98 protein-coding genes, 3 tRNA genes, 1 pseudogene, 1 riboswitch and 1 other annotated feature (2 of these 104 running past the window's edge) are annotated in these 115,343 nt (G+C 57.9%); of the genes and pseudogenes, 55 read left to right on the top strand and 47 right to left on the bottom strand.

The annotated features are described in order from the left end of the window. The 3 genes in view from leuB to leuD are tightly spaced (at most 4 nt apart) and all read left to right on the top strand, a layout consistent with a single transcriptional unit that may run on beyond the window. Positions 1 to 210: the 3' portion of a 3-isopropylmalate dehydrogenase gene (gene leuB / locus AC6I7A_RS03080; RefSeq protein WP_009092158.1), read on the top strand. It extends 882 nt beyond the left edge of the window; 210 of the gene's 1,092 nt are visible here — the last part of the coding sequence; the start codon falls outside the window, past its left edge; it ends in the stop codon at positions 208 to 210. A gap of 4 nt (positions 211 to 214) precedes the next feature. Beyond that, the gene (leuC, locus tag AC6I7A_RS03075; RefSeq protein ID WP_009092161.1) at positions 215 to 1,621 is read left to right on the top strand and encodes a 3-isopropylmalate dehydratase large subunit; all 1,407 of its coding nucleotides are present in this window, start codon (positions 215 to 217) and stop codon (positions 1,619 to 1,621) included. A gap of 3 nt (positions 1,622 to 1,624) precedes the next feature. After that, a complete protein-coding gene (gene leuD, locus AC6I7A_RS03070) occupies positions 1,625 to 2,230 on the top strand; it encodes a 3-isopropylmalate dehydratase small subunit (RefSeq protein WP_009092163.1) in 606 nt (201 codons plus the stop codon). A 308-nt stretch (positions 2,231 to 2,538) separates the two neighbouring features. Here leuD and AC6I7A_RS03065 read toward each other — a convergent pair whose 3' ends face one another. Then, positions 2,539 to 3,717 carry an MFS transporter gene (locus tag AC6I7A_RS03065; protein ID WP_058958457.1) on the bottom strand — a complete coding sequence of 393 codons (1,179 nt, stop codon included), beginning with the start codon at positions 3,715 to 3,717 and terminating at the stop codon, positions 2,539 to 2,541. 254 nt (positions 3,718 to 3,971) lie between these two features. Between AC6I7A_RS03065 and sgrR the strand changes: the two genes are divergently transcribed. From sgrR to thiQ, 4 genes are all read left to right on the top strand, one after another. Beyond that, positions 3,972 to 5,633, top strand: a complete 1,662-nt coding sequence (sgrR, locus tag AC6I7A_RS03060; RefSeq protein ID WP_498004374.1) for an HTH-type transcriptional regulator SgrR — start codon at positions 3,972 to 3,974, stop codon at positions 5,631 to 5,633. Between the two features lie 35 nt (positions 5,634 to 5,668). Further along, positions 5,669 to 5,771, top strand: a riboswitch (TPP riboswitch). A 46-nt stretch (positions 5,772 to 5,817) separates the two neighbouring features. Further along, positions 5,818 to 6,804, top strand: coding sequence for a thiamine ABC transporter substrate binding subunit (gene thiB / locus AC6I7A_RS03055; RefSeq protein ID WP_058957740.1), 987 nt, complete (start codon positions 5,818 to 5,820; stop codon positions 6,802 to 6,804). After that, positions 6,780 to 8,387, top strand: coding sequence for a thiamine/thiamine pyrophosphate ABC transporter permease ThiP (thiP, locus tag AC6I7A_RS03050; protein WP_072215506.1), 1,608 nt, complete (start codon positions 6,780 to 6,782; stop codon positions 8,385 to 8,387). The genes thiB and thiP overlap by 25 nt, the downstream gene beginning before the upstream one ends. Further along, positions 8,374 to 9,075 carry a thiamine ABC transporter ATP-binding protein ThiQ gene (thiQ, locus tag AC6I7A_RS03045; protein WP_009092175.1) on the top strand — a complete coding sequence of 234 codons (702 nt, stop codon included), beginning with the start codon at positions 8,374 to 8,376 and terminating at the stop codon, positions 9,073 to 9,075. Before thiP ends, thiQ begins: the two co-directional genes overlap by 14 nt. A gap of 5 nt (positions 9,076 to 9,080) precedes the next feature. Here the strand turns inward: thiQ and AC6I7A_RS03040 are convergent, their stop codons facing one another. Next, positions 9,081 to 9,845 (bottom strand): DedA family protein, encoded by a 765-nt coding sequence (locus AC6I7A_RS03040; protein WP_058957741.1) that lies wholly within the window; start codon positions 9,843 to 9,845, stop codon positions 9,081 to 9,083. 169 nt (positions 9,846 to 10,014) lie between these two features. Here AC6I7A_RS03040 and polB point away from each other — a divergent pair, with 169 nt between their 5' ends. The 3 genes from polB to rluA all read left to right on the top strand — a co-directional run bounded on the left by polB (position 10,015) and on the right by rluA (position 16,127). After that, on the top strand, positions 10,015 to 12,375 hold the full coding sequence (polB, locus tag AC6I7A_RS03035; RefSeq protein ID WP_153009212.1) for a DNA polymerase II: 2,361 nt from the start codon (positions 10,015 to 10,017) through the stop codon (positions 12,373 to 12,375). Between the two features lie 152 nt (positions 12,376 to 12,527). Continuing rightward, positions 12,528 to 15,434 carry an RNA polymerase-associated protein RapA gene (gene rapA, locus AC6I7A_RS03030; RefSeq protein ID WP_009092181.1) on the top strand — a complete coding sequence of 969 codons (2,907 nt, stop codon included), beginning with the start codon at positions 12,528 to 12,530 and terminating at the stop codon, positions 15,432 to 15,434. A gap of 39 nt (positions 15,435 to 15,473) precedes the next feature. Beyond that, positions 15,474 to 16,127, top strand: a complete 654-nt coding sequence (rluA, locus tag AC6I7A_RS03025) for a bifunctional tRNA pseudouridine(32) synthase/23S rRNA pseudouridine(746) synthase RluA (RefSeq protein ID WP_009092184.1) — start codon at positions 15,474 to 15,476, stop codon at positions 16,125 to 16,127. 51 nt (positions 16,128 to 16,178) lie between these two features. On the opposite strand, the gene djlA is transcribed toward rluA, so the two are convergent. Next, positions 16,179 to 16,991: a co-chaperone DjlA gene (djlA, locus tag AC6I7A_RS03020; protein ID WP_009092186.1), complete on the bottom strand. Its 813-nt coding sequence runs from the start codon at positions 16,989 to 16,991 to the stop codon at positions 16,179 to 16,181. Positions 16,992 to 17,173: 182 nt separating this feature from the next. Between djlA and lptD the strand changes: the two genes are divergently transcribed. From lptD to apaH, 6 genes are read left to right on the top strand one after another with little or no spacing between them, the layout of a single operon-like run. Next, the gene (gene lptD, locus AC6I7A_RS03015; RefSeq protein WP_058957743.1) at positions 17,174 to 19,546 is read left to right on the top strand and encodes an LPS assembly protein LptD; all 2,373 of its coding nucleotides are present in this window, start codon (positions 17,174 to 17,176) and stop codon (positions 19,544 to 19,546) included. Between the two features lie 54 nt (positions 19,547 to 19,600). Continuing rightward, on the top strand, positions 19,601 to 20,896 hold the full coding sequence (gene surA / locus AC6I7A_RS03010; RefSeq protein WP_058957744.1) for a peptidylprolyl isomerase SurA: 1,296 nt from the start codon (positions 19,601 to 19,603) through the stop codon (positions 20,894 to 20,896). Further along, entirely contained in the window at positions 20,886 to 21,878 is a 993-nt protein-coding gene (gene pdxA, locus AC6I7A_RS03005) for a 4-hydroxythreonine-4-phosphate dehydrogenase PdxA (RefSeq protein ID WP_009092191.1), read from the top strand. Before surA ends, pdxA begins: the two co-directional genes overlap by 11 nt. Next, complete coding sequence (gene rsmA, locus AC6I7A_RS03000) at positions 21,871 to 22,692, top strand: 16S rRNA (adenine(1518)-N(6)/adenine(1519)-N(6))-dimethyltransferase RsmA (RefSeq protein WP_009092193.1); 822 nt, start codon at positions 21,871 to 21,873, stop codon at positions 22,690 to 22,692. The genes pdxA and rsmA overlap by 8 nt, the downstream gene beginning before the upstream one ends. A 3-nt stretch (positions 22,693 to 22,695) precedes the next feature. Next, on the top strand, positions 22,696 to 23,073 hold the full coding sequence (gene apaG, locus AC6I7A_RS02995; RefSeq protein WP_009092195.1) for a Co2+/Mg2+ efflux facilitator ApaG/CorD: 378 nt from the start codon (positions 22,696 to 22,698) through the stop codon (positions 23,071 to 23,073). Between the two features lie 53 nt (positions 23,074 to 23,126). Then, entirely contained in the window at positions 23,127 to 23,984 is an 858-nt protein-coding gene (apaH, locus tag AC6I7A_RS02990; RefSeq protein WP_009092197.1) for a bis(5'-nucleosyl)-tetraphosphatase (symmetrical) ApaH, read from the top strand. A 33-nt stretch (positions 23,985 to 24,017) separates the two neighbouring features. On the opposite strand, the gene AC6I7A_RS02985 is transcribed toward apaH, so the two are convergent. The 11 genes from AC6I7A_RS02985 to ribF form a co-directional block, all read right to left on the bottom strand. Beyond that, positions 24,018 to 25,901: a PhoX family protein gene (locus tag AC6I7A_RS02985; protein WP_058957745.1), complete on the bottom strand. Its 1,884-nt coding sequence runs from the start codon at positions 25,899 to 25,901 to the stop codon at positions 24,018 to 24,020. Positions 25,902 to 25,991: 90 nt separating this feature from the next. Next, positions 25,992 to 26,474, bottom strand: a complete 483-nt coding sequence (gene folA, locus AC6I7A_RS02980) for a type 3 dihydrofolate reductase (RefSeq protein WP_046101196.1) — start codon at positions 26,472 to 26,474, stop codon at positions 25,992 to 25,994. A gap of 234 nt (positions 26,475 to 26,708) precedes the next feature. Beyond that, positions 26,709 to 27,842, bottom strand: a complete 1,134-nt coding sequence (locus AC6I7A_RS02975) for a porin (protein WP_370528422.1) — start codon at positions 27,840 to 27,842, stop codon at positions 26,709 to 26,711. A 485-nt stretch (positions 27,843 to 28,327) separates the two neighbouring features. After that, positions 28,328 to 31,555, bottom strand: a complete 3,228-nt coding sequence (gene carB / locus AC6I7A_RS02970) for a carbamoyl-phosphate synthase large subunit (RefSeq protein ID WP_058957747.1) — start codon at positions 31,553 to 31,555, stop codon at positions 28,328 to 28,330. 14 nt (positions 31,556 to 31,569) lie between these two features. Then, positions 31,570 to 32,718 (bottom strand): glutamine-hydrolyzing carbamoyl-phosphate synthase small subunit, encoded by a 1,149-nt coding sequence (carA, locus tag AC6I7A_RS02965; protein WP_058957748.1) that lies wholly within the window; start codon positions 32,716 to 32,718, stop codon positions 31,570 to 31,572. Between the two features lie 476 nt (positions 32,719 to 33,194). Further along, on the bottom strand, positions 33,195 to 34,001 hold the full coding sequence (gene dapB, locus AC6I7A_RS02960) for a 4-hydroxy-tetrahydrodipicolinate reductase (protein WP_058957749.1): 807 nt from the start codon (positions 33,999 to 34,001) through the stop codon (positions 33,195 to 33,197). 222 nt (positions 34,002 to 34,223) lie between these two features. Beyond that, positions 34,224 to 35,177 carry a 4-hydroxy-3-methylbut-2-enyl diphosphate reductase gene (ispH, locus tag AC6I7A_RS02955; protein WP_046101193.1) on the bottom strand — a complete coding sequence of 318 codons (954 nt, stop codon included), beginning with the start codon at positions 35,175 to 35,177 and terminating at the stop codon, positions 34,224 to 34,226. After that, positions 35,158 to 35,628 carry an FKBP-type peptidyl-prolyl cis-trans isomerase gene (fkpB, locus tag AC6I7A_RS02950; RefSeq protein ID WP_058957765.1) on the bottom strand — a complete coding sequence of 157 codons (471 nt, stop codon included), beginning with the start codon at positions 35,626 to 35,628 and terminating at the stop codon, positions 35,158 to 35,160. Before fkpB ends, ispH begins: the two co-directional genes overlap by 20 nt. A gap of 3 nt (positions 35,629 to 35,631) precedes the next feature. After that, positions 35,632 to 36,138 carry a signal peptidase II gene (gene lspA, locus AC6I7A_RS02945; RefSeq protein WP_009092212.1) on the bottom strand — a complete coding sequence of 169 codons (507 nt, stop codon included), beginning with the start codon at positions 36,136 to 36,138 and terminating at the stop codon, positions 35,632 to 35,634. After that, complete coding sequence (ileS, locus tag AC6I7A_RS02940) at positions 36,138 to 38,957, bottom strand: isoleucine--tRNA ligase (protein WP_498004365.1); 2,820 nt, start codon at positions 38,955 to 38,957, stop codon at positions 36,138 to 36,140. Before ileS ends, lspA begins: the two co-directional genes overlap by 1 nt. Before the next feature lie 29 nt (positions 38,958 to 38,986). Continuing rightward, positions 38,987 to 39,916 (bottom strand): bifunctional riboflavin kinase/FAD synthetase, encoded by a 930-nt coding sequence (gene ribF / locus AC6I7A_RS02935; protein ID WP_009092217.1) that lies wholly within the window; start codon positions 39,914 to 39,916, stop codon positions 38,987 to 38,989. A gap of 306 nt (positions 39,917 to 40,222) precedes the next feature. Between ribF and rpsT the strand changes: the two genes are divergently transcribed. Beyond that, the gene (gene rpsT / locus AC6I7A_RS02930) at positions 40,223 to 40,486 is read left to right on the top strand and encodes a 30S ribosomal protein S20 (protein WP_006117633.1); all 264 of its coding nucleotides are present in this window, start codon (positions 40,223 to 40,225) and stop codon (positions 40,484 to 40,486) included. Positions 40,487 to 40,618: 132 nt separating this feature from the next. On the opposite strand, the gene nhaA is transcribed toward rpsT, so the two are convergent. The 3 genes from nhaA to dnaK form a co-directional block, all read right to left on the bottom strand. Continuing rightward, positions 40,619 to 41,797 (bottom strand): Na+/H+ antiporter NhaA, encoded by a 1,179-nt coding sequence (gene nhaA, locus AC6I7A_RS02925; protein ID WP_033736405.1) that lies wholly within the window; start codon positions 41,795 to 41,797, stop codon positions 40,619 to 40,621. A 204-nt stretch (positions 41,798 to 42,001) separates the two neighbouring features. Continuing rightward, positions 42,002 to 43,147, bottom strand: coding sequence for a molecular chaperone DnaJ (gene dnaJ, locus AC6I7A_RS02920; protein ID WP_009092225.1), 1,146 nt, complete (start codon positions 43,145 to 43,147; stop codon positions 42,002 to 42,004). Between the two features lie 104 nt (positions 43,148 to 43,251). Beyond that, entirely contained in the window at positions 43,252 to 45,162 is a 1,911-nt protein-coding gene (dnaK, locus tag AC6I7A_RS02915) for a molecular chaperone DnaK (protein ID WP_009092227.1), read from the bottom strand. A 296-nt stretch (positions 45,163 to 45,458) separates the two neighbouring features. Here dnaK and satP point away from each other — a divergent pair, with 296 nt between their 5' ends. Beyond that, the gene (gene satP / locus AC6I7A_RS02910) at positions 45,459 to 46,034 is read left to right on the top strand and encodes an acetate uptake transporter (protein ID WP_009092229.1); all 576 of its coding nucleotides are present in this window, start codon (positions 45,459 to 45,461) and stop codon (positions 46,032 to 46,034) included. A 32-nt stretch (positions 46,035 to 46,066) separates the two neighbouring features. On the opposite strand, the gene AC6I7A_RS02905 is transcribed toward satP, so the two are convergent. The 3 genes from AC6I7A_RS02905 to tal all read right to left on the bottom strand — a co-directional run bounded on the left by AC6I7A_RS02905 (position 46,067) and on the right by tal (position 49,145). Continuing rightward, positions 46,067 to 47,374 (bottom strand): MFS transporter, encoded by a 1,308-nt coding sequence (locus AC6I7A_RS02905; protein WP_058957751.1) that lies wholly within the window; start codon positions 47,372 to 47,374, stop codon positions 46,067 to 46,069. Between the two features lie 104 nt (positions 47,375 to 47,478). Continuing rightward, positions 47,479 to 48,066 carry a molybdopterin adenylyltransferase gene (gene mog, locus AC6I7A_RS02900; protein WP_009092232.1) on the bottom strand — a complete coding sequence of 196 codons (588 nt, stop codon included), beginning with the start codon at positions 48,064 to 48,066 and terminating at the stop codon, positions 47,479 to 47,481. A gap of 125 nt (positions 48,067 to 48,191) precedes the next feature. Then, the gene (tal, locus tag AC6I7A_RS02895; protein ID WP_009092233.1) at positions 48,192 to 49,145 is read right to left on the bottom strand and encodes a transaldolase; all 954 of its coding nucleotides are present in this window, start codon (positions 49,143 to 49,145) and stop codon (positions 48,192 to 48,194) included. A gap of 209 nt (positions 49,146 to 49,354) precedes the next feature. On the opposite strand from tal, the gene yaaA reads away from it, so the two are divergent. Continuing rightward, the gene (gene yaaA / locus AC6I7A_RS02890) at positions 49,355 to 50,128 is read left to right on the top strand and encodes a peroxide stress protein YaaA (protein WP_046101187.1); all 774 of its coding nucleotides are present in this window, start codon (positions 49,355 to 49,357) and stop codon (positions 50,126 to 50,128) included. A gap of 36 nt (positions 50,129 to 50,164) precedes the next feature. Here yaaA and thrC read toward each other — a convergent pair whose 3' ends face one another. The 5 genes from thrC to AC6I7A_RS02865 form a co-directional block, all read right to left on the bottom strand. Then, a complete protein-coding gene (thrC, locus tag AC6I7A_RS02885) occupies positions 50,165 to 51,448 on the bottom strand; it encodes a threonine synthase (protein ID WP_009092235.1) in 1,284 nt (427 codons plus the stop codon). A 3-nt stretch (positions 51,449 to 51,451) separates the two neighbouring features. Continuing rightward, on the bottom strand, positions 51,452 to 52,381 hold the full coding sequence (gene thrB, locus AC6I7A_RS02880; RefSeq protein WP_058957752.1) for a homoserine kinase: 930 nt from the start codon (positions 52,379 to 52,381) through the stop codon (positions 51,452 to 51,454). A gap of 2 nt (positions 52,382 to 52,383) precedes the next feature. Continuing rightward, on the bottom strand, positions 52,384 to 54,846 hold the full coding sequence (gene thrA / locus AC6I7A_RS02875) for a bifunctional aspartate kinase/homoserine dehydrogenase I (RefSeq protein ID WP_009092237.1): 2,463 nt from the start codon (positions 54,844 to 54,846) through the stop codon (positions 52,384 to 52,386). 26 nt (positions 54,847 to 54,872) lie between these two features. Continuing rightward, positions 54,873 to 54,991: a sequence feature (Thr leader region), on the bottom strand. Next, complete coding sequence (gene thrL / locus AC6I7A_RS02870) at positions 54,930 to 54,998, bottom strand: thr operon leader peptide (protein ID WP_111209051.1); 69 nt, start codon at positions 54,996 to 54,998, stop codon at positions 54,930 to 54,932. (Overlaps the previous feature by 62 nt.) A 205-nt stretch (positions 54,999 to 55,203) precedes the next feature. After that, positions 55,204 to 55,890 (bottom strand): tRNA/rRNA methyltransferase, encoded by a 687-nt coding sequence (locus AC6I7A_RS02865; protein ID WP_009092238.1) that lies wholly within the window; start codon positions 55,888 to 55,890, stop codon positions 55,204 to 55,206. A 609-nt stretch (positions 55,891 to 56,499) separates the two neighbouring features. Here AC6I7A_RS02865 and arcA point away from each other — a divergent pair. Beyond that, entirely contained in the window at positions 56,500 to 57,216 is a 717-nt protein-coding gene (arcA, locus tag AC6I7A_RS02860; RefSeq protein ID WP_009092239.1) for a two-component system response regulator ArcA, read from the top strand. 48 nt (positions 57,217 to 57,264) lie between these two features. Here the strand turns inward: arcA and creA are convergent, their stop codons facing one another. Next, complete coding sequence (gene creA, locus AC6I7A_RS02855) at positions 57,265 to 57,738, bottom strand: protein CreA (RefSeq protein WP_009092240.1); 474 nt, start codon at positions 57,736 to 57,738, stop codon at positions 57,265 to 57,267. A gap of 192 nt (positions 57,739 to 57,930) precedes the next feature. On the opposite strand from creA, the gene robA reads away from it, so the two are divergent. After that, positions 57,931 to 58,812, top strand: coding sequence for an MDR efflux pump AcrAB transcriptional activator RobA (gene robA / locus AC6I7A_RS02850; RefSeq protein ID WP_009092241.1), 882 nt, complete (start codon positions 57,931 to 57,933; stop codon positions 58,810 to 58,812). Positions 58,813 to 58,852: 40 nt separating this feature from the next. On the opposite strand, the gene gpmB is transcribed toward robA, so the two are convergent. Continuing rightward, positions 58,853 to 59,500, bottom strand: coding sequence for a 2,3-diphosphoglycerate-dependent phosphoglycerate mutase GpmB (gene gpmB / locus AC6I7A_RS02845; RefSeq protein WP_046101183.1), 648 nt, complete (start codon positions 59,498 to 59,500; stop codon positions 58,853 to 58,855). A gap of 93 nt (positions 59,501 to 59,593) precedes the next feature. Between gpmB and yjjX the strand changes: the two genes are divergently transcribed. Beyond that, positions 59,594 to 60,112, top strand: coding sequence for an inosine/xanthosine triphosphatase (yjjX, locus tag AC6I7A_RS02840; RefSeq protein WP_009092243.1), 519 nt, complete (start codon positions 59,594 to 59,596; stop codon positions 60,110 to 60,112). Here yjjX and trpR read toward each other — a convergent pair whose 3' ends face one another. Together trpR and sltY are read right to left on the bottom strand one after the other, a co-directional pair. Next, on the bottom strand, positions 60,113 to 60,433 hold the full coding sequence (gene trpR, locus AC6I7A_RS02835) for a trp operon repressor (RefSeq protein ID WP_058957753.1): 321 nt from the start codon (positions 60,431 to 60,433) through the stop codon (positions 60,113 to 60,115). It abuts the gene before it with no gap. A 45-nt stretch (positions 60,434 to 60,478) separates the two neighbouring features. Continuing rightward, entirely contained in the window at positions 60,479 to 62,398 is a 1,920-nt protein-coding gene (gene sltY / locus AC6I7A_RS02830) for a murein transglycosylase (RefSeq protein WP_058957754.1), read from the bottom strand. Positions 62,399 to 62,668: 270 nt separating this feature from the next. Between sltY and atzF the strand changes: the two genes are divergently transcribed. From atzF to ettA, 10 genes are all read left to right on the top strand, one after another. Beyond that, positions 62,669 to 64,462 carry an allophanate hydrolase gene (gene atzF, locus AC6I7A_RS02825; protein ID WP_046101181.1) on the top strand — a complete coding sequence of 598 codons (1,794 nt, stop codon included), beginning with the start codon at positions 62,669 to 62,671 and terminating at the stop codon, positions 64,460 to 64,462. 2 nt (positions 64,463 to 64,464) lie between these two features. Continuing rightward, positions 64,465 to 68,082, top strand: coding sequence for an urea carboxylase (gene uca / locus AC6I7A_RS02820; RefSeq protein ID WP_058957755.1), 3,618 nt, complete (start codon positions 64,465 to 64,467; stop codon positions 68,080 to 68,082). A 9-nt stretch (positions 68,083 to 68,091) separates the two neighbouring features. Then, positions 68,092 to 68,793 (top strand): GntR family transcriptional regulator, encoded by a 702-nt coding sequence (locus AC6I7A_RS02815; protein WP_046101179.1) that lies wholly within the window; start codon positions 68,092 to 68,094, stop codon positions 68,791 to 68,793. Positions 68,794 to 68,820: 27 nt separating this feature from the next. After that, on the top strand, positions 68,821 to 70,089 hold the full coding sequence (urtA, locus tag AC6I7A_RS02810; protein ID WP_058957766.1) for an urea ABC transporter substrate-binding protein: 1,269 nt from the start codon (positions 68,821 to 68,823) through the stop codon (positions 70,087 to 70,089). A 91-nt stretch (positions 70,090 to 70,180) separates the two neighbouring features. Beyond that, positions 70,181 to 71,746, top strand: a complete 1,566-nt coding sequence (gene urtB / locus AC6I7A_RS02805) for an urea ABC transporter permease subunit UrtB (protein WP_058957756.1) — start codon at positions 70,181 to 70,183, stop codon at positions 71,744 to 71,746. Then, positions 71,746 to 72,819: an urea ABC transporter permease subunit UrtC gene (gene urtC / locus AC6I7A_RS02800; protein WP_058957757.1), complete on the top strand. Its 1,074-nt coding sequence runs from the start codon at positions 71,746 to 71,748 to the stop codon at positions 72,817 to 72,819. Before urtB ends, urtC begins: the two co-directional genes overlap by 1 nt. Continuing rightward, complete coding sequence (gene urtD, locus AC6I7A_RS02795) at positions 72,816 to 73,607, top strand: urea ABC transporter ATP-binding protein UrtD (RefSeq protein ID WP_009092253.1); 792 nt, start codon at positions 72,816 to 72,818, stop codon at positions 73,605 to 73,607. The genes urtC and urtD overlap by 4 nt, the downstream gene beginning before the upstream one ends. A 1-nt stretch (position 73,608) precedes the next feature. Next, positions 73,609 to 74,307, top strand: a complete 699-nt coding sequence (urtE, locus tag AC6I7A_RS02790; protein WP_009092254.1) for an urea ABC transporter ATP-binding subunit UrtE — start codon at positions 73,609 to 73,611, stop codon at positions 74,305 to 74,307. A 211-nt stretch (positions 74,308 to 74,518) separates the two neighbouring features. Then, positions 74,519 to 75,283, top strand: coding sequence for a DNA-binding transcriptional repressor DeoR (gene deoR / locus AC6I7A_RS02785; protein WP_009092255.1), 765 nt, complete (start codon positions 74,519 to 74,521; stop codon positions 75,281 to 75,283). A 189-nt stretch (positions 75,284 to 75,472) separates the two neighbouring features. Beyond that, a complete protein-coding gene (ettA, locus tag AC6I7A_RS02780) occupies positions 75,473 to 77,140 on the top strand; it encodes an energy-dependent translational throttle protein EttA (protein ID WP_072215507.1) in 1,668 nt (555 codons plus the stop codon). Positions 77,141 to 77,184: 44 nt separating this feature from the next. Here ettA and AC6I7A_RS02775 read toward each other — a convergent pair whose 3' ends face one another. Next, a complete protein-coding gene (locus tag AC6I7A_RS02775; protein WP_058957759.1) occupies positions 77,185 to 78,081 on the bottom strand; it encodes a LysR family transcriptional regulator in 897 nt (298 codons plus the stop codon). A 218-nt stretch (positions 78,082 to 78,299) separates the two neighbouring features. Here AC6I7A_RS02775 and AC6I7A_RS02770 point away from each other — a divergent pair, with 218 nt between their 5' ends. Then, entirely contained in the window at positions 78,300 to 79,301 is a 1,002-nt protein-coding gene (locus AC6I7A_RS02770) for a zinc-binding alcohol dehydrogenase family protein (RefSeq protein ID WP_009092259.1), read from the top strand. A gap of 94 nt (positions 79,302 to 79,395) precedes the next feature. Here the strand turns inward: AC6I7A_RS02770 and nadR are convergent, their stop codons facing one another. The 3 genes from nadR to serB form a co-directional block, all read right to left on the bottom strand. Then, positions 79,396 to 80,637: a multifunctional transcriptional regulator/nicotinamide-nucleotide adenylyltransferase/ribosylnicotinamide kinase NadR gene (gene nadR, locus AC6I7A_RS02765; RefSeq protein ID WP_009092260.1), complete on the bottom strand. Its 1,242-nt coding sequence runs from the start codon at positions 80,635 to 80,637 to the stop codon at positions 79,396 to 79,398. Between the two features lie 75 nt (positions 80,638 to 80,712). Continuing rightward, positions 80,713 to 82,095 carry a DNA repair protein RadA gene (gene radA, locus AC6I7A_RS02760; RefSeq protein ID WP_009092261.1) on the bottom strand — a complete coding sequence of 461 codons (1,383 nt, stop codon included), beginning with the start codon at positions 82,093 to 82,095 and terminating at the stop codon, positions 80,713 to 80,715. Between the two features lie 13 nt (positions 82,096 to 82,108). Continuing rightward, positions 82,109 to 83,086: a phosphoserine phosphatase gene (gene serB / locus AC6I7A_RS02755; RefSeq protein WP_058957760.1), complete on the bottom strand. Its 978-nt coding sequence runs from the start codon at positions 83,084 to 83,086 to the stop codon at positions 82,109 to 82,111. 107 nt (positions 83,087 to 83,193) lie between these two features. On the opposite strand from serB, the gene AC6I7A_RS02750 reads away from it, so the two are divergent. After that, a complete protein-coding gene (locus AC6I7A_RS02750) occupies positions 83,194 to 83,844 on the top strand; it encodes a YtjB family periplasmic protein (protein ID WP_009092263.1) in 651 nt (216 codons plus the stop codon). Positions 83,845 to 83,934: 90 nt separating this feature from the next. Here AC6I7A_RS02750 and yjjG read toward each other — a convergent pair whose 3' ends face one another. From yjjG to AC6I7A_RS02735, 3 genes are read right to left on the bottom strand one after another with little or no spacing between them, the layout of a single operon-like run. Next, positions 83,935 to 84,615 carry a pyrimidine 5'-nucleotidase gene (gene yjjG, locus AC6I7A_RS02745; protein ID WP_058957761.1) on the bottom strand — a complete coding sequence of 227 codons (681 nt, stop codon included), beginning with the start codon at positions 84,613 to 84,615 and terminating at the stop codon, positions 83,935 to 83,937. Positions 84,616 to 84,633: 18 nt separating this feature from the next. After that, on the bottom strand, positions 84,634 to 85,074 hold the full coding sequence (rimI, locus tag AC6I7A_RS02740) for a ribosomal protein S18-alanine N-acetyltransferase (RefSeq protein WP_009092266.1): 441 nt from the start codon (positions 85,072 to 85,074) through the stop codon (positions 84,634 to 84,636). After that, positions 85,046 to 85,456, bottom strand: a complete 411-nt coding sequence (locus AC6I7A_RS02735) for a DNA polymerase III subunit psi (protein WP_058957762.1) — start codon at positions 85,454 to 85,456, stop codon at positions 85,046 to 85,048. Before AC6I7A_RS02735 ends, rimI begins: the two co-directional genes overlap by 29 nt. A gap of 105 nt (positions 85,457 to 85,561) precedes the next feature. Here AC6I7A_RS02735 and rsmC point away from each other — a divergent pair, with 105 nt between their 5' ends. The 4 genes from rsmC to AC6I7A_RS02715 all read left to right on the top strand — a co-directional run bounded on the left by rsmC (position 85,562) and on the right by AC6I7A_RS02715 (position 87,062). Continuing rightward, complete coding sequence (gene rsmC / locus AC6I7A_RS02730) at positions 85,562 to 86,593, top strand: 16S rRNA (guanine(1207)-N(2))-methyltransferase RsmC (protein WP_058957763.1); 1,032 nt, start codon at positions 85,562 to 85,564, stop codon at positions 86,591 to 86,593. Positions 86,594 to 86,743: 150 nt separating this feature from the next. After that, positions 86,744 to 86,830: transfer RNA gene (locus AC6I7A_RS02725), tRNA-Leu, on the top strand. Between the two features lie 30 nt (positions 86,831 to 86,860). Then, positions 86,861 to 86,947 (top strand) — tRNA-Leu (locus AC6I7A_RS02720). A 28-nt stretch (positions 86,948 to 86,975) separates the two neighbouring features. Continuing rightward, positions 86,976 to 87,062: transfer RNA gene (locus AC6I7A_RS02715), tRNA-Leu, on the top strand. Between the two features lie 125 nt (positions 87,063 to 87,187). On the opposite strand, the gene AC6I7A_RS02710 is transcribed toward AC6I7A_RS02715, so the two are convergent. Next, positions 87,188 to 87,472 carry a DUF1435 domain-containing protein gene (locus tag AC6I7A_RS02710; protein ID WP_046101168.1) on the bottom strand — a complete coding sequence of 95 codons (285 nt, stop codon included), beginning with the start codon at positions 87,470 to 87,472 and terminating at the stop codon, positions 87,188 to 87,190. 232 nt (positions 87,473 to 87,704) lie between these two features. Here AC6I7A_RS02710 and AC6I7A_RS02705 point away from each other — a divergent pair, with 232 nt between their 5' ends. From AC6I7A_RS02705 to AC6I7A_RS02695, 3 genes are all read left to right on the top strand, one after another. Next, a complete protein-coding gene (locus tag AC6I7A_RS02705) occupies positions 87,705 to 88,802 on the top strand; it encodes a GGDEF domain-containing protein (protein WP_046101167.1) in 1,098 nt (365 codons plus the stop codon). 184 nt (positions 88,803 to 88,986) lie between these two features. After that, complete coding sequence (gene fhuF, locus AC6I7A_RS02700; protein WP_498004348.1) at positions 88,987 to 89,781, top strand: siderophore-iron reductase FhuF; 795 nt, start codon at positions 88,987 to 88,989, stop codon at positions 89,779 to 89,781. 94 nt (positions 89,782 to 89,875) lie between these two features. Then, entirely contained in the window at positions 89,876 to 90,340 is a 465-nt protein-coding gene (locus AC6I7A_RS02695; RefSeq protein ID WP_046101165.1) for a YbaK/EbsC family protein, read from the top strand. Positions 90,341 to 90,354: 14 nt separating this feature from the next. Here AC6I7A_RS02695 and AC6I7A_RS02690 read toward each other — a convergent pair whose 3' ends face one another. From AC6I7A_RS02690 to AC6I7A_RS02680, 3 genes are all read right to left on the bottom strand, one after another. Beyond that, positions 90,355 to 91,341: a nucleoside hydrolase gene (locus AC6I7A_RS02690; RefSeq protein WP_058958269.1), complete on the bottom strand. Its 987-nt coding sequence runs from the start codon at positions 91,339 to 91,341 to the stop codon at positions 90,355 to 90,357. An 11-nt stretch (positions 91,342 to 91,352) separates the two neighbouring features. Beyond that, positions 91,353 to 92,375 (bottom strand): LacI family DNA-binding transcriptional regulator, encoded by a 1,023-nt coding sequence (locus AC6I7A_RS02685; RefSeq protein WP_058958268.1) that lies wholly within the window; start codon positions 92,373 to 92,375, stop codon positions 91,353 to 91,355. 65 nt (positions 92,376 to 92,440) lie between these two features. Then, positions 92,441 to 93,832, bottom strand: coding sequence for an MFS transporter (locus AC6I7A_RS02680; RefSeq protein ID WP_058958267.1), 1,392 nt, complete (start codon positions 93,830 to 93,832; stop codon positions 92,441 to 92,443). 581 nt (positions 93,833 to 94,413) lie between these two features. Between AC6I7A_RS02680 and AC6I7A_RS02675 the strand changes: the two genes are divergently transcribed. Next, positions 94,414 to 94,968, top strand: coding sequence for a histidine phosphatase family protein (locus AC6I7A_RS02675; protein WP_046101162.1), 555 nt, complete (start codon positions 94,414 to 94,416; stop codon positions 94,966 to 94,968). Here AC6I7A_RS02675 and AC6I7A_RS02670 read toward each other — a convergent pair. Beyond that, positions 94,950 to 95,915: a beta-propeller fold lactonase family protein gene (locus tag AC6I7A_RS02670; RefSeq protein WP_058958266.1), complete on the bottom strand. Its 966-nt coding sequence runs from the start codon at positions 95,913 to 95,915 to the stop codon at positions 94,950 to 94,952. The two genes, AC6I7A_RS02675 and AC6I7A_RS02670, sit on opposite strands and share 19 nt — an antisense overlap. A gap of 493 nt (positions 95,916 to 96,408) precedes the next feature. Here AC6I7A_RS02670 and AC6I7A_RS02665 point away from each other — a divergent pair, with 493 nt between their 5' ends. After that, the gene (locus AC6I7A_RS02665; RefSeq protein ID WP_058958265.1) at positions 96,409 to 97,422 is read left to right on the top strand and encodes a capsular polysaccharide synthesis protein; all 1,014 of its coding nucleotides are present in this window, start codon (positions 96,409 to 96,411) and stop codon (positions 97,420 to 97,422) included. Here the strand turns inward: AC6I7A_RS02665 and AC6I7A_RS02660 are convergent. After that, positions 97,399 to 98,316 carry a LysR family transcriptional regulator gene (locus tag AC6I7A_RS02660; RefSeq protein ID WP_058958272.1) on the bottom strand — a complete coding sequence of 306 codons (918 nt, stop codon included), beginning with the start codon at positions 98,314 to 98,316 and terminating at the stop codon, positions 97,399 to 97,401. The genes AC6I7A_RS02665 and AC6I7A_RS02660 overlap by 24 nt on opposite strands. A 101-nt stretch (positions 98,317 to 98,417) precedes the next feature. On the opposite strand from AC6I7A_RS02660, the gene AC6I7A_RS02655 reads away from it, so the two are divergent. Together AC6I7A_RS02655 and opgB are read left to right on the top strand one after the other, a co-directional pair. Continuing rightward, a complete protein-coding gene (locus AC6I7A_RS02655; RefSeq protein WP_009092284.1) occupies positions 98,418 to 98,807 on the top strand; it encodes a tautomerase family protein in 390 nt (129 codons plus the stop codon). Between the two features lie 224 nt (positions 98,808 to 99,031). After that, complete coding sequence (gene opgB, locus AC6I7A_RS02650) at positions 99,032 to 101,323, top strand: phosphatidylglycerol--membrane-oligosaccharide glycerophosphotransferase (protein ID WP_058958264.1); 2,292 nt, start codon at positions 99,032 to 99,034, stop codon at positions 101,321 to 101,323. Between the two features lie 62 nt (positions 101,324 to 101,385). On the opposite strand, the gene AC6I7A_RS02645 is transcribed toward opgB, so the two are convergent. Then, positions 101,386 to 102,099, bottom strand: coding sequence for a GNAT family N-acetyltransferase (locus AC6I7A_RS02645; RefSeq protein WP_058958263.1), 714 nt, complete (start codon positions 102,097 to 102,099; stop codon positions 101,386 to 101,388). A 123-nt stretch (positions 102,100 to 102,222) separates the two neighbouring features. Then, positions 102,223 to 103,293, bottom strand: a complete 1,071-nt coding sequence (locus tag AC6I7A_RS02640; protein ID WP_058958262.1) for a LacI family DNA-binding transcriptional regulator — start codon at positions 103,291 to 103,293, stop codon at positions 102,223 to 102,225. Positions 103,294 to 103,486: 193 nt separating this feature from the next. Here AC6I7A_RS02640 and AC6I7A_RS02635 point away from each other — a divergent pair, with 193 nt between their 5' ends. From AC6I7A_RS02635 to AC6I7A_RS02620, 4 genes are all read left to right on the top strand, one after another. After that, positions 103,487 to 104,299: an ABC transporter substrate-binding protein gene (locus AC6I7A_RS02635; protein ID WP_058958261.1), complete on the top strand. Its 813-nt coding sequence runs from the start codon at positions 103,487 to 103,489 to the stop codon at positions 104,297 to 104,299. 61 nt (positions 104,300 to 104,360) lie between these two features. Next, the gene (locus AC6I7A_RS02630) at positions 104,361 to 105,170 is read left to right on the top strand and encodes an amino acid ABC transporter permease (RefSeq protein ID WP_058958260.1); all 810 of its coding nucleotides are present in this window, start codon (positions 104,361 to 104,363) and stop codon (positions 105,168 to 105,170) included. Beyond that, positions 105,163 to 105,915 carry an amino acid ABC transporter ATP-binding protein gene (locus AC6I7A_RS02625; RefSeq protein ID WP_009092290.1) on the top strand — a complete coding sequence of 251 codons (753 nt, stop codon included), beginning with the start codon at positions 105,163 to 105,165 and terminating at the stop codon, positions 105,913 to 105,915. The genes AC6I7A_RS02630 and AC6I7A_RS02625 overlap by 8 nt, the downstream gene beginning before the upstream one ends. 19 nt (positions 105,916 to 105,934) lie before the next feature. Beyond that, a complete protein-coding gene (locus AC6I7A_RS02620; RefSeq protein WP_058958259.1) occupies positions 105,935 to 107,047 on the top strand; it encodes an NAD(P)/FAD-dependent oxidoreductase in 1,113 nt (370 codons plus the stop codon). Positions 107,048 to 107,080: 33 nt separating this feature from the next. Here AC6I7A_RS02620 and AC6I7A_RS02615 read toward each other — a convergent pair whose 3' ends face one another. Both AC6I7A_RS02615 and AC6I7A_RS02610 read right to left on the bottom strand, forming a co-directional pair. Continuing rightward, entirely contained in the window at positions 107,081 to 107,593 is a 513-nt protein-coding gene (locus AC6I7A_RS02615) for an RcnB family protein (protein WP_033736413.1), read from the bottom strand. A 94-nt stretch (positions 107,594 to 107,687) separates the two neighbouring features. Beyond that, positions 107,688 to 108,968 carry a serine hydrolase domain-containing protein gene (locus AC6I7A_RS02610; RefSeq protein WP_058958258.1) on the bottom strand — a complete coding sequence of 427 codons (1,281 nt, stop codon included), beginning with the start codon at positions 108,966 to 108,968 and terminating at the stop codon, positions 107,688 to 107,690. Between the two features lie 238 nt (positions 108,969 to 109,206). Here AC6I7A_RS02610 and AC6I7A_RS02605 point away from each other — a divergent pair, with 238 nt between their 5' ends. The 3 genes and pseudogenes from AC6I7A_RS02605 to uhpT form a co-directional block, all read left to right on the top strand. After that, positions 109,207 to 109,875, top strand: a complete 669-nt coding sequence (locus AC6I7A_RS02605) for a YecA/YgfB family protein (RefSeq protein ID WP_058958257.1) — start codon at positions 109,207 to 109,209, stop codon at positions 109,873 to 109,875. A 205-nt stretch (positions 109,876 to 110,080) separates the two neighbouring features. Further along, complete coding sequence (locus AC6I7A_RS02600) at positions 110,081 to 111,040, top strand: hypothetical protein (RefSeq protein ID WP_153009230.1); 960 nt, start codon at positions 110,081 to 110,083, stop codon at positions 111,038 to 111,040. A gap of 103 nt (positions 111,041 to 111,143) precedes the next feature. Beyond that, positions 111,144 to 111,578: pseudogene (uhpT, locus tag AC6I7A_RS02595) on the top strand (hexose-6-phosphate:phosphate antiporter); the annotation flags it as partial. 127 nt (positions 111,579 to 111,705) lie between these two features. On the opposite strand, the gene AC6I7A_RS02590 reads toward uhpT, so the two are convergent. Next, entirely contained in the window at positions 111,706 to 112,227 is a 522-nt protein-coding gene (locus AC6I7A_RS02590) for a hypothetical protein (RefSeq protein ID WP_058958271.1), read from the bottom strand. Positions 112,228 to 112,782: 555 nt separating this feature from the next. Between AC6I7A_RS02590 and AC6I7A_RS02585 the strand changes: the two genes are divergently transcribed. The 3 genes from AC6I7A_RS02585 to AC6I7A_RS02575 all read left to right on the top strand — a co-directional run. Next, entirely contained in the window at positions 112,783 to 114,297 is a 1,515-nt protein-coding gene (locus tag AC6I7A_RS02585) for a PRD domain-containing protein (RefSeq protein WP_058958255.1), read from the top strand. Between the two features lie 15 nt (positions 114,298 to 114,312). After that, complete coding sequence (locus AC6I7A_RS02580; RefSeq protein WP_058958254.1) at positions 114,313 to 114,786, top strand: PTS sugar transporter subunit IIA; 474 nt, start codon at positions 114,313 to 114,315, stop codon at positions 114,784 to 114,786. Positions 114,787 to 114,899: 113 nt separating this feature from the next. Then, positions 114,900 to 115,343, top strand: partial view of a fructose-specific PTS transporter subunit EIIC gene (locus AC6I7A_RS02575; protein ID WP_058958253.1) — the start only. 981 nt of this gene lie beyond the right edge of the window; 444 of the gene's 1,425 nt are visible here — the first part of the coding sequence; the start codon lies at positions 114,900 to 114,902; its stop codon lies off the right edge, out of view.

Here is a 115,343-nt window from a genome sequence, read left to right as displayed (position 1 = left end):
ATTGCTAACCCGGTCGCGCAGATCCTGTCGCTGTCCCTGCTGTTACGCTACAGCCTGAATGCCGATGAGGCTGCCGACAGTATCGAACGCGCCATCAGTCGTGCGCTGGAACAGGGCTACCGCACTAAAGATTTAGCCGGTGATGGCCCAGCGGTCAGCACAGATGAGATGGGCAGCATCATTGCCCGCTTTATCGCCGAGGAAAAATAAAAAAATGAAAACCTTATACCAGAAGTTATTTGATGCACATGTCGTCCACGAAGCGCCGAACGAAACGCCATTACTCTATATCGATCGCCACCTGATCCATGAAGTCACCTCGCCACAGGCTTTTGATGGTCTGCGCGCGCATGGACGCAAGGTGCGTCAGCCGGGCAAAACCTTTGCCACCATGGATCACAACGTCTCTACTCAGACCAAAGACATCAATGCGTCGGGCGAGATGGCGCGGATTCAGATGCAGGAGCTGATGAAGAACTGTGCTGAATTTGGCGTACAGCTCTATGACCTGAACCACCCATATCAGGGAATTGTCCACGTTATCGGCCCTGAGCAGGGCATGACGCTGCCAGGCATGACCATCGTGTGCGGTGACTCACACACGGCGACGCACGGAGCCTTCGGCTCACTGGCCTTTGGTATCGGCACCTCCGAAGTAGAGCATGTGTTTGCCACCCAGACCCTGAAGCAGGGCCGGGCGAAAACCATGAAAATTGAGGTGCTGGGCCAGGCTTCAACCGGCATTACGGCAAAAGATATTGTCCTGGCGATCATCGGCAAAACCGGCAGCGCAGGCGGAACCGGCTATGTGGTTGAGTTCTGCGGTCCGGCCATTCAGGCGCTGAGCATGGAAGGTCGTATGACGCTGTGCAACATGGCAATTGAAATGGGCGCGAAAGCGGGCCTGGTGGCACCGGACGAGACCACCTTCAGCTACCTGAAAGGCCGCCAGTTCTCCCCACAGGGTGAGAAGTGGGAGCAGGCTGTAGAGTACTGGCGCACACTGAAGTCAGATGAAGGCGCGACCTATGATGCGGTGGTCACGCTGCATGCAGAAGAGATTGCGCCACAGGTCACCTGGGGCACCAACCCGGGTCAGGTGATCGCCGTTGATCAGGTGATCCCGAACCCGGCCTCATTCGCCGATCCGGTAGAGCGCGCCTCAGCGGAAAAAGCGCTGGCGTATATGAATCTGCAGCCGGGCATCCGACTGACCGATGTCGCGATTGATAAAGTCTTTATCGGCTCCTGTACCAACTCACGCATTGAGGATCTGCGTGCCGCTGCCGCTATCGCCAAAGGCCGCAAAGTTGCGCCGGGTGTGGTTGCGATGGTAGTGCCCGGTTCCGGTCCGGTAAAAGCACAGGCGGAAGCGGAAGGTCTGGATAAAATCTTCCTGGAAGCGGGCTTTGAGTGGCGTCTGCCAGGCTGCTCCATGTGTCTGGCGATGAACAATGACCGCCTCAACCCCGGCGAGCGTTGCGCGTCAACCAGCAACCGTAACTTTGAAGGTCGTCAGGGCCGCGGTGGACGAACCCATCTGGTCAGCCCGGCAATGGCCGCAGCGGCAGCCGTCACCGGCCACTTTGCCGACATCCGTGAACTGACGACAGGAGCATAAGTCATGGCGAATAAATTTACTCAGCACACCGGCATCGTCGCGCCGCTGGACGCCGCAAACGTCGATACCGACGCGATCATCCCTAAGCAGTTTTTGCAGAAAGTGACCCGCACCGGTTTTGGTCAGCACCTGTTCCATGACTGGCGCTTTGAAGATGACGCTGGCACGGTCCCTACCCCCAGCTTTGTGCTGAACAAGCCAGAGTTTAAAGGCACCAGCATTCTGCTGGCGCGCGAGAACTTTGGCTGTGGCTCCTCTCGTGAACATGCGCCCTGGGCGCTGACCGATTTCGGTTTTCACGTGGTGATTGCGCCAAGCTTCGCCGATATCTTCTACGGCAACAGCTTCAACAATCAGCTGCTGCCGGTGAAGTTAAGCGAAGAGGAAGTGGATGAGCTGTTCCGGCTGGTTGCGGCTCAGCCAGGCATCAGCTTTACGGTCGATCTGGAAGCGCAGACGGTGACCGCAGGCGATAAAGTCTACCCGTTTGAACTCGACAGCTTCCGTCGCCACTGCATGATCAACGGCCTCGACAGCATCGGTCTGACCCTGCAGCATGAAGCGTCAATTTCGCAGTATGAGCAGAATCAGCCGGCCTTCCTGCGCTGATTGCGTTAAGACAGGGCTAATCTGACAGCAACAATTAAGCTTAACGCGCAGGGAACACGGTCAGAGGAGGAAAGCGTCCCGCGCCAGGGACAAAAACGTCGGGAGCGTTTTTGAACAACGCAATGCGTTGGCCCGTTTACGGGCGCACCTCATGGATGAGGTGCGTAATCGCGCGGGCCGAGCGGCCAGGGATTGGCTTAAGCGCCTTTCCGATCTGACCGTGTTCCCTGAGCAGGCTCGCTATCACAGCGACCGGTCCAGATTCCTCAATCGTTAAAAAAAGGGCGACATCCTGTCGCCCTTCTTCTTTATACGTCGCGCACCCGCGCCGACATCACCAGCGCCACAATCGCCAGCCCGAATGCCAGCCAGTAGACCGCCTCATGTCCCAGCCGCTCACTCAGCGTACCCTGAATCACCCCGGCCAGAATCATGCCGGTTGAGATGGAGTTGGTGAACAGGGTGGTTGCGGCGCCAGGCCGTCCCGGCATCAGATCCTGGAACCACAACATCCCAATCCCGGCAATAATCCCGACAAACACCGCATTAAACAGCTGCAATACCATCAGTGACGTGCGGGAGTTAAACAGCACCAGCCCCAGATAAAACAGGACTCCGGCGGCCACCGCCACCAGCATTAACCGGCGCTTGCCCATGCGGCGGGCGTAATGCCCGGCCAGCAGCATCACCGGGATCTCCAGCCCGGCGGCCGTGCCCATCAGCAGACCCGCCAGCTTTTCCGGCAGGCCAAGCGTCGTACTGATATAGAGCGGCATATCAATGATATACATGGTATTGCAGGTCCACATCACCACCGAGGCGATAAACAGCAGGCGCACATCCCGATCGCGCCAGCCGCTTAACGGCAGACCGCCGCTTTGCAGCAGCGGCTGCGCACGGGGCACTGACGGCAGGGTAAACCAGACCAGCAGGATACAGATCAGAAACAGCGCGGCGGCCACCATAAACAGCGTGACAAAACCATAGTTCAGCGCCAGCGCAAATGAGAGCGGTGGCCCGATGACCCACGCCAGCGACAGCTGCGCGCGCATCACCGAACTGAACATGACCGCTTCACGCGCCGACTGATCGGCATATTCCCGTGCCAGCGCAAAGAGCTGAGGCATCGAGACGCTGGCGAGCGCCGACAGTAGCACACCCAGCGTAATCAGCGTCAGGTAGTGGCGACTGAAGGCAAACAGCAGCGCATTGACCAGCGCCATCAGGCAACAGAACAGAATGATATTACGGCGGTCCCCCACGCTGTCCGAACGCTTCGCCACCAGCATGCTCACCAGGATACCGGCCACCGCATTGATGGTAAAAAACAGTCCGACCCAGAAAGGGCGGGCCTGCACTTCGCGCGTCAGAAACAGGCTCAGCGTCGGTGCCTGCAATGCGCCCGCCACGCCCAGCATGAACGAGGCGACCATAAAGGCGAGGTAAACCGGATTGATGCGGCGCTGCCGCGTTAACAGCGATTTCATAGCGAAATCCCTTAGAGGCTAAACAGAGAGGAAAAAAGAAGGGTAGACCATACCGCGCACGATGAAAAAAGCCAGCAGAGATCCTCTGCTGGCGGTGTAAATGCACCCTACTCAGAAAAGCACTCCGCTGAACAGCGAAGTCAGGGTTGAACGCCATTCCAGACTGAATGCCTCCCGCTCTTCCCATAGCGCAAAGTTTGCTCTTAAAATGAGGCAGAAAAAACAGAGCGCTTTTCAGCAGGAGTTCCTCTTTTATGTCCTCGTCACGTCTGAAGCAGCAATTCATTCGCCTGTGGCAGAGCTGCCAGGGCCAGTCGCAGGCCATTACGCTCAGCGAACTGGCTGACCTGCTGCACTGCTCGCGCCGCCACATGCGCAATCTGCTCAACCGGATGCAGGCGGCAGGCTGGCTGGTCTGGCAGGCTGAAGCGGGACGCGGCAGGCGGTCACATCTGACGTTCTGCTATACCGGGCTGGCTTTACAGCAGCAGCGTGCCGAAGATCTGCTGGAGCAGGATCGCATCGATCAGTTGGTCCAGCTGGTGGGCGATAAGGATCAGGTGCGGCAGATGATCAGTGCGCATCTCGGCCGCAGTTTCCGGCAGGGCAAGCATATCCTGCGGGTGCTCTACTATCGTCCCCTGCTCAATCTGCTGCCTGGCTCGCCGCTGCGGCGCTCTGAAACGCACATCGCCCGGCAGATTTTTAATGGCCTGACGCGGATAAATGAGGAAAACGGGGAAATCGAGCCCGATATTGCGCATCACTGGCAGCAGACCTCCCCGCTTCACTGGCGCTTCTTTCTGCGTCCGGCTATTCGTTTTCATCACGGTCGGGAGCTGGAGATGGCGGATGTCATCGCCACCCTGGAGCGTCAGCGCCCTCATCCGCTCTTTTCCCACATTGCGGAGATCTCCTCACCCGCCCCCTGGACGCTGGATGTGCATCTGAGCCAGCCCGACGACGGCCTGCCCTGGCTGCTGGGCAGCGTCAGCGCGATGATCCTGCCGCGCGAGTGGCCGACGATTCAGGATTTTGCCCGCCAGCCAGTCGGCACCGGCCCCTACCGGGTGATCCGCAATCATGAGAGCCAGCTGAAGATTGAAGCCTTTGATGATTACTTCGGTTTTCGCGCCCTGATCGACGATGTCTCTATCTGGGTGCTGCCCGACATCAGCGATGAGCTGGTCTATGCCGGTGTGCGCCTGCAGGGGGACGCTGCGGATGAAATTCAGGAGGAGAGCCGCCTTGAGGAGGGCTGCTACTATCTGCTGTTTGACCAGCGTTCAGAGCAGGGCCGCAATGAGGCAGTCAGGCGCTGGGTCAGTTATCTCTTTAACCCTATCGCCCTGCTCAACCACGCGGGCGTCGGCTATCAGCGATACTGGTTTCCGGCTTATGGCCTGCTGCCGCGCTGGCACCACCGCCGGGACCTGACCCCGGTCGAAAAGCCGCCCGGCCTGACCCATCTGACGCTGACCTGGTACAGTCAGCACGTGGAGCATGAGGGCATCGCCAATGCGCTGCGTCCCCTGCTGGCCCAACAGGGCGTCACGCTGGAAACCCGTGAGATCAGTTATGAAAGCTGGTATCAGGGCGACGCGGAGAGTGATATCTGGCTCGGCAGCGTCAACTTTACCCTGCCGCTGAACTGGTCGCTGTTCGCCCAGCTGTATGAGATCCCGCTGCTGCATCACTGCCTGCCGATTGACTGGCACAGTGACGCGGCCCGCTGGCGCGAGAAAACGCTGCCGCTGGCCGAGTGGAGCAAACAGCTGGTTGAAGACGCGGGCCTGCATCCGCTGTTTCATCACTGGCTATTGCTGGAGGGCCAGCGCAGCATGCGTGGCGTGCGGATGAATACCCTGGGCTGGTTTGATTTTAAATCGGCCTGGTTTGCGCCGCCGGCACTGTGACGCTTTCGCCACGGCGCTGAAATGACTAGAATGTGACGTTCTCAACGGGGTGCCGCCTGCCACCAGCAAGCAGCTGAGAGAGACCCGTCGAACCTGATTCGGTTAATACCGACGTAGGGATTTGAGAGGCCGCTGTGCTCAGATCCTTTGCGACTCATCCCCTATTCTCCTGAAGGAGCGCAAAGTGTTAAACAAAGTTCTGCCGGTATTGCTGTTACTCTCCGCCCCCGTTCTGGCGGCTAAGCCGGTCCTCACGGTCTACACCTACGACTCCTTCTCTGCCGACTGGGGCCCTGGCCCGGCGGTAAAAAAAGCCTTTGAGGCGCAGTGCAACTGTGAGCTGAAATTCGTCACGCTGGAAGATGGCGTCTCGCTGCTGAACCGCGTGCGGATGGAAGGCAAAAACAGCAAAGCGGATCTGGTGCTGGGACTGGATAACAATCTGGTGCAGGCGGCGCAGAAAACCGGTCTGTTTGCTGAAAGTCAGGTCGACACCGCAAAACTTACCCTGCCTGGCGGCTGGCACGACACCACCTTTGTGCCGTTTGACTATGGCTACTTCGCCTTTGTCTATGACAAAACCCGGCTGAAAAACCCGCCCAGGAGCCTGAAAGAGCTGGTCGACAGCCCGGAAAAGTGGCGGGTAATCTACGAAGATCCCCGCACCAGTACCCCCGGCTTAGGCCTGCTGCTGTGGATGCAGAAGGTCTACGGCGACCAGGCTCCGCAGGCGTGGCAGAAGCTGGCGCAGAAAACCGTAACGGTGACCAAAGGCTGGAGTGAAGCCTATGGCCTGTTCCTGAAGGGCGAAGGCGATCTGGTGCTGAGTTACACCACCTCTCCGGCTTATCACATCATCGAAGAGAAAAAAGAGAACTACGCCGCCGCCCCGTTTGCCGAAGGACACTATCTGCAGGTGGAAGTGGCCGCACAGTTAGCCAGCAGCAAACAGCCTGCGCTGGCACAGCAGTTCATGCAGTTTATGGTCTCGCCTGCGTTCCAGCGCACCATTCCCACCGGCAACTGGATGTACCCGGTGATCGATACGCCGCTGCCTGCCGGTTTTGCCAGCCTGACGGTGCCGTCCACCGCCCTGCAGTTCTCGCCTGAAGAGGTGGCCACACAGCGTTCAGGCTGGATCAGCCAGTGGCAACGCGCCGTCAGCCGCTGATGCCGCGCTGGCTGATCCCCGGCTCGCTCGCCACGCTGCTGCTAACCGGCGTGGCGCTGCTGGCCTTTGGCGCACTCTGGATGGCCGCGCCAGGCCTGGAGTGGCGCAGCGTGCTGCAGGATGCGTATCTGCGGCACGTGATCGGCTTCTCTTTCGGTCAGGCGCTGCTCTCCGCCCTGCTCTCCCTGCTGCCTGCCGTGCCGCTGGCGCGTGCGCTCTATCGGCGCCGTTTTCCCGGCCGCCAGCTGCTGCTGCGTCTCTGTGCCATGACCCTGGTCCTGCCGGTACTGGTGGCGGTGTTTGGTCTGCTGACCGTCTATGGCCGCGTTGGCTGGCTGGCCCAGCTCTGTCAGCTGCTGGGCATCGGTTATCACTTCTCACCCTATGGTCTGCCGGGCATTTTGCTGGCGCACGTCTTCTTTAATCTGCCGCTGGCGACGCGTCTGATGCTGCAGGCGCTGGAGAGCATTCCGGCCGAGCAGCGTCAGCTCGCGGCGCAGCTCGACCTGCGCGGCTGGCACCATTTTCGCCTGCTGGAGTGGCCGTGGCTGCGGCGTCAGTTGCTGCCGACCGGTGCGCTGATCTTTATGCTCTGCTTTGCCAGCTTTGCCACCGTGCTGTCACTGGGGGGCGGGCCGCAGGCTACCACGCTCGAACTGGCGATTTTCCAGGCGCTGAGTTATGACTACGATCCGGGCCGTGCCGCGCTGCTGGCGCTGATTCAGCTCGGCTGCTGCCTGACGCTGGTGCTGCTCAGCCAGCGCTTCAGTAAGGCGATCCCCGCCGGCACCCGTCAGCTGAAGGGCTGGCGCGATCCGCAGGATTCGTGGGGCGCACAGCTCAGCGATGCGCTGCTTATCCTGCTGGCGCTGCTTCTGCTGCTGCCTCCGCTGGCGGCGGTAATTGTGGAGGGCCTGCATGGCGGAGTGCGCGGTGCGCTGGCTCAGCCTGCTCTCTGGCGGGCAACCCTGACCTCATTACGCATCGCCACCGGGGCCGGATTGATCTGCGTGGTACTGACCATGATGCAGCTCTGGAGCAGCCGCGAGCTGCGTCTGCGCCAGCATCCGGCGGCGGCCACGCTTATCGACACCAGTGGAATGCTGATTCTGGCGATGCCGGGCATTGTGCTCGCCACCGGCTTTTTCCTGCTGTTCAACGCCACCATCGGCCTGCCCGACTCCGCCGAAGGGCTGGTGATGTTTACCAATGCGCTGATCGCCATTCCCTATGCGCTGAAAGTGCTGGAAAACCCGATGCGCGACACCGCAGAGCGTTACGGCAGACTCTGCAATTCACTGGATATTCAGGGCTGGAACCGGCTGCGGCTGATCGAGTTGCGGGCGCTGAAACGTCCGCTGGCCCAGGCGCTGGCCTTTGCCTGCGTGCTGTCGATTGGTGATTTTGGCGTGGTGGCGCTGTTTGGCAGCGCCGACTTCCGCACGCTGCCGTTCTATCTCTATCAGCAGATAGGCGCCTATCGTGGCGCTGATGGTGCGGTCACCGCCCTGCTGCTGCTGCTGCTCTGCTTATTGCTGTTCACGCTAATGGAAAAATTACCGGGCCGCCATGCTGACTCTTGATAACCTTACCTATCTCTACCAGCATCTGCCGATGCGCTTCAGCTTCAGGGCCACACGCGGTGAACGCATCGCGATTCTCGGCCCCAGCGGCGCGGGTAAAAGCACCCTGCTGAGCCTGATTGCCGGTTTTCTGCCGGTGAATCAGGGCACCCTGCTGATTGACGGTCAGGAGCACACCCACACTGTCCCGGCCCGACGACCGGTCTCCATGCTGTTTCAGGAGAACAACCTGTTTCCGCACCTCAGCGTGCAGCAGAACATGGCGCTGGGGCTGCACCCGGGGCTACGACTCAGCGCGGAACAGCAGCGGCAGCTGACTGCGCTGGCTGAACAGGTGGGATTAGGCGATCTGCTGTCACGCCTGCCAGGCGAACTGTCGGGCGGCCAGCGCCAGCGCGTGGCGCTGGCCCGTTGCCTGCTGCGTGACCGTCCGGTGCTGCTGCTGGATGAGCCCTTTTCCGCGCTGGACCCCGCCCTGCGCGGCGAGATGCTTCAGCTGGTGCGTTCGGTGTGTGAGGCGCGCAGCATCACGCTGCTGATGGTGTCACACAGTCTGGAAGATGCGCAGCAGATCGCGCCGCGCAGCGTGGTGATTGTGGATGGCCGGGTTTACTGGGATGGCGAAACCCGACAGCTGCTGTCGGGCGACACGCGGGAGGCCGATGTACTCGGCATCCCGCGTCGTTAAGCGGCTCAGGCGATGAAAACCTGCCACAGCAGATGGCGGAAAACCGGCATCATCGGATGGAACTGGATCGCGACAAACGCCGCCACGGCGATCGCCAGCCCCAGCGGGCCAGCCCAGCGCAGGCGCTCCGGGGGCAGCCAGGCGGTGGCCCAGTCACGGCTTTTGCCACTGCGCCACCAGCGCCAGCCTAACCAGCCGCCAAGCCAGATCAGCAGCGCTGCGCCGAGTAACAGCCATTTAAAGCTGCCGCCCTGCGCCGCTTTTGGCACGTCAATCGCCACCCCGGCCAGAATGCCGGGCAGCAGATAGATCGGCGGCCAGAGAAGACAGCCAATGAGATTAGGCGGCAGAAATTTACGTACCGGCAGCTCCAGCATACCCGCCGCCAGCGGGATTAGCGGCCGCGTGGGGCCGACAAAACGTCCGACCAGGATGGTAAACATACTGTGCTGATGCAGGGCATGCTCGGTTTTATCCAGCAGGCCTTTGTACTTTTGCAGATACTTCCAGCGGTGCAGCGGTCCCTGGAATTTCCAGCCGATACCGTAGGAGACCCAGTCACCGATCAGGCAGCCCGCAAAGCCCGCCGCCCAGGCAGGATAAAGGCCAAGCTCGCCACTGCCGACCAGCGCGCCCAGGCTGGCCATCATCACCGTACCTGGCAGCAACAGCCCGACCAGCGCCAGCGACTCCAGAAACGTCACCAGCGCAACGGCAAACAGCGCCCACTCCAGGGACTGCGTAATCAGTTGTTGAATCCAGGCTTCCATAGTGGTCCTTAGTCAAAGCAGAAGGCTGGATTGTCCAGAGCCAGCCACACAGCGTCAAGGCAAGAATTGTAGGACAATGTTGACAAATCGTGGCGACAGGAACTGTATAAATATCCATGATATACTCAGGTTGTTTACTTATCCCTGAAACACGCCGTCCGGAGAACATCTGACTATGCCCCGCGCAGGTTTTCTGCTCACCCGCCACTGGCGCGACAGCCCGAATGGCACCGAAATTATCCTCTGGCTCGCCACCGATGCGGGCGCGCAGCGCGTGGTGCTGCCTGTGCAGGAGTCTGTCGCTTTTGTACCTGCGGAATATCAGGCGCAGATCAGCGAGCTGCAGAGAGAGGAACGCCAGCTGCGTATCCAGCCGCTGGCGCTGAAAGATTTTCGTCACCGTCCGGTGCTGGGCCTCTACTGCCAGCAGCATCGTCAGCTGCAGCGCATCGAAAAACGGCTGCGCGAACAGGGAATTCCGATCTACGAGGCGGATATCCGCCCGCCGGAACGCTATCTGATGGAGCGCTTTATTACCGCCCCCGTCTGGTTTGATGGCGAGCAGCAGGGCGACACGCTGGTCAATGCGCGGCTTAAGCCCCATCCCGACTATCGCCCGCCGCTGAAATGGGTCTCGCTGGATATTGAAACCACCCAGCATGGCGAGCTCTACTGCATCGGACTGGAGGGCTGCGGTCAGCGCCAGGTCTACATGCTCGGCCCGGCTAACGGCGATGCCAGCACGCTGGATTTCGACCTGATCTATCTCGACAGTCGGCCACAGCTGCTGGAAGCCCTGAACCAGTGGTTTGCAGAGCATGACCCGGATGTCCTGATTGGCTGGAACGTCGTGCAGTTTGACCTGCGGGTGCTGCAGAAGCATGCCGACCGCTACGGCATTCCGCTGCGTCTTGGCCGCCAGCAGACGGCGCTGGAGTGGCGGGAACATGGCTTCAAGCCGGGCGTTTTTTTCGCGCAGGCCAGCGGCCGCCTGATCATTGATGGCATCGACGCACTGAAGTCGGCGTTCTGGGATTTTCCGTCGTTCAGCCTGGAGTCGGTGTCGCAGCAGCTGCTGGGTGAAGGCAAAGCGATCGACAATCCCTGGCAGCGCATGGAGGAGATCAACTGGCGGTTTGCCAACGATAAACCGGCGCTGGCGCGCTACAACCTGAAAGATTGCGAACTGGTGACGCGCATCTTCCACAAAACGGCGATCATGCCGTTTCTGCTGGAGCGCGCGGCGGTCAATGGTCTGGCCGTGGACCGCCATGGCGGTTCGGTGGCGGCGTTCAGTCACCTCTATATTCCGCGCATGCACCGTGTCGGGTTTGTCGCGCCCAACATGGGTGAGGTGGCCCCGGAAGCGAGCCCGGGCGGTTATGTCATGGATTCGCGTCCCGGTCTCTACGACTCGGTGCTGGTGCTGGATTACAAAAGCCTCTATCCGTCGATTATCCGCACCTTCCTGATCGATCCGGTGGGCCTGGTGGAGGGTCTGGCCCATCCTGATGATGCGGATTCGGTTGCCGGTTTCCGGGAAGCGCGCTTCTCTCGCCACACTCACTGCCTGCCGGCGATGCTTGAACAGATCTGGCTGGGGCGCGAAGCGGCGAAAAAACAGAATAATCAGCCGCTGTCACAGGCACTGAAGATCATCATGAACGCCTTTTACGGTGTGCTGGGCACCAGCGCCTGCCGCTTCTTCGATCCGCGACTCGCCTCCTCAATTACCCTGCGCGGTCACGCCATCATGCAGCAGACCCGCGCGCTGATCGAAGCGGAAGGCTACGACGTCATCTATGGTGACACCGACTCCACCTTTGTCTGGCTGAAGTCGGCCCACGATGAGAAGCAGGCCGCTGCCATTGGTCATCAGCTGGTGCAGAAAGTGAATGCCTGGTGGCGCGATCACCTGCAGCAGACGCTGGGACTGACCAGCGCACTGGAACTGGAGTATGAAAACCACTTCTGCCGTTTTCTGATGCCGACCATTCGCGGCGCGGAACAGGGCAGCAAGAAACGCTACGCCGGACTGATTCGTGACGCCGACGGTGCGCGCATGGTCTTTAAGGGACTGGAGTCGGTGCGAACCGACTGGACGCCGCTGGCCAAAACATTTCAGCAGCAGCTCTACCACCGTATTTTCCACCGCGAGCCGTGGCAGGATTACATCCGGGAGACCGTGGCGCAGCTGCTGGCGGGCGAGCTGGACGATCAACTGATCTACAAAAAGCGCCTGCGGCGTCCGCTGAAGGAGTATGAACGAAATGTGCCCCCGCACGTGCGCGCCGCCCGGCTGGCTGATGAGCAGAATCGCAAACTGAACCGGCCACTGCAGTATCAGAACGGCGGCCGGATTCGTTACGTCATGGCTACGGCTGGCCCCGAACCGCTGGAGGCCCGCAGTACGCCGCTCGACTATGACCACTATGTGACGAAGCAGCTGCAGCCGGTGGCAGAGGGGATTCTGCCCTTTGTCGGAGGAGATTTTGCTACACTGATTACGGGGCAACTGGGGCTTTTTTGACAGGTGACGAATGCCCTGCCATCCAGTACCATAGCGCCCTTCCTGAAACTCACCGCTCTTATGCACGCTCCAGACCTTGTTGTCTGGCGGTAACGCTATTGCCTGAGATTCGGGAACACCTCTAAAAACGTTAAAATTCGAGCTAAAAATATATGGTTTTTACATTAGGTCAGCGCTGGATTAGTGATACGGAAAGTGAACTGGGACTGGGCACCGTGGTGGCGATCGATACCCGCATGATCACCCTGCTGTTTCCGGCCACGGGGGAAAACCGCCTCTACGCCCGCAACGATTCGCCGGTTACCCGCGTCATCTTTAACCCGGGTGATACCATCACCAGTCACGAAGGCTGGCAGATGCGCGTCGATGAAGTCCGCAACGAAAATGACCTGATGACCTATATCGGTACCCGACTGGATACTGAAGAAAGCGATGTGATCCTGCGTGAAGTGATGCTCGACAGCAAGCTGGTGTTCAGTAAGCCGCAGGATCGTCTGTTTGCCGGTCAGCTCGACCGTATGGACCGCTTTGCCCTGCGCTTCCGCGCACGCAAATACCAGAGTGAGCAATACCGTCTGCCGATCAGCGGGTTACGCGGCATGCGCACCAACCTGATCCCTCATCAGCTGCATATCGCACACGATGTGGGTCGTCGCCACGCGCCACGCGTACTGCTGGCCGATGAAGTGGGCCTGGGTAAAACCATTGAAGCCGGGATGATCATTCAGCAGCAGCTGCTGGCGGGTCGTGCCGAGCGGGTACTCATCGTGGTGCCTGAAACCTTACAGCATCAGTGGCTGGTCGAGATGCTGCGCCGCTTTAACCTGCGTTTCGCTCTGTTTGATGATGACCGCTACACCGAAGCGCAGCACGACAGCGATAACCCGTTTGAAACGGAACAGCTCATCATCTGTTCGCTCGACTTTGTTCGCCGTAACAAACAGCGCCTTGAACTGCTGGCCGATGCCGAATGGGATCTGCTGGTGGTGGATGAAGCGCACCACCTGGCCTGGTCCGAAGGCGAACCCAGCCGTGAATATCTGGTCATCGAAAAACTGGCTGAGAAAACGGCCGGGGTGCTGCTGCTGACGGCGACGCCGGAACAGCTCGGCATGGAGAGCCACTTTGCCCGTCTGCGCCTGCTCGATCCGGACCGTTTCCATGATTTTGCTGCCTTTGTTGAAGAGCAGCAGCATTTCCGTCCGATTGCTGATGCGGTAACAGCGCTGCTGGCTGACCAGGCGATTTCCCAGGAGGAGATGAACCGGATCAACGATCTGGTGGGCGAAGAGGATATCGAGCCGCTGCTGCAGGTCGCCAACAGCGATCGTGAGGGCAAGCTGGAGGCGCGTCAGGAGCTGATCGCCATGCTGATGGATCGCCACGGCACCAGCCGCGTCCTGTTCCGCAACACCCGTAACGGTGTAAAAGGTTTCCCGAAACGCGAACTGCATCAGATCCGTCTGCCACTGCCTGCGCAGTATCAGACGGCCATCAAAGTCTCCGGCATTATGGGCACGCGCAAAAGCGCCGAGGAGCGGGCGCGTGATCTGCTCTACCCGGAGCAGATTTATCAGGAGTTTGAAGGCGACAGCGGCACCTGGTGGAACTTCGATCCGCGTGTGGAATGGCTGATGGGCTATCTCACCAGCAACCGTAAAGAGAAAGTGCTGGTCATCTGCGCCAAAGCGGCCACGGCGCTGCAGCTGGAGCAGGTACTGCGCGAGCGCGAAGGCATCCGGGCGGCGGTGTTCCACGAAGGCCTGTCGATCATTGAGCGTGACCGGGCTGCCGCGTGGTTTGCCTCGGAAGAGAATGGCGCGCAGGTGCTGCTCTGCTCCGAAATCGGTTCTGAAGGCCGTAACTTCCAGTTTGCCAGCCGCCTGGTGATGTTCGACCTGCCCTTTAACCCGGATCTGCTGGAGCAGCGTATCGGCCGTCTGGACCGTATTGGTCAGGCGCACGATATTCAGATTCTGGTGCCGTGGCTGGAGCAGACTGCTCAGGCGGTGCTGCTGCGCTGGTATCATGAAGGTCTGGACGCGTTCGAGCACACCTGCCCGACCGGTCGTACCATCTACGACAGCGTGCATCAGCAGCTGATCGGCTATTTAGCCGCGCCGGAAAACAGTGAAGGCTTTGACAGCTTTATCGCGGAGTGCCGTAAACAGCACGAGGCGCTGAAATCGCAGCTGGAACAGGGCCGCGATCGTCTGCTGGAGCTGAACTCTAACGGCGGCGAATCGGCTCAGCTGCTGGCTAACGCCATCAGCGAGCAGGATAACGACACTGGTCTGGTGAACTTCGCGCTGAACCTGTTTGATATTGTCGGTATCAATCAGGAAGACCGCAGCGATAACCTGATTGTGCTGACCCCTTCCGACCACATGCTGGTGCCCGATTTCCCTGGCCTGCCGGAAGATGGCTGCACCATCACGTTCAACCGCGATCAGGCGCTCTCCCGCGAGGATACCCAGTTCATCACCTGGGAACATCCGCTGATCCGTAACGGCCTGGATCTGATCCTGTCGGGTGACACCGGCAGCTCCGCGCTGTCACTGCTGAAGAACAAAGCGCTGCCGGTGGGCACGCTGCTGGTTGAGCTGATCTATGTGGTGGAAGCGCAGGCACCGAAGCATCTGCAGCTGACCCGCTTCCTGCCACCGACGCCTGTCCGTCTGCTGCTCGATCGCAACGGCACCAACCTGGCCGGGAAAGTGGAGTTCGAAAGCTTTAACCGCCAGCTGAATGCGGTTAACCGCCATACCGCCAGCAAACTGGTCAATGCGGTGCAGCAGGATGTGCATGCGATCCTCACCCAGGGTGAAGAGAGCGTGGTCAGCGAGGCACGTGCGGTGATTGAAGCGGCGCGGGCCGAGGCGAATGAAAAGCTGGGCGCAGAGCTTTCCCGTCTCAACGCGCTGAAAGCGGTGAACCCGAACATCCGTGAAGATGAGATCGAGGCGCTGGAAAGCAACCGTGAACAGGTGCTGGAAAGCCTGGATCAGGCCAACTGGCGTCTCGACGCGCTGCGCCTGATTGTGGTGACTCACCAGTAAGCTCAGGGGCCTTCCGGCCCCTTATTTTTGGAAAGCCCTATGGAACCTTACAATCCACCGCGTGAACCCTGGCTGCACATCCTTTATCAGGATGCGCATATCATGGTGGTGAATAAACCCAGCGGTCTGCTCTCGGTACCCGGTCGGCTGGATGAGCACAAAGATAGCGTGATGACGCGGATACAGCGTGATTTTCCGCAGGCGGAATCGGTTCACCGGCTGGATATGGCGACCAGTGGTGTGATGGTCGTCGCCCTGACCAAGGCGGCTGAGCGTGAGCTGAAACGGCAGTTTCGCGAGCGGGAACCCGCCAAGACCTACGTGGCCTGCATCTGGGGTCATCCGGAGAAGGAGGAGGGAGTGGTTGATCTGCCGCTGATTTGCGACTGGCCCAATCGTCCGAAGCAGATGGTCTGCTTCGAGAACGGCAAAGCCGCGCAGACGGAGTATCAGGTGCTGGAATATCGTGCGGATAACAGTGCGCGCGTTTCGCTGAAGCCGATTACCGGCCGCTCGCACCAGCTGCGGGTGCATATGCTGGCCCTGGGCCATCCGATTCTGGGCGACAACTTCTATGCCCATCCGGACGCCAGGGCGATGGCACCGCGCCTGCTGCTGCACGCGGAGTCACTAACTATCACCCATCCGGCATTCGGTAATGCCATGACGTTTCGTCAGCCCGCCGATTTTTAAGGGGGGCGGTACGCCTGGCCGCCTCCTTCTGAGAGGCGGAGAGAGGCGCGATTACTTAAAGCCTTTTTCTTTGCGAATCAGATCGTACGCCGCCTGAATTTCCTGCGCCTTCTGCTTCGCCATCTCCATCATCTCTGGCGGCAGCCCCTTCGCCACCAGCTTGTCGGGATGATGCTCGCTCATCAGCTTGCGGTATGCGCGCTTGATGGTGGTGGCGTCATCGCTGCTCTTCACACCCAGCACGCTGCAGGCATCTTCCAGCGTTGGTCCACGTTGCGCCTGCTGAAAGCCACCATTGCCACTGCGCTGTCCGCCGCCGAACTGCTGGCCGCCTTCCATCATGCGCAGGAACTGATCGAACTGAACGCGTGAAATGCCCAGCTCCTCGGCGATGACATAGAGCACCTGCCGCTCATTGGGATGCAGGGAACCGTCGGCAAAGGCAGCCTGAATCTGAATTTCCAGGAACATGCGAATCAGATCGAACCGGCCAAAACAGGCGCTGCGCAGTTCCCGCAGTTTGCTGCGTAACGGGTAATCTGCCTGCTTGCCTTCGCGAAATGCGCGCTGGGCGGCGGTGCGCGAGTCACCGTGCAGCTGCATCCGCTCCATGAGCAGCGATGCAATCTGAATATCCGCTTCGGTAACGCGCCCTTTTGACTTGGTCAGATGGCCCATGACCTGAAAGGTGGTGCTGAAAAACAGCGTCTGTCGGGTCTGATTATTTGAGAAGTAAGCCTTGCCTTGCGCGCCGCGCACTTTGTCAAACATATGGCCAATGATCAAACCGATCACAATACCCCAGAAGCCTGCACCGGAAAGTAATCCCAGCGCCAGACCCACAACTTTTCCCCAGTAGCGCATAAACTCCTCAATTCGCCATGCTTGCGGCTGAAAATTGCATTATCATACCTGTCATTTATCTCAGCGCCTAACGGCAACGCTGACTGACCAGGATTAACACTGGCGCAACGCCGGGCAGTAAGTTAGTCTCTGACCCGATTGTCGGCATGATGCCAGTTTTCATGGAATTCTCGATACCGCGTATGAAAAAACATATACCTACCCTGCTGGCCACACTGATCGGCGCAGCCATTAGCCAGCAAGCCGTTGCCGACGATCTGATGTCGCAGTGTATGTTAGGCGTGCCGAGTTACAACCGCCCGCTGGTGAATGGCGATACCAATCAGCTGCCTGTCACCATTCACTCCGACGCTGCCAAAGGGAACTATCCCGATGATGCGGTCTTCACAGGCAATGTGAATATCGAGCAGGGCAACAGCCGTATGCAGGCCGATGAAGTTCAGCTTCATCAGCGTCAGCAGGAGGGCCAGACCACGCCGGTTCGTACCGTCGATGCCCTGGGTAATGTGCATTACGACGATAACCAGGTCATCCTGAAAGGTCCGAAAGCCTGGTCTAATCTGAACAGTAAAGATACCAACGTCTGGAACGGTCAGTACCAGATGGTGGATCGTCAGGGTCGCGGCACCGCCGATCAGATGAAACTGCGCGGTGATAACCGCTACACCATTCTGGAGAATGGCACCTTTACCTCCTGTCTGCCCGGCTCCAACAGCTGGAGCGTGGTCGGTTCCGAAGTGATTCAGGACCGTGAAGAGGAAGTGGCCGAGATCTGGAACGCCCGCTTTAAACTCGGTTCCGTTCCGGTGTTCTACAGTCCCTATCTGCAGTTACCGATTGGCGACCGTCGTCGCTCCGGCTTCCTGATCCCGAATGCCAAATATGGCAGCAACAACGGCTTTGAGTTCATCCTGCCCTACTACTGGAACATCGCGCCGCAGGCCGATGCCACCATTACGCCGCACTACATCAGCAAGCGCGGCATGAAGTTTGAGAATGAATTCCGTTATCTGACAGAGCTGGGCGCAGGTCTGATGGAGTTCGACTACCTCGGCTCAGACAAGCAGTACGACAAAGATAAAGCGCTGCGCGGCATCGCCGAAGATGACAGCTCCGATCGCTGGCTGTTCTACTGGCGTCATGCAGGCGTCTACGATCAGCACTGGCGCTTTAACGCGGACTACACCAAAGTCAGCGATAAGTACTACTTCAACGACCTCGACTCGAAGTACTACAGCTCGACCGACAACTACGCCACGCAGAAATTCAGTATTGGCTACGCGGACACCAACTGGGATGCCACGCTTTCCACCAAAGATTTCCAGGTGTTCGGCGACAACAGCAGCAACAACGTCTATCGCGCCATGCCGCAGCTGGACGTCAATCTCTATCAGAATGACATCGGTCCGTTTGATGGCCGGATCTATGCGCAGGCGGTGAAATTTACCAACGTCAGCGATCGCTATCCTGAAGCGACCCGTTTGCACGTTGAGCCAACGCTGAACCTGCCGCTGTCTAACGGCTGGGCCAGCCTGGATACCGAAGCGAAATTCCTGGCAACCCACTACCAGCAGACCAATGTTGATTACTACAACAACAACTTTGCGAATCGCAACGGCAAAAGTGGCGATCTGGATGAGTCGGTAAACCGCACCCTGCCGCAGTTTAAAGTCGATGGCCGTCTGGTCTTTGACCGCGATATGGACTCCGCGGCGGGCTACACCCAGACGCTGGAGCCGCGGGTGCAGTACCTCTATATCCCGTACCGCAATCAGAGCAACATCTATCCATACGACTCAACGTTGCTGCAGACCGACTACACCGGCCTGTTCCGCGACCGCACCTACAGCGGCCTGGATCGTATCGCCTCGGCTAACGAAGTGGCCACCGGTGTTACCACACGCATTTATGATGCCGATCTGGTTGAACGTTTTAACGTTTCTGTAGGTCAAATCTACTCGTTTACCCCTTCTCGTACTGGTGTGAATCAGACCAGTAAAGAAGATGATACCGGCAGCCTGATCTGGGCTGGCGATACATACTGGAAAATCAGCGATCGCTGGGGCGTCCGGGGTGGGTTGCAGTATGACACCAAACTCGACAACGTTTCCCAGGGCAATACCGTACTGGAATATCGTCGTGATGCCGATCGCATGGTGCAGCTGAGCTACCGTTACAGCAGCCCGGAATATGTCGCAACCGCGCTGAACGACAGCAGCCTGGTGACCAATCCTATCTTCAAAAATGGGATTTCACAGGTGGGCACCACGGCCAGCTGGCCGATTGCGGATGCATGGTCCGTGGTAGGCGCGTACTACTACGATACCCGCAACAGCCGTCCGGCTTCGCAGCTGGTAGGCCTGCAATACAGCTCATGCTGTTATGCCATTCGGGTCGGTTACGAACGCAAAATTAACGGTTGGGAAAACGACGACAGTAAATATGACAACCAAATCTCATTCAACATTGAGCTGCGTGGTCTGAGCTCCAACTATGGCTTAGGCACCAACGATATGCTGCGTCAGGGGATTATCCCTTACCAGCCCGCTTTCTGATGTTGTGATGTTTGACAGGCAATCCCGCAGTGCGGAACCAACAATGGATAAAGTATGAAGAACTGGAGAATGCTGATTCTTGGTGTGGCAATCAGTGCCAACACCGCGTTCGCAGCACCACAAGTCGTTGATAAAGTTGCCGCCGTGGTCAATAACGGCGTGGTTCTTGAGAGTGACGTGGACGGCATGATGGGCACGGTGAAATCTCAGGCCCGGCAGGCAGGTCAGCAGTTGCCAGATGATAAAACGCTGCGCCATCAGATTCTGGAACGCCAGATCATGGACAACATCATTCTGCAGATGGGTGAAAAAGCGGGGATCCAGATCAGCGATGAGCAGCTGGACCAGGCGATTAAGAACATCGCCGCACAGAACCGCATGACGCTGGATCAGCTGCGCAGTCGTCTGGCTTATGACGGCATGAACTATGGCGTCTATCGCTCACAGATCCGCAAAGAGATGATGATTGCCGAAGTCCGCAACAATGAAGTGCGTCGTCGCGTGACCATCCTGCCGCAGGAAGTGGATACGCTTTCAACCCAGATTGCCGCCCAGAACAGCCAGGGAACCGAGCTGAACATCAGCCACATTCTGCTGCCGCTGCCGGAAAACCCGACGCAACAGCAGGTCGATGAGCAGGAAACGCTGGCGAAACAGCTGGTTGGCGAACTGAAAAATGGTGCGGATTTCGGCAAGATGGCCGTGACCTACTCGGCCGACTCGCAGGCGCTGAAAGGCGGTAACATGGGCTGGGGTAAAATTGAAGAGTTACCGACCCTGTTTGCCCAGGCGCTGGCAACGGCGAAAAAAGGCGACATCGTCGGGCCGGTGCGTTCAGGTGTGGGCTTCCATATCCTGAAAGTGAACGACCTGCGTGGCGAAAGTAAGAACGTCTCGGTCACTGAGGTGCACGCCCGTCATATTCTGCTGAAACCATCGCCGATTCTCACTGACGATCAGGCCAGGGCGCAGCTGGAACAGATCGCGGCCGATATCCGCAGCGGAAAAACCACCTTTGCCGCCGCGGCCAAACAGTACTCTGACGACCCGGGATCGGCGAATCAGGGTGGCGATCTCGGCTGGACCTCTCCGGAAGTCTTTGATCCCGCCTTCCGCGATGCGCTGCTGCGTCTGCAGAAAGGCCAGACCAGCCAGCCGGTGCACTCCTCTTTCGGCTGGCATCTGATTCAGCTGCTGGATACCCGCCAGGTGGACAAAACCGACGTGGCCCAGAAAGAGCGCGCTTATCGCATGCTGTTTAACCGTAAATTTGCTGAAGAAGCGCAGACCTGGATGCAGGAACAGCGCGCCAGTGCTTATGTGAAGATTCTGGATGGCAATGCACAGTAACCAGCGTGTGGTGATCACTCCCGGCGAGCCCGCCGGGATTGGTCCCGATCTCACCGTTCAGCTGGCTCAGCACGCCTGGCCGGTTGAACTCGTCGTCTGCGCCTCCCCTGCCCTGTTGCAGCAGCGGGCAGCGCAGCTCGGTCTGCCGCTGACCCTGCGTCACTACCAGCCTGAGGCGGACCCCGTGCCGCAGCAGGCGGGGACGCTGACCATTCTGCCGATTGAGACGGCACAGCCGGTCACGCCAGGCGAACTCTGTGTCGCTAACGGTGATTATGTGCTGGCCACGCTGGCCCGCGCCTGTGACGGCTGTCTGCAGGGTGAATTTGCGGCGCTGATTACCGGTCCGGTGCACAAAGGCGTGATTAACGATGCCGGTATCGCCTTTACCGGCCATACCGAATTCTTCGCCGACCGCGCAGGCGGTCATCGCGTGGTAATGATGCTGGCAACCGAAGCGCTGCGTGTGGCACTGGCCACCACGCATCTGCCGCTGAAAGAGGTGCCTGCGGCGGTCACCCGCGAATGCCTGCATGAAGTGATCACCATTCTTCATCGTGATCTGCAGCAGAAGTTCGCCATTGCCGAGCCGCATATCTATGTCTGTGGTCTTAACCCCCACGCCGGTGAAGGCGGTCATATGGGACGGGAAGAGATCGAGACGATTACGCCGGCCCTCAATGAACTGCGTCAGCAGGGCATTAAACTGACCGGCCCGCTGCCTGCGGATACGCTGTTCCAGCCCAAATATCTGCAAAACGCCGATGCGGTGCTGGCGATGTATCACGACCAGGGCCTGCCGGTACTGAAGTTTCAGGGGTTTGGTCGCGCGGTAAATATTACCCTGGGCCTGCCCTTTATCCGGACCTCCGTTGACCACGGCACCGCGCTTGAACTCGCCGGGCTGGGTCAGGCGGAACCGGGCAGCTTTATCACGGCGCTTAACCTCGCCATCACTATGATCAAGAGCAGTAATGAATAATCGCGTCCATCAGGGGCACTACGCCCGTAAACGTTTCGGGCAGAACTTCCTGAACGATCAGTACATTATCGACAGCATTGTCTCCGCCATTCATCCCCAGCGCGATGAAGCACTGGTGGAGATTGGCCCTGGCCTCGGCGCCTTAACCGAGCCGGTGGGCGAACGCCTCGATAGCTTAACGGTGGTGGAGCTGGACCGCGATCTCGCGGCGCGTCTGCAAACGCATCCGTTCCTTGGCCCGAAACTGACCATCTTCCAGCAGGATGCCATGACCTTCGACTTTGCCGCGCTGGCACAGGAGAGAGGCCAGCCACTGCGGGTATTTGGTAACCTGCCTTACAATATTTCGACCCCGCTGATGTTCCACCTTTTCAGCTATACTGGTTCGATCAAAGATATGCACTTCATGCTGCAGAAAGAGGTAGTTAACCGTCTGGTTGCGGGCCCGGGCAGCAAAGCGTATGGTCGCCTGACGGTGATGGCGCAATATTACTGCCAGGTTATTCCGGTGCTGGAAGTGCCGCCACACGCCTTCACGCCGCCACCGAAAGTGGACTCGGCTGTCGTGCGTCTGGTGCCGTTTGCCGAGCCACCGCATCCGGTCAGCGACGTGCGTATCCTGAGCCGTATCACGACAGAAGCCTTTGGTCAGCGCCGTAAAACATTGCGCAACAGCCTGAACCACATGGTGGCGGCGGGTGCGCTGGAAGAGTTATCCATTGATCCTGGTCTGCGTGCTGAAAACGTCTCGGTCGCGCAATATTGTCAGCTGGCTAACTGGCTGGCGACGCATCAGGGAAAATCGCAGGAGTAAGTCATGAGTGAAACGGCCCGCGTCTCCGTTCATGTGCAAAGCCAGTACGTCGCCTCCCAGTCCTCGCCGGATGAGGATCGCTACGTCTTCGCCTATACCATTACGATACGCAATCTGGGCCGTTCCGCCGTGCAGCTGCTGGGGCGTTACTGGCTGATTACCAACGGTAACGGCCGCGAAACAGAAGTTCAGGGCGAAGGCGTGGTCGGTGAGCAGCCGCTTATCCCGCCGGGCAACGAATTCCAGTACACCAGTGGTGCTGTCATCGAAACGCCGATGGGCACCATGCAGGGACACTACGTGATGGTCGACGATCAGGGCGACACCTTTCACGTTGAAATCCCGGTGTTCCGCCTCGCCATCCAGACGCACATTCACTGATTTTCACGCCTTTTGCCCGATACGTCGGGCACATTCCCGATGGATAAAACGTTATGAGCACATACCTGATTGGCGACGTCCATGGTTGCTACGATGAATTACGTGCCTTGCTGCAGCAGGTCGATTTCAATCCCGAGCATGACACGCTGTGGCTGACCGGTGACCTGGTGGCGCGCGGTCCCGGCTCACTGGAGGTCCTGCGCTATGTGAAGTCACTGGGCGACGCCGTGCGCCTGGTGCTGGGCAACCACGATTTACATCTGCTGGCGGTCTATGCCGGAATCAGCCGTAACAAGCCTAAAGATCGCCTCACCACCCTGCTGGAAGCGGACGATGCTGATGAGCTGATCAACTGGCTGCGCCGGCAGCCGCTGCTGCAGGTGGATGAAGAGAAAAAGCTGGTCATGGGACACGCCGGTATCACGCCTCAGTGGGATATCGACACCGCGAAAAAATGTGCGCGGGAAGTGGAAGCGGTGCTCGCCAGCGACAGTTATCCGCTGTTCCTGGATGCGATGTATGGCGATATGCCAAATAACTGGAGCGAAGATCTGACCGGTCTGGCCCGACTGCGCTTCAGCACCAATGCCTTTACCCGTATGCGCTACTGCTTCCCCAATGGTCAGCTGGACATGATCTGCAAAGATGCCCCTGAATCGGCGCTGCCACCGCTGAAGCCCTGGTTCAACATCGACGGACCGGTCGCCCGGGACTACACCATCGTTTTCGGTCACTGGGCTTCACTGGAAGGCAAAGGCACGCCAGAGGGAATTATCGGCCTGGATACCGGCTGCTGCTGGGGCGGCGCGCTGACCCTGCTGCACTGGGAAGAGCAGCGCTATGTGGTTCAGCCCTCTAACCGCGAAAAAGCGCTCGACTCCAGCGAAAGTCTGGCGCCTCCGGCGCTATAACCCTGAGGCTGGCCTGGCGGCCAGCCTGCTGGTTTATGCGCCGATAATGCCGCCATCCTCCCTGGTGATCATGATCACCGACGAGCGCGGGCGCGGACTGTTATCAGGAAAATGTGAATCCCCCTCTTCGCCAGGGTGCTGCACGTTCACGAACAGCGTTCTGTAGTCAGGCGTGAAGGTAATGCCGGTCAGCTCGCATGATTTAGGGCCGACCATAAACCGGCGAATCTCGCCGCTGTCCGGGTCTCCTGCCAGCATCTGATTATTCCCCTGCCCCTGATAATCCTCTTTGTTGCTGTATTTGCCATCGGTAAGGATCCAGAGCCGCCCCTGCGCATCAAACCCCAGGCCATCCGGACTGTTAAAGGTGTTTTCAGCAGTGATGTTCGGTGTGCCACGATAGATGCCTTCGGGATGGGCAATCGGATTGCCGCATAACGCGTAGATGTCCCAGGCAAACGACGTGGCCGTGGCATCGCCCTTCTCATCCCAGCGGATAATCTGGCCATAGATATTTTTAGGGCGCGGGTTGGCGGCATTAACCGGCATCCCCTCATTGCCGCGCTTGTTGTTATTGGTCAGCGTACAGTAGGCGCGGCCATCATGCGGGTTAACGGCGATCCATTCTGGTCGATCCATCCGCGTGGCGTTAACCACATCGGCAGCAGCACGCGCATTGATCAGGACATCGGCCTGGCTATGAAATCCCTTCTCAGCAGTGAGTCCATTTTTCCCCCACTTCAGTGCCAGCCAGCGACCGCTGCCTTTCAGGGGTGTGCCCTGTTCATCGCTGTTAAACTGCGCCACATAGAGCGTGCCCCGATCGAGCAGTCCGTGATTCGCTTTCGCATCGTCCGGGTTAACCTTGTCGTCCGAGACATATTTATAAATGTACTCGCCACGCTCATCGTCGCCCATGTAGACCACCAGCTGGCCGGTTTTAGCAACCGTCACCGCAGCATTCTCATGCTTGAAACGCCCCAGCGCGGTTCGTTTGACCGGCACCGATTGGGGATCGAAGGGATCGATTTCGACTATCCAGCCGTGGCGGTTAAATTCGTTAGGATTTTTTGCGATATCGAAGCGGGGATCAAAATCGGACCAGTTTCGCTCCGGCTCGGCGGCGTTCAGGGTGTAGCGCTTCTGCTGGGCGGTCGGCGTAAAATTCGCGTCATGCGTGCCAAAGTAGGTGTCGTAGTTCTCTTCACAGGTCAGATAAGTGCCCCAGGGCGTTTTACCGTTGGCGCAGTTACCAAAGGTGCCGAGAACCTGCAGGCCCTGAGGATCGGCGGCGGTCTGCAGCGCTTTGTCGCCTGCGGCCGGACCGGAAAAACGCATCGGGGTATTGGCGGTAATGCGGCGGTTGTAATCTGAAGGACGGACAACCTGCCAGCGATTGCCTTCGCCGCGTTTAATCTCAACGACAGAAACGCCGTGCGCCGCCTGTGATTTCTTCACATCCTCCAGGCTGGTCGCTTTGCTGCCGCCATGGGCGAACAGCGTCGGCTCATTCACATACTCATTGTTGATTGCCATCACGCCACGATGCTCATCAATGGCGAAGAAGCTCATCCCATCATTGTTGTCACCGAACTGCTTTTCCTGATCCTCCGCGCTGTTGTTGCCATGCGGATCGAACTCAGCCGCGCCATTAACCAGCGGATCGCCCCAGGAGATCAGCACTTCAGCGCGATAGCCTGGCGCTACAACAATCTCATCCGCGGTCGAAGCGGCAATCGCCTGAAAGCCCAGCAGCGGGCTGCCGGCGGGTTTTTCCTGCGCCAGTGCGCCGGAGGAGAAAGTCAGGCCGCCGCTGAGAAAGCCGGTCAGCCCAAGTGCGCCGGAACCGGCAAGGAACTTACGTCGCTGCGAATCGGGCAGGCGGTCTGTGCTTAACGCGGAGAGTTCGATCTTCATCAGTGATTGCTTCCTTTGTGTCGGTCCCGGAAAAGAAGCAATGCTAATGAATAAAGATGACAGCCAGGTTACAGGCGGGTGGGCAAGGAATCAGCGACGGCGATCCAGGATCTCAAAGCAGTAGCTGTGGGAGTTATGCTCATCAGCGTCGTGGAACTCGCTGAACGTTGACTGCCACTCATCCGGCTCGTAATCCGGGAACTGCGTGTCGCCTTCTACTTCTGCATCGATGTGAGTCAGATAGAGACGATCGGCACGCTTCAGCATCTGCTCATAAACGCGTCCGCCACCGATCACCATGATCTCTTCGGCTTCACCGGCAGCCTGAAGCGCCTCATCCAGCGAAGTGACCCAGGTGACGCCTTCGGCGGTGCCGGGCTGGCTGCTGACCACGATATTCAGTCGGCCAGGCAGAGGGCGACCAATGGATTCAAAGGTCAGCCGGCCCATAATCACCGGTTTTTTCAGGGTGTTACGCTTGAACCACGCCAGATCTGCAGGCAGGTCCCACGGCATGGCGTTCTCCATTCCAATAATGCGATCTGCTGCTAATGCCGCGATAAGACTAATCATGTTAACTACTCACAGGAAAAAAATTGGCGCCATGATACGAGAAGGTGAAACTTTCGTCGATAGGGGGGAAGGTCTAATTGCGTAAAGCTTTTTATGATGTCGCGTTTCACTGCCTGCGCAGCGTTTTTCACCGCGAAATCGCGTCTGTTAGCCGCAGCTCGCCAGTAATCTGACGCCAGCTGGCACAAAACCGGGCGAATAAGAAAACGGCTCCCGCAGGAGCCGTCGGGGTTATCAGAAGTCGTAGCGCAGACGCACCAGATTCATATCACCCAGGTTATCGGTGCTGGAGGTAAAGACATGTTCGTAATCGACACGGAAACCGTAGTCGAGGAAGAGCGTCACACCCAGACCGTTGTCGATGCGCTGATAATCACGGCCGGTCGCATATTCAATGCGATCGCCCATAACATACGGCTGCACCGCTTTCAGGCCATACTGCGCCACCGGAATTTTATAACCGGCAAAGTATTCCACGCCCCATGCATCGCCAGCAAAGTAGTCATGCACATCTTTGCGTTTGGTGGTCATGAAGTTCTGATACCAGCCGCCGCCCGCTGACAGCGTCCAGTTGCCCGGGGTCCAGCTCAGCGCGGTGCCATAAATGTTCTGGTCGTAATCGCCGCTGTCGCCATTGTTCGGGTTACGCATCGCCGCGCGGGTGTAGTTCCACGCCGTGCCCCAGCTCAGATCGTCGGTAATGTGATAATCCACACCCAGCGAACCGCCGCCTTTGCGCTTGTAGCGCAGGCCGTTGCCTGGCAGGAACTCATTATCGTCGAACAGATAAGAGGCGTAGAGATCCAGATCGCCGAAGGTGTTTTTATACTTCAGCTGCTTACGCGAACGGTAAGAGCCATCGTAGTCGCCATTGATCCCGTTGCCTGGTGCCTGACCGATCATGTCGTAGTCCCAGATATCGGTCTTGGCCCCTACGGTATCGTAGTAAACGCTGTTCTGCTGACCAAAGGTCAGCTGGCCCCAGGTCTTGCTTTTCAGACCGGTGTAGAGCTGGCGGCGCGTGGTGTTATTCGCACCGTCGGCATAGTGACGATCCCAGCTGAATACCGCCGGAATATTCACGCCCAGCTCGTAGTAGCTGATCCAGCTGACGTCGTCGAACAGGTAGTAATCCGCGCCGAAACGGAAACGGGTGCCGCCATCGAATCCGTCACGCTTGTACGATTTGTCATCCACGCCGGTCTGGTGATTGACCTGAGCACGGATGCTGCCGCCAAAGGTAAAGTTGAGGCGGCTAAGCGGATCGCCAGCCTGTGGGTCCTGTTTTAACAGGGTGATTTCCGCCTGGCTGGCGAAAGGAAGAATAGCCATCAGTGCAGCCACTGCACTCAGAGAAAAAGTACGCATTTTCATTTTTATAGGTGTCCTTGCACGCTCCGGTGATGAGCGGCAGGCATATTACTGGCGAAAAATCCGGACAGGAAGTGTTTATCTTATAAATTTGTGCGAACGGGGCTGATTCGCACCTATAGCTAAAAAACTAAGTCAAATCAGTGACTTTAAGGCAAATCCTTTGCTTTACGCGAGCCTGATTTTCAGATTATCGCCAGGCAGGAGGCAAAAAAAACGGCTCCCGCACGAGCCCTTCAGGCAGCTGACAAATTCAAATTCTGGGGGGACCACAACGTATCAGCACAACGCGCAGGGAGCACGGACAGAGGAGGAAAGCGTCCCGCGCCATGGACGGCGCGGGCCGAGCGGCCAGGGACTGGCTTGAGCGATTTTCCGATCTGCCCGTGTTCCCTTCGCAGGCGCGATCTCACCGCTGATATGGCCAGAATTTAACCAAAAAAAACGGCTCCCGCAGGAGCCGATTTTCACACTATTTTGTCTTACATCGCCTTAATCTGCGCGTGCATCTCCTGAACGGAGATAACCTGCTCCGTCGGATCGGCATTCAGCGCCATCGCGGTGGCGAAACCGCCATTCAGCGTGGTGTCATAGTGCACTTTATACTGCAGGGCACTGCGGCGAATCAGCTTCGAATCTTCAATCGCCTGACGTCCTGCCGTGGTGTTGACGATATAGCTATATTCGCCATTCTTCAGACGGTCCTGAATGTGCGGACGACCTTCATGCACCTTGTTCACCAGACGTGGGTTAATTCCCGCCTCGCCCAGCACAACCGCCGTGCCGTGTGTCGCATCCAGCTCAAAACCAAACTTCTGCAGCTTGGCCGCCAGGTCGACGATACGTTTCTTGTCGCCTTCACGCACCGACAGCAGTGCACGGCCCGACTTCTTCATGTTGCTCTGTGCGCCCAGCATCGCTTTAGAGAAGGCCTCAGCAAAGGTGCGGCCCACGCCCATGACTTCACCGGTCGAACGCATTTCCGGTCCAAGAATCGGGTCAACGCCCTGGAACTTGTTGAATGGCAGTACGACCTCTTTCACGGAGTAGTAAGGCGGAATCACCTCTTCGGTAACGCCCTGCTCTGCCAGCGTTTTACCTGCCATCACGCGTGCGGCCACTTTCGCCAGCGGCACACCGGTCGCTTTCGAGACGAACGGCACGGTACGCGCGGCGCGCGGGTTAACTTCGATCAGGTAGACTTCGTTATCTTTGACCGCGAACTGGACGTTCATCAGGCCGCGGACGTTCAGCTCGAACGCCAGCTTCTCAACCTGCTGACGCATCACATTCTGAATCTCCTGATTCAGGGTGTAGGCCGGCAGTGAACAGGCGGAGTCACCGGAGTGAACGCCAGCCTGCTCGATATGTTCCATGATGCCGCCAATCAGCACCCGCTCACCATCGCAGATCGCATCCACATCGACTTCGACCGCATCATCCAGGAAGCGATCCAGCAGCACCGGCGCATCGTTAGAGACGGAGACCGCTGTCTGGAAGTAGCGCTTGAGGTCGGTTTCGTCGTAGACGATCTCCATGGCGCGGCCGCCCAGTACATAAGAAGGACGCACCACCAGCGGATAGCCCAGGCCAGCGGCTTTCTCAACGGCCTGCTCCAGCGTGGCGACCGTGGCATTGGCTGGCTGTTTCAGGCTCAGACGATCGACAGCCTGCTGGAAACGTTCACGGTCTTCAGCACGGTCAATAGAGTCCGGGCTGGTGCCGATAACCGGCACACCTGCCGCTTCCAGCGCACGCGCCAGCTTCAGCGGGGTCTGACCGCCATACTGCACGATCACGCCTTTAGGCTGCTCGATACGGACGATTTCCAGCACATCTTCCAGCGTCACCGGCTCAAAGTAGAGACGGTCGGAGGTGTCATAATCGGTCGACACCGTTTCCGGGTTACAGTTGACCATAATGGTCTGGTAACCATCTTCGCGCAGCGCCAGCGCGGCGTGAACGCAGCAGTAGTCGAACTCAATACCCTGACCGATACGGTTTGGCCCACCGCCCAGAATCATGATCTTATCGCGAGCCGTCGCCGGGTTGGCTTCGCACTCCTCTTCATAGGTGGAGTACATGTAAGCGGTATCGGTGGCGAACTCGGCGGCGCAGGTATCCACACGCTTATAGACCGGGTGCAGGTTAAACTGCTGACGCAGCTTGCGGATTTCGCTCTCAGCCACGCCTGCCAGCGCCGCCAGCCTGGCGTCGGCAAAGCCTTTACGCTTCAGCGCACGCAGGAAGGTCGCATCCAGGCTGTTTACCCCTTCACGGGCCACCTGGTCTTCCAGCCGGATCAGTTCTTCAATCTGCACCAGGAACCAGCGGTCAATGTTGGTGAGATTGAAGACGCCATCGACCGACATCCCGGCACGGAACGCGTCAGCGATATACCAGATACGGTCTGAACCGGCATCTTTCAGCTCGCGGCGGATGCGGGTCAGGGCTTCCGGGTCGTCCAGATGCACTTTCGGGTCGAAGCCGTGCACGCCCACTTCCAGGCCGCGCAGCGCTTTCTGTACGGACTCCTGGAATGTGCGGCCAATCGCCATCACCTCACCGACCGATTTCATCTGGGTGGTCAGGCGGTCGTTGGCACCGGCAAATTTTTCGAAGTTGAAGCGTGGAATTTTGGTGACCACATAGTCAATCGACGGCTCAAATGAGGCGGGCGTTAAACCACCGGTGATGTCATTCATCAGCTCATCGAGAGTAAAGCCGACCGCCAGCTTGGCCGCAACTTTCGCAATCGGGAAGCCGGTCGCTTTTGAAGCCAGCGCAGAGGAGCGAGAGACGCGCGGGTTCATCTCGATAACAATCAGGCGACCATCTTTCGGGTTCACCGAGAACTGGACGTTAGAGCCACCGGTTTCCACACCGATTTCACGCAGGACCGCCAGCGAGGCGTTACGCATGATCTGATACTCTTTATCCGTCAGCGTCTGAGCGGGGGCGACCGTGATGGAGTCACCGGTGTGAATTCCCATCGCATCGAAGTTTTCAATGGAGCAGACGATGATGCAGTTGTCGTTTTTATCGCGAACCACTTCCATCTCATACTCTTTCCAGCCAATCAGCGACTCATCAATCAGCAGCTCATTGGTCGGTGAAAGGTCGAGGCCCCGTTCACAAATCTCTTCAAACTCTTCGCGGTTATAGGCGATGCCGCCACCGGTGCCGCCCATGGTAAAGGAGGGACGGATGATGCAGGGGAAACCGACATCTTCCGCCACGGCCAGCGCTTCTTCCATGGTGTGTGCGATACCGGAACGGGCGGTGTCCAGCCCGATGCTTTTCATCGCGACGTCAAAGCGACGACGATCTTCTGCTTTATCAATGGCGTCTGCGGTCGCACCAATCATGGTCACGCCAAACTCTTCCAGCACGCCCTGACGCTCCAGCTCCAGTGCGCAGTTCAGCGCGGTCTGACCGCCCATGGTCGGCAGTACGGCATCCGGACGCTCTTTTTCGATGATTTTGCGCACCACTTCCCAGTGAATGGGTTCGATATAGGTGGCATCGGCCATCTCAGGGTCGGTCATGATGGTCGCCGGGTTAGAGTTCACCAGGATGACCCGGTAACCCTCTTCACGCAGCGCTTTACACGCCTGCGCACCGGAATAGTCAAATTCACAGGCCTGACCGATCACAATCGGACCGGCACCAAGAATCAGGATTGATTTTATGTCTGTACGTTTTGGCATGAATTAGCTCCTGATTACTTCGCTTGCAGACGGAAGGCGTCAATCAATTCAATAAAGTGGTCAAACAGTGGCGCAGCATCACCCGGTCCCGGGCTGGCTTCCGGGTGTCCCTGGAAGCTGAAGGCTGGCTTGTCAGTGCGGTGAATGCCCTGCACCGTTTTATCGAACAGCGAAATGTGGGTGACACGCAGGTTCGCGGGCAGATCGTTCTCATCGACGGCAAAACCGTGGTTCTGGGCGGTGATCATCACGCGATTATTGTCGAGATCCTTCACCGGATGGTTGCCGCCGTGGTGGCCAAGCTTCATCTTCACGGTCCGGGCTCCGCTGGCCAGCGCCAGCAGCTGATGACCCAGGCAGATACCGAACACCGGAATCTCGGTTTTCAGGAAGGCCTGAATCGCGCTGATGGCGTAGTCACATGGCTCCGGGTCACCCGGGCCGTTGGAGAGGAAAATGCCATCCGGATTCATCTTCAGCACCTCTTCCGCCGGTGTCTGAGCCGGTACAACGGTCAGACGGCAGCCGCGGTCAACCAGCATACGCAGAATGTTGCGCTTGGCACCGTAATCGTAAGCCACGACATGATAAGGCAGGGATTCCGCTGAGGATTGTTCCGGCAGGCCACTGCCCAGCGTCCAGCTGCCCTGCTGCCAGCTGTAGGTTTCCGTTGTGCAGACCTCTTTCGCCAGATCCATCCCTTTCAGCCCGGGGAACGCCTGGGCTTTCTGCAGCGCCAGCGCGGCATCCGGATTATCACCGGCGATAATGCAGCCATTCTGAGCGCCTTTCTCACGCAGCAGACGCGTCAGCTTGCGGGTATCGATATCGGCAATGGCCACAATGTTGTTGCGCTGCAGGTAAGCGGAGAGTCCCTCTTCGCTTCGGAAGTTGCTGGCAATCAACGGCAGATCGCGGATGACCAGGCCCTGAGCATGAATCTGGCTTGATTCTTCATCAGCGGCGTTGGCACCGACATTACCGATATGGGGATAAGTGAGAGTAACGATTTGGCGGGAATAGGAAGGATCAGTGAGGATTTCTTGATAACCGGTCATTGAGGTGTTGAAAACGACTTCCCCCACTGCCGACCCCGTTGCCCCGATGGCCCGACCGTGGAATTGGGTTCCGTCTTCCAGAACCAGGATTGCTGACTTAATCAAAACATCCTCCAGGGAATAAACAGTCATAATATCTGCATATTAATTCAAAATAGCCGCCTGAATCAATGCAAAAACCGCCTGAATTGTCGATTTTTGGCAAATTGCGCGCATTCTAATGATCACCCTGGGGCTTGTCTACCCTGAGGCCCGTTTTTTTCATCTTTATCTGACTTATGAGGCCAGAAACGGGCTTAAGCGGTAAAAACAGGAGAAAACCCGGCCGAATAATCGTTTGCCAGGCAGTAAAAATAAGAACGCGAGGCTGTCAGGCTGATTTTTTTGACCAAATGGTCAAAAATGGCATCTTAACGGAGCTAAAACGCACAGAAAGTGATAAAAACAGATAGTTTGATCTGCTTTTACATCATAGCGAGGATTTAAGACAAAATTAAGGGCAATAAAAATATTGCCCTTTTCCAATCAATTGGTTAACGATTGAAATAACCACATCACGATGGTTCACAACACGCACAACATCACAGATCCAGCACATCCCTCATATCAAACAGGCCTGCTTTCTTCTCTTTCAACCATAATGCCGACTTAACCGCACCTTTTGCGAAGGTCATACGGCTTGAGGCCTTGTGGGTTATCTCAACCCGTTCGCCAATATCCGCAAACATAGCCATATGCTCACCGACGATGTCCCCGGCGCGCACCGTGGCAAAACCGATAGTCTGAGGCTGACGTTCGCCGGTGTGTCCTTCGCGCGTATAGACCGCGTGCTCATCCAGTTTCCACTGCATCGCATCGGCAATCGCTTCACCCATCGCCAGTGCGGTGCCCGATGGCGCATCCACTTTGTGGCGATGGTGCGCTTCAGTAATCTCAATATCCGCATACTCCCCCATCACGCTGGCGGCTTTCTCCAGCAGCTTCAGCACCAGGTTAACGCCCACACTGAAGTTTGCGGCGAATACAATGGCGATATCTTCTGAGGCGGCGCGAATGGCTGCTTTGCCTGTGTCATCGAATCCTGTGGTGCCGATCACCATCGCTTTGCCGTGCTCACGGCAGATCGCCATATACTCCAGCGTGCCTTCCGGACGGGTAAAGTCGATCAGCACATCAAAGTCATCAATCACTGCACGTAAATCGTCAGCAATCAGGATGCCGTTTCTGCCGATGCCCGCTAACTCTCCGGCGTCGCTGCCGGTCAGCGATGAACCCGGACGGGCGAGCGCAGCACCCAGCTCCACGCCTTCAGCCTGCTGTGTCGCCTCAATCAGATTACGGCCCATACGGCCCGGCGCGCCCACAACGGCAATGCGGATATTCTTCATATTTATTCATTCCTAAAACAAAACTATGCATCCAAAGCGTCATCAGGTTAACGACGAGTTAACAGTCACGCCACTATTAATCAGGGATAATAAGAATTTTATGCCAGCCGCCTGCGATTATCAGTAAAAGCAATCGCCATGGCAAAAGGTGGGCTTTTCATCGGCCGATAAAAACAAAAAAGGCCGAACAGAGTCGGCCTTTTTATCAGGATTAACGTGCGGTTACTGCACGTTGCGCACCTCGACGCGCAGCTCTTTTGGCACTTCAAAGACGATGTTCTCTTCACGGCCAATCAGCTCGATCGCGGCTTCGCCGCCCAGCTCACGCAGTCGCTCAATCACCTGCTGCACCAGAATATCGGGCGCTGAGGCACCGGCGGTGACACCGATACAGGCCACACCTTTGACCCACTCTTCCTGAATATCATCAGCAGAGTCGATCAGCTTCGCCAGCTTACCGGCGCGCTGCGCCAGTTCAGCCAGACGGTTCGAGTTGGAGGAGTTCTTCGACCCCACCACCAGCACCACCTCGGCATCTTTCGCCAGGGTGCGAACCGCTTCCTGGCGGTTGGTCGTGGCATAGCAGATATCATCTTTACGCGGCCCGATAATCGCCGGGAAGCGCTGACGCAGAGCATCGATGATGTCTGACGTATCATCCACTGACAGCGTGGTCTGCGTCATGAAGCTCAGGTTGTTTTCATCCTTTACCGTCAGCCGGAAAACATCTTCCGGTGACTCGACGAGATACATCCCGCCATTGGGGTTGTTGTACTGCCCCATGGTGCCTTCCACTTCCGGATGACCCGCATGCCCGATCAGTATCGCCTCAACGCCTTTACGGCTGGCGCGCGCCACTTCCATATGCACTTTTGTCACCAGCGGACAGGTTGCATCAAACAGCATGGTCAGATTGCGCGCTTTGGCTTCTGCACGCACCGCCTGCGAAACACCGTGCGCGGAGAAGATCAGAATCGCGTTATCCGGCACTTCACTGATCTCTTCGATGAAGATCGCCCCGCGCTCACGCAGGCTGTTGACCACGTAACGGTTATGCACCACTTCGTGACGCACGTAGATAGGCGCGCCATACATCTCCAGCGCGCGCTCAACGATACTGATGGCGCGATCAACACCGGCGCAGAAACCGCGCGGATTAGCTAACAGGATTTGCATCGTTCGCCTCCAGTGCCGGATCGATCTCCAGCACCTCTACATCAAACTGAATACGATGACCTGCCAGCGGATGGTTAAAATCCACGGTGATCGAGTCACCGGAGACTTCACGGATCACGCCTGGCATTTCACTGCCGCCCATGCCACTGAACAGCATGATGGCCCCCACTTCCGGTTCACCGGCATCGATAAAGTCACGACGCGAGAAATACTGGATCAGGTCAGGGCTGACGCCACCAAATGCCTCTTCCGGCGCCAGAGTGAACTGTTTAGTTTCACCCGCTTTCAGCCCCAGCAGCGCCTCTTCCAGTGTCGCTGAGAGGCTGCCATCACCGAGACGGAACAGCGCAGGCTTACCGTTTGCACGGGTCGATTCCGCCGTCGAGCCATCTTCCAGCTTCAGCGTAAAATGCACCAACACCGCGCTGTCGCGCTGTACGGACTCAGTCATCACTTACCCTTTCTGTTTAGCCTGTTTGCCGTTCGGGCTGAAAAAGCCCTCCAGCACCACCAATGCGGCACCAATACAGATGCCGCAGTCAGCGATATTAAATGTAGCGAAGTGCCAGTTACCGACATAAAAATCGATAAAATCGACCACAAAGCCATGCCAGGAGCGATCAAATAAATTGCCTATCGCACCGCCGATAATCAGGGCATACGCGATGTTTGAAATCTTCTGGCTGGCCTGATTGCGATACATCATCAGCACCAGTGAAACCACGATCGCCAGCGCAATACCGGCAAAGAACCAGCGCTGCCAGCCGCCTTTGTCCGCCAGGAAACTGAACGCCGCGCCGTAGTTGTGCGCATAGAACAGGTTCAGATAGGGCATCAGCGGCTGCGTTTCATGCAGCATCATGTTGTTCATCACCCACTGTTTACTGGCGAAGTCGACAACGATGACCACCAGCACCAGCCACAGCCAGCGCAATCCGGTTGAGAGAATAGGTTTACGCATCAGGCAAATTCACGCTGTTCACCGTCACCGGCTACGTTAGTGTAACAACGACCACAGACCGCAGCGTGCTCCGGATTCTGGCCGACGTCGGTAGTGTAATGCCAGCAGCGCTGACATTTCTCGCCTTCCGCCTTGTGCAGCGCAATTTTCAGACCTTTCAGCAGTTCGCTCTGCTGCGCTTCATCGTTTGCCAGCGCATAATCGGCCACCTGGGCACCCGAGGTCAGCAGCACAAAGCGCAGCTCGTTGCCCAGCGCCTGCAGCTTAGCGGCCAGCTCCGCATCAGCATAGAGCGTCACGGTGGCTTCCAGTGCGCCACCGATACGTTTGTCGGCACGCGCCTGCTCGATGACCTTGTTGACTTCGCCACGCACTTTCAGCAGCTCAGCCCAGTAGGCATCGTTCAGGGCTTCATCTTCCGCCAGGCCAAACAGACCCTGATACCACTCTTCGGTGAAGACATACTGCGCGCGTTCGCCAGGCAGATAGCCCCAGATCTCATCCGCGGTAAAGGACATGATCGGCGCCATCCAGCGCACCAGCGCTTCAACGATGTGCCACAGCGCGGTCTGACAGCTACGACGCGCCAGGCTGTCGCCCTTCGCGGTGTACTGGCGATCTTTGATGATGTCGAGATAGAAGCTGCCCATCTCAACAGAACAGAACTGCATCAGGCGCTGGATCACTTCATGGAAATCGTAGTTCTCATAAGAGGCGACGATATCGGCCTGCGCCGCCTGCGCACGTCCCACGGCCCAGCGATCCACCACGACCATCTCTTCCGGTTTCACCAGGTCGGTGGCCGGATTGAAGCCGTTAAGGTTCGCCAGCAGGAAACGGGCGGTGTTACGGATACGGCGATAGGCATCGGCGGAACGCTTCAGGATCTCATCGGAGACCGCCATTTCACCCGAATAGTCGGTTGATGCCACCCACAGGCGCAGAATGTCAGCACCCAGCTTGTTCATCACATCCTGCGGCGACACGGTGTTGCCGATCGATTTCGACATTTTGCGGCCCTGACCATCCACGGTGAAACCGTGTGTCAGTACCTGACGATAAGGCGCTTTGCCTTTCATCGCGGTGCCGATCATCAGCGAGGACATAAACCAGCCGCGATGCTGATCGGACCCTTCCAGATAGAGGTCCGGCGCCTGTCCTTCGAATTCCGGACGGGCATCCACGACGGAATAGCTGGTTGACCCGGAGTCGAACCAGACATCCAGAGTATCCGGAACCTTGACGTAATGATCGGCGTCATCGCCCATCAGCTCGCGCGGATCGAGATCCCACCAGGCCTGAATACCATCCTGCTCAACACGCTGTGCCACTTTCTCCATCAGTGCCAGGGTATCCGGGTGCAGCTCTTCGCTCTCTTTATGAACGAACAGCGCCATCGGCACGCCCCAGGTACGCTGACGAGAGATACACCAGTCCGGACGGTTCGCCACCATCGATTCAATACGCGCCTGACCCCAGTCCGGGATCCACTGCACGCCTTTGATCTCTTTCAGCGACTGCGCACGCAGGCCTTTCTGATCCATGCTGATGAACCACTGTGGCGTGGCACGGAAGATGATAGGCGTTTTGTGACGCCAGCAGTGCGGATAGCTGTGCAGCAGTTTTTCAACGTGCAGCAGCGCCTGCTTCTCTTTCAGCAGCTCAACGATCATATCGTTGGCTTTAAAGACGTTAACCCCATCCAGCGTCGGGTAAGTGCCTGGCAGATACGCGCCATCTGGCCCGACCGGGTTAGCGGTTTCGATGCCATATTTCTGGCCGATCACATAGTCATCCGGGCCGTGGCCGGGTGCCGTATGGACCGCACCGGTACCGGCGTCCAGCGTGACGTGTTCGCCCAGCACCACTTTCGACTGAATCTGCTCAAGGAACGGATGCTGGAACAGCTGCAGCTCCAGCGCGGCACCTTTGCATTCGCCCAGCACCTGCCATTCGCTGACACCGGCACGCTTCATCACGCTTTCCACCAGCTCTTTTGCCAGGATCAGGGCACGGCCCTCGATCTGGATCAGCTGATAGTCAAATTCCGGATGTAGGGAGATGGCGCGGTTAGCGGGCAGCGTCCACGGGGTGGTGGTCCAGATAACCAGTGAAATCGGGCTGTTAACCGTGGTGACGCCGAACGCCTGACGCACCGCGTCGGCATCGACGGCGTTGAACATCACATCAATCGACGGTGAAGTCTTGTCGTAATATTCCACTTCCGCTTCGGCCAGGGCAGAACGGCAATCCAGGCACCAGTGCACCGGCTTCGCGCCCTTGTGCAGGTGACCGTTGCCGATGATTTTACCCAGCGCACGGATGATGTTGGCTTCCGTGTTGAAGTCCATGGTCAGGTAAGGACGATCCCAGTCGCCCAGAACGCCCAGACGGATAAAGTCCGCTTTCTGGCCTTCAACCTGTTCTGCCGCATATTTGCGGCACGCTTCGCGGAATTCTGCCGCCGTGACTTTCTCGCCCGGCTTGCCGATCATCTGCTCAACTTTATGCTCGATAGGCAGACCGTGACAGTCCCAGCCCGGCACATAGGGCGCGTCATAGCCCGCCATGCCTTTCGACTTAACGATAATGTCTTTCAGAATCTTGTTAACTGAGTGACCGATATGAATGCTGCCGTTCGCATAAGGAGGGCCATCATGCAGGATAAAGGTTTTTTTCCCCTTTTTGGCTTCGCGGATAACGCCATACAGGTTGTCGGCATACCAGCGTTGCAACATTCCCGGTTCGCGTTTGGCCAGATCGCCACGCATCGGGAATCCCGTTTCCGGCAAATTCAGGGTAGATTTATAGTCACTCATCAGATTCTCGATTCCGTTTTTCGCTCAGGTTAAAGCAGCCCAAAGAACTGCCGGGCCGTTACCACATCATTCGCAATTTGTTCTTTCAACGCCTCCAGTGAGGCAAAGCGCTGCTCGTTTCGTATTTTCTGTTTCAGCACCACATCAATGTGACGACCATAAAGATTGATATTGATGTCGAGCAGGTGAACTTCAAGCTGCTGGCGTAAACCTTTTACCGTCGGACGGGTGCCGATATTCGCCACGCCCGGCAGCGGCTCCGGCGTCAGCCCTTCCACTTCCACCGCATAGACCCCTTTCACCGGCGACACGCTGCGGCGTAAAGGCAGGTTGGCGGTGGGGAAGCCCAGCGTGCGTCCCAGTGCATCACCGTGCACGACGCGGCCGGAAATCGTGAAAGGATGGCCTAACAACGACTGCGCCAGCGCTAAATCATCGGCGGCCAGCGCCTGGCGCACGGCGGTGCTGCTGATGCGCTTTCCGCCCTCACAGAAGGTTTCGGTGCTGATAACCTCGAAGCCATACTCCACACCGGCTTTCTGCAATAACCGGAAATCCCCCTGGCGACCGGCGCCAAAGCGGAAATCATCGCCCACCGCAAGGTATCTGACGTCGAGCTTTTCAACCAGCAGGTCGCTGATAAAACGCTGGGCGGATAACGCCGCAAAGCGACGGTCAAACCGCACGCAGAGCACTTTATCGACGCCGGCTTCAGCCAGGTAGCGCAGTTTTTCACGCAGGCGCGTCAGGCGAGCCGGGGCTTTATCGCCAGCAAACAGCTCCAGCGGCTGTGGTTCAAAGACCATGACCACCACCGGCAGATTACGTTTGCGTCCCTCTTCACACAGCCGGGCCATCAGTGCCTGATGCCCGCGGTGTACGCCATCGAAATTACCAATGGTCAGAACGCAGCCGCGATGCTGCTCGTTAAGATTATGAATACCGCGGATAAACTTCATGGCTGACCCAAACCGGTGGAAATCGGCGGATTATACCCTTGAAACCGGTTCAGGTTAACCCGTCAGCACGCCTTTCATGCTTAACGCGCTGCATTTCCTGTTACAGAAGCACGTGTTGAGAATTTTGTCGCGAAATACTGTATTCAGGAAGGCGAAGCTGGTAGAATCTTGCGCCATCAAATACGTAACCGAGTGCTGCTCATAGAGCGACGCTTATTTGCACAAATCCATTGACAAAATCAGGTTGGAAGGGCATAGTCCTCGGCCTTTGATTTGTCTCTATAGAACACATTTGGGAGTTGGACCTTGGCTAATATCAAATCAGCTAAGAAACGCGCCGTAACATCTGAGAAACGCCGTAAGCATAACGCTAGCCGCCGCTCTATGATGCGTACCTTCGTTAAGAAAGTATACGCGGCGATCGCTTCAGGCGACAAAGCTGCTGCGCAGAACGCATTCAATGAAATGCAACCAATCGTGGACCGTCAGGCTGCTAAAGGTCTGATCCACAAAAACAAAGCTGCACGTTATAAAGCAAACCTGACTGCACAGATCAACAAACTGGCTTAATCGCCTGTTGTTTATCGCTTTGTTGAAAGAACCGGCGCTTACGCCGGTTTTTTTTCGCCTGTCATTTGCCGCACCGCCACTCCTCGTGAGGGTGATGCAGGGCAAAAAAAGGAGGCTTTCGCCTCCCCTCTCTTAACGCAGCCTGACCCGTAACAGGCTATATCCCAATACGGCGGAGAGCAGAGAACCGGTCAGAATCCCCAGCTTAGAGAACGTCACCAGCTGCTCATGGGCGGCATCAAAGGCCAGTGAACTGATAAATATCGACATCGTGAAGCCGATACCGCACAGCACGCCGATCGCCATGATATCGCGGATGGTGGTGCCGCCAGGCAATACCGCCAGCCGCAATCTGACGGCCAGCCAGCAGAAGAGCGTAATGCCCAGGGGTTTGCCGATTAACAGGCCAAAGATGATGCCTGCCGGTTCCGGTGACAGGATATCGCCCAGCGTAATACCGGCGAGTGAAATACCGGCATTGGCAAAGGCAAACAGCGGCAGAATCAGCCAGTTCACCCACGGCATCAGGCCGTGCGCCAGATGCTCTGCTGGCGAGTGCCCCTCTCTCTTCTCCAGCGGCACAAAGAAGCCCACGATAACGCCTGCCAGCGTTGCATGAACACCCGACTTAAGGACGGCGGTCCAGAGCACAATGCCCACCAGAATGTAGATCGAGATTTTGCGGACGTTGAAGTAATTCAGCAGGGCCAGCACCACAATCGCCGCTGCCGCCACGCCCAGAGAGAGCATCGACAGGCCGCTGGTATAGAACAGGGCGATAATCACAATCGCCCCCAGATCATCGATAATCGCCAGCGCCATCAGAAACACTTTCAGCGCAGCAGGAACCCGGCTGCCGAGCAGGGCCAGCACCCCCAGTGCAAACGCGATATCCGTTGCCGTGGGAATCGCCCAGCCGTTGCGGGCAATCTCATCACCGTGGTTGAAAGCCAGAAAGATCAGGGCGGGCAGCGCCATGCCTCCCAGGGCTGCGATAACCGGAAAGATTGCCTTCTCCCGGCTTGCGAGTTCACCGACCCTCAGCTCGCGCTTCACTTCCAGCCCAATCAGCAGGAAAAACAGCGCCATCAGCGCATCGTTTATCCATAACAGCAGATTTTTGCTGATATCCAGCGCACCAAAGCGGATCTGGACAGGCTCATTCAGTAACGCCTGATAGCCTTCGGCCGTCGCAGCGGTATTGGCGAGGATCATGGCCGCCACGGCTGCCAGGATTAATATCATGCCGTTACTGGCATCACTTTCAATGAAGCTCCTGAGGAGGTTTCTGAGTTTCCGAGGCTTATTCAACGTTTATCTTCCTGATCGGCGAGAGAAAGTGAATAAGTGTAACGACTCATATCGCCCGTTAACAGCAGCTTGTGCCCGGCGTTGTCGCTCGCATTGACCGGATCATTCGCAGGCCCGGCTACGCTGCGGGGCAGTCGGTGTGCAGCATCCCTGATCAGAGGCCAAAAAAAACGGAGCCCAGGGCTCCGTTTTATCTTTCCCGGTTTATCGGGTCAGGTCGTCAAAGAATTTTTTCACACCGTCGAAAAAGCTCTTGGAGCGCGGGCTATTGTGCTCGCCGCTCGGACCGCCAAAACTCTCTTCCAGTTCACGCAGCAGCGACTTCTGTTTCTCGTTCAGGCTGACCGGTGTTTCCACCACGACGCGACACAACAGGTCACCAACCGCACCACCGCGGACAGATTTCACGCCGCGTCCGCGCATGCGGAACAGCTTGCCGGTCTGGGTCTCTGACGGCACTTTCAGCTTCACGCGTCCATCCAGCGTCGGCACTTCAATCTCACCGCCCAGCGCCGCCATCGCAAAGTTAATCGGCACTTCGCAGTAGAGGTTATTCTCTTCACGTTCGAAAATCGGGTGTTTCTTCACCGAGACCTGAACATAGAGATCGCCCGCTGGCGCGCCCTGCTCGCCCGCTTCGCCTTCTCCGCTCAGACGGATACGATCGCCGGTGTCGACCCCGGCCGGGATTTTCACTGACAGCGTTTTCGACTTCTCAACGCGACCGTGACCGTGACAGGCGTTGCACGGATCTTTAATCACCGAGCCGCGACCGTGACAGGTCGGACAGGCCTGCTGAACGGTGAAGAAGCCCTGGCGCATCTGCACCTGGCCTGCACCGTGACAGGTCGAACAGGTTTGTGGCTGCGTGCCCGGTTTCGCGCCGCTGCCGTGGCAGACATCACACTCTTCCAGCGTTGGAATGCGGATCTCTTTGGTCACGCCGCGTACCGCTTCTTCCAGCGTCAGCTCCATGTTGTAGCGTAAATCGGCGCCGCGGGATGCGCGCTGACGGCGTCCACCACCAAAGATGTCACCGAATACGTCGCCAAAGATATCGCTGAAGTCTGCACCGCCGCCGCCAAAGCCGCCGCCGCCGAATCCACCGCCACCCATGCCGCCCTGTTCAAAGGCTGCATGACCATATTGATCGTAGGCCGCACGCTTCTGCGCATCGGTCAGGATTTCGTACGCTTCTTTAGCCTCTTTGAATTTGGCTTCGGCTTCTTTATCTCCGGGATTACGATCCGGGTGAAATTTCATTGCCAGGCGTTTGTACGCCTTTTTGATTTCACGCTCGTCCGCGGATTTGGCGACGCCTAAAATCTCGTAGTAATCACTCTTCGCCATGTTTATTTAGCCCTTAACATGATCGCACGGGCGTGGAGAGATCTCCGACGCCCGTGCTGGTTTCAACGGCTGTCAGGCCAGCCGTCGCGCCCGGTCAGGGGCAATTATTTCTTGTTGTCTTTTACTTCTTCGAATTCAGCATCGACAACGTCGTCATCTTTCTTCGCTGACGCATCACCGGCATCGGCTGCACCTGCCTGAGACTGCTGTGCGGCTTCCATCAGTTTGCCGGACACTTCCATCAGCGCCTGCATTTTGGCGTCGATTTCCGCTTTGTCTTCGCCTTTCAGCGCAGTTTCCAGCGCGGCCAGTGCGGCTTCGATTGGCGCTTTGTCGTCTGCTGACAGTTTATCGCCGGCTTCTTCCAGCTGCTTACGCGTGCTGTGGGCAATCTGATCGCCCTGGTTGCGCGTCTGTACCAGCTCTTCGAACTTACGGTCAGCTTCTGCGTTCGCTTCCGCATCACGCACCATTTTTTCGATCTCTTCGTCGTTCAGACCGGAAGAGGCTTTGATGGTGATTTTCTGCTCTTTACCGCTGTTCTTATCTTTCGCCGACACATGCAGGATACCATCCGCATCGATGTCGAAGGTGACTTCGATCTGCGGCATACCGCGAGGCGCAGCCTGGATACCGTCAAGGTTGAACTGGCCCAGTGACTTGTTGTCATTGGCGCGCTTACGCTCACCCTGCAGCACGTGAATGGTCACGGCTGACTGGTTATCTTCAGCAGTCGAGAAGACCTGGCTGTGCTTGGTCGGGATGGTGGTATTTTTGCTGATCAGCGACGTCATCACGCCACCCATGGTTTCGATACCCAGTGACAGCGGGGTTACGTCCAGCAGCAGCACGTCTTTCACGTCGCCACCCAGTACACCACCCTGAACCGCAGCACCGACAGCAACGGCTTCGTCCGGGTTCACATCTTTACGTGGCTCTTTACCAAAGAACTCGGTGACTTTCGCCTGAACCAGTGGCATACGGGTCTGACCACCGACCAGGATAACGTCGTTGATGTCAGAAACCGACAGACCCGCATCCTGCAGCGCAACTTTCAGTGGCGCGATTGAGCGTGCAACCAGATCTTCAACCAGTGACTCCAGCTTAGAACGGGTCACTTTGATGTTCAGGTGCTTAGGACCGGTCGCATCTGCAGTGATGTACGGCAGGTTAACGTCGGTCTGCTGAGCAGAAGAGAGCTCGATTTTCGCTTTCTCTGCGGCTTCTTTCAGACGCTGCATCGCCAGAGGATCGTTGTGCAGATCGATGCCCTGATCTTTCTTAAATTCAGCTACCAGATAGTTAATCAGACGGCTGTCGAAGTCTTCACCACCCAGGTGGGTATCACCGTTGGTTGCCAGAACTTCAAAGGTTTTTTCGCCATCAACTTCGTCGATCTCGATGATGGAGATATCGAAGGTACCGCCACCCAGGTCATACACGGCGATGGTGCGGTTACCCTGACCTTTGTCCAGGCCGTAGGCCAGTGCAGCAGCGGTTGGTTCGTTAATGATACGCTTAACTTCCAGACCCGCGATGCGGCCTGCATCTTTGGTCGCCTGGCGCTGTGCATCGTTAAAGTATGCCGGAACGGTGATCACCGCTTCGGTCACTGGCTCACCGAGGTAATCTTCGGCGGTCTTTTTCATTTTCTTCAGCACTTCAGCCGAAATCTGCGGCGGTGCCATTTTCTGGCCTTTCACTTCCAGCCAGGCGTCGCCGTTGTCAGCGCTGGCGATTTTGTACGGCATGATTTTAATATCACGCTGAACTTCTTCGTCCTGGAAGCGACGACCGATCAGACGCTTAATTGCGAACAGGGTATTCTGCGGGTTGGTCACTGCCTGACGTTTAGCCGGTTGACCGACCAGAATTTCGCCATCCTGTGTGTACGCAATAATTGAAGGCGTGGTGCGATCGCCCTCGGCATTTTCCAGCACGCGTGCTTTGGTGCCATCCATGATCGCAACACAAGAGTTGGTTGTACCCAGGTCAATACCAATAATCTTACCCATCTAAACATCTCCCACTTAAATTCGTTGCCAATTTGGGTTGTGAACCTTTTATGTGGGCGGGTTGTTTGCATTCAACCTGCCAGCACATGCTTTTTTTCCAACGTTCACAACGCTCGATGAGAAGTAAATGGGGCCGCTTCGATGCGCATCAAGGGTTAAACCAAAAAAAATTTTCACCTCTGGCCCGGTCGGGATCAAAGAACCCAGGCAGAACGCTGAATATGATGCGCCGCTCCGCTCGATGGAGTGAAGCGGAGCGCTTTTTATCATCAACGTTTACTGACCGCCGAGGAACTATGGCAAATTCAACACTGGCCAACCCTGCCCCGCTGGGATTAATGGGATTTGGCATGACAACGGTTTTACTCAACCTGCACAACGCGGGCCTGTTCACGATGGACGTCGCGATTCTGGCCATGGGGATTTTTTATGGTGGGATTGCGCAGGTGCTGGCAGGCCTGCTGGAGTTTAAAAAGAATAACACCTTTGGGCTGACGGCCTTTACCTCTTACGGGATGTTCTGGTTAAGCTTTGTGGCGATTCTGCTGCTGCCGGAAATGGGCCTCGCGAACGCCCCCGACGAACGTTTTCTGGGGGCCTGGCTGCTTCTGTGGGGCATCTTCACGCTGTTTATGTTTGTCGGCACGCTGAAAGGTGCGCGGATGCTGCAGTTTGTTTTCGCCACGCTCACGCTGCTGTTTCTGCTGCTGGCCGTAGCGCATCTGATGCATCTGCCTGCGCTGGTCACCACGGCAGGCTGGGTTGGCCTTCTCTGCGGCGCAAGCGCCTGCTATCTGGCCATGGGGGAAGTGCTAAACGAAACCTTTGGCCGTACCGTTCTGCCGATTGGCGAGAAGCCCCATCAATCATAATAAGACGCGGAGTCAGGCTCCGCGTCCTCTCACTACAGCGAATTAACCCCCTGATGCAGTTCTGGCTCGTGGCTGATATCACGCCGCAGCCAGATCCCCGTCACCAGTCCCACCAGCGCCAGTGCCATCACATACCAGCATGGGGCCATCACCGACACATTCATCAGCAGCGACACAAAAATCGGTGTCAGGCCGCCGAAAATCGCATAGGCGAGATTGTAGGAAAAGGAGATACCGGTAAAACGGACTTCCGCCGGAAAGGCACGCACCATCACGAACGGGACGGCGCCCACGGCACCCACGCTGAGGCCGGCCAGTCCATACAGCAGGAAGAGCTGCTGCGGATAGAGTGCAGTCAGATGATAAAACTGCCAGCAGCAGATCGCCAGCAGCAGGCTGCCGACACACAGCGTGCGGCTGGCACCGAAGCGATCGGCCGCCAGGCCGGCAATAATACAGCCGAAGCAGAGCATGACGGTGGCCAGGCTGTTGGCCTGCAGCGTCAGCGCAGGCGCAATGCCCAGCTGTTTTTGCAGCCACACCGGGGACATCAGGATCACCACCACGATGCAGGCGGAGAGCAGCCAGGTCAGCAGCATGGAAATGACGACCGATTTTTTATGTTCAGCCAGCACTGTTTTCAGCGGCAGCTTACTGGAGAGCGCTTTACGCTGCTGCATCTCCACAAACACCGGCGTCTCATGCAGCCAGCGGCGCAGCACCATCGCGCCCAGCCCGAACAGGCCGCCGAGGAAGAACGGGATGCGCCAGCCGCCATCATGAATTGCCTGGGGTGAGAGTGAGGTATTGATCAGCGTTGCCACCAGCGACCCCAGTAAAATTCCGATGGTCAGCCCGGCCGTCAGTGTGCCACAGGCGATACCGATGCGTTTATAGGGCACATGCTCAGCGACAAACACCCAGGCTCCCGGCACCTCGCCACCAATCGCCGCCCCCTGCAGCATCCGCATCAGCAGCATCAGTAACGGTGCGGCAACGCCGATGGTCTGCCAGGTGGGAAGCGCGCCCATCATCAATGTCGGCAGCGCCATCAGCATAATGCTCAGGCTGAACATCTTCTTACGCCCCACTTTATCGCCAAAGTGGGCCATCACGATGCCGCCCAGCGGACGTGCCAGATAGCCGGCGGCAAAAATGGCAAAGGTCTGCAACTGGCGCAGCCACTCGGGAATATCGGCGGGGAAAAAGAGTTCGCCAATCACGGTGGCGAAGAAGACAAAAATGATGAAGTCGTAAAATTCCAGCGCGCCGCCCAGTGCGGCCAGCGCCAGGGTTCTGTAATCCTTACCGGTCAGACGCTGCGTAGAGGTCAGGTTCATAATAGTCCAGAGGCAAAAGATCGGGTTGTAAAGATCTAATTACTATACCGTCAATCTTTTGCCACACCAGCCGGGCTATAGCTTATGCCTGAAATGGACAATATTTAGTTGTTTATCTCACGTATCGCGCTTTTAGGCCGAAATGCTGCTACCACGTCACGATGGGTTTCGACATACGGCCCTTCCAGCAGCTGTAAACAATAAGGTACAGAGGCAAAAATGCCGTGGACTTTGACGTTGCCCTGCTCATCTTTCAGCCCCTCCAGCGTCTCCCTGATCGACTTTGGCTGACCAGGCAGATTGAGGATCAGTGACTGCTTACGGATCACGCCGACCTGACGCGACAGAATCGCGGTCGGCACAAACTGCAGGCTGATCTGGCGCATCTGCTCACCGAATCCGGGCATCTCCCGATCGGCGACGGCTAAGGTGGCGTCGGGAGTGACGTCGCGCCGGGCCGGCCCGGTGCCGCCAGTGGTCAGCACCAGATGGCAAAAGCGTTCATCGACCAGCTCGCAAATCGCCTGCTCAATCATCGGCTGCTCGTCCGGCACCAGTCGGGACTCCATTTCGAACGGGCTGCTGATGGCCGTGCTGAGCCAGCTCTCCAGCGCGGGAATCCCCTGATCCTGATAGATGCCGTTCGCGGCGCGATCGGAAACCGAGATCAGGCCAATGCGTAATGTATTCATGGTTAGCTTCGCTGTGAATGACCGCGGTGCGGTGGAGTAAAAGGGGAATAGCCGAAAGGATAATACAAAGTGAAAGGGTCGGAAAAGGGAAAACCGTGACGGCCTGCGCCGTCACGATCGGAGGATTACAGCAGTTCTGCCAGCATCTTCTCAAGTTTGCCCTGATCAACGGCAAAGTTGCGGATGCCTTCTGCCAGCTTCGCCACCGCCATCGGATCCTGGTTGTGCTGCCACAGGAACTCAGACTCGGTCATGCGGGCCGGACGTGCTTTCACTTCACCGCTGTAGCTCAGTTTACGCTCCAGGGTTCCTTCGCTCTCGGCCAGCTCTTTCAGCAGCGCAGGCGAAATGGTCAGACGGTCACAGCCAGCCAGCTCGATGATTTCGCCGGTGTTACGGAAGCTGGCGCCCATCACGACGGTTTCATAGCCGTGCTGCTTGTAGTAGTTGTAGATTTCAGAAACAGAAACCACGCCGGGATCTTCGTGCGCCGCATACTCTTTTTTATCGGTGTTGGCTTTGTACCAGTCCAGAATACGACCCACAAACGGAGAGATCAGGAAAACGCCCGCTTCGGCGCAGGCACGCGCCTGAGCGAAAGAGAACAGCAGCGTCAGGTTACAGTTGATGCCCTCTTTTTCCAGCTGCTCCGCGGCGCGGATACCCTGCCAGGTTGAGGCCAGTTTGATCAGGATGCGGTCATTGCTGATACCGGCATCGTTGTAGAGTTTGATCAGACTACGGGCTTTATTGATGCTGCCTTCGGTGTCGTAAGAGAGACGCGCATCCACTTCGGTCGAAATACGGCCCGGGATCAGTTTGAGAATTTCCAGACCAATGTTTACGGCCAGCTTGTCAGAAACCAGCTGCAGCTGCTCATCTTTATCGCTGCTCTGCTCACGCGCCCAGCCGATCGCTTCATCGATCAGTTTACGGTATTCAGGGATTTGCGCGGCGTTAAGAATCAGAGAAGGGTTAGTCGTGGCATCCTGCGGCTGATACAGCTTCATGGCTGCGATATCACCGGTGTCGGCAACGACGGTGGTGAGCTGACGCAGGGAGGTAAGTTTGTCCGTCATGTTCTTTTCTCTTAGTTAACTGTCAGTGTGAAAAAAGGCTGTTGCGATAATATCACGCGCCAACGGTGGCGCAAGGTCAGGGAATGCCGTTTACGATAGCGCGAACAAATAGGTGTGATTCGTCATTCTTTGCGGCTTTTTTGCTACACTGCGGAGCCTGATAAGCCGCCAATATCCTGTTAAAGCAGGCATTAAACGAGGAAGCAACTATGTTGATGGTGATCTCCCCCGCCAAGACGCTGGATTATGACAGCCCGCTGGCGACAACCCGCTATACCCAGCCTGCGCTGTTAGAAAAGTCACAACAGCTGATTGAGATTGCGCGTGACCTGTCACCGGCCAGCATCGCCTCGTTAATGGGCATCAGCGACAAACTGGCGCACCTGAATGCCGAGCGGTTTAACAGCTGGCAGCCCGACTTCTCGCCGCAGAATGCCCGCCAGGCGATTCTGGCGTTTAAAGGCGATGTTTATACCGGTTTGCAGGCGGAGACGTTCAGCGATCAGGATTTCGATTTTGCCCAGCAGCACCTGCGCATGCTGTCTGGTCTGTATGGCGTGCTGCGTCCACTCGATCTCATGCAGCCTTACCGGCTGGAGATGGGCATTCGGCTGGCGAATCCGGCAGGTAAAGATCTCTATACCTTCTGGGGTGATCTCATCACCGAAACGCTGAACGCCGCGCTGGCGGAACAGGGCGACAACGTCCTGATCAACCTCGCCTCGGATGAATATTTCCGGGCGGTCAGACCGAAAGCGTTACAGGCGCAGATGATTAAGCCGGTGTTCCTGGATGAGAAAAATGGCAGCTACAAAGTCATCAGCTTCTACGCCAAAAAGGCGCGCGGCCTGATGAGTCGCTATGTGATTCAGGAGCGCCTGACAAAGCCGGAGCAGCTTAAGGCGTTTGATCTGGAAGGTTATCGTTTTGATGCAGCCAGCAGCAGCGAAAGCGAGCTGGTGTTCAAGCGCGCGGAGCAGTAGCCCCGCGCGTCTTCTCTTTCCCGCAGCCGGGAAAGATTATTTCAGCAGAAATGCCCGCAGCGCGGCAAAGTCCGCCTGCATCTGGTGTGACAGCAGCGGGAGTTCCGCACGCTCCGCCAGCTCCGGCGGCAGCGTCAGGGTCTGCTCAAGGATCGCTTCCACGCTTTCACGGAATTTGGCCGGATGAGCGGTGCCGAGGAACAGGCCATACTCGCCTTCCTGCAGCTGATCGCGCAGCAGACGCCAGGCGATGGCGGCGTGGGGCTCAGAAATGTAGCCAATCTCAGCCAGTTCACGCATGGCGGCACGGGTGGTTTCGTCAGAGACCGCACCGCAGGCCAGGTCGGTCAGCCGCCAGGTTTTACGGCGGAACAGCTCTTCCACACGCGGCCAGTTGTTCGGCTGGCTGACATCCATCGCATTCGACAGGGTCGCGACCGTCTGGTTAGGCTGCCACTCGCCGTTGCCGAGGAAGCGCGGCACCGTGTCATTGGCGTTAGTGGCGGCGATAAAGCGCTTGATCGGCAGCCCCAGTGATTTCGCCAGCAGACCCGCCGTTAAATCCCCGAAGTTGCCGCTTGGTACGGAAACCACCAGCTGATTGCGTTTTTCCTGCGGCAGCTGCGCCACCGCTTCAAAGTAGTAGCAGATCTGCGCCAGCAGGCGGCTGATGTTGATGGAGTTAGCTGAGTTCAGGCCAATCGTCTTTTTCAGCACTTCATCATCGAACGCCTGCTTGACCAGCGCCTGACAGGCATCGAAATCGCCGTCGATGGCGATAGTTTCGATGTTGCCGCCCAGCGTACAGAAGAGTTTCTCCTGCAGCGGGCTGATCTTGCCCTGTGGATAGAGGATCACCACACGCACATTCTCCATGCCGTAGAAGGCGTGGGCCACGGCCGCACCGGTATCACCGGAGGTCGCGGTCAGAATCGTGATCTGCTCGTCTGAACCGGAAACATAGGAGAGCATCTGCGCCATAAAACGGCCGCCGAAATCTTTAAACGCCAGCGTCGGGCCGTGGAACAGCTCCAGACAGGCCACATCTTCACTGACCGCTTTGACCGGTGCCGGAAACGCAAACGCGGCTTTAACACGCTCATGCAGCTGTTCGGCCGGGATCTCATCACCAATATAAGCCGACAGAATTTTGCTGCTGCGGCTGACAAAATCCATCTCCAGCATCGCGTCGATGTCTGTCAGTTCAAACTCCGGCAGTTCCAGCGGAAAGAACAGACCCTGCTGCGATCCCAGACCCTGTTTCACCGCCTGGGCGAAGCTGACCTGCTCGTTGTGATCCTTAAGATTGTAGAGTTTCATGCGTTATCCCAATTGTCGTGCGCCAGCCGTGTCGAGACGGCAGATATGGACGAAGCCTTCATCGTTCTGCAGATAGTGCTGGCTCAGCCAGTCAGCCATCCGCTGTGCCGTTTCCATCTGATTGCAAACGGCGAAAAGTGTCGGACCAGAGCCTGAGATACCGCACGCCAGTGCGCCGATATCTTTGGCCGCCTGTCGCGCCTCGGCGAAGCCCGGCAGCAGTCTGGTGCGATAAGGTTCAGCAATGACATCCTGCATAAGTTTAGCGGCCAGCAGCGGCTGACGCGTATGGCAGGCGTGAATGAAGCCCGCCAGCAGGCGGCCATGCTTGATGCACTCCTCTTTGCGGTACTGCGCCGGTAAAATCGCGCGCGCTTCGGCGGTCGAGACTTTAATGCCCGGATAGGCCATGACCCACAGCCAGTCATCAAAGCCGGGCACGGCCTGGCTGATAATCTCATTCTCCTGCAGCATCAGCTGAATGCCCCCAAGGAAGCAGGGCGCGACGTTATCGTAATGAACGCTGCCGGAGATGCGCCCTTCCAGCTCGCCCATCAGCGTCAGCAGGGTGCTGTCATCGAGGGGCTTACCGCAGAATTCATTCATCGCGACCAGACCGGCCACCACCGAGCAGGCGCTGGAGCCCAGCCCGGAGCCGATGGGCATGTTCTTCTCCAGCGTCATCGCCACCGGGATCTCTTTGCCCACCGCCTCGCAGAAGCGCTGCCAGCACTGATAAACGATGTTCTCTTTAGGATCGGCGGGCAGCTTACTGACAAAACGTCCGGCGTTGGTCAGTGAAAAGTGCTCTGCCGCCTCCACGGAGACGCAGTCACCCAGCAGGGAACCGTCCACCGGCGAAACCGCCGCGCCCAGCACATCGAAGCCGACGCTGACGTTACCAATCGAGGCCGGTGCGTAAATTTTTACCATTTTTAAACTCCCAACTTCCATGACAGCGTGCGCAGCAGGTCGGCAAAGACACCGGCCGCTGTCACATCATTTCCTGCACCGTACCCGCGCAGCACCATCGGGATCGGCTGATAGTAGCGGCTGTAAAATGCCAGCGCATTCTCGCCATTTTTCACCTTAAAGAGCGGATCGTTGCTGTCTACGGCGTCAATTCTGACTTTGCAGACGCCGCCCTCTTCGATCACGCCGACATAGCGCAACACTTTACCCGCATCACGCGCCTGCGCAACCCGCGCGGCAAAGGCGTTGTCCAGCTCAGGCAGGCGCTGCATAAACTGCTCAACGTCTGCAATGTCGGTCAGGCTGGCGGGCAGCAGCGGCTCAATCTCAATATCCGTCAGCTCCAGCTGATGACCCGCTTCGCGCGCCAGGATCAGCAGCTTACGCGCCACGTCTGTGCCGGCGAGATCGTCACGCGGATCGGGTTCGGTAAAGCCCATCTCCCGCGCCATCTGAGTCGCCTGAGACAGGGAGACGCCTTCATCCAGCTTGCCGAAGATAAAGGAGAGCGAGCCAGACAGGATGCCGGAGAAGCGCAGCAGCTCATCACCCGCGTTCATCAGGTTCTGCAGGTTTTCGATCACCGGCAGACCGGCACCGACGTTAGTATCATAAAGGAACTTGCGGCGCGATTTGGCCGCGGCGGCACGCATCTGCTGGTAGTAGTTCCAGGATGAGGTGTTAGCCTTTTTGTTCGGCGTCACCACGTGGAAACCTTCGCTGAGAAAATCGGCATACTGATCGGCGACCGCCTGGCTGGAGGTACAGTCCACAATCACCGGATTAAGCAGATGATACTCTTTGACCAGCCGGGTCAGGCGCGCCAGATTGAAAGGCTCTTTGGCTTCACTTAATGCCGCTTCCCAGTGGCTCAGATCGATGCCGTGAACATTCGTCAACAGCGCATGCGAGTTGGCGATGCCGCAGACCCGCAGGTCGATATGCTTCTGCTTCAGCCACGCCTGCTGGCGATGTAACTGATCCAGCAGCGCACCGCCGACGCCGCCGACGCCCACCACAAAGACTTCGATAACCTGATCGGTGGCGAACAGCATCTGATGCACCACGCGCACCCCGGTGATCACTTCATCGTTGTTAACCACGACGGAGATGGAACGTTCAGAGGAGCCCTGCGCAATCGCCACGATATTGATGTTGGCGCGCGCCAGCGCCGAGAAGAATTTAGCTGAGATGCCGCGCAGGGTGCGCATGCCATCGCCCACTACCGAGATCACCGCCAGATTTTCAATGATATCCAGCGGGTCCAGCAGGCCATCTTTCAGCTCCAGATAGAACTCCTCTTCCAGCACCTGACGCGCCCGCGCCAGTTCGCTCTGCGGCACGCAGAAACTGATGCTGTATTCAGACGAGGATTGGGTGATCAGCACCACGGAAATGCCGGTGCGCGACATCGCCGCAAACACCCTGGCCGCCATTCCGACCATCCCTTTCATGCCGGGACCGGAGACGTTAACCATCGCCATGTTATTCAGGTTGGTGATGCCTTTCACCGGATTTTCATCCTGCTCGCCTTCTGCCCCAATCAGGGTGCCGGGCGCCTGCGGATTGGCGGTGTTTTTGATCAGGCACGGGATCTGGAACTGCGCGATAGGCGCAATGGTGCGGGGATGCAGCACCTTGGCGCCGAAATAGGAGAGTTCCATCGCTTCCTGATAGGACATCGATTTCAGCAGGCGGGCATCCGGCACCTGACGCGGATCGCAGGTATACACGCCATCGACATCGGTCCAGATTTCACAGCAGTCGGCGCGCAGACAGGCTGCCAGCACGGCCGCCGAGTAGTCTGAGCCATTACGGCCCAGCACCACCAGCTCACCGCGCTCGTTGCCGGCGGTAAAGCCCGCCATCAGGATCATATTCTGCGGCGGGATCTGGCTGGCTTCGATGCGACGGGTCGATTCGGCGATGTCGACGGTGGACTCCAGGTAGTGACCGACAGCGAGCAGCTTCTCTACCGGATCGATCACGCTGACCTCATGACCGCGTGCCTGCAGCAGCGCTTCCATAATGGCAATCGAGAGCTTTTCACCGCGGCAGATGATCGCCGCGTTGACGCTGTCCGGGCACTGCCCCAGCAGGCTGATGCCGTGCAGCACCTGCTTCAGCTGCGCAAACTCCAGGTCCACGCGGGTTTTCAGCCGCTCATATTCAAAGCCAGGCTGTGACTCAGCGAGCCCCTGCAGCAGCTCGCTGAAGATGCGCTCAGCGTCGCTGATATTCGGCAAAGCGTCCTGACCACTGATGGTTTTTTCAATCATCGCCACCAGGTGGTTAGTGATCTTTGCTGGCGCAGAGAGCACGGTTGCAACCTGTCCTTGTTGCGCATTACTTTCCAGAATGTCAGCGACGCGAAGAAACCGTTCCGCATTCGCTACCGAGGTCCCGCCGAATTTCAGCACTCGCATGATATCAACTCTCCTGAATTTAAGCCGAAAAAAAAGCCCGCACTGGTTAGGTGCGGGCTTTTTTTCTGTTTTTCCTGTATGCGTCAGCCCGCACCGTTACCTGTGGTAATGGTGATGGTAATAATTGTGGTGTTCAGGCTGATTTTACGCATTGAGATTTTTTTCTGTCTGTCTTTGTCTGTCCGTCTGGCATCCAGAAGTAAAGCAAAGCGCACATTAAGTCAACCCGATTTGTCCGGCGGGCCCATTTCCCTGACTGCGCAGAGCCACCGGCGAAATCGTAAAACGCTCTTTGATCGTTTGCGATGCTGAACTTCTCTGCGATCTGTTACTGCAAAATAAGATTTTCGCCGAGGATTAATCTGCGAGTTTTTTTTCAATATCGTGCAGCAGACGATGCAGCATCGCCGTGTCGCGCTGTTCCAGCAGCCCCACCCGCTGATCGATCCAGTCAGAGAGTTTCTCATCATCACTCACCTCCAGCTGCGCCAGCAGCTGATGCAAACGCTGCCGCAGCGCCTGCAGCTGCTGCCCGTCTGCGGCGGCGGTGAGCGGAGCCTCAACCTGATTCAGCTTCGACAGCTGATAGCAGTAGACCATCACCGCCTGGCCGAGATTGAGTGATGGATAGTCATTCGCCATCGGGATGCCGGTCAGCAGATCGACCTGCTCCAGCTCCTCATTAGTCAGCCCGCTGTCTTCGCGACCAAATACCAGCGCCATACTCTTTACCCACTGACGCTTCTCCAGCAGCTGTGTTTCAACCTGCTCTGGCGTGGCGTAGTAGCGAAACTTTGCCCGGCTGCGCGCAGTGGTGGCGACGGAGAAGTCGATGTCTGCTAATGCGTCAGCCAGCGTTGCAAACGTCTGGACGTTATCGAGGATCTCACCCGCGCCATGCGCGACCCGGCGCGCGGCCGGGTCCTGCCAGGCGTCGCTGGCGACAATGCGCAGCTGGCTGAAGCCCATGGTTTTCATGGCGCGCGCCGCAGCGCCGATATTTTCTGGCCGCGCGGGCGAGACGAGAATCAGGGGGAAGAGCATATTTACTCCATTGGTCCATTTACATAACGCCATATTAACATGACTGTTCAGGATTCAGCGGGCGGAAGCGAATAAGAAAAGCGGTGATTAACATTGTTAAAACCGGTTAAAAAAAGCGGTCCGAATCTTTTTACCGGCGAAGCGGCCTTTATTAAAGAAACCACTATTAATACATTTAAGTTCAACAGGATAGAATGTGATTACCAGTGGGTTTCATTTTGGAACCGAAGCGTGAAAAATGTAATGAAAATGATGCTTTTTGTGAGCTAAACGGGCAATCTACGAGAAGTTTTTCACAAAAGTGTTAACGTGCTACAATTGCATTTGATATAAGTCAACGAAGCGTTGTTTTTATGCTTATCGGTTGTAGTTGGTGCTGTTAGGTTGCTGTTAATGCAGTTAGGATATGCGCCATTATCATTCTCGCCTGGGGCATGCAATTTTCATCCTGACTGGCTGAGCTAATACTGTTGTTGACGTTGATAGATGGCTTATCAAAATATGATTTCGTACAACGGTTCAGCGCGGCCCGCTGCTCTCGATGATGGAGAACGCCATACCGCTGTACGCCCTGTTTTCAATTTGTTGGCAAATTTTAGGTAGCTAAACATGCAGACCCCGCACATTCTTATCGTTGAAGACGAACTGGTCACGCGTAACACCCTCAAGAGCATCTTCGAGGCAGAAGGTTATGTGGTGTATGAGGCGACTGATGGTGCAGAAATGCATCAGGTGCTGACCGACAATGACGTTAACCTGGTGATCATGGACATCAACCTGCCGGGTAAAAACGGCCTGCTGCTGGCCCGTGAACTGCGCGAACAGGCCAATGTCGCCCTGATGTTCCTGACCGGCCGTGACAACGAAGTTGATAAAATTCTCGGTCTGGAAATTGGCGCTGACGACTACATCACCAAACCGTTCAATCCGCGTGAGCTGACGATTCGTGCCCGTAATCTGCTGTCGCGCACCATGAATCTCGCCATGCCGGGCGAAGAGCGCCGTCAGGTTGAGAGTTACAAATTCAATGGCTGGGAGCTGGATATCAACAGCCGCTCACTGATCAACCCGAACGGCGAGCACTATAAACTGCCACGCAGTGAGTTCCGCGCCATGCTGCACTTCTGCGAAAATCCGGGCAAGATTCAGACCCGTGCCGATCTGCTGAAAAAAATGACCGGCCGTGACCTTAAGCCGCACGACCGCACCGTGGATGTGACCATCCGTCGTATTCGTAAGCATTTCGAATCGACGCCGGACACGCCTGAAATCATCGCTACCATCCATGGCGAAGGTTACCGCTTCTGCGGCGACCTGCATGAGTAAGCTGCGGTAAGCCTGAAAAAAACGCCCCTGCGGGCGTTTTTTTTATGCTCAGTGCCACGGCATAATCGGCACGGCGCTGATCGCATTCTTCGGTGAACCATCGACGACTTTATCGGAGTAGGTCAGATAGACCAGGGCGTTACGCTTTTTATCGAAGAAGCGCACCACCTGCAGCTTTTTGAAGATCAGCGAGGTACGCTGGCGGAAGACCACCTCCCCCTCCGCTTTGCCCTGCGCGATTTTCTCACTCAGCTCCACTGGCCCAATCTGCTGGCACGAAATCGCCGCATCGGAGGTATCCTCAGCCAGCCCCAGCCCGCCTTTAATCCCACCGGTCTTCGCCCGGCTGATATAGCAGGTTACATTTTTAACATCCGGATCGTCGAAGGCTTCAACGACAATCTTGTGGTCAGGCCCGAATATCTTAAACACCGTGTCGACAGAGCCGATCTGTTCGGCGAGCAGCGGGCTGGAAAAGGTCAGTGCGGTCAGCGCAGCGAGGATAAGACGAGGTCTTGTCATGGGGTTACCATTGCAAATTGAATAGATGAACATGTAATGTACTGTCAATCGATATAATGACAAAACCAAAACGGGTTATGCCCGCACTGATTTAGCACAATCTTCCCCGGAAAACGGCCCACGTCTTTTGAGCAATGAGTGCTAATATTCTTCGATGCATTTAGCTGCACCACCAGAGTATGAGGATGTTTTATGGACCAAGCCGGTATCATTCGCGATTTGCTTGTCTGGCTGGAGAGCCATCTGGATCAACCCCTTTCACTGGACAACGTTGCCCAGAAAGCCGGTTACTCTAAATGGCACTTACAAAGGATGTTTAAAGACGTGACCGGACATGCGATCGGCGCCTATATCCGGGCGCGTCGCCTGTCTAAAGCGGCGGTGGCGCTGCGCCTGACCAGCCGTCCGATTCTGGACATCGCACTGCAGTATCGTTTTGATTCACAACAGACTTTTACCCGCGCCTTCAAGAAGCAGTTTGCGCAGACGCCGGCCTGGTATCGTCGCGCTTCCGACTGGAATTCCTTCGGTATTCGTCCCCCTATCCGTCTGGACAATGAGACGCAGCCGGAACCGACCTTCGTCACCCTGCCGGAAACGGTGCTGGTGGGTCAGACCCAGAACTACACCTGTATTCTGGAGCAGATTTCCAGCTACCGTGACGAGATGCGGATTCACTTCTGGAAGCAGTTCCTGCTGGAAACGGATACCGTGCCGCCGGTGCTGTATGGCCTGCATCAGGTGCGCGCCAGCCAGGAAAAAGATGACGAGCAGGAGATCCTCTACACCACGGCGGTGCCGGCTGACAGCGCGGGTAGCCTGCACTCCGGTCAGAACGTCATTCTGGAAGCGGGCGATTATGTGCAGTTCACCTACACCGGCCCGCGCGTCAATCTGCAGGAGTTCATTCTGCTGCTCTACGGCACCTGCATGCCGACACTGGGGCTGACCCGCCGTCAGGGGCAGGATATTGAACGCTTCTATACCCACGGCGGTAAAAAGCGTGCCGAGCCGCCGACAGAGATCCGTTGCGAATATCTGATTCCGATTCGCCGCCAGACCCCGGTCAGCTGATATTCAGGCTGCCGTCCTCACGACGGCGGCCTGCACACCTTCAGCGCTGCAGCTCGTCGAGAGCGGGCGCATCCAGATGAGAGATATCGCCCGCCATCTCCACAATCCACCCTTCGGCCAGCCAGGCGCTCTGCTGATAATCGACCCGCGAGAGCGAGCAGTTTCGCAGACGCAGCCGGCGTTCCGCCCAGGCAGGCAGACCGAGAATGGTGCTGACCAGCGATCCCAGCGCCATACCGTGACTCACCAGCAGCGGACGGCTCCCGGCCGGCAGGTCGAGACAGGCATTCAGCGCGGCGTGCATGCGCGCTGCCAGTTCGGACATGGACTCCCCTTCCGGGATGCGCCCGCCTTCGGTGCCGTTCACCAGCGTGGCACGCCACTGCTCTTCTGCGGCGGTTAAGCCATCCAGCGGACGCTTCTCCAGCACGCCCATATTGAGTTCCCGCAGGCGCGGATCGAGCGTCACCGTGCAACCACAGGCATCCGCGATAATCTCCGCGGTGCGGCGCGTACGGCCCAGATCGCTGGTGATAACGTGGGTAATACCCAGATGTTTCACGCGTTCACTCACCTGATGCGCCTGCTGTTCACCTTTTTCCGTCAGCGGACTGTCGGACTGCCCCTGAATGCGACGTTCCGCATTCCAAACCGTTTCACCGTGACGAACAAGATAGACCTGTAACATAGTAGTTTCCGTTATACTGCGACCAGAATCGCCTTAGAGCCTGTCTGTAGCCTGATGGGCCAGGCGCTTAACCATCTGAGGGTTCAATTAATTATGTACCATGTTGTCGCAGCCACCACCAATCCAGCGAAGATTCACGCGATTGCGCAGGCATTCAACGACGTTTTCGGCGAAGGATCCTGCCATATTGAAGGGGTCGGGGTCGATAGTGGTGTTGCCGCCCAGCCGCTGAGCCACCTCGAAACGCGAACGGGCGCACGTCAGCGCGTAATGAATGCCCGGCAGGTGCGGCCTGAAGCGACATTCTGGGTGGCGATTGAGGCGGGGATCGAAGAGGACAGCGCCTTTGCCTGTATCGTGATAGAGAATCAGAAGCAGCGTGGCGAATCGCGGTCAGCCAGCTTCACGCTGCCACCGGCGGTGCTGGCGGGTCTGCGCGAAGGGCGGGAACTGGGCGAAGAGATGGCGCGGTTAACCGGCATTGAAAATATCAAACATCAGGGCGGGGCTATCGGGGCGTTCACGCACGGCCTGCTCAGCCGCGCCAGCGTCTATCATCAGGCCCTGATTCTGGCGCTCTGCCCGTTTGTTCATCCGCTCTATCAGTCGTAATTACTCGCCGTCCAGATGCGCCTGCAGCCAGCGTTTCAGCTCCGGCGGCGCCTCTTTCAGACTGTTAGAGCCACGGGTGATGGTGGCGATACCTACGCCAAGTTCGTTTTTCAGCTCGCGCTGGCTCATCTCCCCCTTCATCAACTCTTCGATAATCCGCAGTCGTGTGCCAAACGCTTCCCGCTCATCCGCCGTCATCATCAGTTGCATCAGCGGCAGCGCGTGACCATCGGCAAAGGCCTGCTGCATCAGCCTGACAAAGCGCTGCCAGCTATCGTCGGCCGGAGGGGTTTCGGCTGAAGGGGAATGAGAATGGGTCATGAAGAGGCTTCCGTACTCGCTAAAGAGTACGGAAGCTTAGCACAGCTAGTAACGGCGATTCCACTCACCATCTGACAGGATTTTGTCAGGCTTGCCCATGAAGTGACGATAGTAGGCGTCATAGGCCAGCACGTTCTTCACGTAACCGCGCGTTTCAGAGAACGGAATAGTCTCGATAAACGCCACGGCGTCGAGATTACCTGCACTGGTTTTCAGCCAGCTTCGCACCCGTCCCGGACCGGCATTGTAAGCCGCAGAGGCGAAAATCCGGTTCTGGTCAAACTGCTGGTAGACATACTCCAGATACTGGGTACCAATCTGAATATTGGTTTCCGGATCGAGCAGCTGACTGCTGTTGCTGTAGCCGGAGATGTCATACATCTTCACGGTGTGCGCCGCGGTGGCAGGCATGATCTGCATCAGACCACTCGCCCCGACCGGCGAGCGCGCTTTCGGGTTCCAGGCACTCTCCTGACGCGAAATCGCCATCGCATAGCTTGGCGGGATCTGCTTCACCTGGGTGTTGCGCTCGTAAACGCTCTGCCACGCCAGCGGGAACCGCTCTTTCAGACTGTCCCACATTTTGGCCGTGATCGTGGCCTGCACGCTGAGATCCCACCAGTCCTGCTCATTGGCGTAGCGCGCCAGCATCTGCTGCTGCGTATGTGTGCGGCTGCCGATCAGATTGCTCCACTCGCTGCGCGCCAGGTTATCCAGCCCCCAGTACATCAGTTCACGGACGCGCGCCAGCTCGGGGCCCTGCACCGTAGCACTGTCAGGCTTGGGTGCTTCATCAATCTGCAGCGGATAATCCACTCCCAGACGCTGAGCGGCCACCATCGGATAGAAGCCACGCGCCTGCATCAGTTTACGCAGGATCTCTTCCGCTTCCTCTTTGCGATCTTTCTCAAACAGCAGGTCAGCCTGCCAGTACTGCCACTCATCTTTCTCTTTGGCCTCCACCGGCAGACGGGCGATCCAGGTGTTCAGGCCGCGCCGATCGTGCTGCGACAGCGCCAGCCGCACCCGGCGTTCTACCAGCGCGGTGGACTCACTGTTCATCACTACCGCATCGCGCCAGCGTGCCTGTTCAGCGGTCAGATCGCTGCCCATCATGCGCCAGACCACGATCTCTTTCAGCGCCTGCTCATCTTCCGGCCCCATTTTCTGCGCCCGGACCAGAATCGGGATCAGGCTGCGGGCGTTTTCCATATCCTGCCGCGCCACGCGGGTAAAGGCGTAAATCGTCGCCTGGCGGGTAAAGTCGGTAGGTCCGACGGCGCTGGCGAAGGTGCTGACCGTCAGCGGGTCCTGCTGCAGCGCCTGCACCGCGTCAGACATGGTCTGATAATCTGCCGGCAGGGTTTTCGCCAGATAGCTCACCAGGCTGTCGTTACCCGCCTTCATCGCCAGACGGATACGCTCCAGGATTGTGATCGGTGAAAGCTGACCCGATGAGTGCCAGACCGAGAAGAGCTTGTCGCAGTCGGCAGGCAGCGCAGTGCCGCGCAGCCAGATCTGCTTCGCGCCATCAAACGCGGCCTGCTGCTGACCTGTGGCCCATTTGGCGTAGTACCAGTTGCAGCGCGCCTGCACCGGTTTCGGTTCGGTCGGGCTGAAATTCAGCACGCCCTGCCAGTCCTGCCGGTAAGCCAGCACATTGATAAAGCGGGTGCTGAGCGAGCGCGCAGGCGGCAGCGTGGGATACTGGCGAATAAAATTCTGTACGGCCAGGGCGGTCTCCTGATCGAGATCCTGTGCCAGCAGGCGATATTGCAGATAAGGATAGAGCGGATAATCCTGAAGCGTGGGCAACAGCTGCTCCACGGTGGCCATCTGATTGCTGTCCCACGCCTGTTTAATTTGTTGATAACGTTGCCGTTGTTGATCAAGCGAATCGGCCCATGCGCTGCTGGCCGTACCGACCAGGCAGATCCCTATCATCCAGTTACGCCACTTCACCACGTAAATCTCCTCTGTTGCTGGGCGCCGGCGAGTTGCCAGGCAGTCTTCATGCTAACCAGGGCATCAGACTCTTGCCATGTTCTTCACAATATTTACGCACGCGGCGGTTAAACGCACCGTCATCGTTCAGCCTGCGCGCCGTCATTGTGCAAATAATCATCAGAAAAACTTATCACCTGTCGTTTTAAGACGTTGAATCATCAGCTTAAAAAAGTGGCACACCCTTTGCTCTGTTGAATTCCATCTTGTATACCAGCTGGAATCCTTCTTATGACTTCGACCACTGGCCTGACACTGCACGCCTGGCAACAACGCTACCAGCAGGCGCCACATCAGATTAGCGCACTGCTGAGCGCACACCTTGCCGCCCTGGATCCCCAGGATAATGCCTGGATCATGCTGGCGACCCCGGATCAGCTGGCGGCGCAGATTGAACCGCTGCTGGCTCACTATCAGCGCGATCCCGCATCGCTGCCTCTGTTCGGCGTGCCGTTCGCGGTCAAGGACAATATCGATGTGGCAGGCTGGCCCACCAGCGCCGCCTGCCCCGCCTTTACCTATACCGCCAGCGAGGACGCGGTAGCGGTAGCCAGACTGAAAGCGGCCGGGGCCGTGGTCATTGGTAAAACCAACCTCGATCAGTTTGCCACCGGTCTGGTCGGCACCCGCTCACCTTTTGGCGCGGTCAGTAACACCTTTGACCCCGATTATGTCAGCGGCGGCTCCAGCTCCGGCTCGGCCTCGGTGCTGGCGCGCGGACTGGTCGCCTTTTCCCTGGGCACCGATACCGCCGGTTCGGGCCGCGTCCCGGCCGGTTTCAACAATATCGTTGGCCTGAAGCCGACCAAAGGCTGGTTCTCTGCGCGCGGCGTCGTGCCCGCCTGCCGCCTCAATGACACGATTTCCGTGTTCGCCCTGACGGCAGAAGATGCCTGGAGCGTCGCCAGCGTGATCGGGGGCTACGATGCCGGGGACGCCTATTCGCGCGTGAATCCGCGCACTGCCCCCGCCAGCCTGCCGGTTCGCCCCCGCTTTGCCGTTCCTGACACGCCGGAGTTTTTCGATGATGCCGCCGCTGAAGCCGCCTGGGATCGGGCGCTGGAGGCCCTGCAGGCGAGTGGCGCGACGCTGCACCCCATCGACTTCACGCCGTTCCGGCAGCTGGCAGAGCAGCTCTACTACGGTGCCTGGGTTGCTGAGCGCACCGTGGCGGTAGGCGGGATGCTCGATCGCCCCACCGATATGGACCCGGTGGTGCATGAGATCGTCGCCAGCGGCCTGAAATACAGCGCCGTCGATGCCTACAAAGCGGAGTATCTGCGGGCCGGGCTGACGCGCCAGATTCAGCAGACCCTGGCGCAGTTCGACGCGCTGGTGGTGCCGACCTCACCCACCATTCATACCCTCGCAGAGATGAAGCAGGAGCCGATTCACTACAACTCACAGTTTGGCACCTACACCAACTTTACCAACCTCGCTGACCTCGCCGCGCTGGCGCTGCCTGCGCCGTTCCGCAATGACGATCTCCCGGCGGGTATCACGCTGATTGCGCCCGCCTGGCACGACCGGGCGCTGGCTGAATTTGGCATCCGCTGGCAGCGCCAGCTGGCGCTGCCGCTGGGGGCAACTGGCCTGCCCTGCCCGCCGCCCGTCGCTCTCCCCGTCTCCCCCGATCATGTCCGGCTGGCTGTGGTGGGGGCACACCTCACCGGCATGCCGCTGAATTTCCAGCTCACCGAGCGCAGGGCGGTATGGGTGGAAGAGACAAAGACCGCCCCTCACTACCGCCTGTTCGCCCTGCTGGACGGGGCGATTAAAAAGCCCGGCCTGATGCGGGACGAACAGGGTGCCGCCATCACCGTGGAGCTGTGGGACATCCCGCTGGCACGCTTCGGCGAATTTGTGGCGGAGATCCCCGCCCCGCTGGGTATCGGCAGCCTGACGCTGGCGGATGGGCGGATCGTGAAAGGCTTTATCTGCGAAGGCGCTGCGCTGAACAGCGCGCTGGAAATCACTGAATCGGGCGGCTGGCGTAACTGGCTGACCTCACAGGGGAGTCACTGATCATGTTCACCACCGTACTGATTGCCAACCGGGGCGAGATTGCCTGCCGCGCCATTCGCACCCTGAAGCGCCTGGGCGTCAAAAGTGTCGCGGTCTACTCTGACGCGGATCGCAATGCGCAGCACGTTAAGCAGGCGGACAGCGCGATCGCCCTCGGCGGCGACAAAGCCAGTGACTCCTACCTGCGCATCGACAAAATCCTGGCGGCGGCGCAGCAGAGCGGCGCACAGGCGATCTGGCCGGGCTACGGTTTTCTGTCGGAAAGCCAGGCCTTTGCCGAAGCCTGTGAGGCGGCGGGCATCGCCTTTGTCGGCCCGACCGCGCAGCAGATTGGCGAGTTCGGCCTGAAGCACCGCGCTCGTGAGCTGGCGGCCAGTGCAGGTGTACCGATGACGCCGGGCACTCCGCTGCTCGCCTCGCTGGAGGAGGCGATTCAGGCTGCCGACGAGATTGGCTACCCGGTGATGCTGAAAAGCACCGCGGGGGGTGGTGGCATTGGCCTGACGCGCTGCGCCGACGCTGACGCGCTCGCCAGCGCCTGGGAAAGCGTGCGCCGCCTTGGTGAGCAGTTCTTCAGTGATGCAGGCGTATTTCTGGAGCGCTGCATCGATCGCGCCCGCCATATTGAGGTGCAGATTTTTGGTGACGGTAACGGCACCGTCGTCGCACTGGGTGAACGCGACTGCTCCCTGCAGCGCCGCAATCAGAAGGTGGTGGAAGAGACACCCGCGCCCGGGCTTTCGCAGGAGACACGCGACGCCCTGCTCGCCTCGGCGGTGCGGCTGGGCGAACAGGTCAACTACCGCAGCGCAGGCACCGTGGAGTACATCTACGACGTCAGCCAGCAGGCGTTCTATTTCCTTGAAGTGAACACCCGCCTGCAGGTTGAACATCCGGTCACCGAATGCGTCACCGGGCTTGACCTGGTGGCGTGCATGCTGCAGGTGGCGGCGGGTGATCCGGTGGAGTGGTCACGCCTGCAGCAGCCGCTTCAGGGCGCGGCGATCGAAGTGCGGCTTTACGCGGAAGATCCCCTGAAAAACTTCCAGCCCAGCCCTGGCCTGTTAACCGCGGTCAGCTTTCCTGACGGCGTGCGTGTCGACAGCGGCGTCGAAACCGGCAGTGAAGTCTCCAGCTTTTATGACCCGATGATCGCCAAGCTGATTGTGCATGCCGACAACCGTGAAGCGGCGCTGGAAAAACTGCATCACGCGCTGGATGCGACCCAGCTGCACGGTATCGCCACCAACCTCGACTATCTGCGCCAGATTACCACCAGCGAGGCGTTTCGCAGCGGCAACGTCTGGACGCGCTATCTCGACAGCGTGGTGCCTGCCGCCACCGTGGTGGAGGTGCTGCAGCCCGGCACCTTCAGTTCGGTGCAGGACTACCCCGGCCGCCTCGGCTACTGGGACATCGGAGTGCCGCCTTCCGGCCCGATGGATGACTTCGCGTTCCGGCTGGCTAACCGCATCGTCGGAAACCATGAGGCGGCGGCGGGGCTGGAGTTCACCCTGCAGGGCCCCACCCTGCGCTTCCACTGCGACGCGATTGTGGCGCTGACCGGCGCAGAGTGTGACGCGCAGCTTGATGGTGAAGCGGTCAGTTACTGGCAGCCGCTGACGGTGAAAGCGGGACAGACGCTGACGATGGGACGCGCCCGCCAGGGCTGCCGCAGCTATCTGGCGGTGCGCAACGGCTTTGACGTGCCGGAATATCTGGGCAGCCGCAGCACCTTTTCGCTGGGCCAGTTTGGCGGTCACGCCGGACGCACCCTGCGCGTCGCCGACATGCTGCCAGTCTCACAGCCTGCGCGCGCCGCCTGCACCACACCGGCCCCGACTGGCGCGCCGCAGCCGCTTGATGCGTCGCTGATTCCGCACTACGGCACTGAATGGCGCATCGGTGTGCTCTATGGTCCGCACGGCGCACCGGACTTTTTCACCCAGGCCGCCATCGACGAGTTCTTTGCCAGCGACTGGCAGGTGCACTACAACTCTAACCGCCTCGGCGTGCGGCTGGTCGGCCCGAAACCGACCTGGACCCGCGCCAACGGCGGTGAGGCGGGCCTGCATCCCTCCAACGTTCACGACTGTGAATATGCCATCGGTGCGGTCAACTTCACCGGCGACTTCCCGGTGATCCTGACGCACGACGGCCCGAGCCTCGGCGGCTTTGTCTGTCCGGTAACCATCGCCAGAGCCGAGTTGTGGAAAGTGGGCCAGGTCAAACCCGGCGACACCATCCGCTTCCATCCAATCAGCGCGGAGGAGGCGCTGGCGCGGGAGAACGCGCAGCGTCATCTGATTGAGACACTGCGCCCGGAACATCCCCCGGCCTTTGCCGTGCCGTCGCTGGCCGAAACCGCTCACGGCTCCGCCACGATCCTCGCCGCCCTCGACGCCACCGACACCACCCCGAAAGTGGTCTATCGCCAGGCGGGCGACAAATATGTGCTGATTGAATATGGCGACAACGTGCTGGATCTGGCGCTGCGTCTGCGCGTGCACCTGCTGATGAATGCGCTGACGGCGCAGGCAGAACCCGGCGTCGAGGAGCTGTCGCCGGGCGTGCGCTCGCTGCAGGTACGCTACGACAGCCGCATCATTAATCAGTCCGCCCTGATGACGCTGTTGCTGGCGCTGGAGGCGACGCTGGGCGATGTCAGCACGCTGAAGGTGCCCTCCCGCGTGGTGTGGATGCCGATGGCCTTTGAGGACAGCGCCACGCTCGGTGCCGTCAGCCGTTATGAGGAGACGGTTCGCGCCAGCGCCCCCTGGCTGCCGAACAACGTGGACTTTATCCAGCGTATTAATGGCTTAAGCAGCCGGGAGGAGGTGCGCGCGACCCTGTTTGACGCCAGTTATCTGGTACTGGGGCTGGGTGACGTCTACCTCGGCGCGCCCTGCGCTGTGCCGGTCGATCCACGCCATCGTCTGCTGAGTTCCAAATACAGTCCGGCGCGCACCTTTACCGCCGAAGGCACCGTCGGCATCGGCGGCATGTACATGTGTATCTACGGTATGGACTCGCCTGGCGGCTATCAGCTGGTGGGCCGGACGCTGCCGATCTGGAACACCTTCCTGAAAAATCCGCAGTTCGCGCCCGACGCGCCGTGGCTGCTGCGCTTCTTCGATCAGGTGCGCTTTTATCCCGTCAGTGAAGAGGAGCTGACCCGGCTGCGCGAAGATTTTCGCGAAGGTCGTGGCAGCCTGCGCATCGAAGAGACGCAGTTCGATTTTGCCGCCCACCAGCAGTTCCTGACCGATCACGCCGCTGAGATCGCGGCGTTCCGCCAGCGCCAGGCCGCCGCTTTTGAGCAGGAGGTGCAGCTATGGGCGCAGGAAGAGCAGAGCGCGCCGCAGGCTGAGGAGGCGCTGGCCAGCGTCAGCGAGGAGCAGGAAAACGGCGTGGCGGTGCAGGCTGACCTCAACGGCAATATCTGGAAAGTGCTGGTGCAGCCGGGCGACGCGGTCAGCGCCGGTCAGACCCTGATCATCGTGGAAGCGATGAAGATGGAGCTGGCGATTGTCGCCCCGCAGGCCGGTCGGGTCACGCGTATCGCCTGCCAGGCGGGCCGCCCGGTCAGCCCGGGCGATAACCTGCTGTGGCTGGAATAAGGAGCAGCAATGACAAGGCAACCTCAATCCCCAAAAGCGCGCCCGGAGGCGCTGGCAGAGCGGGTCTATCAGGCGCTCAAGGCCGATATCTTCGCCTTTCGCCTGATGCCGGGTGACCGCTTCAGTGAAAGCGAAATCGCCGGACGGCTGGCGGTAAGCCGCACACCGGTGCGTCAGGCGCTGTTCCGGCTGGAGCGCGAAGGTTTTGTGGAAGTGTGGTTCCGCAGCGGCTGGCAGATCCGAAATTTCGATTTCGCCTGGTTTGAATCGCTCTATGACCTGCGCACCGTGCTGGAGTGCGAGGCGGTAAAACGCCTCTGCGCCCTGCCCGCCCCGCAGTGTGCGGCCCTGTTAGCGGAGCTGAACCAGTTCTGGTGTGAAGCAGAGGCGCTCACCGAAGGGCTGGTGGTTTCGCAGCACGATGAGGCGTTTCACATGACGCTGGTGGCAGCGGCGGGCAACCCGGAGATGGCCCGCATCCATGCCGAACTCACGGAGAAGATCCGCATTATCCGGCGGCTCGACTTCACCCGCGACGACCGTATCTGCGCGACCTATCAGGAACATGCAGAGATTTTACAGGCGATTTTTCAGCAACAGACCACCGACGCGCAACGCATGCTGACCGACCATATCGCCGTCAGCAAGGCGGAAGTCAGGAAGATCACGTTGCATCGCCTGCAGCAGGCCCGGCTCCAGACCATCGAATAACACAACAACCACTCAGGGGTTCAGATGATGAAAAGACGTTCGTTGATCAAAGCTTTTGCGCTCTCCGCCACCGTTGTCAGCATGGGATTTGCCTGGAGTGCGCAGGCGGCTGACACCATCAAAGTGGGGATCATGCATTCCCTCTCCGGCACCATGGCGATTTCTGAAACGCCGCTGAAAGATGTGGCGCTGATGACGATCGATGAGATCAATGCCAAAGGGGGCGTGCTGGGGAAAAAGCTGGAGCCGGTGGTGGTAGACCCCGCCTCTAACTGGCCGCTGTTTGCCGAGAAGGCGCGGCAGCTGCTGACGCAGGACAAAGCGGCGGTGGTGTTTGGCTGCTGGACCTCAGTGTCACGCAAATCGGTGCTGCCGGTATTTGAAGAGCTGAACGGCCTGCTCTTCTATCCGGTGCAGTATGAAGGCGAAGAGATGTCGCCTAACGTCTTCTACACCGGTGCGGCGCCAAACCAGCAGGCGATCCCGGCGGTGGAGTATCTGATGAGCGAAGATGGCGGCAGTGCTAAACGCTTCTTCCTGCTGGGCACCGACTACGTCTATCCACGCACCACCAACAAGATCCTGCGCGCCTTCCTGCACAGCAAAGGCGTGGCGGACAAGGATATCGAAGAGGTCTATACGCCGTTTGGTTACAGCGACTACCAGACCATCGTGTCGAATATCAAAAAGTTTGCGGCTGGCGGCAAAACTGCGGTGGTCTCGACCATCAACGGCGACTCCAACGTGCCGTTCTACAAAGAGCTGGCCAACCAGGGGATCAAAGCCACCGACATTCCGGTGGTCGCCTTCTCGGTGGGTGAAGAGGAGCTGCGCGGCATTGATACCAAACCGCTGGTCGGCCAGTTAGCCGCCTGGAACTACTTCGAATCGATCGACAACCCGACCAACGCGAAGTTTGTCGCGGACTACCGCGCCTACGCCAAAGCGCACAATCTGCCGAACGCCGCCACCGTGGTCACCAACGACCCGATGGAAGCGACCTATGTGGGCATCCATATGTGGGCCCAGGCGGTGGAAAAAGCGGGCACCACCGATGTCGACAAAGTGCGGGCCGCAATGGCCGGTCAGACCTTTAACGCCCCGGATGGCTTTACCCTGACCATGGACAAAACCAATCACCATCTGCACAAGCCGGTGATGATTGGCGAAGTGGAAGAGAACGGCCAGTTCAGCGTGGTGTGGCAGACCGACAAGCCGGTGCGCGCGCAGCCGTGGAGCCCGTACATTGCCGGTAACGACAAAAAGCCCGATTACCCGTTAAAAACCGCGCAGTAAGCGCGCGGCAGACAGGCAGCGTCAATCGCTGCGAAGCGGCAGCACGGCTGTGTAATCCGCCGTGCTGCCTCCCCCTGACGAGGCTCTCTTTATGACTCTATGCCGCTGCTTATTCAGCCTGCTGCTGCTGATGCCGCTGCTGGCCAGCGCCGGACCGGCGGCTGACTTTGCCGCCGCCAGCCGCAGCCAGCAGGCCACCCTGCTGCAGCAATGGGCCGCCGCGCCGGACAGCCAGCGCCTGCCGCTGCTGGAAGCGCTGCACGCCGAAACGGTCGTCATCGACCAGAACAAACAGCCCTTCAGCCAGCAGGGTACACAGCTGACACCGCTGGAGGGTGCGGCCCGGCCCGCCGGTAACCTGAAAAAACTTTTTATGAACAACCGGCTGCGCGTGCTGGTCAACAATGCGCTGGCCGCCCACCAGCTGGTGAGCAGTGATGCCGCGCTGCGCCTGCGTGCCGCGCAGCAGCTGCAGAATGGAGGGGTTGCCGACCAGCTGCCGCTGCTGACGCAGCGCCTCGCCGCCGAGCAGGATAGCCGGGTTCATGCCGCCTTAGCGTTGGCGCTGGCCAGCCTGCAACTGGCAGACAGCAATCCGATGGTGCGCCTGCGTGCGGTCAATCTGCTGGGCGAGTCCAGCGATCCCGACACCCAGGCCAGCCTGCAACGCCTGACTCAGCCCGCAAATGAACCGGATGCCACGGTACGGGCCGCGGCGGCGGACAGCCTGCAACAGATTCAGCAGCGGCTGCGGTGGGGCGATCTGCTGGGTCAGGCCTTCAGCGGCCTGTCGCTGGGATCGATCCTGCTGCTGGCCGCGCTGGGCCTGGCGATCACCTATGGTCTGCTCGGGGTGATCAATATGGCACACGGCGAAATGCTGATGCTCGGCGCGTACGCCACCTGGTGGGTACAGAGCCTGTTTCAGCAGTTTGCGCCGCACTACCTGGCCTGGTATCCGCTGCTGGCGCTGCCGGTCGCCTTCCTGGTCACCGCCGCCATTGGTATGGCGCTGGAGCGCACGGTGATCCGCCATCTTTATGGCCGCCCCCTGGAGACGCTGCTCGCCACCTGGGGGATCAGCCTGATGCTGATTCAGCTGGTGCGGGTGCTGTTCGGGGCGCAAAACCTGGAGGTGGCGAATCCATCGTGGCTGTCAGGAGGATTACAGGTGCTGCCTAATCTGGTGCTGCCGTGGAACCGCATCGCGGTGATCCTGTTCGTGGTATTTGTGCTGGCGCTCACCTGGCTGCTGCTGAACCGCACCCGCCTGGGCATGAACGTGCGCGCCGTGACGCAGAATCGCGCCATGGCGGAGTGCTGCGGCGTGCCGACCGGCCGCGTCGATATGCTGGCGTTCGGGCTCGGCTCCGGCATTGCCGGGCTGGGCGGCGTGGCGCTGTCGCAGCTGGGCAATGTCGGCCCGGAACTGGGTCAGGGCTATATCATCGACTCGTTTCTGGTGGTGGTGCTGGGTGGCGTCGGCCAGCTGGCGGGCACCGTGGTCGCCGCCTTCAGTCTGGGCATTCTGAACAAAGTGCTGGAGCCGCAGATTGGCGCGGTCCTGGGCAAGATCCTGATTCTGGTGCTCATCGTACTGTTCATTCAGAAACGTCCGCAGGGGCTGTTTGCGGTGAAAGGAAGGGTGACTGACTGATGACGCAACCTATCACGCTTCGCGTGGCGCGCACCGCGCCGCGCCTGACCCTTACCCTGGGCCTGGTCATCACCCTGGCGCTGCTGCTGATGCCGTTTCTGGCGCTGCTACCCGCCACACATCCGCTGGCTATCTCCACCTACACCCTGACGCTGGTCGGCAAAATCCTCTGCTATGCGGTGGTCGCCGTTGCGCTGGATCTGGTGTGGGGCTACGCTGGCCTGCTGTCGCTGGGCCACGGCCTCTTTTTTGCCCTGGGCGGCTACGCCATGGGCATGTACCTGATGCGCCAGGCGGCCGGGGAAGGCTTACCCGCCTTTATGTCCTTTCTCTCCTGGCGTGAGCTGCCCTGGTTCTGGGCCGGCACCGACTCCTTCGCGTGGGCGCTCTGTCTCAGCATGCTGGTGCCGGGCCTGCTGGCGCTGCTGTTTGGCTTCTTCGCCTTTCGCTCAAAAATCAAAGGCGTCTACTTTTCGATTATGACGCAGGCGCTGACCTACGCGGGCATGCTGCTCTTCTTCCGTAACGAAACCGGTTTTGGCGGCAACAATGGCTTTACCGGCTTCACCACCCTGCTCGGCTTTTCGGTCACGGCGACCCCGACCCGTATCGGACTGTTTGTCGCCACGGTGCTGCTGCTGCTGCTGAGCCTGACGATCGGCTTCGCCCTGGCGCGCAGCAAATTCGGCCGGGTGCTGACCGCCGTGCGGGATGCGGAGAACCGCCTGACCTTCTGCGGTTACGATCCGCGCGGCTTCAAGCTGTTTGTCTGGACGCTCTCCGCGGTGCTGTGCGGTCTGGCCGGGGCGCTCTATGTGCCGCAGGTCGGCATCATCAACCCTGGCGAGATGTCCCCTGCCAACTCGATCGAAGCGGCGATCTGGGTGGCGCTGGGCGGACGCGGCACACTGATTGGCCCGCTGCTGGGCGCAGCGATCGTTAACGGCGCGCGCAGCTTCTTCACCGTCGCCTTCCCGGAATACTGGCTCTTTTTCCTGGGCCTGATGTTTATCCTGGTCACGCTGTTTCTGCCACACGGCGTGATTGGCCTGCTGCGCCGGAGAAAAAAATGAGTGATGCCCTGTTTACCCAACCCCAGTTAGCGGATCGCCACCGGGTGCAGCGCGATCCGGTGCTGCAGCTCGATAAGATCAGCGTCTCCTTTGAGGGCTTCCGGGCGCTGACCGATCTCTCGCTGCAGATCGGCGTCGGTGAGCTGCGCTGCGTGATCGGCCCCAACGGCGCGGGCAAAACCACACTGATGGATGTGATCACCGGCAAAACCCGGCCGGATGCAGGCCGGGTGATCTACGATCAGGACAGCGATCTGACCCGTCTGTCACCGGTGGCGATCGCCCGCGCCGGGATTGGCCGTAAGTTCCAGAAACCCACGGTTTTTGAAGCGCTGACCGTGTTCGAGAATCTTGAGATCGCCCTCAGGGCCGACAAATCGGTGTGGGCCTGCCTGCGCGCCCGCCTCAACAGCGAGCAGCGGGACCGGATTGATGAGGTGCTGAAGCTGCTGCGGCTGGGCGGCGAGCGCCAGCGCCGGGCGGGCCTGCTGTCGCACGGTCAGAAGCAGTTTCTGGAGATTGGCATGCTGCTGGTGCAGGAACCGCATCTGCTGCTGCTGGATGAACCGGCGGCGGGCATGACCGATGCGGAAACGGCCTACACCGCTGAACTGTTTCGCAGCCTGGCGGGGAAACATTCGCTGATGGTGGTGGAGCACGACATGGGCTTTGTGGAGACCATCGCCGACCACGTTACGGTGCTGCATCAGGGACAGGTGCTGGCGGAGGGATCGCTGCGCGAGGTGCAGGCCAACGAGCAGGTTATCGACGTTTATCTGGGGCGCTGAGATGTTACAGGTTACTGAACTGAATCAATATTATGGCGGCAGTCACATCCTGCGCGGCCTCTCGTTTGAGGTCAGGATTGGCGAAATCACCTGCCTGCTGGGGCGCAACGGCGTGGGAAAAACCACGCTGCTGAAGTGCCTGATGGGCCTGATCCCGGCGAAGTCGGGGGAGATTCACTGGCAGCAGCAGCGGATGAATGGCCGCAAACCGCATCAGCGGGTGCAGGCTGGCATCGCCTATGTGCCGCAGGGGCGGGAAATTTTTCCGCGCCTGACGGTGGAGGAGAATCTGCTGATGGGCCTGTCACGCTTTCCGGCGGCAGAGGCACGGGCCGTCCCGGAGGAGATCTATCAGCTCTTCCCGGTGCTGCAGGCGATGAAGTCACGCCGGGGCGGCGACCTCTCTGGCGGCCAGCAGCAGCAGCTGGCGATCGGCCGGGCGCTGGCCTGTCGGCCGCAGCTGCTGATCCTGGATGAGCCGACCGAAGGGATCCAGCCATCGGTGATCAAAGAGATCGGCGCGGTGATCCGCCAGCTGGCGCAGCGAGGCGATATGGCGATCCTGCTGGTTGAGCAGTTTTATGACTTCGCGGCCGAACTGGCGGACAGCTATCTGGTGATGTCCCGCGGTGAAATTGTGCAGCGAGGCCGCGGCGACGCCATGGAGGCAGAAGGCGTGCGCGGCCTGGTGGCGATTTAACGCCCGGCTTACAGTAAGCCGGTCTCCACTGAGCGGTGGCGCGATTCCCCCGCGCGCCAGAGGTTTGCGGCCCTCACGGATTGCGGGTAAGATTGAGTGCCAGCCTGGCGGATGAGACGCAACTCATTCAAATCTGTGAGGTTTGTCGCGTATCGACGCCGATTCCGGCGTCCTTCCTCCGCACTGCAGGATAGGGAACAGAGAGATGACCATGGAAACCCGGCGCGATGAACGCATCCAGAAACTGACGCAGGCGCTCAAACGCACCGACAAACTCCATCTGAAAGATGCGGCCCGGCTGCTGGGCGTCTCTGAGATGACGGTTCGCCGCGATCTGACCGAGCCGGGTTCCAGCGTAGTGCTGCTGGGCGGTTATATCGTCAGCGATCCCAAAAGTCATGCCGGTCACTATTTTGTCAGCGACCAGCACGGGCAGAACGCCGCCAGAAAGCAGCGGCTGGCTCAGGTGGCCGCCAGCCTGGTCAGCGAGAACGACACGGTCTTTTTTGACTGTGGCACCACCCTGCCCTATATCATTGATGCCCTCCCCGACACGCTCTCTTTTACCGCCATCTGCTGCGCCATGAACACGTTTCTGGCTCTGAAAGAGAAACCGGCCTGTCACGTGATCCTGAGCGGCGGGGAGTTTCATGCCGACAATGCGCTCTTTACGCCGGTGGGTGTGCACACCCTTCTCGACGATCTCTGCCCGACGCTCGCCTTTATCTCTGCGGCCGGGATCGACAAAGATCAGGGCGCAACCTGCTACAACACCAACGAGCTGACGATGAAACATCACGCCATGCTGCGCGCCCGGCAGTCGGTGCTGGTGGCGGACAGCAGCAAATATGGCAAAGTGCTGCCCGCCCGCATCGGCGACCTGCAGCGCTTCGATCTGCTGGTCAGCGACAGTGCCCCCGATCAGGCCCTGCAGACCTGGCTGACGCAGCAGGCTATTCCCCTGCGTCTGCCCTGAGGCCGGAGGCCAGCCGGTCTCTGCCCGCCTTTTCATATGGCTCGCCGGTGAGCCGGACAAATCAGCGTCTTATGCCTGACCGCTCCCGGCCCGCGAATATTCGCCGCCCCCCGGCTGGGATTAAGGGGTGAAAAAGGCTAAACTTCGACATCATTCCAACGACCAACAGACCCAGAGGCTCAAACCAACGTGGCTCAATTCGTCTATAGCATGCATCGCGTCGGCAAAGTGGTTCCGCCGAAGCGACATATCCTGAAGAACATCTCGCTCAGCTTCTTCCCTGGCGCCAAAATCGGCGTACTCGGCCTGAATGGCGCGGGTAAATCGACCCTGCTGCGCATCATGGCCGGCATCGATAAAGATATTGAAGGGGAAGCGCGTCCGCAGCCAGGCATCAAGATTGGCTACCTGCCGCAGGAGCCGCAGCTCAACCCTGAACACACCGTGCGTGAGTCGATTGAAGAAGCGCTGTCGGAAGTGGTTGGCGCACTGAAACGCCTTGATGAAGTTTACGCACTCTACGCTGAAGAGGATGCTGATTTCGACAAGCTGGCCGCTGAACAGGGTCGTCTGGAAGAGATTATCCAGGCGCACGACGGCCACAACCTGAATACCCAGCTGGAACGTGCAGCCGATGCGCTGCGTCTGCCAGACTGGGATGCGAAAGTCGCGACCCTTTCCGGTGGTGAACGTCGCCGTGTTGCCCTCTGCCGCCTGCTGCTGGAAAAACCAGACATGCTGCTGCTGGACGAACCGACTAACCACCTGGATGCGGAATCTGTCGCCTGGCTGGAACGCTTCCTGCACGACTTCGAAGGCACGGTCGTCGCCATTACGCATGACCGTTACTTCCTGGATAACGTGGCAGGCTGGATCCTGGAGCTGGACCGTGGCGAAGGCATTCCATGGGAAGGCAACTACTCCTCCTGGCTGGAGCAGAAAGATGCGCGTCTGGCGCAGGAAGCCTCTTCTGAAGCTGCCCGTCGCAAGTCGATTGAGAAAGAGCTGGAGTGGGTTCGCAAAGGACCAAAAGGCCAGCAGTCTAAAGGCAAAGCCCGTCTGGCACGCTTTGAAGAGCTGAACAATACCGACTACCAGAAGCGTAACGAAACCAACGAACTGTTCATTCCGCCAGGTGCCCGTCTGGGTGACAAAGTGCTGGAAGTCAGCAACCTGCGTAAGTCCTATGGCGACCGTGTGCTGATTGACGATCTCTCCTTCTCCGTGCCGAAAGGCGCGATTGTCGGGATTATCGGTCCGAACGGCGCGGGTAAATCGACGCTGTTCCGCATGATGTCCGGTCAGGAACAGCCTGATTCCGGCAGCATCGTGCTGGGCGACACCGTCAAGCTGGCCGCCGTGGATCAGTTCCGCGACAGCATGGACAACTCGAAAACCGTGTGGGAAGAAGTTTCCGGCGGTCAGGATATTATGCGCATCGGTAACACCGAGATGCCAAGCCGCGCCTATGTCGGACGCTTTAACTTCAAAGGCGTCGATCAGGGCAAACGCGTGGGCGAACTCTCAGGCGGTGAGCGTGGTCGTCTGCACCTTGCGAAGCTGCTGCAGGTTGGCGGCAACATGCTGCTGCTCGATGAACCGACGAACGACCTGGATATCGAAACCCTGCGCGCACTGGAAAACGCCCTGCTGGAGTTCCCGGGCTGTGCCATGGTCATCTCGCATGACCGCTGGTTCCTGGACCGTATCGCCACCCATATTCTGGATTACCAGGATGAGGGCAAAATTGAATTCTTCGAAGGTAACTTTACCGAATACGAAGAGTACAAGAAGCGTACCCTCGGCGCAGATGCGCTGGAGCCGAAGCGCATCAAGTACAAGCGTATGACGAAGTAAAGGTATAAACGGGCGGCAGCGATGCCGCCTTTTTTTTGGCTCAGTCAGCGATAAAAATCCCTGAACACCGGGGATTGCAGCGCGAACTCGATAAAGCGAGCCAGCGCCGGAGAGTGCAGTTTGCGCCCCGGATAGACCAGCCAGAGTTCATTCCCTTCAATCTCCCATTCCGGCAGGACGGGCACCAGACGCGGGTCCGCCATCGCGCCATCGGTCAGAAAGTGCGGCAGCAGCGTGATACCGGCATCACCCAGCGCGCATTCACGCGCGTAGAGCAGATTATCGGTGAGGTGGCCTGGCGGCAGCAGCCAGCGATAGAACTCATCATCGCGCTGCAATACCCACTCATTCCAGGCGCGATGGGCAATACAGCGGTGCGCAGAGAGTTGCTGCGGATGAACCAGCGGCGGATGCTGATCGAGATAGCCCTGCGAGGCGACCAGCAGTCGCGGGCAGTTACCGATCCGGCGGCCAATCAGCGACGACTCGTGCGGCTGACCGGTGCGCAGCGCCACATCGAACCCCTCCTGCACCAGATCGCGCATCTCGTCGGAGATCGACACATCCAGCGTCACATCGGGGTAGAGGCGTAAAAATGCCGCGTTACAGCGTGCCAGCAGCGTCGCGCCAATCCCCGCCGGGCTGGTGATGCGCAGACGACCGCTGGGATTTTCACGCAGGCTGGCGATCGCCTGATCCGCGCGTTCACTCGCCTGCATCATCTCCTGACAATGCAGCAGATAGCGCTCACCGGCAAAGGTCAGATTGAGCTGGCGGGTTGTGCGGTTCAGCAACCGAATCCCTACCCGCTGCTCCAGCTGGCTGATGCGCTGACTGACGCTCGATTTGGGCAGCCCCGCCCGCTCTGCCGCGCCGGTAAAGCTGCCGCACTCCGCCACCAGCGCAAAGAGCGCCATATCCTGCCACTGCCGGAAGGCCATTGTTCACCTCAGACGAACACTCTATGAAAGATTGTCCATCTTATCACCGCTAAAACCAGGTTCTACACTTAAAGCCTGTTCCAGATCGTGACGCTAGTCTGCCACGGACAGCGCATCACCCGCCGGGCGGCCTCTTCACCGGCTGGCGTGCACTGCCCAGGGCCAGAATGGCAACTGACACTCTCCAGGCTTTGAGCCTGACTTAACAGGAAAATGCTATGTCTATTCGCGCTATCGCTATTAATCCGGAAAGTCCTGAAAACTTCACAGAAATCTTCCCTGAAACCCCGACGCCCGGTGAGTATGACCTGCGGGTCAGCGTCAAAGCCGCCTCGGTCAACCCGGTCGACACCAAAGTCCACAAAGGGGCGATCAAAAATGGCTTACAGGTGCCGCGTGTTCTCGGCTGGGATGCCAGCGGCGTCGTGCTGGAAGTCGGCAGCAAAGTCAGCAACTTTAAACCTGGCGATGAGGTCTTTTACGCTGGCGACCTGACCCGTCCTGGCAGTAACAGCACCGAGCAGCTGGTGGATGCGCGCATCACCGGCCACAAGCCCGAAAGCCTGGACTGGGCGCAGTCGGCGGCCATTCCCCTGACGGCGCTGACCGCCTGGGAAGGCCTGTTTGAGCGGCTGAACCTGGAGACGGCAACCGAGGATCAGACACTGCTGATCGTCGGCGGCGCTGGCGGTGTCGGATCGCTGGCGATCCCGCTGGCGAAGCTGCGCAGCAAGGTTCAGATCATCGCCACCGCCTCCCGCGAGGACTCCGCGCAGTGGTGCCGCGATCGGGGCGCCGACAAGGTGATCAACTATAAAGATATGATCGGTGAGCTGGAGAAAGAGGGCATTAAACAGGTGGACTACATCTTCTGCCTGAATGATACCGACGGTCACTGGGAGACGATGGCAAAACTGATCGCCCCGCAGGGCCATATCTGCACCATCGTGGAAAATGAGCATCCGCTGTCGATGGATCAGCTGAAGCTGAAGAGTGCCGCTCTGCACTTCGAGCTGATGTACACCCGCAGCATGTTTAAAACGCCCGATATGGCGCGCCAGGGCGAGATTCTGGATGCCGTTTCGGCACTGCTGGATGAAGGTAAACTGCAGACCACACTGAGCGAGACGCTGCACGGCTTAAGCGTTGAAACCTTAACCGCTGCCCATCAGCGTGTGCTGGAAGGTCATATGCGCGGCAAAGTGGTTATGGTCTATTAATCCGGCTGTTCTGCGGCGGCGGTGAAAAGCAACAGCCGCCGCGCTGAGGATGTATGCATAAATTAGCCCGGTGCAGACCGGGCTATGACAGATCTTACGGCTGAACGTTCTTCTCGCCCAGCACCCCTTTGACCAGTTCAATACAGCGCAGGAAACGGGTGTCGTAGTCATCTTCCTGGACATGGACGAAGTCGATGTTGTTTTCCCGCAGCATCGTGACCAGCATGGACTGAAACTCCCGCCGATCCACCGAGCTGCCCAGGCTGCGTAAGCCATCCGCCACCCAGGGCACGTTGTTCTCCAGCAGAATCACCAGATCAAAGCGATACTCATCGATCAGCGCCTGCACAAACGGATGCTCACGCCCTTCATACTTCAGACAGAACGCCTGAGTCGTCACGAAGTCAGTGTCGATAAACGCCACTTTATTGGCATATTTCACCGCGAAATCGATGTACTGCGCCTGTCCCAGCGCGATCTTGTCGTAATCAGAATATTGCAGCGCCATTTCGTCACCGCCCAGATGGGAAAAGACATAGTCGCGGCCATATTCCCAGGCACTGGTGGTGTTGAAGATGTTGGCGAGTTTGTTCACCAGCGTCGATTTACCGCTCGACTCGCCGCCGAGGATCGCCACGGTGCGCACAAAGAAGGGTTTAACTTCTGTCGGGATGTATTCCCAGAAGCGGAACGGATCCTGACGGATCTGCCCGCCGCTGATGCTCATAAAGGATCGGTTGGGATCGACCAGCACGGTCTGAATGCCCAGGTGCTGCTGATACATCTCCGCATCCGGCGCTTCGCTGGTGTAGATACAGTCCGCAGCAATGCCGTGCTCGCTGAGAAAAGCGCTGACGCCCTCACTCCAGACATCCCAGCCGTGCGGATAGGGTTCAATCCCCTCCTCGTTGAAGGCGTGAATGCGGATGTTTTTCTGGTACTTAAAGGTCTGCAGCAGCCAGCGCAGGCGATCGCTGACCGTCGGCTGCTGGGACATGGCGCTGTTCTCAAACAGCTCCCGATCGCGCGGCTCATCGTAGCCCATGATGATGTGCAGCTCATCCACCTGACTGCAGGCGCGCTGGATCAGATAGATATGGCCGGTGTGCAGCGGATAGAACTTACCGAATACCACGCCCACCCTTTTATCACGGCGCGGAAATTCCAGCCCCAGAAAGCGGTGCAGCGCTTCCAGCTTCTGCGCGCTGGGGCTTTTGATTTTGGCATTGAGCAACTGGCTCAGATAGCCTTTGGTCATGCCGCTGGCGTCAGCGACCTGTTGCAGCGTGTGCCCCTGCTGGCGAATGGCCGTTTTCAGATACTCAAACGACGACATGTCGTGCCTCCTGCATCAATGCGGTTAAGGTGGGTGCCGCCTGCCCGTGGTTTTTCCGGACAGGCGTCAGGCGCGTTACAGATCGTCCAGAATCGCCAGCGCATCGGCCAGCTTTTTCGCGCTGAAAACCTGCATCCCGGCAATCGGTTTTTTCGGCGCATTTCCTGCCGGAACGATGGCGCGTTTGAAGCCGTGCTTCGCCGCTTCCGAGATGCGCTCCTGACCGCTGGGCACCGGGCGGATTTCACCGGCCAGCCCCACTTCGCCGAAGATCACCAGATCCTGCGGCAGCGGACGATCGCGCAGGCTCGACACCATCGACAGCATCAGCGCCAGATCGGCGCTGGTTTCGGTGACTTTGACGCCGCCCACGACGTTGACGAACACATCCTGATCCGCCATCTGCAATCCGCCGTGACGGTGCAGCACCGCCAGCAGTATGGCCAGGCGGTTCTGCTCCAGCCCGACCGCGACGCGACGCGGGTTGCCCATCATTGAATGATCGACCAGCGCCTGAATCTCCACCAGCAGCGGTCGCGTTCCCTCCCAGAGCACCATAACCGAGCTGCCTGAGGTTATCTCTTCACCGCGCGACAGGAAGATCGCTGACGGGTTGCTGACTTCGCGCATGCCCTGTTCGGTCATGGCAAACACCCCCAGCTCATTGACCGCACCGAAGCGGTTTTTATGACTGCGCAGGGTGCGGAAGCGAGAGTCGGCATCGCCATCCAGCAGCACCGAACAGTCGATGCAGTGCTCCAGCACTTTCGGACCGGCCAGCGAGCCATCTTTCGTGACGTGTCCCACCATGATGATCGCCACGCCGCGCGTTTTGGCGAAGCGTGTCAGGTAGGCGGCAGTTTCCCGCACCTGGGCGACGCTGCCCGGTGAGGACTGGATCTCCGCCATGTGCATCACCTGGATCGAGTCGATCACCATCAGCTGCGGCTGCTCCTGCTCGGCGATCAGGCAGATCTGCTCAATGCTGGTTTCCGACAGCATGTTCACATTTTCGGTGGGCAATCCCAGACGATGGGCGCGCATCGCCACCTGTTGCAGGGACTCTTCACCGGTGACGTACAGGGTTTTCATCCCTTCCGACAACCGGCACATCACCTGCAACAGCAGCGTGGATTTACCTGCGCCGGGGCTGCCGCCAATCAGAATCGCACTGCCCGGGACCACGCCGCCGCCCAGCACCCGATCAAACTCTTTAAAGGTGGTGGAGAAGCGCGGGAGTGCCTCCAGGCTGATTTCCGACAGTTTCTGCACCCGGCTGGTGCCGGCGCTGCCGGCATAGCCGCTCAGGCGCTCGTTGCGCGCAGCCGCGGGTGAGGCGGCAATGCGCACCTCGGTGATGGTGTTCCAGGCGTGACAGGCGCTGCACTGCCCCTGCCAGCGTGGGTAATCTGCGCCGCATTCGTTACAGACAAATGCGCGTTTTGCCGCTTTGGCCAAATCAATTCCTCAGTTAACGCTCTTCGTGGATCAGGCTGCCGGTCAGGATGCAGAACACCCCCATGAGATCGGCATGGCGAATGGTGACCGCAGTCTGCTCATTCACCTTAGGTTTAGCATGGAACGCAATGCCCAGCGCGGAGGCTTTGATCATCAGCAGGTCATTGGCTCCGTCGCCAATCGCGACCGTCTGTTCCGGCGCGATATCAAAACGCTGCGCCAGCTTCTTCAGCGTATCGGCTTTATATTGTGCGTCGACAATCGGACCCACCACGTTGCCGGTCAGTTTGCCGTCGCGGATTTCCAGTTCGTTGGCGACTACGGCCGACAGATGCAGCTTATCGCGCAGGTATTCGGCGTAGTAGGTGAAGCCGCCGGAGGCGATAGCCACCTGCCAGCCCAGCGCCTGCAGCTTCTGCGTCAGGGTGGTTAAGCCCGGCATTAAAGGCAGCTCATCACGCACCTGTTTCAGAATATTGGCGTCAGCGCCCTGCAGGGTGGCAACGCGCTGACGCAGGCTGGCGCTGAAGTCGAGTTCACCGCGCATCGCGCGCTCTGTCACTTCTGCTACCTGCTCACCGCTGCCTGCCAGTTTAGCGATCTCGTCGATACATTCGATCTGAATCGCGGTGGAGTCCATATCCATCACCAGCAGACCGGGGGTCTTGAGGTAGGGGATTTTACCCAGCGGCGCCACGTCCAGCCCGGCATCGTGCGCCAGTTTAGTCGCAAACGGCGTCAGCGAGCCCGCCAGGCGGATCACCTGATACTCATCGACGTTCCAGGCGCTGACAATCACCATCGCTGCACCCAGCTGATGCTGATAATCGGTCAGCCGTTGCTTATCCAGCCCGCGGCCATACAGCAGCCAGCCGGTGCGGCCAGCGCGATAATCCAGCGGCATCACTTCATCACCGCTAAGAGAAAGGGGCAAACCCGGCCAGAAAGAGACATCGGCGGGAAGATCGCACCAGGTTAAACGATTTGGCATCAGAGCTCCTGTAGGGACAACAAAACCACGCAAGAGGCTACCCTGTCTGCGTCGCTTCTGGCAACATAATCTCCAGGCTTTCTGTTGTGACATGACCCGGATGAGTAATGGCTAAAACCGCGCTGAAATTTCGCTTACATCGTACCGTGATCGTTCTCATCTCGATGACGCTGCTGGTCGCCCTGATGCAGGGCGTCTCCTGGTTCAGTACCGGTCATCAGATGGCGCGTTCTGAACAGGTCGAAGAGCTGGCTCATACGCTGACCAGCCAGGTGGCGTTCAGCCTTAAGCCGTTGATGGACAACAGTGAAAACAACCGTAATCAGATAGAAGCGATTCTGAATCAGATGACGGCGAACAGCCGCATTCTGGATGCGTCGGTGTATGACGGCGACGGCAGCCTGGTGGCGCACAGCGGAGAAAACATCAACGTGCGCGACAGGCTCGCTCTCGACGGGCAGCGTGCAGGCAGCTATTTCAACCACCAGATTGTGCAGCCCCTGGCCGGAAACGATGGCCCGCTGGGCTTTCTGCGCGTGACGCTGGACACCCATGTGCTGGTCACCGACTCACATCAGGTCGACAACACCACCAATATTCTGCGTCTGATGATGCTGCTGGCGCTGGCCATCGGCATCATTCTCTCCCGTACCCTGCTGCGCCACCGCCGTACCCGCTGGCAGCAGTCACCGTTCCTGCTCACCGCCAGCACGCCGGTGCAGGAGGATCGGGATGAAGATGACCCGAAGAAAGAGTAATGTCCGGCTCAGCTGAGAGGATAAAACGAGAAAGGCCCGCTCTGCGGGCCTTTTTTATGGGAACGTTGCGGATTTGCGAGATAGCTTCCCTTAGCCGATCAGCAGCGCTTCCAGCTCAGCCAGCGATTTGACCTGCCAGGTCGGTTTGATATGTTCCGGCAGCGGCCGGGTGCCATGATCGAGCCAGCAGGTTTTCACCCCGGCATTCATGCCGCCGAGAATATCGGATTCCGGCGTATCCCCGACCATCAGCACCCGCTGACGATCCGGATTGCCCATCAGGTTAAGCGCATAATCAAAAATTTCCACCGCCGGTTTTGGCACGCCGACCTGCTCAGAGATCACCAGCGCCGAAAAGTAGTCGCGGAAACCGGTGCGCTCCAGCCGCGTCTGCTGCAGCGCGGTAAAGCCGTTGGTGATGATGCCCATCTTTACCCGACCGTGCAGCTGCTTCATCAGGCTCACCGCGCCTGGCAGCGGCGTGCAGATCTCGCCCATTGCGGTCAGGAAGCCGCTGTTGAGGATCTCCGGCGCGACGCTGAGCTTTTCGCTCCAGTGATTGAAACGCTGGGTCTGTAACTGCAACGCGGTAATCGTGCCGTTCTGATAATCGACCCAGAGCGGCTTGTTAACCGCCTGATAGTCGCTGTAATCCTGGTCGGAGAACTGCACGTCATAACCGGCGAACAGCCGCTGCAACCCGGCATAAGCATCGAAATGAAAAAGGGTATCGTCCGCATCAAACAGGATGCACTCCCACTGTTCTGACATTAAAGCTCCTTAGCACCGCTACAGCGTCAGCGCCATCATCAGGGCATCTTCACGCCCGCTGGCGGTGGGATAGTAGTTGGAACGACGGCTCACCTGGTTGAATCCCATCTGCTCATAAAGCGCAATAGCGGGCAGATTGGACGCCCGTACTTCCAGCCACAGCGTCAGCACATCGCGTTTTATTAACTCGTCGATCAGATGCTGCAACAGCTGACGGCCAAATCCCCGGCGCTGCCAGGCGGGATCGACCGCGATGTTAAACAGCGACGCTTCATCCAGCACCACCTGGGTAATGGCAAAGGCGGCCATTTTTCCTTCGGCATCCAGCCGTAAATTGAGGAAGCGCTCGCCCTGATTGCTGGCAAACGTCTGTTCACTCCAGGGAAACGCGTGACTGCGACGCTCGATGGCAAAGGCCTCGGCCCGATCGTCAGGGGTGAGTAAAGAGATGGCTGTCATGGTTACACATCTGTTGCCAGAGCGCGCGTCTGGCGACGCCGCTGCTGATCAGTTCATTGAAAGCGGCGCTGGTCAGTGCCACGCCATTAAAAGTCTGTGCACTCTCAACCCCAAGCAGCCAGCCGGCGCAGTTCAGCGTTTCCGGCAGCATCTGGAGTTGATCCGGCGTCACGGTCATCACCTGGTCGGGTTGAAGATTGAGCGTCTGCAGCACGTCGCGCATCAGCGGTTCATCCAGCCCGGGGGGCACGTCAGCGACAATGATTAACTGCGTGTCCGGCGCCAGTGTGACGGCAATTTCGCCCTGAAGCACGCGCGGGCGGCGCAGTTGATACTGCGTAATTCCCATTTGCTGTAAAAGCCAGTCGCGCCTGGACGTCATGGTGTTACCTGTTGGCTGCCTGAATGCGACGCTATGCTAGCAAACCCATCGAACATGCGCCAACAAACCACTATAATCCCCGCTCAGATCTTACAGGAGCTCTACATGTCTGCTTTTACCCCGGCCAGCGAAGTCATTCTGCGCCACAGTGATGAATTTACCGCCCGCCACGTTTTATTTGCTGGCGATTTGCAGGATGACCTGCCCGCTCAGCTGGAAACCGCCTCGTCGCGCGTGCACACCCAGCAATATCATCACTGGCAAAACCTGAGCCGCCGTATGGGCGAACAGGCGCGTTATGGACTGGTTGCGCAGGCGGAAGATGTGCAGGGCTGCGATACGCTGGTCTACTTCTGGACCAAAAACAAGCCGGAAGTGCAGTTCCAGCTGCAGAATCTGCTGTCGCTGCTGCCGGTGGGCTGCGACGTGTTCGTGGTCGGTGAAAACCGCAGCGGCGTGCGCAGTGCAGAAGGCATGCTGGAGTCCTGGGTAACGCTGGAGAAGATCGACAGCGCGCGCCGCTGTGGTCTCTATCACGGTCGCCTCGACGCACAGCCTGACTTTGATGCCGGCGCATTTGGTCATCAGTATCAGATGGATGACCTGACGATTCACACCCTACCAGGCGTCTTCAGCCGCGATGGTCTGGACAGCGGCAGTGCCCTGCTGCTCTCCACCTTTACGCCACACACCAAAGGAAAAGTGCTGGATATGGGCTGTGGCGCAGGCGTCATTGCCGCCTCACTGCACGCCCGTTCGCCTAAAGTACGCCTGTGGCTGTGTGACGTTCACGCAGCGGCGATTGAGGCGAGTAAGGCGACGCTGGCCGCCAACGGCATTGAGGGCGAGGTCTTCCCCAGCAACGTCTTCTCTGACGTCACCGGACGTTTCGACATGATTATCTCTAACCCGCCGTTCCATGAAGGCACGCAGACCAGCCTCGATGCGGCACAGGCGTTAATCCGTGGCGCGGTGAAGCATCTGAACACCGGCGGTGAACTGCGTATCGTTGCCAATGCCTTCCTGCCCTATCCACAGGCGCTGGATGAGGCGTTCGGCAGCCATGAAGTGATCGCACAGACTGGCCGCTTTAAGGTTTACCGTGCCGTCTATGGTCGCGGTGCGAAAACCCGTTAATCCTTTTTCCGCTGCTGACCGCGTTGCCGGGCTGAAAATGTTGCTTTTTAGAGCGATCGTTTCAGCCCGACGAAATAGTTGTTGACGCAAAGAGTAAAATCTCTAGAATGCGCCTCCGTGGTTGTAACATTCTCAGGGTGTTACGGGTATGCGAAGGTGGCGGAATTGGTAGACGCGCTAGCTTCAGGTGTTAGTGTCTTAACGGACGTGAGGGTTCAAGTCCCTCTCTTCGCACCAAAATCACATGTTTCATATCGCGAGCACTGCGCGAAGGTGGCGGAATTGGTAGACGCGCTAGCTTCAGGTGTTAGTGTCTTAACGGACGTGAGGGTTCAAGTCCCTCTCTTCGCACCATTGCGGTGATATGAAAAGACAACAAGATGCGAAGGTGGCGGAATTGGTAGACGCGCTAGCTTCAGGTGTTAGTGTCTTAACGGACGTGAGGGTTCAAGTCCCTCTCTTCGCACCAACGTTGTCATCCTCCTGCTTTATTCATGCTTTCTTCCTGTTCTGACCGTTTCTTTGCCGTTTCAGGCTCGCCTTCTGATTTTTACACCTTCTCTGTTACGTCAGCATGACGCCCCTGCACTGTTGCTAATTCAGATGAAAATTCACGGAAACCGCCGCCAGTCCGGTCGCTAATGCCAGGCAGGATGGCAGCAGCAGATAGTGACGCAGGCGCTGATGAAAGAGCATCACCACCGTCAGCAACAGCGCAACGATCATCACCATTCGCCACTGGCTGAATCCCGGCTCCCACAGGGCAAACAGCGGCAGCGCCATGCACGGCAGTAGAACCCCCCACGCACTATCCAGTTTTTTACCCAGTGCCCAGCTGATTCCCCACAGGCCGCAGGCCGCTACGATCGCTATCCCCATGACGCCAACCTCAAATGATAAGCATTCCCATTATCATATGACAGTTTTTCCCGTTCTGCAGCCTGTTTTTGGCTGGCCCGGCGCTGAAGATGACAGACCATCTGGAAAATGCTAGATTGCGGCCGATAACACCTTTAATAACAGCACTAGCAATATTTGCTCATTGTCCTGCAGACCCCTCCTTTCTGCTGGCTTGCGCTTTGGTATTTCAGGGTCGTCACGAGTATTTATAATGAAATTACAATCATATGAAGAACTGAAGCAGAGTAAATACCGGCTTTCAGTGATGCTTTTCCTGTTTTTAAATATCGCCGTTTCCCTCTTTTATCTGCTGCCAATAATGAGCACGGAAAAAAGTGAGACGACGCTGCCGGTTATGTGTGTCGCCGCCTTCAGCTCCCTCACGTTAATTGCCCATTTAATCTGGCCCAAAGTTAAACTCCCCCTGTTAAATCCTGTTGCGCTGCTATTAGGGATCTTCTGGGCCTGGCATATTAATTATCGTTTCCATCTGGTGTTCTATTTTGATGGTGGCTTTCTGATTATCAGCCTGATCAGCGTGTTATTTATCAGCGCCATCGCCCTGAGCGATTATCTGGTGGCTTTTTGTCTGCACGTCGCCCCGCCCGTTCTGACCGTATTGCTGCTCGACAATGGTCAGCATCTGCCGCTTATTCTGCTGACCATCTCCCTGCCGCTGATCGGTTTTTCATTGCAGCACCTGATGCGCCGCCGGGCCGACAACTTTACCCTGCGTCTGATGCATCAGCTTTACGAAGAGAAAGAGACCTTCAGCGACCTCAGCATGCTCGATCCGCTGACCGGGCTGTATAACCGCCGTGGTTTGAAGAACCGGCTCGACAATATCCTGGAAAACCACGCTGGCAGCCACTTTGTGCTGTTGCTGGATATCGATCACTTCAAGGCCTACAACGACAATTATGGTCATGCGATGGGCGATCAGGCGCTGGCGCGGGTCTCTGTGGCGATCCGTGATGCGGTGCGTTCGCGCGATGTCGTTACCCGCTATGGCGGTGAAGAGTTCCTGGTGCTGATGACCAACGTGAACAGCTCCATTGCGATGAAGCTGGCAGAGCGCATCCGTCAGTATGTGGTGGATTTAGAGATCCCCCATCTGTTCAATGAGACTGTGTCAACGCACGTCACTATCAGCGCGGGGATTGCGCCGATTTACGACAACGAGTTCGACCAGGCCGTCGCCAATGCTGACAGTGCCCTCTATGTCGCGAAGAACCAGGGCCGGAATACCATTCTCGCCTGGGAAGATTTACCCAGAGAGGCGCCTCACACCGCAGAAGAGCCCGTATAACCCGCTGATAACCGGCGTCTGCCCCTGTTGATCTGACCGATCTGTCGCGGTCATCGCCGGGCTGATTACTCCTCTCCTCCCCTGCTGTTTTTACCGCCAGCAACCGCACGCTTTTACGCCGCTTGTAGAGTTAATCAATAACGATTATCATTTGCTTTCTTATCTACACTTTTCGCGAGTCGTCATGGCAACCGCTTCAGCTCAGGAACAGCGTTTCAGCGCTCAGTCGATGATCTTCCGGCAGAATGACCGTCCACTGGCGGAAAGTCTGTATGAACGGCTGCAACAGCAGCGCAGCTATCTGCTGGATTCGACCAGGCTCAGCCAGTCAGCCCCGCGTGATGCGCAGACCCTTGCCGTCTGGTCACACGCTGACACCTTCGCCCCGCTTATCCGCCGCTACAGTGACTATCTCTATCGCGATCATCCCGATGCGGTGCGTGAAGCGAAACCCGTGCTCTCACTCTGGGCGCAGTGGTATTTCGGTCTGCTGATCCCGCCGCTGCTGATGGCCCTGCTGCAGGAGTCCCGCGCGCTCGACTGCTCGCCTGAACACATTCGTGTCGGTTTTCATGAGCATGGCCATCCGGCCACCTTCTGGATTGATGTGCAGGAGGATGAGGAGGCGCGTTATCTCAACCCGCTGCAGCGCATCGACCGCCTGATTCAGCAGCATCTCATCCCGGCCGTGAATGGCATTACGCAGCATGGTGACATCAACGCCCGCCTGATCTGGAACAACATGGGGTTCACCTTCCAGTGGTTCCTGGGCGAGCTGAAAAGCCAGATAGATGAGACGCTGGTTCTGCAGCTGGAACAGGCGCTGTTCTTTAACCACCGGCTGCTGGATGGCAGCGATAATCCCCTCTATCGCACCATGATCCCGCGTGACGGTGAACTGGTGCGGCGCAGCTGTTGCCAGCGCTATCGCATTCCCGATGTTCAGCAATGCGGCAACTGCACCCTGAGCAGCAGCTAAACAGACCCGATTCCCGCGAATTCTCCGTTTATCCCGTTTACAGGCACAGAGGCTTGTGGCAATTTTTACGCCTTCGATCAGCCTGGAGAGAAAGATGAGTCTGGAGTCTGTGCGCCAGTTCTTCGCCGAACACGCCCCTGAAATTGAAATTATTGAACTGGCAGAGAGCACCGCAACGGTCGGGATGGCCGCTCGCGCCCACGGCGTGACGCCAGGCGAAATAGCAAAAACCCTGTCGCTGAAAGTGAAAAACGAGGTGGTGCTGATCGTGACGCGAGGCGATGCCCGGCTGGACAATCGCAAGCTGAAAGCGGCGCTGGGCGCGAAAGCGCGCATGCTGAGCGTTGACGAGGTGATTAACTGGACCGGCCACCCGGTGGGCGGCGTCTGTCCTTTCGGTCTGGAAAATCCGCTGACCGTTTACTGTGATGTTTCACTGCGCAGTTTTGAAGAAGTCTTACCTGCCGCTGGCGCCATCCATAGCGCCGTCCGCATTTCGCCGCAGCAGATGGCTGAACTGACGAATGCCCGCTGGATTGATGTCTGCGAAGCGATTTGACCCTTTACCTCTGCTCAGCTAATCAGGCGTCTGAAAGCCTGCTCAAGGATCGATAACAGCAGCGTGTTATCGACGCGATGCAGGACATGCACCGAGGCGCCGCACTGCTCAGGCACACCGACAGAGAGCCGGAGCGGCTGCCGATAACGCCAGCTCTTGCCGCGCGTGGCACCGGGACGCAGCTCGATGTCGACCCGGTAATCGATCCCTGAGGCGACACGTTGATTCAGCAGCCAGGCGACCACCAGCGCATCGTGGATCCAGCATCCCGCCAGCTGACGGGTCTGCATCGAATAGTCGATCCACGGACGCAGCGTGTCGCGCACAAAGTCGGCCAGTGGATGATCGACGGCGGTCAGCCGGGTCAGATCCTGCTGGGTCAGCAGCGTCTGCGTGGTGACATCCATCGGCACCAGCGTTACCGCAGCACCACTGTGCAGCACCTGGTGCGCCGCTTCCGGGTCCAGGCCGAAGTTGGTGTCTTTGATATAGTCATCCAGCGCAAAGACGCCTCCCATGACCACAATCTCTGCCACCGATTCGGCCATCACGGGATAGCGCTGCATCGCCAGCGCCACGTTCGTCAGCGGGCCAATCGCCACCAGCGTAATCTCGCCCGGATTGTCGCAAATCAGCCTGCCGATAGCATCAGCCGCGTCAAATCCGTCCGCGCTGACATCGGCTGGCTGACGGACATCCTGCCAGAGATCGGCCAGCGCCAGCTGATTAACCCGGTTATCGAGCGTCTCGCGCCACGGCGCCGGATCTTCCTGCAGCGCCTGTGTCGCCCCCTGCACCACCGGAATGGAGAGTCCCAGTCGGGCAATAAGATCTTTCGCCACGCGCGCGCCCACCTCACTCGGCGTATTACCCGCCACGGTGGTGATTAATTCCAGCGACAGGCCGGGTGAGGCTAAGGCCAGCGCGATCGCCAGGCCATCATCGGTGTTGGCACCTGCAATCCCATTACCGGGATCGCAATCAATAATGATTCTTTTCATCTTCTTATTCGTTAACTCTGAGATTGCGGCGTGCAGCCGCAGGATTCACCGATTTCAAGATAGTGTGGAAACTCCTTTAACTGGGCTTCGCTCTGCCCCTCTTTCAGCATGTGGATCGCCGCACGCGCCATCTCGCGCAGTGGCTGACGCACGGTCGTTAATGTCGGAACATGAAACGATGACTGATTGGTGCCGTTGAAGCAGACCAGCGCGACATCCTGTGGCACCCGGATCTGATGCTCCGAAAAGGCCCGCACTGCGCCAATCGCCTGACCTTCGTTGCTGGTGAACAGCGCGCGGGGCACGCAGCCACGGGCGATCATCGTCTGCACCGCTTCATATCCCCCCTGTGGGGTGTAGCTGGCGGGAAACATCAGCGATTCATCAATCGGCAGGCCGCGCTCCTGCATGGCATCGCGCCAGCCCTGAATACGATCCTGCGCGTTAAGCATATCGACCGGACCGGTGATGATGCCGACCTGCTGATAGCCATGGCTCAGCAGATGTGCCGTGACCTGCCAGGCCGCCTGGCGCTCATTGACGCGCAGCATGTTCACGCCCGGCTGAGGTTCCACCCGTTCCAGCATCACCAGGGGCGTGCCGCTCGCTTTAATCAGGTCGATGTATGGATGGCGATCGACGCTGTTATAAAACAGGCCATCGACCTGCCGGTTGAGCAGCCCCTGAATAAGCTCCAGTTCGCGCCGGCGATCGTCACCGGCATCGCCCAGCAGCATGACATGACCGTGATTCATCGACTCCTGCAACAGCACGTGCGCCATGGAGGCGACAAACGGATTGCCGATGTTCGGCACGACCAGACCAAAGGTTTTGGTGTTGCCGGACGCCAGCGCCCGTGCAGCCGCATTGGGCCGGTAACCGGTCGCTTTAATCGCCTCCAGCACCCGCTGCCGGGTCGCCTCGGCGACCGGACGCGGCCCGTCGTTAATGACATAACTGACAACTGCCACTGAGGTGCCTGCCGCTTTCGCCACTTCACTGCGGGTCACTTTTCCCGTTAACGACTTAGGCACATCACTTTCCTCCCTAAAAAAACAGGCCGCTTTACACGGCCTGCTGCTTATTTCGTTTTGCCCTGTCAGATGGCGTCATCAGGCAGATTGAGATCCCGCCCTCGCGTCTCAGGCGCAACAAAGGTGGTAAAGAATCCGATCGCGGCCATCGCCGAGAAGTAGACCGCAATCGGCCACCAGTGTCCGGTATAAGAGAGCATAGCAGCCGCAATCAGCGGTGCCGTGCCGCCGGAGAAAATCGAACCCAGCTCCTTCGCCACCGCCATTTTGGTGTAGCGATGATGCACGCCGAACATCTCCACGCCCCAGGCGGCCTGCACACCAAAAATACCCAGCGACGCCAGCCCCATGCCCACCACAATCACCGGAATGACCAGCATGGGTTCACGCGTATCCAGCAGCGTAAAAGCGGGCCAGGCGTAGAGCATCAGCAGCAGACAGAAGACGCGATACACGATCCGGCGACCAAAACGGTCAGAGAGCCAGCCCGCAAAAGGGATGATCAGGAAACCCAGCAGCGACGCAAGGAACACCGCCGTGGTCGGGACCGATTTATCCACCAGCAGAACCTTCGCGACATAGCCGACGATAAAGCCCTGCGACAGATAAGAGGGGCCGTTTTCACCGATGCGCAGCCCCACCATCGTCCAGAAGGCGCGGGTGCGCTGGAAGAACGGCCGCGTATCCTTCACCGGCGGGGTCGCCAGCACACCGGCGCGCGCCGCTTCCATCTCCGCTTTTCTGCGCTCAAAAACCGGGGTTTCGCGCAGATGACGCCGGATCCACAATGCCACCAGCGCTATCAGCGCACTGCTGAGGAAAGGAATACGCCAGCCCCACGCCAGCAGGCTCTGCTGATCCATCTGCACCACCAGCAGCCAGACCAGCGACGCCAGCAGTGTGCCGCTGTTAGAGCCCAGCGCGATAACGGAAGCGACCAGCCCGCGACGCTCTGCGGGCGCATACTCGCCCAGCATGACCGTACCGCCAGAGAGCTCTGCACCCGCGCCGAACCCCTGCGTGAAGCGCAGCAGGACCAGACAGGCGGGTGCCCAGACGCCAATCGTGGCATAGCTGGGGATTAAGCCGATAAAGGTGGTGGAGGCCCCCATCAGAATGATGGTGGTGATCATGACCGCCTTTCGCCCTTTGCGGTCGCCGAGCCAGCCGAAGAAAAGTGCGCCGATAGGCCGGGCAACGAAGCCGACTGACCAGGTGGCAAAGCTGGAGAGCAGCGCCATGGCCGGTGTCGATTCGGGAAAGAAGACATCGCCGAAGATGATACCGGCAGCCAGACCATAGAGCGCAAAATCCGCGTACTCCATCGCCGTTCCGAGCCAGCATGAGAATGTGGCGCGCCAGAAATCTTTGCGGCCTGAGGGGGTGTTAAACCGCGCATCGGCGGCTGAAGTGGATGACAGTGATGCCTGCTGCTTAACGGAATTGTGTGCCGTCATAACCCTATCCCTGAATGCGTATGCAGATCGATAAACGCCCGTCCATGGGTCGATTCCCTGATAAAAGCGGAATTCCCCGGTGGCGACGTTCAGTTGACTAACCATGATGAAAGGTTAAAGGATTCCCTGGTGTTGGAATCATCTGCCTCGCCCGTTTTCGCCGATCTTTTTTAACCGGTCACTTAAACTGAGCGAATGTAACTTAACAATCGATGGAGCCGACTGTGCATCGAGCACCGTGAGCAATCACTGGGGACCTAGTGTATCTACGCGCGTAGATAAATCAAGCGATCCCGACGCAAAATGTTAGTCAGACTTCACTATCACAGTGCGTCATCATGGTTTTTTATCGCAAATTCAGCCAGTTAACAGCGCCTCACTTTGCACAAAAAAAAGTCATCACTCGCGTTAAGTCAGCACTTTCTCTAAACATTAAGCATGATAAACAGGCGGGGCTGCTTTCATCGGGCTCTGTTGTCGCACAGCTCTGTGACCGCAGGATGACACTCAGGCTCAGGCTGAAAAATCGCTGCGCGCGCAAATAATGCGTTACCCTGAAAAAAAGGCCAGGCAGAGAATGTATGACCATTATTCTGATGCGACACGGTAAACCCGATCATCAGGCCGCAGGCCGTCTGAGCGTGCAGGCGCTGGCAGACTGGTGCGAAGCCTACGATCGGTCACAGGTCAGTGACGGACCGCCCCCGCGCACTGTCCACATTGCCCGTCAGGCGGCGGTTGTTGTCTGCAGTCCCCTGCCCCGCGCGCAGTCCTCCCTGAGTCAGCTTGGTCTGCAGCCGCATGAGGTGAATGCTCTGTTCAGCGAAGTTGCCGTGCCGATGCTGCGCACCGGCGCGATGCAGCTGCCGATCCTCTGCTGGCTGGCGCTGCTGCGGCTGCTCTGGTTCTGCGGATATGCGGGTGATGCGGAGTCGCTGCCTCATGCGCGCCAGCGCGCCGCGGCGGCCGCAGAAAAGTTAATCGGGTACTCCGCTCAGGGCACCGTGCTGCTGCTGGGCCACGGCATCATGAACAAGATGATTGCCCGGGAATTACGTAAACGCGGCTGGCAGGCGGAGAAGCATGCCAGCAGCCGCCACTGGAGTTCCGCGATCTATCATCGCCCGTTTATCTGATCGAGCGAAAAATAGCCCAGCACTTCACACCCCGTTCCCACGCGCGGCGTGGCAATCACTTTACGCTGCGCCAGATCGATCACGCTCAGCGTGCCATCATCCTGATTGGCAATCAGCAGCTGCTTTTTGTCGGGGGTAAAACAGCCATCCATCGGCATGTTACCCACCGCGATGTCACCCAGCGGATTCAGTAAATCGTCAAACAGCGTGACCAGGGGTTCCTGATCCCCTATTGCCACCAGCTGTTCGCCATCGTCGCTGAAGCGCACCACCTGGCAGGGCTGCTGATGGCCCGGCAGCGTCAGGCGCTGACGGATACGATGGCTTTGCCGATCGATCACATAAAGCAGCGGCGCGTCAGCCGCGCTGGCCACCAGGTAAGGGTGTTTCGGTGAGGCCGCGATACCGGCAATCGGGCCAGGCAGCAGAATGGTGTCGATGACCCGTCCCTCCGCCTCACACAGATCCACCACCGTGATGGTGGCATCCTCTTCGTTATCGGTGAAGAGCTTGCGGCCGCTGGGTGAGAGCGTCAGGCGATGCGCATTGTGCGAAGGGATCGGGATAACTTTTTCGACCTTGTCACTCTGTGGATCGATCACCGCCACGGCGGCGCTCTCCTCACAGCAGAGGTAGACTTTACCGTCGCGCCCCAGCTGACCGCTGTGGGGTGCCCGCAGCGGCGAGAGATCGATAAACCCGCTGATCGTCCGACGCGCTAAATCAATGACCGCCACTTTATGACCCGGATGGGGATTGTCGCCATGCACGCCGTCGCCATAGACCGGCACATAGGCTTTACCCCTGGGGGCCAGCATCAGGAGTTCATGCGGGCGCGGTGGAAAGGCGTTCAGTTCCCGCTCAACCGCGAACGTCTCCGGATTAAGAAACAGGACGCGATTGCCCCGCTTATCGACCGCCAGCAAACCCCATGATTCACTCTGCATGTGCGCTCCTTTCTCAGTAAGTTCTTCTTAAGCGTAGACAATCCGCTTCAGGCTGTCTGATTCGGCGGATTGATGAGCCGGGCTTACGTCACACATTAAGCGCAATCACGCCCGCCCCCGCACTCCCGTAAGCACCACGGTCTCGCGATTCAGATATTCCTTAATAACGGCGCGTGCCGGGATGAAATAAATGATTAATTACGGCCATACCTTTATTTTTATTTCATGCCCGGCCTGATTCCGTTTTATCCTAAAGTCAAAAAAAGGCATAGCTAATCAGTAAATAATGTTTTATTAAAAAGGTGCAGTGCAATTCCAGATAGCCGTGAGGAAACTACCGCGCGCTCAGGCACTGCGTCGCCACCAGGGAAACCCTTTCAATAATTCCCGCACGCATCGGGGTTGCAGCCAGTCTGTAATGCCGCCTGTTTCCGCCATATGCGAACAGGCAGAGTCTGGACTATGACGGGAAAATAAAAATAACAGGTATATCATGACTGCACATCGCCAACGTCCAGCGCATAAAATCTGGCGCAACTGGAAAAGAATATCGTTCAGCAGCCAGATGTTATGGAATAAAAAACAGCAAAGACTCTGTCAGGCGCCGGAATATGATCCGGGTCAGGAAGATAATGTCGTTTTAATCGCTCAGCAGAAAGATCTGCCGGAGATTCCAAAGATTGTCTGGATGGTCTGGCATAATGAACAGCTGCCTGCCTCGATGGCGCTCAATATCAGCAAAATACGACGGGATAATCCCGATCACCAGGTTTATCTGGTGACACAGCGCACCCTGTCGCAATGGCTGCCCGACCTCCGCTTTATCTCGGCCGATCTGACGCTGGCGCATAAAAGTGAGATCATCCGGCTGGAACTGCTTCACCGTTACGGCGGCATCGGCATTGACTGCAGCACCCTGCTGTTCGAGGATCTCGCCTGGGTGCATCGCGTTCACGAGGCGCGGTCTCTGGATCTGATCGGCTACTACCGTGAGCAGTCAACGCTGAACCTGCTTGCGCCGGTCATTGAAAGCTGGTTTCTGGCCGCCCCGGCGCAGAACCCTTTTATCCGTGAATGGCTGAAACAGCTGGCGCCGGTTAAAAATGTCGGCATCCGCAACTATTTTCATGAGCTGCAGAAGCGCGATGACTTTCCGCTGCTTGTGCAGAATATGGATAATCCGTCCCGTCATCTGCTCTCACTGGCGCAGCAGGTGGCGATGCGTGAATACCGGCGGGCCAATCTCTATCTGCGTAAAGGTGAAGCCAGCGCCTGGTATTATCAGCGCCTGCACGCCGACAGCAGTAGCGCCTTTGCGCAGTCAGTGCTGTTTCAGCAGCGCCCCCAGACGCCGCCACCGATTATTAAGTTAACCGGCAATGAGCGGCTGCATCTCGACTTCAATCTGCGCATCGGCCTCTATAACCGCAGCAGCCTGATTGGGGAGATGATGCATACCCGTTCACCGGGACTGGCACTGCCCTCAGTGGTTAAAGCGGGCGCGTAACCAGTGTGTAAAGGTGGTGACCGCGCGCGGCACCTGTGCCGCCCAGGGTCGCACGATCCACAGGCGGGCGGCAAAAGCGCCGACCGGCTGCCACTCCGGCAACACCCGCTGTAACGATCCCGCTGACAGCGCCTCATGGGCGCTGAAGTCGGGCAGCATGGCAATGCCCAGACCCTGCAGGGCCGCATCGCGGATCGATTCACTGTTGTTGGTGGCAAAACTGCCCTGAATCTGCACCTGAACCGTTTCGCTCTCCCCCGGCGCGACAAACCGCCAGCGCGGTGACTCGACGCCGCGCGGGTAGTAAAGGCAGTTGTGCTGCGCCAGCGCCTGCGGACTCTCCGGCACGCCCTGCGCCCTGAGATAGGCTGGTGAGGCCACCAGCACGGTCTGCGTGTCGCACAGTGGCAGCGCCACGTGCGTTTCCGGCAGCGTGTCACAGTGGCGAATCGCCAGATCAAACCCCTCGCTGCTCAGCGAGACAAGGCGATCCGTCACATCCAGCTGCAGGCGTACCTGCGGATAGTCACGCAGAAACTCGCCGATAAGCGGCACCAGTTGCTGGCGGGCAAACGCCACGGGTGCGGTGATGCGCACCAGACCCCGCACCGGCCCGGCGGTATCCCGCACGCTGAAAAAACTCTGTTCGATGCGGGCAAAAGGCTCGCGCAGCTCCTCCACCAGCTTCTCACCGGCGGAGGTAAGCCGCACGCTGCGCGTGGTGCGCTGCACCAGCATCAGACCCGCTCTCTCCTCCAGCTCTTTGATCTTCTGGCTCATCGCCGCTTTGCTGACATCCAGCCGCGCTGCCGCGCGGGTGAAACTGCCCTGCTCTGCCAGTACCGTCAGCCAGTGCAGATGCTCCCACAGGGTGTCCGTCTTCATCTCTTTCATCAGCATTGTTCACAATAATGAATAATCATTTCAGGCTACGCGCTTTTTCCCGCCGGATAAAGCCGTCACCATAGGCCTCTTATTTCTTGGGAGAAACCGCTATGCCACTGCTGCAATTTGATGTTATTGAGGGTCGTTCAGAATCTGAGCTGCGTACATTACTGGATGCCGCGCACCGGGCCGTGCTGACCGCCTTTAACGTGCCGGAACGGGATCGCTATCAGATTGTTCATGAAAACAAACGCTATCAGATGGTGTTTCAGGACACCGGGCTGGGATTCAGCCGCAGCGATAATCTGGTGATGGTGCGGGTCTTTACCAGTCCGCGCAGCAGCGAACAGAAACAGCGGTTTATGGCAGAGCTGGCGCGCGAACTGCGTGAGCATTGCGGCGTGCAGGGCAACGATCTGATGATCAGCTTTATCACCAATGACAAAGGCGACTGGAGTTTTGCCGACGGCGAAGCGCAGTATCTGACCGGCAAACTCTGAAAAGCGGCCCGGACGCCTGCTCTGCTGACGGTGCGCGCCAGCCACCGTCACGTCTGCTGAACGCCCGGCAGGCACGACACAAAATCCCTCTGCGCTTCCTCGCACAAATCCGCCGGATATGTTGCAGCCCGATGACAGCCAATATAGATTGTCGAAAAACCATCCCCCGACGATGGCCGGTTGCGTGACGCCCCGCGCCCCCCCTGCAGAGAGAGGATTTCCCGTTGTCCGAATTTGTGTCAGTCGTGCTGTTTCTGGCTGCTATTGCTATCTATTCCTGTAAAGCCGGGCGTAACAGATTCTGGTTTATGCTTGTTCTTGTTCTGCTGGTGATATTTGTGGTGCTGAACGCCACCCTCTACGCCAGCAACTATTTCACCGGCGACGGCATTAACGATGCGGTGATCTATACCCTGACTAACAGCCTGACCGGCGCGGGCGTCAGTAAATATGTGGTGCCGGCCATCGGGCTGATCATCGTGCTGTTTCTGCTGTTCTGCCTGCTCTCCTGGGTGCTGCGGCGGCGTAAGCGTCCTCATCATCTGGGCTGGTCGCTACTGGCGGCCGCCTGCGCGATTGGCTCGGTGCAGACCACCCCCGCCTTTCGTCAGGTCGCGACGCTGATCGTGTCGCATACCCAGCTGGCCGATTCTGATTTCGACACCTTCTACAAAGTGCCGCGTAACCGCATTGAACAGCCGCGCCTCAACGTGGTTTATATCTATGGCGAGAGTTTAGAGCGCACCTATTTTGATCCAATTGCCTTCCCCGGCCTGGCACCTGAGCTGAGCCGTCAGAAAGAGCAGAGTATCGATTTCAGCCAGACCGAACAGCTGCCGGGCACCGATTACACGATCGCGGGCATGGTCGCCTCACAGTGCGGCATTCCGCTGTTTGCCCCGTTTGACGGCAATGCGTCGGCATCACTCTCCAGCTTCTATCCGCAAAATGTCTGTCTGGGCGACATCCTGAAAAACTCCGGCTATGAGAACTGGTTTATTCAGGGTGCCGATCTGCGTTTTGCCGGTAAGGATGTCTTCCTGAAATCGCACGGCTTCGATCCTGCCAACCTCTATGGTTCGCAGGAGCTGAAAAGCCGCGTCGCCGATCCCAGCTACCGTAATAACTGGGGCTATTATGACGACACGGTGCTCGACGAAGTCTTTGAGAAGTATCAGGCGCTCTCCCGGGCCGGTAAACCTTTTGCGCTGTTTACGCTGACCGTCGACACCCACCATCCTGACGGATTTATCTCGCGCAGCTGTCAGCGCCGAAGCTACAGCATTGAGGGAAAACCTAACCAGTCCTTCAGCGCGGTCGCCTGTTCACAGGAGCACGTCGCGCGGCTGATCGAACGCATCAAAGCGTCACCGTGGTTTAAAAATACCGTGATCGTGGTGAGTTCCGATCATCTGGCGATGAACAACACTGCACATCCCTGGCTGATCAAACAGCCGCGTCGCAATCTCTTTATGGTGATCCGCGGGGATAAACCGCAGGCGGAGCTGCTGGAGGCAAAGCGCAGCACGCTGGATAATGGCGCTACGCTGCTGGATATTCTCGGCGGCGATAATGCGATAGGTCTGGGCCGCAGCAGCCTCTCTTCGCTGTCGCTCTCAACGCAGTTTGACGATATGAAGAGCAAGGTCATGAGCTGGAAGCCCGATATCATTCAGCTCTGGAACTTCCCGAATAAGATGGAGAACTTCACCGTCGATCAGACGAAGAATACCTTCAGCTTCTCCGGGACCACTTTTAAGCTGCCGATTCTGTTCCGCATCAGCGACAAACACGTTGAGCCGATGCCGGAAGGGGAATATTCGGCACCGCTGCGCTATCAGCTGGCCGATTTCGCGGCAGCCGATAAATTCGTCTGGGTCGATCGCTGTTTTAAAATGGCGCGACTCTGGCAGCCGTCGCTGGCCCTCTCCGGCGACCTCTGTGTGGCGATGGGGCAAACCGGCGGCACACCGTCCGTTACCCACATCGACAAACCGCAATGGAAAGGCCGGGTGCAGTTCCCGGACGGGCCGATCAGCGATGCACGTTATCAGCAGAATCTGGCGCAGATCCGTATCGAAGATAACAATATCCGCTACAGCGCTGACAGCTTCCGGCTTGATATCCCCGGCGCGCCGCTGAGTGTGAAAAGCTTCAGCGGCATCTCACGCCCGGAGAGCTGGGGACGCTGGTCAAATGCCAATCTCGCGCCTGAGGTGCATATCGACTACGTCGAAGCCCTGCCCGCGAAGTTTGATCTGGTGATCACGGCGCGGGCTTACGGCGCGAATGTGCACCGGCCGATTCCGGTTCGCGTGGGCAATCAACAGCAGCTGCTGTCGCTGGGTGAAGCGATCTCGACCCATACCCTGCATTTTGATAACCCGGACGCCAGCCACCAGCTGGTGATCGCCCCGCCTGAACCTCAGCTGAGCAACACCGGCAATATCACGGGGCAGGACCCGCGCAAACTGGGCATTGGCATGGTCGAACTTAAAATCGTGCCCCAGCCTTAATCCCCTTTTTCTCTTCAGGCCTCTGCGTTTTTGCAGAGGCCTCTTACTTTGTCGCCACCGGGTCAGGACCTGCCGCGCAGCGCCTCCAGCTTCTCACGCTGCTGACCATCGGCGGTAAAATTCTCCTCCGCCAGCCAGCGCTGCAGCCCCCTTTTCACCTGCGGCCACTCGCGATCGATGATCGAAAACCAGCTGGTGTCGCGTGAGCGACCTTTGTAGACAATGGCCTGGCGGAAATCACCTTCATACTGAAAACCGAGGCGTGCCGCGGCTCTGCGAGAAGGCGCATTGCAGCTGTCGCATTTCCACTCATACCGGCGGTAACCCAGGGTTTCAAAGGCGTACTGCATCAGCAGGAAATGCGCCTCTGTTGCCATGCGCGTCTGCTTCAGACGGAGCGAAAAAGCGACATGACCGACTTCCATCACCCCATGTTCAGGCTGGATACGCATTAACGACAGGCTGCCCACCGCCTCTCCGGTGGCGAGGTCGATCACGGCGAAATGCAGCGGGTCGCGGCTGGCCTCCAGCTGCCGGAGATAATCCTGCCACGCCTGAAGATCATCGAACGGCCCCATAAACATATAGGTCCAGTCGCGCCCATCTTCCGCCAGCGCCCAGGCGTCAGACAGGGCCTCTCCATGCCGCGCGGCGCTGAAGGGCTCCAGCCGACACGACTGACCGGTGAAAACCTGATGTTGTGGCAGAGGACGCGGCTGCCAGTCTGGCAAAGGCTGGCCGACCGGCTGACCAAAGTGATTAGAGTATTGTGACATATCGCCTCCCGGCTGCAGATAATGTCAGCAGAGTGCCACGTTCCCGGCCGCTTAAAAAGCCTGCCCCTCAGGCAACATCCCGGATGCCTTGCCCGCAAACAGTCTGACGCGCCGGGCTGCTCTTCAGCAGGCCGGCGCAGCAATCGAGTGGCGAATCATCAGATGGGCATCGAAGCGCGGCACGGGGCCGGGGGCCTCGCCGCGGATGGCGGCGATCAGACGTCGTGCGGCTTCACGGCCCATTTCATAGACCGGTTGCGCAATGACCGTCAGCGGTGGCGTCACAATCTCACTCCACGGGAAATTGTCATACATCACAAAAGAGAGATCGGCCGGGATACGCAGCCCGCGCTGCGTCACTTCACGCAGCAGCCACATGGCCACCACGCTGTCAGACGCCACCAGCGCGGTGGGCGGCTGCGGACGCTGCCACAGCGCTGCGACGATACGGCTAATCGATGCCTCGTCCAGCGCGTTCACCTGCACCAGCGACGGATCAAACGGCACGCCTGCGTCAGCAAAGGCCTGCATCATGCCGCCCACGCGCTGGGCAACCGGCGTCAGGCCAAAATCGTCCGGCGTGCTGTAGTCAGTGGTCAGCGCCATGCTGGTGATATAGGCGATATGGCGATGCCCCGCGGCCAGCAACCGGGCCGTGACATCTGCGGCCACGTCGGTAAATTCACAGCAGACCGCGTCCACATCAAGACCGGTTACCGCGCGATCGAACAGCGTCAGCGCTCTGCCCTCTTCCTGCACCTGTATCAGATGCGCGTTCTGCTCCAGGGCTGAACAGCAGGGCGCAACGATAATGCCATCGACCCGCTTTTCCAGCATCACCCGCACCGCATCCTGCTCCGCCTGCAGCTTTTCATCACTGTTGCTCAGCAGCAGATGGTAACCCGCCGTGCGCGCCACGTCCGCCATGCCACGCAGGGCCAGACCAAAGTGAGGATTCTCAATATCGCCGACAATCACCCCGATAGTATTGGAGCGGCCGGTGTTCATACTGCGCGCCAGCGCATTGAGCCGGTAGCCCAGCGCGGAGGCGGCGCTGTTGACCCGCTCCTGCACCTCATCGCTGACCGCGCCATAGCCACCCAGCGCGCGCGCCGCCTGGGCTTTGGAAACATTTGCTGCGCGCGCCACATCTGCCACGGTTGGCGCTTTGGATCGTCTGTTCTGGCTGGTCATAATTATTTCGAATCACAGGTTGATGACAGGAATATTGACGCCGAAAAAAGGCTGTGCTTAAACTCATTGTAACTCCTTGAGACCGGTCTCACAATGTTTCTGTCTTAAGGTGCCACCTGCGTTGAGACCGGTCTCAATCATAATTACTGGCTCAACAGTCTCTGATGTTTAAACCTGCAAAAACGGATGAGCTATGAAATCGCAAATCACACTGGGCAAACTGCTCGGCACCGCACTCGCACTCTGTTCACTGTCGTTCTCTGTGCTGGCCGCCAGCGACAACAATCCCTATGGGCTGATCGAACCGGGTCAGCTTCGCATCGCCAGCGTCGGCGACTCAAAGCCTTACACCTTCACCGACGCCAGCGGTCAGTTCACCGGCTTCGACGTCGAATTTTTCAGAAATGTCGCCCACCGCATGGGCATCGATAAGGTCGATTTTATTGGTCAGGACTTCTCGGCCATCATGCCCGCGGTCGCCAACGGTCAGTACGATGCGGCGGTGGCGGCGATTGGCATCACCCCGGCGCGGGAAAAAACGGTCGATTTCTCCACCGGCTATCTGGCCGGATTCCTCACCGTCCTGACCCGCCATGACAGCGGCGTGAAAGATGTCGCCACGCTGGCCAAGCACCGGCTCGGCGTGGTTCAGGGCACGCTCCAGGAGAATTATGCCGTGGAGCACTTCCCGCAGACCGATCTGGTGCGCTTCCCGGATAACAACAGCGCGGTCTCTGCCCTCAACAACGGCACGCTCGACGCCGTCTTCCTCGACTATGAGGCGGCCAAAAGCTACGCCGAACGCTTTAAGCTGGTCTCTGCCGCCGATATCCCCTCTTTTGATGCACCGGCGGGCATTGCCATTGCCAAAGGTAAACCCGCCTTCAAGGCTGCGCTGGATAACGCCATCAAGGCTGCGATGCAGGATGGCACCTGGCAACGGCTCTATCAGAAGTGGTTCCCCGGATCGCCGATGCCAAAACAGTATCTGCCTGGCGGTCAGTAAAGAGGTGGACGTTTACGTCCTGAGTTAACCGGGGGATGCCCCGCTCTGCAAGGAGACGGCGATGGAGCTGCTCACGATTCTTTCCCGCACCTTCTTTGATTTTTCATCAATGAGGGAAGTACTGCCACAGATGCTGACCACCGGGCTGGTCAACACGGTGATTATCTCACTGTCGGCGACGCTGCTCGGCACGCTGTTTGGCCTGCTGCTGGCGCTGATGGGCATCTCGCCCTCGCGCTGGCTGCGGGTGCCTGCCCGGCTCTATACCGATCTGTTTCGCGGTCTGCCTTCCATTCTGACCATTCTGCTGATTGGTCAGGGTCTGGCGCGCTTCAGCTATCAGCTGTTCGGTCCGACACCCTATCCGCTGGGGATCTTCGCCCTCAGCCTGATCGCCAGCGCCTACATGGGCGAGATTTTTCGCGCCGGTATCCAGAGCGTGGAACGCGGCCAGCTGGAAGCGTGCCGTGCGCTGGGGATGAGCTATGGCCGGGCCATGCGACGGGTCATCATCCCACAGGGGATCCGTCGCGTGCTGCCCGCCATCGTTAACCAGTTCATTGCCATCATCAAGGATTCGTCGCTGGTCTATCTGCTCGGCCTGATGACGCAGCAGCGTGAGCTGTTTCGCGTGGGTCAGGATGCGGCGGTGCTGACCGGCAACCTGTCGCCCCTGATGCTGGCAGGACTCTTCTATCTGATGATCACGGTGCCGCTGACGCACATGGTCAACTATGTCGATGTGCGCTACCGCACCGGACGCCGTCGTCTGACGGCCCCGCAAAGCGGTCTGAAAGAGGTAGATGAGGTCAGACCGTCCGGCGGCGCCGTTCTGGTCACTCACCCCCGGATGGGAGGCAACCATGAATAATCTGAATGGCGCAAGCTGGCGCGGCGCCAGCCTGGAGCTGCGCAATCTGACCCTCGCCTATGGCCCGATTGAAGTGCTGCGTAAGGTCTCCCTGCAGGTGGCCCCCGGCACCACCACCTGCATTATCGGGCCATCGGGATCGGGTAAATCGACCCTGCTGCGCGGTATCAACCGGCTGCACGAACCGCAGTCGGGGGATGTTTTGCTGGCCGATCGCTCCGTGCTGCGCGACAAGCCTGATGCGCTGCGGCTGCGGATTGGCATGGTGTTTCAGCACTTCAATCTCTTCCCCGATCACACTGCGCTGGAGAACGTCGCCCTCGCCCCCTGGTGTGTCAAAGGCCTGCCCAAAGCGCAGGCGATGGCGATTGCGCGTCAGCGGCTGGAAGAGGTCGGTCTGGGTCAGCGCGCCGATCACCGGCCGCGCGATCTTTCCGGCGGCCAGCAGCAGCGGGTCGCGATAGCCCGGGCGCTGGCGATGGACCCGGAGGTGATGCTGTTCGACGAGGCCACCTCCGCGCTTGACCCCGAACTGGTGAAAGGAGTCCTGACGCTGATGGCGGATCTCTGTCGTCGCGGCATGACGATGGTGGTGGTGACACATGAAATGGGCTTTGCGCGCAAAGTGGCGGATCAGGTGGTGTTTATGGACGAAGGCGAGATTGTGGAAGCCGGGCCGCCAGACGCCATTTTTGACGCGCCGCAGTCGCCGCGCCTGCAACGTTTTCTCTCTGAAGTGCTGTAACTGAGCAAGGAACCTGACAATGGCGGTAAAAACTGAAATGAAGGTGGTGGTACTGGGCGGCGGCGTGCTGGGCGTTTCGACGGCGCTGGAGCTGACAAAACGCGGGGCGGCGGTGACGCTGGTGACCGAGGCGGAGGTCTGTTCCGGCGCGTCGGGACGTTCACTCTCCTGGCTCAATTCGGCGGGTGAGCGCTCCCGGCCCTATCATGCGCTGCGCATGGCGGGCATCGATCGCTATCGCACGCTGTTTGCGCAGCACCCTGACCTCGACTGGCTGCGTTTTGATGGCGGACTTTGCTGGTTCAGCAACGATGCGGCCGGGACGCAGGCGCGACACGCCTATGAGAAGGCGCACGGCTACGACTCTCAGCTCATGAGTGCCGATAACGTGGCGCTGGCGGATGCGACGGTCGATCCCGATGCGCTGCCGTCGCAGGCGATCTTTAATCCGGGTGAAGGCTGGGTCAGCCTGCCGCACCTGGTGGATTATCTGCTGAACCAGTTCCGCTCACGCGGCGGCGAAGTAATCGAGCACGCCGGTAAAGCCGCCGTGATCACCGATCAGGGCCGGGCCTGCGGCATCCGCAGTGACAAGGGGGAGATGCGGGCGGATGCGGTAGTGGTCGCCTGCGGCCCCTGGACCCCGGAGGTGGTCGCCCCGCTGGGCGTGACGATCCCCAATGGTTCGCCGGTCTCGATGCTGGTGATCACGGAACCGGCCGGGCATCAGCTGAAAGCGGTGCTCAACACCCCGCGCGCCGCCATCAGACCGAATCCCGGCAACCGCTACGCGCTGGATCATGACTGGTATGAGGCGGATATCCAGCCGCTGGCCGACGGCGATTACCATATTGATGAACATGTCGTGGCCACGCTGGCCGCGGAGGCGAGCCGGCTGTTACGCGGCGACGAGCCGCTCAGCGTGCAGAGCTGGAAGATTGGCCTGAAGCCGATTCCGGGCGATGGCGATCCGGTGCTGGGTGAACTGCAGAAGGTGCCGGGCTGTTATGTGGCCTTCACCCATTCGGGTGCCACGCTGGCGCTGATTGTCGGCGAGCTGCTGGCGGAGGAGATCGTGACCGGTGAGAAGCATCCGATGCTGGCCAGCTTTGGGGCTGAGCGCTTCGGCTGAAAAAAAGCCGGTCATCACGACCGGCTGATTATCTTAGCCACGGAAGAAGATATCACCCGATTTCCCCATGACGATTTTGCCGGTGTCATTGGTAATCAGGATGTAGTTGGCGTTGATGTAGGCCCAGTGGGTGTTCTCCTGCGGGGCCGGCAGATTGCGTTTCTGCCACTCAACGATGGTGTAGGTTTTATCCGTGTACTTCTCTGGCACCGTGTCACCGATGTTGTACTGTTTGTAATCGATGATGATGGTGCTGAGATCGTAATTCGGGCGCGCACTGTTGGCCGTTGACGGCGTGGTGGGCGTCGTCGGCGTAATGCCATCGTTAGACGGTGAGCTGGTCGGTGCCTGGCTCTGCGCGGCACCGTTGTCCGGCTGGGCGCTGCCTGCACCAGACTGCGGCTGGGCATCCGGGTTAGCGGGCTGGATCTGCGGCGGAGGCGGAACGCTGTCGGTTGCTTCGCCAGCCGCCTGAACAGCAGGGATCAGGCTCAGTGAGCCAACCAGTAATCCCATTGATAAAAGTACACGTTGAGTCCTGCGCATAATGATTTCCACGTTGAATTTTGACAGTCAGGCTAAATTTATCGCACTTCAGTTCCGGCGCGATGACGCTATGTGCCAGGCAACACAGCGCAATTCACTTTATGGCGCCCTGGCCAGCGGTAACGGATCGCTGTGCGACCACTTTATCCTGAGTTGCCAGATCGACCAACAGCGCAATGCCTAAATAGTTACTCCAGTTAAAACCGTTCTGCAGCACCACAATCGCGTTACCGTGACCTTTATCGTAGCCGATAAAACTCGCGTAGCCGCCGATGTAGCCCACCTGATAGGTGATCGGCTGCCCTTCTGTTGTCTCGGTGATCCAGGCGATATTCTGCGTCTGTGCGCCCTGCCGGTACCAGGCACGGTTCACCGCCGCAAACGCCCTGTCCCGTTCTGCATCACCGGTGGCCGTAAGGTGCGCGCGCAGATAGCGACTCAGATCGCGCGCGCTGCTGTAAAGGCTGGCCGCCGCCACCATGTTGCCGTGAAAATGCCAGTCAGGCGTCAGCGTCCCACGGCGGATAAATTTCGGCTGATCGCCGGCGTGGCCCAGCGCGCGCCACGGATAGCCCACCAGCGTTTCCGGCTCAAAACTGCTCTGATCCATCTTTAACGGGGCGAAGATAAGCCGGGACGCCAGCGTCTGGATATCCTGATGAAAGCGCTCGCGCAGAATGAAGCCCAGCAGCGCATAGCCGAGATTGGAGTAGCACGGCCTGCGAACCGCCGGAGCAGAGAAATCCGCCAGGTAACTCAGCACGCTATCGCTATCCAGATTGCCGTAGAAGTTCTCGCCCGTGCCGAGATAGCGGATGAACTGGTGCAGCATCGGCAGATCCATGTCCTGCCGCGGCAGACCGGAGGTATGCGTCACCAGCTGCAGCAGCGTGATGCGGCGTGCGTCACGACTCAGCGGCACGCCCGCGGGCAGCAGATCGGCCAGCGTGTCGCTCCAGTGCAGTTTATCCTGATCCACCAGCTGGATTATCACCTCGGCCGTCACGCCCTTACTCAGCGATCCCAGCGCAAACAGGGTGTCCGGGGTCACCGGATAGCGATGCACCCGGTCGGTGACGCCAAATGAATAGTAGTGCGTTGGCTCGTCATGATGGATGACGGCAATGCTGATGCCGGGAACCTGCTTCTGCTGCATGTAGTGCTGCACGATGTCATCGACATTTTCGTTGAAGGTGGCATGCGTCAGGTAGACACGATCGCTGACCGGGGCGGAGGTTTGCGACAGGGTGCCACAGCCGGTCAGCAGAACGATCGCCGCCGGGATCCCGCAGGGTCTGCCGATCCGCTGAGCGACCTGAGCCAGCCGTCTGAGGCAGAGCGCAGCGATCCGGCTGCCAGAAAATTCCTTTTTCATAAAGTAATCATTCAGTTAAGTAGAGTTATCGCGCAGCAGGCTGGCCGTAGCGCAAAAAGGTACCATAAAGTGCGGCGGGCTATCGCCTGCATAATGGGGTAAAAAGGGGGTTAAACGCAGGTTAACCCTGCTGATGCCGGACAGCGTTAGCTGTGTTGCTGCCCGCAAGGGTGTACACTGCTGCGGTTTTAAGGCTCAACGCCGCGCTGAAATTGAGATATGCCCGGGAGGCAACCGCATGAAAGAAGGCCCACTGACCGAAAAAGAGCTGCAATGGCTGGAAGATATGCTGGAAAAGTATGGCAGCGAAGCGTCGATTCTCGATGTCTCCGAACTCGATGGTCTGCTGACGGCGATCCTCTCCGGTCCCGTAACCGTGGAACCCAGCCAGTGGCTGGTGGCCCTGTGGGGTGGCGAGAAACAGATTCCGAAATGGAGCAACGAGCGCGAAATGACGCGCTTTATGTCGCTTTGCTTCCAGCATATGAATGACGTGGCAGACCGCTTAGCGGAATTCCCGGAGCAGTTCGAACCGCTGTTTGGCATCCGTGAGATGGAAGGACTGGAGTTTACCGTGGTGGAAGAGTGGTGCTTCGGCTATATGCGTGGCGTCGCACTGACCGACTGGTCGGCGCTGCCCGCGGATCTTCAGCCTGTGCTGGACGCTATCGCCCTGCATGGCACCGAAGAGAACCTCGAAAAGCTCGACGCCATGACACCGGAAGAGATGGAAGCCAGCATCGAAGCTATCCGCCCCGCTGCGCTGGCGCTGCACGATCACTGGATCTCGCAGCCCGAGGCGGTGCCGGTGCCGCAACAGCCGGTGACCGTCGATAAGCAGCCCGGCCGCAACGATCCCTGCCCGTGCGGCAGCGGCAAAAAATATAAGCAGTGCTGTCTGCATTGATCGCTGAAAGGGCTGAATACACAGCCCTTAATTAATAGTTGTAAGTCGCCTTGATATAACTTCTTATATAAATCAATTTCGCCTCTTGTATTTAGCGAATGTGCAAAATTTTTCCTTTACTTTTCGCAGCAGAAACATGAACTTAATATACCATCAGAAAGGAATACAGATTTTATTTAAGCCAGTAACATATTAGGGACGTAGCATGGCAATATTTATGAAGTTAAAGGACATTAGTAGGAAAAATAGGTTAGATCTGATTTTTCTTTTGACGTTTATGTCAGTCATCGGCTTTTCAGGACACCGTCAGGCAATAAGAGAAATCGTGGGTTCAATTGGCATAGTAGTCGTGATCTCATCTGTTATCTTTCTACCTCAGCGAGCGCTTGATATTTGTAATTTTTTTATATTTCAATACCAAGACCGCAAATTAAAAAAAATTGCAGGAATATTTACTCTTTCATCCTGGATTTCCTTCTCATTAGGCTACATGATACTTCCATTTGGCTTCTTGATTACAGGTCGTCTTTTCCTTTTGGCTTTCATTCTATTAACTATCATTGCTAGCATCCTGACATTTTATGATTTAGAGCAAAGTGGCAACATTCATATCCGAAAAGGTCGATTAGTACTTTGGTTTTTGTTACCTATATTTTTTATTTTTACAAACTCTCTGGCATCCAGCTACTTCACCCAAATAAGTGCGTTAGACATTTCGTCTGTTCCATACACAGAGTTTGCCTGGAAGTTTGTCTTTTCAATTATGACCCTTACATTGTTACTCCAACCAATAAGTTATGGGATATTCATTACCCAAACAGATAAAACTCAGGGGTATCAGAGCGCAACTTTACTTGCTTTATTACTGTCCGCCACATTTATGATGGTTGCGATTCCTCATTGGAGTTCAAACATTCTTGCGTCGGTTCTGGACCATGCTACTCGATTTGAATGGCGTGATGAAGTCATGTGTGGAACTTTGAAAATAAAAAGAAATGATGAGCATTATTTCGGTTTCAATAGCGATAAATATACTGTCTATTTCTCTAATGCTGACTACTGGGGATTTTACGAGCTAAAATGTGTCAGGGATCAATACAATAATGATACCTTCAGACTATACCCGGTATACATTAAAACACGTCGCCCTTGGTTTAATCACTAACACATTGATCTTTCATTTTGCAATTCGAAGATTACTACTGGCGTATTGTATTTTCAGCCTCATGCCTAAAATTTATTTATATGAAATAATCTTAAAAAGTTAGCAGATTTTTGTTTTTTATGTGCTATAGAATAATGTGATCAGGCTGCTCTGCTTCGCCAACATCTTTCTTTAAGTGGTGAGTATCGGCATCGATCAGGGGTCAACGGTTTATGCCTTTCAGGAGCTGAAGTTCTCAAAAGAATTTTCGATACAGGGCTTTACCCTGTTTGAAGCAGGCGCGCTGGTGGTGACATTGCTTTAGGGCTGGTTATCCGATCTGGCCTTCGCCTACCTGATTGGCGACAGCTTTGCCAAGCTGGGCCTGGGCATGATCGCAGACGGCACCCCGATCTTCGGCCTGACCGGCTGGGCAGGTACCTTTGCCGCACTGGATACCGCCGCTATCGCCTGTATCTGTCTGATGGCGATGGTCGCCGTGATGGAGGAGCGCAAGATTCGCCGCGAGAAGCGACTGCAGCGGCTGAAGATGGCGTAAAGATGTTATCGGGCCCGGCGGATGCCGGGCTTTTTTTGTGCCCAACCCGTCACAGGACTCTGCTTGGCTTTTGCTGACTCAATTCGCCGTTACGCTTAATGCCTGCAAACAGGCTGGAACAGGCATTTTATCCTCTCCTCTTCAATTTTATTTTCTTCCTGACAACATAATAACAGGTAATCGTTAATAACAGATTTGATACCAGCAACTCTGCGAGATTTAATGATGAAAAATCCCGTTCATCCGGAAAAAAAGATGAATAAGGCAGCGTTCGAAAAAGCACCCAAAAGAGAAATGTGAACAAAAAGATTTTCCCCAACCGACGCAACGTTGAGAAAGCCCACTCTTTAGCAAGATAACCTGGCCTTATCCTTCGCGTAACGCCGTTGAAGAAAGTGGTGAGCACACTCATAACAGGCACGCTGATCAGGGTATTAACTAAAATGCTGATGTAGTCCCTTAATGATTCCCAGACCTCCGGGTCAGGCTCACCCAGAATAAAACGGGTCAAAACCTGAGCGTTATGAAAATCAAATGATGCTGTTAAAGCGTTCACTCCCCCCTCATAGGGAACCGCTTTAGCGACAAGCAGCATAATTACAGTAAACAACGCTATCCTGATAAAAATATTAAAGGCACGCTTTGCCATGAGCAATGACCTTAATATTTTCATAAACCATTAGCTCCTTCATACAACAACCCTCTCTCTTTTGCATTCTCAAAGTTGCATTACGTAAGAGACCCTATGCACAAACTTTCCATGCAGAGCCATAAATAATTTCCCCCTGCTTTTTCTCTACCCTATTCTTTATCAACCAGGCGGAAGAGTGATTTTTTCTGTCGTTTTCTGATTTCAATGCCTGACACAACTGAGAGGCATGCCCCACCTCTGAGGTTGCCTGAAGCATCAACGTCCGGCATCAGGCAACTGATGAGAGCAGATAAAAACGCTCCCGTATTCAGAGGCTGATGCTTTCGCTGGTGTGCCACCTGCCGCATAGCTGTCCGTCGCCATCACAATGACCATCACACCCAATCAGCCTTCTCCCTGACCGTTCATCCCGTCTCTGTTATTCCAGAACCCGCTGTCAGGTGGTCAGCCAGCCCCCCGGGTTGTGGCCATGTTTTAATATTTACAGGGTCTGGTGCCTTTGCTTAGATGATAACTCCCAAAGGCGAATAACTGATTAAGCGGAACCTGAAGATGATGAAGGCGCTGACAGAACGGCAACTGACCATTATGCGACAGCTTATTTCTCATAACAGTTATGTGAGCCTGCGCGCTATTTCAGAAAAAACGGCCATCATGCCAAGAACGTTACGCCGCGACATTGCCGATATTAATGAAAAACTCGCAGACCAGGGGATCACACTGAGCGGTAAAAGTGGGAGAGGCATCACAATTAAATTTGCTGACGCCACATCCGAAATAGCGGCCCGACGGATTTTTTCTGCAGAGGTGGATGATTTCAGCAGTAACGTCAGGATGCTGAAAATAGCCTCCGATCTGTTAATGCTCTCACCCCGAAGTTCGTCAATCAGTGAGCTGGCCGATAAATATTTTATCAGCCGCGCATCAATAGTGAATGATTTAAAAACATTAGACACCTGGTTACATCAGTTTAATTTAACCTTATTAAAAAGTCGCACCGGCACCAGCATTAAAGGCAGTGACCAGAATATTCGCCTGGCGATGAAAGCGCTGGTCTTAAAATCGATCTACAACCGTCAGGACATGATGGAGAGCCGCCTGGATGAAAGCACACTGCAGGAGCTTTCAGAGAAGTTTGGTCAGCAGGCTGTCCATTTCACCCTGCAGCTCATCAATTTTATTGAACAGCAGCTGCACTATACGATAAGCGATCCTTACTACATTAATCTGTTCACCCACGTTCTGGTGCTGATTCACCGCAGCCACTCGCCGATGCACAGCCCGGACGCCCGCGCCGTGGTCATGAACCGGGTCAGCGATCCGCACGCCTGGCAGGTTTCACTGGCGGTCATAGAGCGCATCGAGACGGCTTACAACACGCTACTGGTCGCAGAGGAGGCGCACTCCATCTATCAGTATCTGGTGTCGTCCGGTAAAGCGGGCGGCGATGCCGATCTGCACGATGACGCGCTGATTTCAGAACGGGAAACCCGCTTTGCGGCGGCGCTGATCGACCGGGTGGCGCAGCGGATCAACATCGCCATCACCACCGATCCGAAGCTGCAGGCTTCGCTGACTTCACACATCAAGCCGATGCTGAACCGCCTCAGATATCACATCCGGATTAAAAATCCGCTGCTGCACGATATCCAGACCGAACTGGGCACCGTGTTCGCCGCCGTCAAAGCGGTGATCCGGGAGCTGACGCAGGAGTATCAGCTGGATGAAATCAGTGACGATGAGGTGGCCTATCTGACCGTGCATATTCAGGCGGCCATCGAAAACAGCATTAAGGTAAAGCGGGTGCTGCTGGTCTGCTCCAGCGGCCTGGGCACCTCGCAGCTGCTTTACGGGCGCATCCTGCGCGCCTTTCCTGACTGGCAGATTATCGACATTGTGCCCGGTAAAAACATCGCGGACTCCCTGAAGCGACAGGCGTGCGACGTGGTGATATCGACTATCCGGCTGGAACCGCTGGAAAAGCCGGTGGTGTATGTCTCCGCCCTCTTTTCGGCGAAAGATATCGCCAGGGTTACCGAATGTCTGGTCTCGAACTCAATTAATTAATGATGGAGAAATAAAATGACGACAGCCGTGGCGATTAATGAAGTGCTTAAAGAAGAGTGCATTATTCTCGATGTCGATTGCCAGACCAAAGAGCAGATTATTTCTCAGCTGACCGACCTGCTCTGCCAGACAGGAGCGGTCACGGATAAAGCCGCTTTTCTGAGAGATGTTTATCTGCGCGAGGAGTTAGGCTCAACCGGATTTGAAAATCATATTGCCATTCCGCACGGTAAATCTGCTGCCGTCGTTAAAACCCGGATTGCCGTCGGACGCCTGCGCCAGGATATTCCCTGGGAGACCATCGACGGCACCCGAGTACGGCTGGTGATCCTCTTCGCGGTTAAAGAGTCCGATAAAGATGTCGGCCATATAAAAATGCTCGCGAGAATATCCATTGCCCTCGGTGATGAAGAGGTGGTTGCACAATTACTGAATACAGAACATCGTGAAGAGATGTTTCATTTACTCCTGTCCCGCTCGGGAGCCTGAATAACAGGGAGATACTGACAAAATAAAACAGTAAGGAGGTTTTCAGACAGTCGCCATCCATCCGTCGTTAAAAAGATAAAAATAAAATCGTTTCCTTTTACCGGAGAACGTTTATGAACATTATTGCCATTACCGCCTGTCCTACAGGTGTTGCCCACACCTACCTTGCCGAAAGTAATTTAAAAAAAGCGGCGAAAAAACTGGGGCTGAATGTATTAGTGGAAACCCAGGGTGCCATAGAAAGCGAATATATTCTCAGCGACGACGATATTCATCAGGCTGACGTCGTGTTGATCGCCGCAGATAAAAAAGTTGAGATGGCACGCTTTCAGCATAAAAACGTGATTGAAGTGCCCGTCACTCGTGCGGCGAAAGATGCGGAAGGTCTGTTAAGCGCCATCGTGAATGGCGAGCTGGCACCGAAGCTGGTCGAATCTGCGTCACTGACCGGCGCTACTGAACCGGCTTCTGCGGTCAGAGAGGCGTCGGCTTCCCGCTCCTGGGCGTCGGAGATTTATGTCCACCTCATCACCGGTGTGAACCTGATGATCCCGTTT

Source organism: Type-F symbiont of Plautia stali, from assembly GCF_059731105.1.
The sequence above is the reverse complement of the archived record's forward strand: the minus strand, read 5'-3'. Positions and strand labels throughout refer to the sequence as shown.

Bases quoted from the DNA above. Each gene is read 5' to 3' on its own strand.
- leuC (WP_009092161.1), top strand. From the start codon at position 215: ATGAAAACCTTATACCAGAAGTTATTTGATGCACATGTCGTCCACGAA.
- leuD (WP_009092163.1), top strand. From the start codon at position 1,625: ATGGCGAATAAATTTACTCAGCACACCGGCATCGTCGCGCCGCTGGAC.
- AC6I7A_RS03065 (WP_058958457.1), bottom strand. From the start codon at position 3,717: ATGAAATCGCTGTTAACGCGGCAGCGCCGCATCAATCCGGTTTACCTC.
- sgrR (WP_498004374.1), top strand. From the start codon at position 3,972: ATGTCCTCGTCACGTCTGAAGCAGCAATTCATTCGCCTGTGGCAGAGC.
- thiQ (WP_009092175.1), top strand. From the start codon at position 8,374: ATGCTGACTCTTGATAACCTTACCTATCTCTACCAGCATCTGCCGATG.
- AC6I7A_RS03040 (WP_058957741.1), bottom strand. From the start codon at position 9,845: ATGGAAGCCTGGATTCAACAACTGATTACGCAGTCCCTGGAGTGGGCG.
- rapA (WP_009092181.1), top strand. From the start codon at position 12,528: ATGGTTTTTACATTAGGTCAGCGCTGGATTAGTGATACGGAAAGTGAA.
- rluA (WP_009092184.1), top strand. From the start codon at position 15,474: ATGGAACCTTACAATCCACCGCGTGAACCCTGGCTGCACATCCTTTAT.
- djlA (WP_009092186.1), bottom strand. From the start codon at position 16,991: ATGCGCTACTGGGGAAAAGTTGTGGGTCTGGCGCTGGGATTACTTTCC.
- lptD (WP_058957743.1), top strand. From the start codon at position 17,174: ATGAAAAAACATATACCTACCCTGCTGGCCACACTGATCGGCGCAGCC.
- surA (WP_058957744.1), top strand. From the start codon at position 19,601: ATGAAGAACTGGAGAATGCTGATTCTTGGTGTGGCAATCAGTGCCAAC.
- pdxA (WP_009092191.1), top strand. From the start codon at position 20,886: ATGCACAGTAACCAGCGTGTGGTGATCACTCCCGGCGAGCCCGCCGGG.
- rsmA (WP_009092193.1), top strand. From the start codon at position 21,871: ATGAATAATCGCGTCCATCAGGGGCACTACGCCCGTAAACGTTTCGGG.
- apaG (WP_009092195.1), top strand. From the start codon at position 22,696: ATGAGTGAAACGGCCCGCGTCTCCGTTCATGTGCAAAGCCAGTACGTC.
- apaH (WP_009092197.1), top strand. From the start codon at position 23,127: ATGAGCACATACCTGATTGGCGACGTCCATGGTTGCTACGATGAATTA.
- AC6I7A_RS02985 (WP_058957745.1), bottom strand. From the start codon at position 25,901: ATGAAGATCGAACTCTCCGCGTTAAGCACAGACCGCCTGCCCGATTCG.
- folA (WP_046101196.1), bottom strand. From the start codon at position 26,474: ATGATTAGTCTTATCGCGGCATTAGCAGCAGATCGCATTATTGGAATG.
- AC6I7A_RS02975 (WP_370528422.1), bottom strand. From the start codon at position 27,842: ATGCGTACTTTTTCTCTGAGTGCAGTGGCTGCACTGATGGCTATTCTT.
- carB (WP_058957747.1), bottom strand. From the start codon at position 31,555: ATGCCAAAACGTACAGACATAAAATCAATCCTGATTCTTGGTGCCGGT.
- dapB (WP_058957749.1), bottom strand. From the start codon at position 34,001: ATGAAGAATATCCGCATTGCCGTTGTGGGCGCGCCGGGCCGTATGGGC.
- ispH (WP_046101193.1), bottom strand. From the start codon at position 35,177: ATGCAAATCCTGTTAGCTAATCCGCGCGGTTTCTGCGCCGGTGTTGAT.
- fkpB (WP_058957765.1), bottom strand. From the start codon at position 35,628: ATGACTGAGTCCGTACAGCGCGACAGCGCGGTGTTGGTGCATTTTACG.
- lspA (WP_009092212.1), bottom strand. From the start codon at position 36,138: ATGCGTAAACCTATTCTCTCAACCGGATTGCGCTGGCTGTGGCTGGTG.
- ileS (WP_498004365.1), bottom strand. From the start codon at position 38,957: ATGAGTGACTATAAATCTACCCTGAATTTGCCGGAAACGGGATTCCCG.
- ribF (WP_009092217.1), bottom strand. From the start codon at position 39,916: ATGAAGTTTATCCGCGGTATTCATAATCTTAACGAGCAGCATCGCGGC.
- dnaJ (WP_009092225.1), bottom strand. From the start codon at position 43,147: ATGGCGAAGAGTGATTACTACGAGATTTTAGGCGTCGCCAAATCCGCG.
- dnaK (WP_009092227.1), bottom strand. From the start codon at position 45,162: ATGGGTAAGATTATTGGTATTGACCTGGGTACAACCAACTCTTGTGTT.
- satP (WP_009092229.1), top strand. From the start codon at position 45,459: ATGGCAAATTCAACACTGGCCAACCCTGCCCCGCTGGGATTAATGGGA.
- AC6I7A_RS02905 (WP_058957751.1), bottom strand. From the start codon at position 47,374: ATGAACCTGACCTCTACGCAGCGTCTGACCGGTAAGGATTACAGAACC.
- mog (WP_009092232.1), bottom strand. From the start codon at position 48,066: ATGAATACATTACGCATTGGCCTGATCTCGGTTTCCGATCGCGCCGCG.
- tal (WP_009092233.1), bottom strand. From the start codon at position 49,145: ATGACGGACAAACTTACCTCCCTGCGTCAGCTCACCACCGTCGTTGCC.
- yaaA (WP_046101187.1), top strand. From the start codon at position 49,355: ATGTTGATGGTGATCTCCCCCGCCAAGACGCTGGATTATGACAGCCCG.
- thrC (WP_009092235.1), bottom strand. From the start codon at position 51,448: ATGAAACTCTACAATCTTAAGGATCACAACGAGCAGGTCAGCTTCGCC.
- thrB (WP_058957752.1), bottom strand. From the start codon at position 52,381: ATGGTAAAAATTTACGCACCGGCCTCGATTGGTAACGTCAGCGTCGGC.
- thrA (WP_009092237.1), bottom strand. From the start codon at position 54,846: ATGCGAGTGCTGAAATTCGGCGGGACCTCGGTAGCGAATGCGGAACGG.
- AC6I7A_RS02865 (WP_009092238.1), bottom strand. From the start codon at position 55,890: ATGCTCTTCCCCCTGATTCTCGTCTCGCCCGCGCGGCCAGAAAATATC.
- arcA (WP_009092239.1), top strand. From the start codon at position 56,500: ATGCAGACCCCGCACATTCTTATCGTTGAAGACGAACTGGTCACGCGT.
- creA (WP_009092240.1), bottom strand. From the start codon at position 57,738: ATGACAAGACCTCGTCTTATCCTCGCTGCGCTGACCGCACTGACCTTT.
- robA (WP_009092241.1), top strand. From the start codon at position 57,931: ATGGACCAAGCCGGTATCATTCGCGATTTGCTTGTCTGGCTGGAGAGC.
- gpmB (WP_046101183.1), bottom strand. From the start codon at position 59,500: ATGTTACAGGTCTATCTTGTTCGTCACGGTGAAACGGTTTGGAATGCG.
- yjjX (WP_009092243.1), top strand. From the start codon at position 59,594: ATGTACCATGTTGTCGCAGCCACCACCAATCCAGCGAAGATTCACGCG.
- trpR (WP_058957753.1), bottom strand. From the start codon at position 60,433: ATGACCCATTCTCATTCCCCTTCAGCCGAAACCCCTCCGGCCGACGAT.
- atzF (WP_046101181.1), top strand. From the start codon at position 62,669: ATGACTTCGACCACTGGCCTGACACTGCACGCCTGGCAACAACGCTAC.
- uca (WP_058957755.1), top strand. From the start codon at position 64,465: ATGTTCACCACCGTACTGATTGCCAACCGGGGCGAGATTGCCTGCCGC.
- AC6I7A_RS02815 (WP_046101179.1), top strand. From the start codon at position 68,092: ATGACAAGGCAACCTCAATCCCCAAAAGCGCGCCCGGAGGCGCTGGCA.
- urtA (WP_058957766.1), top strand. From the start codon at position 68,821: ATGAAAAGACGTTCGTTGATCAAAGCTTTTGCGCTCTCCGCCACCGTT.
- urtB (WP_058957756.1), top strand. From the start codon at position 70,181: ATGACTCTATGCCGCTGCTTATTCAGCCTGCTGCTGCTGATGCCGCTG.
- urtC (WP_058957757.1), top strand. From the start codon at position 71,746: ATGACGCAACCTATCACGCTTCGCGTGGCGCGCACCGCGCCGCGCCTG.
- urtD (WP_009092253.1), top strand. From the start codon at position 72,816: ATGAGTGATGCCCTGTTTACCCAACCCCAGTTAGCGGATCGCCACCGG.
- urtE (WP_009092254.1), top strand. From the start codon at position 73,609: ATGTTACAGGTTACTGAACTGAATCAATATTATGGCGGCAGTCACATC.
- deoR (WP_009092255.1), top strand. From the start codon at position 74,519: ATGGAAACCCGGCGCGATGAACGCATCCAGAAACTGACGCAGGCGCTC.
- AC6I7A_RS02775 (WP_058957759.1), bottom strand. From the start codon at position 78,081: ATGGCCTTCCGGCAGTGGCAGGATATGGCGCTCTTTGCGCTGGTGGCG.
- AC6I7A_RS02770 (WP_009092259.1), top strand. From the start codon at position 78,300: ATGTCTATTCGCGCTATCGCTATTAATCCGGAAAGTCCTGAAAACTTC.
- nadR (WP_009092260.1), bottom strand. From the start codon at position 80,637: ATGTCGTCGTTTGAGTATCTGAAAACGGCCATTCGCCAGCAGGGGCAC.
- serB (WP_058957760.1), bottom strand. From the start codon at position 83,086: ATGCCAAATCGTTTAACCTGGTGCGATCTTCCCGCCGATGTCTCTTTC.
- AC6I7A_RS02750 (WP_009092263.1), top strand. From the start codon at position 83,194: ATGGCTAAAACCGCGCTGAAATTTCGCTTACATCGTACCGTGATCGTT.
- yjjG (WP_058957761.1), bottom strand. From the start codon at position 84,615: ATGTCAGAACAGTGGGAGTGCATCCTGTTTGATGCGGACGATACCCTT.
- rimI (WP_009092266.1), bottom strand. From the start codon at position 85,074: ATGACAGCCATCTCTTTACTCACCCCTGACGATCGGGCCGAGGCCTTT.
- AC6I7A_RS02735 (WP_058957762.1), bottom strand. From the start codon at position 85,456: ATGACGTCCAGGCGCGACTGGCTTTTACAGCAAATGGGAATTACGCAG.
- rsmC (WP_058957763.1), top strand. From the start codon at position 85,562: ATGTCTGCTTTTACCCCGGCCAGCGAAGTCATTCTGCGCCACAGTGAT.
- AC6I7A_RS02710 (WP_046101168.1), bottom strand. From the start codon at position 87,472: ATGGGGATAGCGATCGTAGCGGCCTGCGGCCTGTGGGGAATCAGCTGG.
- AC6I7A_RS02705 (WP_046101167.1), top strand. From the start codon at position 87,705: ATGAAATTACAATCATATGAAGAACTGAAGCAGAGTAAATACCGGCTT.
- fhuF (WP_498004348.1), top strand. From the start codon at position 88,987: ATGGCAACCGCTTCAGCTCAGGAACAGCGTTTCAGCGCTCAGTCGATG.
- AC6I7A_RS02695 (WP_046101165.1), top strand. From the start codon at position 89,876: ATGAGTCTGGAGTCTGTGCGCCAGTTCTTCGCCGAACACGCCCCTGAA.
- AC6I7A_RS02690 (WP_058958269.1), bottom strand. From the start codon at position 91,341: ATGAAAAGAATCATTATTGATTGCGATCCCGGTAATGGGATTGCAGGT.
- AC6I7A_RS02680 (WP_058958267.1), bottom strand. From the start codon at position 93,832: ATGACGGCACACAATTCCGTTAAGCAGCAGGCATCACTGTCATCCACT.
- AC6I7A_RS02675 (WP_046101162.1), top strand. From the start codon at position 94,414: ATGACCATTATTCTGATGCGACACGGTAAACCCGATCATCAGGCCGCA.
- AC6I7A_RS02670 (WP_058958266.1), bottom strand. From the start codon at position 95,915: ATGCAGAGTGAATCATGGGGTTTGCTGGCGGTCGATAAGCGGGGCAAT.
- AC6I7A_RS02665 (WP_058958265.1), top strand. From the start codon at position 96,409: ATGACTGCACATCGCCAACGTCCAGCGCATAAAATCTGGCGCAACTGG.
- AC6I7A_RS02660 (WP_058958272.1), bottom strand. From the start codon at position 98,316: ATGAAAGAGATGAAGACGGACACCCTGTGGGAGCATCTGCACTGGCTG.
- AC6I7A_RS02655 (WP_009092284.1), top strand. From the start codon at position 98,418: ATGCCACTGCTGCAATTTGATGTTATTGAGGGTCGTTCAGAATCTGAG.
- AC6I7A_RS02645 (WP_058958263.1), bottom strand. From the start codon at position 102,099: ATGTCACAATACTCTAATCACTTTGGTCAGCCGGTCGGCCAGCCTTTG.
- AC6I7A_RS02640 (WP_058958262.1), bottom strand. From the start codon at position 103,293: ATGACCAGCCAGAACAGACGATCCAAAGCGCCAACCGTGGCAGATGTG.
- AC6I7A_RS02635 (WP_058958261.1), top strand. From the start codon at position 103,487: ATGAAATCGCAAATCACACTGGGCAAACTGCTCGGCACCGCACTCGCA.
- AC6I7A_RS02630 (WP_058958260.1), top strand. From the start codon at position 104,361: ATGGAGCTGCTCACGATTCTTTCCCGCACCTTCTTTGATTTTTCATCA.
- AC6I7A_RS02625 (WP_009092290.1), top strand. From the start codon at position 105,163: ATGAATAATCTGAATGGCGCAAGCTGGCGCGGCGCCAGCCTGGAGCTG.
- AC6I7A_RS02620 (WP_058958259.1), top strand. From the start codon at position 105,935: ATGGCGGTAAAAACTGAAATGAAGGTGGTGGTACTGGGCGGCGGCGTG.
- AC6I7A_RS02615 (WP_033736413.1), bottom strand. From the start codon at position 107,593: ATGCGCAGGACTCAACGTGTACTTTTATCAATGGGATTACTGGTTGGC.
- AC6I7A_RS02610 (WP_058958258.1), bottom strand. From the start codon at position 108,968: ATGAAAAAGGAATTTTCTGGCAGCCGGATCGCTGCGCTCTGCCTCAGA.
- AC6I7A_RS02605 (WP_058958257.1), top strand. From the start codon at position 109,207: ATGAAAGAAGGCCCACTGACCGAAAAAGAGCTGCAATGGCTGGAAGAT.
- AC6I7A_RS02600 (WP_153009230.1), top strand. From the start codon at position 110,081: ATGGCAATATTTATGAAGTTAAAGGACATTAGTAGGAAAAATAGGTTA.
- AC6I7A_RS02590 (WP_058958271.1), bottom strand. From the start codon at position 112,227: ATGGCAAAGCGTGCCTTTAATATTTTTATCAGGATAGCGTTGTTTACT.
- AC6I7A_RS02585 (WP_058958255.1), top strand. From the start codon at position 112,783: ATGATGAAGGCGCTGACAGAACGGCAACTGACCATTATGCGACAGCTT.
- AC6I7A_RS02580 (WP_058958254.1), top strand. From the start codon at position 114,313: ATGACGACAGCCGTGGCGATTAATGAAGTGCTTAAAGAAGAGTGCATT.